Source organism: Lysobacter sp. Root690 (assembly GCF_001427785.1).
Lineage (GTDB): Bacteria > Pseudomonadota > Gammaproteobacteria > Xanthomonadales > Xanthomonadaceae > Lysobacter.
On record NZ_LMHM01000001.1, the window covers coordinates 116,346 to 229,884 of the forward strand.

A 113,539-nucleotide genomic window follows, 5' to 3' on the forward strand; every position below is an offset into this window, starting at 1 on the left:
ACCGGCGAGATTGGGAGTGTGCTTCCGGCCCGCCGCGATGCGGCGGTCGTTCAGCGGGCTGCGAGCCAGTGGCTCGCAAGCAAGCCCGCTTCACCCCAGCCCGTCGCGGCGGTGATTCAACGGGCCGCGAGCCAGTGGCTCGCGAGCGCCCCGTTTCACCCTTTGAGCGGCGACTGCTGATTGAGGAACTTGACCGGATTGACCACCCGGCCGCTTTCCCAGACCTCGAAATGCACGTGGGCGCCAGTGGAACGGCCGCTGGAACCGGCCTTGGCGATCTCCTGGCCCGCGCGCGCCAGCTCGCCGACCTTCATCAGCAGGCGGGAGTTGTGCGCGTAGCGGGTCACGTAGCCGTTGCCGTGATCGATCTCGACCACGTTGCCGTAGCCCGAGCGCACGCCCGAGTAGCTGACCACGCCGTCGGCCACGGCCAGCACCGGGTCGCCGACGTCGGCTTCGAAATCGATGCCCTTGTGGAACGCGGCGCCGCCGTTGAACGGATCGGCGCGGCCGCCGAAGCCGGAGGTGATGTAGCTGTTGGCGATCGGAGCGCGCGAAGGCACCGCGTTCATGTCGATCTGGCGATTGAACAGCAGCGACTCGAGCACCGACAGCTGTTCACCGGAGGCCTTGAACTGGCTGGCGAGCTTGTCCATGCCGGCGTTGAGCTCGGGCTTGGCCATGTCGCGGACCGGGCCCGCGCCACCGACGCCGACCGGCTTGTCGAAATCGAATTCGCCGTCCTGCAACTGGCCGATGCGGGTCAGGCGTTCGCCGAGCGCATTGAGGCGGTTGGCCTCGGCCTGCAGTTCGCCCATGCGCGCGGCCAGGGCGTTGATCTCGCGTTGCGCGTCGAGCCGGGTGGCGGCGATCTGCGCGTGCTGCTGGGCCAGTTCGGCGCGTAGCATGCGGTTGTCGGCGAGGCCGGCGCCGGCACCGACCGCGACACCGGTGCCGAGCAACAGCGCCATGGCGAGGGCGGGACGGCGGGCGCCGATCCGGCCGGCCTGCTGGAACAGATGGTCCAGCCTGGCGCGCGTGTTGTTTACGATGGATTGATAGGTCATGTGTCCGATGTCTGATTACAAGCCCAAGCCGAAGTCGCCGCCGCGGAAGTCCTCGACGCCGCGCATCGCCATGGATGCCTTGCTCGAAGATCCCGCTGGCAACAACCCGATCCGCCGAGCGCTGTGGCTGGAAGGATTGGACCGTCGGTTACGCCCCTACCTGCCGCCTTCGCTCGCCGCGCATGCGCGGCTGGCCAACTTCGAACGCGGCAGGCTCGTGTTTGTCGTCGATGCCCCGGTGTGGCGGGCCAAGTTGCGGCTCGCGGCTCCGGAACTGCTCGACGCAGCCCGATCCATCGGACTGGACGCGGCCGAATTCGTCGTCAAGACGACGATCCCGAACCCGGTGGCAGCACCGGTACGGAAGGCCAAACCCATGTCGGCCGCGACGCTCATGTCGCTGCAGGCCGCGCTGGCATCGTTGAAGAAACCCGATCCGTCGGGGTCCAGCGATGCCGGCTGACACTCGGTAGGGCCGCATGGTGGGATGCGTACCGACGGGGGTCCGAGTGTCGGGGTCGGGGCATCCTACTGGCCCAACCCGGGGCTTTTGTTAAGCCTTCACTAGCTTTCCGGAAAAGTTTCGTTAGAAATTAGTTAAGCCGTCACGCACCGTTCACGAGTGTGATCGAGTTAACGTTCCTGACTTTCCTGGGCAGACGTCACAGGCCGCTGAGGGTGCGCGTTCAGGTTGGGCGAACGCGGGGCGGTCTGGAGAAACGAGTGCAGAGGAGTGAGGAACGAGTAGAGCCGCGTGGGCTCTTACTCACTCCTCACTCCTCTGCACTCGTTTCTGCTCAGGCGAGCGCCGGCTCGCCGTAAGCCACAGGCACCGGCTCGGAGCCGCTGTAGCTGACCAGTTCCCAGGCCGAACGCTCGGCCAGCAGGGCGCGCACCAGCTTGTTGTTGAGCGCGTGGCCGGACTTGTAGCCCTCGTAGGCGCCGATGATGGCGTGGCCGGCGAGGTACAGGTCGCCGACCGCATCGAGGATCTTGTGGCGGACGAATTCGTCGGCGTAACGCAGGCCGTCGTCGTTGAGCACGCGGAATTCGTCGAGCACGATCGCGTTGTCCATCGAGCCGCCCAGGCCGAGGTTGCGCTCGCGCATGTATTCCAGATCGCGCATGAAACCGAAGGTGCGGGCGCGGCTGACTTCGCGGATGTAGTTCTCGGTGGAGAACCGCACTTCCGCGCGCGACTGCGAGGCCGGGATCGCCGGATGGTCGAAGACCACGGTGAAACCGAGGCGGAAGCCGTCGAACGGCTCGAAGCGCGCGACCTTGTCGCCTTCGCGCACTTCCACCGGATGCTTGATGCGGATGAAACGCTTCGGCGCGTCCTGCTCGGCGATGCCGGCGGACTGCAGCAGGAATACGAACGGACCGGCCGAGCCGTCCATGATCGGCACTTCCGGCGCGGACAGCTCGACGATGCAGTTGTCGATGCCCAGGCCGGCCATGGCCGAGAGCAGATGCTCGACCGTCATGACCTTGCCGACGCCGTAGGTAAGGCCAGTGCACAGAGTGGTTTCGGTGACCAGATCGGCGCGCGCGGGCATCTCGACCACGGGGTCGAGGTCGGTGCGGCGAAACACGATGCCGGTGTCCACCGGGGCCGGGCGCAGGGTGAGGAACACCTTGTCGCCGCTGTGCAGGCCCACGCCGGTGGCGCGGATCACGTTCTTGAGGGTGCGCTGACGCAGCATGGTCGTGGGGACTTCTTCCGCGAGTGTTCTGGTTCTGCTGGCTGGCCGACCGACGGGCGAACAGGTCCGGACGGACGGATAGCTAATGGGGACGGGCACGAAACCGCGCAAGGTTAGCACGGGGGTAGCTGAACCTGAACGAAAAGGACACAGCATCCCGCCGTTGTCAACAGCGCTCGTCAAACTGACCGGTCGGCCCGCCTTTACGGGTCGGGCCGACCGGCCCAAAGCCCCGCGCTCACGCCGGGGCAAGATGCCTCGGGCCGGGGACGAGTCCGGCCCTTGGTGGTTTACAGCAGAAACGAGTTCAGAGGAGTGAGGAGTGAGTAGGAGCGAGGCTTCTACTCGTTTCTCACTCTTCCCTACTCGTTCCTGATTTTCAGTCCGCCTGGCGGCGCAGGAACGCCGGGATATCCAGGTAGCTGTTGTCGCTGCCGAAATCGGCCACGGCCGGACCGGTCGGTTCCTGACGCGAGCTGCCGCGCAGGCTGCCGCCGAAGCTCGGCATCGGCGCATGGCCGACGTCGTCCATCGCGCCGAACTCGGGCTGACCGGTGGTCGCGTTGCGCACCAGCTGGATCGGCGCGCGCTGCGATTCGCGCTCGTAACCCGAACCGCGCACCGACTGCTTGGTGGCGACACGGTTGAGGCCGGTGGCGACCACGGTGACGCGGACTTCGTCCTGCATGTCCGGATCGAGCACGGTGCCGATGACCACGGTCGCGTCTTCGGAAGCGAAGCCTTCGATGGTGCGGCCCACTTCGTCGAACTCGGCCATGGTGAAGTCCGGACCGGCGGTGATGTTGACCAGGATGCCGTTGGCGCCGGCCAGATTGACGTCGTCGAGCAGCGGGTTCTGGATCGCCGACTCGGCCGCGGCCTGCGCGCGATCGTCGCCGCGTGCCGCGCCGGTGCCCATCATCGCCAGGCCCATCTCGCTCATGACCGTGCGCACGTCGGCGAAGTCGACGTTGATCAAACCCGGACGCACGATCAGATCGGCGATGCCCTGCACCGCGCCGAGCAGCACGTCGTTGGCGGCGCGGAAGGCCTGGATCATGGTCGCGTTGCGGCCGAGCACGGTGATCAGCTTCTCGTTGGGGATCGTGATCAGCGAATCGCAGTGGTGCGACAGCTCTTCGATGCCCTTGAGCGCGACCTGCATGCGGCGGCGGCCTTCGAACGGGAACGGCTTGGTCACGACCGCGACGGTCAGGATGCCCATCTCTTTGGCGAGTTGCGCGACCACCGGCGCAGCGCCGGTGCCGGTGCCGCCGCCCATGCCGGCGGTGATGAAGACCATATCAGCGCCGGTCAGCGCGTCCATGATGCGTTCGCGATCTTCCAGCGCCGCCTGACGGCCGACTTCCGGATTCGCGCCGGCGCCCAGGCCCTTGGTGACGTTGCTGCCGAGCTGCAGCTGCAGCTTGGCGCCGCAGTTCTTGATCGCCTGCGCGTCGGTGTTGGCGGTGATGAATTCCACGCCATCGACGTTACCGCTGACCATGTGCGCCACGGCGTTACCGCCGCCGCCGCCCACGCCAACGACCTTAATGACCGCGTTCGGGGCCATTTTTTCAACCAATTCGAAATGTGCCATGTTCTCGTCCTCTTATAAGTGCCGGGATTTGGGATTCGGGATTTGGGATTCGGAAAAGCGCTCCGTCCCTGTCTCGATGCCCTCGTCTTCGACGTTTTTGGTTTTAAGTTGCTATGTGTTGCCGTTGCCGCTGCCGCTGCTACAACCTGCCAGTGCTGTTGCTAACGCTCTTGCTCTTGCTGTTACTAATCTCGAATCCCAACTCCCGAATCCCGGCCTTCAAAACTCGCCGCGATACCAGTTCTTGATCTTGTTGAAGAAGCTGCCGGCGCGACCGGTGGAGATCACCGGGCGACGCGGGTTTTCGATCTGGCTGCCCATCAGCAACAAACCCACGCCAGTGGCGTGAACCGGGTTGCCGACCACTTCGCCCAGGCCGGTGACGTGCTGCGGAATGCCCACGCGCACCGGCATCTGCAGCATTTCCTCGGCCAGTTCGACCACGCCTTCCATCTTGGCCGCGCCGCCGGTCAGGACCATGCCGGCGCGAACGTGATGCTCGAAGCCCGAACGGCGCAGTTCGGCCTGGATCATTTCGAAGATTTCCTCGTAACGCGCTTGCACCGCCTGCGCCAGCGAGTGACGCGGCATGCGCCGCGGCGGACGATCGCCGACGCTCGGCACCTGGATCGATTCCTCGGCGGTCGCCATCTGCGCCAGCGCGCAGGCGTAGCGCACCTTGATCTGCTCGGCTTCCGGCGTGGGCGTGCGCAGCATGTGGGCGATGTCTTCGGTGACCTTGTCGCCGGCGATCGGCAACGACGCGCTGTGCGCGATCGCGCCCTGCACGAACACCGAAATGTCGGTGGTGCCCGCGCCGATATCGACCAGCACCACGCCCAGCTCGCGTTCGTCGTTGGTCAGCACCGCGTTGCTCGAAGCCAGCACACCGAGGATCAGATCGTCGACCTGCAGGCCGCAGCGCTGCACGCACTTGCTGATGTTGGCCGCGGCCGACTGCGCGCACACCACCAGATGCGCATGCACCTCCAGGCGCACGCCGGTCATGCCGACCGGGTTGCGGATGCCTTCCTGCGAATCGTCGAGCACGTAGTCGCGCGGAATCGCGTGCAGGATCTTCTGATCGGCCGGGATCGCCACCGCCTTGGCCGCATCCAGGACCCGATCGAGATCGCCGTAGGTGACCTCGCCGTCGCGGATCGGCGCGATGCCCTGCGAGTTGCGGCACTGGATGTGATTGCCGGAAATCGAGGCGTAGACCGAGCGGATTTCGCAGCCGGCCATCAGCTCGGCCTCCTCGATCGCGCGCTGGATCGACTGCACGGTCGATTCGATGTCGACGACCACGCCGCGCTTGAGCCCGCGCGATTCGTGCGAGCCGATGCCGATCACTTCGATGGGATTGCCAGGCGAATACTCGCCCACCAGCGCCACCACCTTGGAGGTGCCGATGTCGAGGCCAACGATCAGCGACTTGTCGCCTTTGCGGTTCATGACTGTCCTTGCTGCTGTTTCGGTGCGGCCGCGGGTGCCTGCACGGGCGCCCACGACAGCGAAAAACCATTGGTGTAACGAAGGTCGGCGCGCGCCAGCACCTGCACCCGCTGCGCCATCAACTGCGGCAGCAGCTTGACGAAGCGGCTCAGGCGCGCGCGCGCCTCGTTGCGGCCGACCACGATCTGCGCGCCGTTGGCCAGGCCGAGGGTCCAGCTGCCGCGCTGGTCGACTTCGACCTGGCGCACGTCCAGTCCCACCGGCGCGAACAACTCGCGCGATTCGTTGTAGAGCGCCACCACGTCCTTGATCCGGCTTTCCGGCCCGGCGAACTGCGGCAGGTTGGCCGGCACCTGGATGTTGGCGGTCGGAAACAAACGTCCTTGCTCCGACAACAAACGATCCTGGCCCCAGCGCGCGAACGGCTTGTGCTCGATCACGGTCACTTCCAGCACGTCGGGCCAGCGCTTGCGCACTTCGGCATGGCCGACCCACGGCAGCTTGGCGACCGCGACCTGCGCCGACGCCAGATCGACCGCGAAGAAGCCGCGCTGCGCATACGGCAGCAAGGTCTTGCGCAACGCCGTCGCATCCACCCGCTCGAACTCGCCGGTCACGCGCAGTCGCTTGAGCGGCCACTGGTTCGCGCCGATCCAGCCGTTGAGCACGGCGACGACCGGCAGCGCGACCAAGGCCAGCGCAAGCAACCATCCGACGAGGCGGAGCATGGCGTTCACGCCGTCGCACCTCCTACCGCGGCCGTATCGGTCGCGGACGACATGACCACGGTTGCTTCGAGCACGCGCCAGCACAGCTCGTCGTATTCGATCCCGATCTGACGCGCGGCCTTGGGCACCAGCGAATGGCTGGTCATGCCCGGCGCGGTGTTGACCTCGATCAGATACATCTGGCCGCTGTCGCGGTCGCGCATCACGTCGACCCGGCCCCAACCCTTGCAGCCGGCGGCGACGAAGGCTTCCATCGCCATGCGGCGGATTTCGGCTTCGTCGACGCCTTCCAGGCCGGGACACAGGTATTGGGTGTCATCGGCGATGTACTTGGCGTGATAGTCGTACCACTCGCCCTTCGGCACGATCCGGATCGACGGCAGCGCGCTGTAGCCCTCGCCATTGATCAGCACCGCGACGGTGAGTTCGTCGCCGATCACCATCTGCTCCATCAGCATTTCGCCGGGATAGCGCGCGGCCAGTTCGACCGCCTCGTCGATATCGGCGTCCTTGAGCACGCGCGACACGCCGACGCTGGAGCCTTCGCTGGACGGCTTGATGATCACCGGCAGGCCGATCGCCTGGGCCGCGGCATGCACGTCGTCGCCCTTGGCGATGCGGCGATAGCGCGGAGTCGGCAGGCCGGCCGCCATCCACACCTGCTTGGTGCGGATCTTGTCCATCGCCAGGGCCGAGCCGAGCACGTCCGATCCGGTGTAGGGAACGCCGAGCGCTTCGAGCACGCCCTGCAGCACGCCGTCTTCGCCGCCGCCCTTGTTGCCGTGCAGGATGTTGAACACGCGGTCGACGCTGCCCGCGCGAATGGCTTCGATCAACGCCGGAATGCCATCGACCGCGAACGCGTCCACGCCGCGCGAACGTAGCGCTTCGAGCACGCCGCGGCCGGAATCCAGCGACACCTCGCGCTCGGCGCTGGTGCCGCCCATCAGCACGGCGACGCGGCCGAACACGGCCGGATCGGTGACGCGGAGCGGGGCAAACTGCAGACTCACTTCGATTCTCCCTGGAAACCCTGGCTGGCGAGCTGCTGCGCCGCCGCGCCGATATCGCCGGCGCCCATCAGCAACAGCAGATCGCCGTCGTTCAATACATCCGGCAACACGCCGGCCAGATCACCCGCGCCGCCGACCACCACCGGATCGATGCGGCCGCGCGCGCGGATCGCGCGCGCCAGCGACTTCGCGTCGGCGCCGGCGATCGGCGCTTCGCCGGCCGGATACACCTCGGTCAGCACCAGCGCATCCACCGACGAAAGCACCGCGGCGAAATCGTCGAACAGGTCGCGCGTGCGGCTGTAACGATGCGGCTGGAACGCGACCACCAACCGCTTGTCCGGCCAGCCGCCACGCGCCGCGGCGAACACCGCCTCGAGTTCCTTCGGGTGATGGCCATAGTCGTCGACCAGTTGCACGGTCGCGCCCTTGTCGGTCTGCAGTTGCGCCAGCAGATTGAAGCGACGGCCGATGCCTTCGAATTTTTCCAGTGCGCGCGCGATCGCATCGGGCTGGACGCCGAGTTGCCAGGCGACCGCGCACGCCGCCAACGCGTTCTGCACGTTGTGCCGGCCGGGCAACGCCAAGGTCACCGCGGTGCGGGTCGCATCGGGCAGGCACAGGGTGAAATGCATCGCGCCGCCGGTCTGGCTGACGTCTTCGGCGCGCACGTCGGCGGTTTCGTCGAAGCCGTAGGTCATCACATGGCGCGGGGTTTCCGCGGCGAGCTTGGCGACGTTGGGGTCGTCGATGCACAGCACCGCCAGCCCGTAGAACGGCAACCGGTGCAGAAATTCCTCGAACGCGGCCTGGACCTTGGCGAAATCGCCGCAGTAGTTTTCCAGGTGATCGGCGTCGATGTTGGTGACGATGGCGATCTGCGGATTCAGGCGCAGGAAGCTGCCGTCGCTCTCGTCGGCCTCGGCCACCAGCCACTGGCCGCCGCCGAGACCGGCGTTCGCGCCGGCCGCCAGCAGCTTGCCGCCGATCACGAAGGTCGGATCGATGCCACCCTCGGCCAGCACGCTAGCGGCCAGCGAGGTCGTCGTGGTCTTGCCGTGGGTTCCGGCCACCGCGATCCCGCGGCGGAAGCGCATCAGCTCGGCCAGCATCTCCGCGCGCGGCACCACCGGAATTCGCTGCGCGCGCGCTTCCATCAATTCGGGGTTGTCGCGCTTGATCGCGCTGGACACGACCACGCAGTCGGCGCCGAGCACGTTCGACGCGGCGTGGCCGCGATGCACGTTCGCGCCCATCGCGGTCAAGCGACGGGTGACGGCGTTGTCGGCCGTATCCGAACCCGACACCTGATAGCCGAGCGTGCACATCACTTCCGCTATCCCGCTCATGCCGGTGCCGCCGATACCGACGAAATGCACGCGCGGAAACGCCTTGGCCAGGTCGCCGGTGTGCTGCAGGCGGCGGCGCAATGCCGTGCTCATGCCGGCTCCTTCATGTTCGACTGCTCCAATACGATGTCGGCGACGCGATCGGCCGCGTCGGGTTTGGCGATGCTTCGCGCCGCTTCGGCCATCTGCAACAGCACGCCGCGTTCGGCGAGGATTTCGATGGTCGCCGACAGGCGCGCGCCGAGGTCGTCGCCGGCCTGCGGCAGCAACTGCGCGGCGCCGCGATCGACCAGAAAACGCGCGTTCTTGGTCTGGTGGTCGTCGACCGCCTGCGGGAACGGCACCAGCACGCTGCCGACGCCGGCCGCGCACAGCTCGGCGAGAGTCAACGCGCCCGAACGACAGACGACCAGATCGGCCCAGGCATACGCGGCCGCCATGTCGGCGATGAACGGTTCGACCGATGCGATCACGTCGGCGTTCGCATACGCCTGTTCGGCGTCAGCGCGCAGCTTCTCGCCGCTTTGATGGCGCACTTCGCAGGGCACGCGGCCGCGCAGACCGGCGATCGCAGCGGGCACCGCCTGATTCAAGGCGCGCGCGCCCTGGCTGCCGCCGAGCACCAGCAGCCGCAAGGGGCCGCTGCGTTCGGCGAAACGCTGCGCGGGCGGCGCGACCGCGGCGATCTCGGCGCGCACCGGGTTGCCGACCACTTCTTCCTGGCCACCGGCGAAGGTGTCCGGAAAACCGGTCAGCACGCGGCGCGCGAAACGCGACAGCACGCGGTTGGTCATGCCCGGGGCGCGATTTTGTTCGTGCACGATCAGCGGCACGCCGGCCAGACGCGCGGCCAGGCCACCGGGACCGGCCGCATAGCCGCCGAAGCTGATCACCGCGCGCGGCTGGCGCGCGCGCAACACGCGCTGCGCGGCGCGCACCGACGCGGCCAGCCGGAACGGCGCGCGCAACAGCGTCGCCAACCCTTTGCCGCGCACGCCGCTGATCGCGATGGTGTCGATCTCGATGCCGTGCTGCGGCACCAGACGCGTTTCCATGCCGCCGTCTGCGCCGAGCCACGACACCGGCACGTTCCGCGCCAGCAGCGCCTTGGCCACCGCCAGACCCGGGAAGATATGCCCGCCGGTGCCACCCGCGAGAATCATCACCGGCCGATCATTCGTACGAAGCTCGCTCATGCGGACCTCCCGAACGACGGCTCGACGCGTTCGCGCAGCCGGCTGGTGCCGCGCGCGGCGTCGCTGTTGCGAGCAACGCCGGCGGCCGCGGGCGTCGCAGTCGCGGTCGAAGGCGTGCCGCTCGTGGCCGGCGCGGTCGTCTGCGCCGCTTCGCCGCGCAAACGCGCGACCTGGCGCTGAGCGCGATCGAGTTCGTAAGACACGCGCAGCAACACCGCCAGCGCCGCGCAGCTCATCAGCACGCTGGAGCCGCCGGAGGAAATCATCGGCAGGGTCAGGCCCTTGGTCGGCAACAGGCCCAGGTTGACCCCGATCGAAACGAAACTCTGCAGCCCCATCCACAAGGCGATGCCGAACGCGACGTAGCCCGAGAAGTGGCGACGCATCTCCACGCACTTCAGCCCGATCCACAACGCGCGCCCGGTCAGCAGCGCGTACATGCCGACCACCGCGCACACGCCGGCGAAACCGAATTCCTCGGCGATCACCGCCATGATGAAGTCGGTATGCGCCTCGGGCAGGTACGACAGCTTCTGCACCGACGCGCCCAGGCCGACCCCGGTCCATTCGCCGCGGCCGACCGCCATCAACGCATTGGTCAGCTGGTAACCGGTGCCGAACGGATCGCTCCACGGATTCATGAAGGAGGTCAGGCGGATGACGCGGTACGGTTCGGCGATCGCGATGACCGCCAGGATCGGCAGGCCGATCAGCACCGGTCCGAACATGCGCGGCATGTTGACGCCGCCGAGCACCAGCATGCCGGCGGTGATCGCGAGCAGCAGCGAGGAGGAACCGAAGTCGGGCTGCATCAGCAACAGGCCGACCAGCACGATCGCCACGCCGATCGGCTTGAGCATCGCGCCCCAGGTCGCCGAGATGTCTTCGCTGAAACGCTTGAGGTAGCTCGCCAGCCAGACGATGTACAGCAGCTTCACCGCCTCGACCGCCTGAAAACCGACCGGGCCAAGATTGATCCAGCGCTTGGCGCCGTTGACCTGCTTGCCGATCACCGGCACGAACACCAGCAACAGCAGCACGATGCACACCAGCAGCAGCCACTGGTTGTGCTGTTCGATGGTCTTGAGCTCGGTGCGCATCAGCCAGAACGCCATGCCCAGGCCGACGCCGAGGAAGATCAGGTGGCGGGTCAGGAAGTAGAACGCGTCGACTTCGTGGGTCGCGGCCACGCCGAGCGAGGCCGAGCCGACCATGACCACGCCGGTGCAGGCCAAGGCGATGGACACGAACAACAGCCACGGGTCGTAGCGACCGTGGATGGCGTCGAGTCGGGTTGCCTGGCGCGCGGAGTTTTCCATCAACGGACCTTGAGAGTGGCCAGACCGACCAGTACGAGCACGACCGAGATGATCCAGAAGCGCACGATCACGCGCGGCTCGGGCCAGCCCTTGAGTTCGAAGTGGTGATGGATCGGCGCCATGCGGAACACGCGCTTGCCGGTCAGCTTGAACGAGGCGACCTGGATCATCACCGACAGCGTTTCGATCACGAACACGCCGCCCATGATCACCAGCACCAGTTCCTGGCGCACGATCACCGCGATGGTGCCGAGCACCGCGCCCAGTGCCAGCGCGCCGATGTCGCCCATGAACACCATCGCCGGATAGGTGTTGAACCACAAAAAGCCCAGGCCCGCGCCGGCGATCGCCGCGCAGATGATCACCAGTTCGCCGGCGCCCGGCACCTGCGGGATCTGCAGGTACTTGGAGAACTCGGCATGGCCCGAGGCGTAGGCGAACACGCCCAGCGCGCAGGCGACCAGCACGGTTGGCATGATCGCCAGACCGTCGAGGCCGTCGGTGAGGTTGACCGCGTTGGAGAAGCCGACGATCCAGAAATACGCGACCACGATCAGGCCGGCGCCGAGCGGAATCGCGATCGCCTTGATCAGCGGCACGTAGAAAGTCGTGCTCGCGACCACCGCCGGATCGGCGGTGAAGTACAGGAAGGCGCCCGCGGCCAGGCCGAAGATCGACTGCAGCAGATACTTCCAACGCGACTTCAAACCATTGGGATCGCGGCGCACGATCTTGATCCAGTCGTCGTACCAGCCGATCGCGCCGAAGCACAGCATCACGCCGAGCACCAGCCACACATACCTGTTGCGCAGATCGCCCCACAGCAGCACCGAGGCCAGCACCGTCATCAGGATCAGCGCGCCGCCCATGGTCGGCGTGCCGGCCTTGGAAAAATGCGTCTGCGGACCGTCCTGGCGGATCGGCTGGCCGCCCTTGTACTGGGCGAGCTTGCGGATCACCGCCGGGCCCCACCACAGCGACAGGGCGAGCGCGGTCAACGCGCTGAGGATGCCGCGGAAGGTCAGATAGCCGAACAGACCAAACAGGCTCTGCAACTGCTCCAGCCAACGAGTGAGTTCAAGCAGCATGCGTGGTCCCCTTCCCCTGTGCGGGCTTATGCGCGGACAGCAACGCCGTCACGATCTTGTCCATCGCACTGCTGTGCGAACCTTTCACCAACACCCGCACGCCTTCGCGCAACTGCTCGCTGAGCGCGCGCGCCAACGCGTCGTGGCTGTCGAACACTTCCGCGCCGTCGCCAAAAGCCTGGGCGGCGGCGGTCGGCAGTTCGCCGAGCGCGTACAGGCGACGCAGCCCGGCGGCCTTGGCGCGGCGGCCGATATCGGCGTGCATGGCAACTTCTTCATGGCCGATCTCGCGCATCGCGCCGAGCACCAGCCAGTTTTCGCCGCCCATCTCGGCCAACGTGTCGATCGCCGCGGCGGTCGAACCGGGATTGGCGTTGTAGCTGTCGTCGATCAGCACCGCGCCGTTGTCGAGGCGATGGGTGATCAACCGGCCGTCGACCGGCAACGCGGCGTTGAGGCCGGCGGCGATCGCGGCGAGCGACACGTCGGCGCCGAGCGCCAGCGCCGCGGCGGCCAGCGCATTGCGCACGTTATGACGACCGCTGAGCTTCAGCGCGACCGGGGCTTCGCCCTGCGGCGTCACCAACACGAAGCTCGAACCCTCCGCGCCGACGCGAACGTCCTTCGCGGTCACATCCGCGCTGGCGTCGATGCCGTAGCGGATGATCCGCCGGCCCGAGGCGCGATTTTCGAAGTACGGCGCGAACGCATCGTCGGCATTGATCACCGCCACGCCGTAGGACGGCAGCGCGTCGTAGATCGCGCCCTTGGTGTCGGCGATGCCCAGCAGGCTGCCCATGCGCTCCAGATGCGCGGCGGCGATGTTGTTGACGACCGCGACCTGCGGACGCGCCACGCGCACCAGGTAATCGATGTCGCCGGGCTTGCCCGCGCCCATCTCGTAGATCGCGAACAACGCGTCTTCCGGCGCGTCGAGCACCGCAAGCGGCAGGCCGATCTCGTTGTTGCGATTGCCCGGGGTCGAATAGGTCCGGCCCGGCGCGGCCTGTTCCAGGATCGCGGTGGTCAGCGCCTTGACGCTGGTCTTGCCGTTGCTGCCGGTGATCGCGATCACCCGCGTGTCGCGGGTCGACTGCACGGTGGTGGCCAGATCGGCCAGCGCGCGTTCGGTATTGGCGACGATCACCTGCGGCATGGCCGCATCGATCTCGCGCGAAACCAGCGCGCCGGCCACTGCGGTGCCGAGCAGCTTGGCGACATGATCGTGGCCGTCGAAGCGCTCGCCCTTGAGCGCGACGAACAGCGCCGCGCCGCTCGCCGGCAGCGCGCGGCTGTCGGTAGTCAGCAGGTCGATCGCGGCGTCCTCGCCGTGCAGGCGGCCGCCGGTCATGCGCGCGATTTCGGACAGCAGCAGACGCCTCATGAGCGCGCCTCCAGTGCCGCCTGCGCGATCAGGGTATCGTCGAACGCATGGCGCACGCCGTGGATTTCCTGGTAAGGCTCGTGGCCCTTGCCGGCCACCAGCACGATGTCGTCGGGACTGGCTTCGCCGATCGCATGTTCGATCGCGGCGCGGCGGTCGCGCAGCACCACCGCGCGCTGCGGCGCGCGCAGGCCTTCGAGAATGTCGGCGACGATGACGTCGCCGTCCTCGCCGCGCGGGTTGTCGTCGGTGACGATCACCAGATCGGCGCCGTGTTCGGCGATCGCCGCCATCTGCGGACGCTTGCCGCGATCGCGCTCGCCGCCGCAGCCGAACACGCAGATCAGCCGCGCGTTGGCGTGCGCGCGCAGCGAGGCCAGTGCCTGCTCGAGCGCGTCGGGCGTATGCGCGTAGTCGATCACCACCAGCGGTAGCACGCCATCGCCGCCGAGGCGGTTCATGCGGCCGTGGATCGGTTCGAGTTGCGACAGGGTTTCGGCGATCCGCGACGGCGCTTCGTCGAGCGCATACAGCGCGCCGGCCACCGCGAGCAGGTTGTCGACATTGAAACGGCCGAGCAACTTGGAAGCGACCGGATGCGCCTTGCCGGCGACGACCAGATCGAAGCCGATGCCGCGGCTGTCGAAACTCAGCGCGTCGGCGCGCAAGGTGGCGCCGTCGCGGCCGCGCGAGCTCAACCCGATCGCGCGCACGCCCTTGGGCAGCTGCGCGATCAGTTCGCGGCCGAACTCGTCGTCGAGATTGATCGCCGCCGCCTGCAGGCCCGGCCAATCGAACAAGCGCGCTTTCGCCGCACCGTAGCTCGCCATGTCGCCGTGGTAGTCGAGATGATCGCGGGTCAGATTAGTGAACACGCCTACGTCGAAATGCACGCCGGCGACCCGACCCTGATCGAGCGCGTGCGAGCTGACTTCCATCGCCACCGCGGTCGCGCCGCCGTCGCGCATGTCGGCGAGCAACTCGTGCAGCGGCAATACCAGCGGCGTGGTGAAGCCGTTCGGCACGACCGCGCCGTACAGGCCCGCGCCGAGCGTGCCGACACTGCCGCAGCGAATGCCGCGCAAGGTCCAGGCCTGCGCGATCAGCTGCACGGTCGAGGTCTTGCCGTTGGTGCCGGTGACGCCGACCACGGTCATCGCTTCGCTCGCGCGGCCATGGAAGGCATCGCCCATTTCGCCCAGGCGCGAACGCAGACCCGGCACCGCGATCGCATCGGCCGGCGCCGGCAGATCGTCGGGCGCGGGCGGTTCGAACAGGATCGCGACCGCGCCCTGCGCGCGCGCCTGCTCGACGAATTTCAATCCGTGCGCGCCGAACCCGGCGATCGCCACGAACGCATCGCCCGGACGCACCGCGCGGCTGTCCATCACCAGACCGGAAATGCGCAGATCGCCGGGGATGCCGGCGATGTCGGGCAGCAAGTCGGCCAACGGCATCAGGCGGCTCATCGCACGCCCCCCGGGGCCAGCGCGCCGGCCGCGATCGGCGGTGGCGGCGCGGCCTCCTGCGTTGCCGCCGGCAACACCGGTCCGCTCGGCTTGCCGCCGTTCTGCTTGAGTCGCTTGGCTTCGGCCGCGGCCTGCACCGCGAGCCAGGTTTCGATGTCGTCGGGCGCCACGTCCATCAGCCGCAGCGCGCCGTCCATGACGTTGCGGAACACCGGGCCGGACACCGAACCGCCGTAATAACCCTTCTTGGTCGGATCGGGTTCGCTGACCACGACCACCATCGAAAAGCGCGGCTTCTCCACCGGTACGACGCCCGCGAACAGCGACACGTACTTCTTCGAATAACCACCGGTCGCGCTGAACTTGCGCGTGGTGCCGGTCTTGCCGGCGACGTGATAACCCAGGATCGCGGCCTGCTTGGCGGTGCCGCCCGGCTCGGTCACGGTCTGCATCATGTGCATGATTTCGCCGGCCACGGCCGGATCGAGCACCTGCTGCGGCTCGTTGCGCTGGCCCTTGACGAAGGTCGGCTGGATCAACTTGCCGCCGTTGGCCATCGCCGCGTAGGCCATCGCGATCTGCATCGGCGTGGCCGACAGACCGTACCCGTAGGACATGGTCGCCTTGGTCGTGCCGCTCCAGCGCGACGGCGGCGCGAGCAGGCCCGAGGACTCGCCCGGGAAACCGCTGTTGGGCTTGCGGCCGTAGCCGAAGCCCTGAATGAACTTGTAGTAGTAGTCGTTCGGCAGCGGCAGCGCGAGCTTGGCCGCGCCGACGTTGGAACTCTTGGTGATGACGCCGGTGACGGTCAGGGTGCCGTTGTTATGCGTGTCGGTGATGCGGTACCGGCCATTGGGCATCCAGCCCGGCTCGGTATGCACCAGGGTGCCGGGCTTGACCGTGCCGGCGTTGAGCGCGGCGGCGACGGTGATCGGCTTCATCGTCGAACCCGGCTCGACCACGTCGGTGATCGCGCGGTTGCGATGGGTATCGCGATTGCCGGCGCCGAGCAGGTTCGGGTTGTAGGTCGGCAGGTTGGCCATCGCCAGCACTTCGCCGGTCTCGATGTCGAGCACCACCGCCGAGGCGCTGCTCGCGCCGGTGTCGATCAGCGCGCGGCGCAGTTCGCGGTAGGTCAGGTACTGGATGCGACGGTCAAGGGTCAGGGTGATGTCCTTGCCCGGCTCGGCGGTCTCGACCAGATCGACGTTCTCGACGATGCGGCCGGCGCCGTCGCGGATCACCCGCTTGACCCCGGGCTTGCCGCGCAGTTCGTGATCGAACGCGAGCTCCAGGCCTTCCTGGCCGCGGTCGTCGATGTTGGTGAAGCCCAACACGTGCGACATCGCCTCGCCCTGCGGGTAGAAGCGGCGGAATTCGCGCTGCGAGAACACACCGGGAATCTTGTAGGCGAGGATCCGCTTGGCCTCGTCCGGATTGATCCGGCGCTTGAGGTACATGAACTCCTTGCCCGAACGCTGCGACAGCTTGCGGGTCAGTTCGTCCGGCGCCACGCCCAGGGCCTTGGCCAGGGCCGGCAGACGCTCGGGGCTCTTGGCCAGTTCCTTCGGGTTGCCCCAGATCGACTCAACCGGCGTCGACACCGCCAGCGGTTCGCCGTTGCGGTCGGTGATCATGCCGCGCGAGGTCGGGATCGGGATTTCGCGCAGCGAGCGCGCGTCGCCCTGCTGGCGATAGAAATCGTTGTGGATCACCTGCAGGTCGAGCGCGCGGCCGAGCAGCGCGACCGCGCACAGGCCGAGCGTGCCGCCGACCAGGATCAGCCGGTTGCGCAGGTTGAACTGGGCGCTGCGGCCGCGCGGCTTGTTGCCGGCGCGCGCGCGGTCCTCGCGCAGGCGCGCGAAGCCTTCGCCGAGGTTTTCGACCAGCCGGTCGAAGCCGCCGCCGCGATTGCTGCGCTCGCCGAGCACGCGATCGAGCGGACCGCTGCGGCCGGGCCGCTTGTTCTTGCGGCCGCTCATGGCCGGATCACCACGGTTTCGGCGCCTTCGGGGAACTTCATCCCGATCCGCTCGCGCGCGACCTGATCGATGCGGTTGCTCTCGGCCCAGGTCGCCTGTTCCAGTTGCAGCCGGCCGAATTCGATATTGAGCTCGTCGCGCTCGCGCTGCAGCTTGTTGAGCTGCACGAACAACTGCCGATGCTCATGGCGCGCGAACACCACCAACAGCGCCGAAACGACGTTGGCGACGATCAGCAGGGCCAGCAGCGGGCGCATCACTGGGCGCCTCCTGGCGGTGGCGCCGGGATTGGGGATTGGGGATTGGAGATTGGGTCGAGCGAGGCCGCGGGGTCCGAAGTTTCATCGAATCCCGAATCCCGAATCCCGAATCCCAGCTTCTCAGCCACCCGCAACACCGCGCTGCGCGCGCGCGGGTTTTCGGAGGTTTCGTCGTACTCGGCCTTCTGCGCGCCGCCGATCATCAGCAGGTCGGGGGTGAACGCGATCTCGACCGGCATGCGCCGGTTGGCCGGCGGGGCCTTGGCGTGACGCAGGATGAACTGCTTGACGATGCGGTCTTCCAGCGAATGGAAGCTGATCACCGCCAGCCGGCCGCCGGGCTTGAGCCGCGACAGCGCCGCGTCCAGGCCGAGTTCCAGATCGGCCAGTTCGCGGTTGATGAAGATGCGAATGGCCTGGAAGCTGCGGGTCGCCGGATGGATCTTCTGATCGCCGCGCGGCATCACCGAGGCGATCAGGTCGGCGAGCTGGGCGGTGCGGGTCAGCGGCTGGGCGTCGCGGCGGGCGACGATGGCGCGGGCGATCTTGCGGCTCTGGCGCTCTTCGCCATAGGTCCACAGCACGTCGGCGATCTCTTTCTCGGCGGCCGTGGCCAACCACTGCGCCGCGCTGTGGCCGCTGTCGGGGTCCATGCGCATGTCGAGCGGGCCGTCCTTGCCGAAGCTGAAGCCGCGCTCGGCCACGTCCAACTGCGGCGAGGACACGCCCAGGTCGAGCAGCACGCCGTCCAGGCCGGCCGCGGCCGCGTCCCAGTTCGCCATGTCGGCGAAGCTGCCGCGGTAGATGGACACGCGCGCGTCGTCGCCGAACTCGCGTTCGGCCACGGCGATCGCTTCGGGGTCCTTGTCCATCACCAGCAGTCGGCCTCCGGCCTGCAATTGCGAGAGCACGCCGCGGGCATGCCCACCGCGTCCGAACGTTCCGTCCAGATAGGCTCCGTTCCCGTGTACCCGCAGGCCGTCGAGCACCTGCCGATACATCACGGGAAGGTGGCCGGAGCGCGTCAGCGTGCGTTCCATGCCACCGCCCGTCATAGCTGCAGGTCGAGCAGTTCGTCGCTCAGATCGTCGTCGGAGATGGTCTGACGGATCTGCGCGTGGTGCGCCTGCTCGCTCCAAAGTTCGAATTTGTCGCCCATGCCCAGCAACACCGCCTTCTTCTCGATGCCCACCGCGGCGCGGTGGCTGGCCGGCACGGTGATGCGGCCGTTGCCGTCGAGTTCGACGAACGCGGCCGCGCCGACCAGCTTGAGCTGCATGTTGCGATTGACCTGTTTGACCTTGGGCAGCTTGTTGACCTGGTCGCGGACGCGTTCCCAGATCGACAGCGGATACAGGTAGAGGGAGCCCGACTCGAACGGGTTGTAGGTGATGACCAGGCGGTTGTCGCATTCGCGCGCGACAAGATCGCGGTAAGCGGTGGGTACCGCCAGCCGTCCCTTGTCGTCGATCGTGATGGCGGTTTCGCCCTGGAACATTGCGCACCTTTGGGGTTCCCGTCTCTACCGGACGGGTCACCTCGTTCGTTCACCCGGCTGGGCGGTAGTCCTTCGAAAACCCACAAAAACCCAGGTTTTCCCTCGGAAGCCCACATTAGCAGGGTGCTCAGGGTTGTCAACAACTTTCCGGGGTAAATTTCGCTAGGCACATCAATGGCTTGCAGCGAACTTCAGAGTCTTATTCAAGACTTATCCACTAGCCTTTGTTTCGTCTCATATTTTGAGACTCTGAACGTCACAAAGTGACCCTCGCGCGAACTCCGTCACAGTTGCCGCGCCGTTGCTGCGGGGCAACACGAAACGCCGATCAGCGCAGAAGATCGAAAAAGACGGCGCGATCGCCGCTGTCCATGGGAAGAAGCGCACGCGGCGCCGGGCGACGCATTCCGACACCCGGTTCACGTGGGCGCGCCTAGCGTGAAGTTTTCCTGCGCCCTGGAGCCACCCGATGTCCCCACCCGCCCTTTCCGGCCGCCGCGCCCTGCGCGCCGGCCTGCCGTCGGCCCTGCTGGCGGTCGCCCTGCTGGCCGGCTGCGGCCGCGGCGAACCCGACCGGCTGCCCCTGACCGCGGCGGCGGCCGACGCCGAACTGCTCAAGCGCTGGCAGGCCGAGCAGGCCCGCGAAGACCAGCACCTGCAGACCTTCGACGAACTCGATTTCGTCCACTACAGCGGCCAGCAGTGGCAGGACTTCCACAAGAGTCACGCCCCGAACATCGTCGTCCACTACCCCGACGGCCGAACCACCACCGGCCTGGACGCGCACATCGCCGAGCTCAAGCCGCAGTTCGTGTTCGCCCCCGACACCAAGATCCGCCAGCACCCCATCAAGATCGCCCAGGGCGACCTGACCGCGGTGATGGGCGTAATGGAAGGCACCTTCAGCCAGCCGATGCCGCTGGCCGACGGCAAGACCCTGGCCCCGACGAACAAGCCGTTCAAGCTCGAGATGACCACGATCGGCCGCTGGAAGGACGGGGTGATGGTCGAGGAGTGGCTGTTCTGGGATAACCAGGCCTTCATGAAGCAGATCGGCGCGACGCCGTAAGCACGCGGGCGTTCGCCGCCCCAGCCCAAACGCACAGTGTTTGGGCGTTCGCGGGCGCGCGAGCCAATGGCTCGCAAGCGGCGCCCACTCACCCCGCAAGCGGGAGAAGGTGGCCCGAAGGGCCGGATGAGGGAAAGTTGAGGCTCATGTCCGCTATTGCAGCGACGCGTGCCCTCACCCAACCCTCTCCCGCAAGCGGGAGAGGGCTAAGGACAAAGCGGAAACAAAGAAGCTGCGCCACCACCCGCCACCACGCCCCACCAGTATGAGAGCCCCCTTTAGTAAAGGGGGCGCCCCGAAGGGGCGGGGTTTTGGAAGCGCATAGCGGGGACCCGAAATTTGCTACGCAAATTTTGGGCTTTTTCTGGCGCAGCCGGAAAAAGCGCGAAGTGGGCCGATAAGCCGGGTTCTGTCGTGGACAGTCATTCCTCTAGGCGCAACGTCACCGTTACGCTCAAGCAACCTACCCGGAGACATCGCGGGCCGCGACATAGTCTCCCTATTTGGTTTTGCTCCCGGTGGGGTTTGCCGTGCCGGTCTGTTGCCAGACTCGCGGTGCGCTCTTACCGCACCGTTTCACCCTTACCACGCACCCTTGCGGGCCGTTCGGCGGTCTGCTCTCTGTTGCACTTTCCGTCGGCTCGCGCCGCCCAGGCGTTACCTGGCACCGTGCCCTGTGGAGCCCGGACTTTCCTCGGCACCGGATCTTGCGACCCGATGACGCGACTGCCTGGCCTACTTCGCGTCGGCATTGTCGCATGCGCGCGACCCGAACCGTCGCCGCGCGGTTAAATTGATCCGCGCCACGCGCCACGCGCCACGAACCGCGAACCGCGCCAACCATCGGCCAATCCATGCCAAGCGACGACCCCGAAGATCATTACCCGCTGTATCCACTGGGCATGCTGCGCCGTCACGGCCTCATCGGCGCGCAGGATCTGGCCGAACGCTTGCCCGACTGGAGCGAACAACAACTGCGCGACGCCTTTTGGCGCGCCTACGCGTCGATCCGCGAAACCGAAGCCGTACTGGAACGCTCGCTCAGCATCGACGGCGGCGAGAAAGTCATCCAACTCAACGGCCAGCCGATTTTCGTGTCCGAAGACTGCTGGAACTTCGAAGTGGTGGCCGGCGAGGAACTGATGGACCGCCTGGTCGCCGCGCTCAAGCAACAACGCGCGGCGCAAGCGGATTAGTCGGCGCTGCCATACAAGGCCTTACGCGGCGCCCCGCTCAACTCCGCCGCCAGCTTCGCCGCGGTCGACGGCGGCAGATGCTCGCTGAGCTTGGCGTACAGGCGCTTGCCTTCGATCACCTTGGCGTCGGCATCGTCGCCGGCGCCTTCGACCACGAGCACGAACTCGCCCTTGCGCTGATTCGGATCGGCCTTGACCTGCGCCGCCAGCGCTTCGAGCGACCCGTCGAGCACGGTTTCGAACAGCTTGGTCAGCTCGCGCGCGAGCACCGCGCGGCGCGACGGGCCGAACGCGCCGATCATGTCGTCGAGGGTTTCCTCGATCCGGTGCGAAGATTCGTAGAACAACAAGGTCTGCGGCTCGGCCGCGAGCCGGGTCAGGCGTTCGCGCCGGGCCGAGGTCTTGGCCGGCAGGAAGCCCTCGAAACTGAACCGGTCCGAGGCCAGCCCGGCGACGCTGAGCGCGGCGATCGCGGCGCAGGCACCAGGCACCGGCGAGACCCGGATGCCGGCCGCGCGCGCGGCGCGGACCAGGCGATAGCCCGGGTCGCTGACCAAGGGCGTGCCCGCATCCGACACCAAAGCCAGCGAATCCCCGCCCTGCAGACGCGCCACCAACTGCGCCGCCTGCTGCTCCTCGTTGTGCTGATGCAGCGCCAGCAGCGGGCGTTCCAGGCCGAAATGCGACAGCAACTGGCGGGTATGCCGGGTGTCCTCGGCGCAGATCGCCGCGACCGTGCGCAGGGTTTCCAGCGCGCGCGGCGACAGGTCGCCGAGGTTGCCGATCGGGGTGGCGACAATATGAAGGGTGCCGAAGGTCTGCATCGTGCTCTGGGTTCAAGGCCGGGTAGAATCCTAACCGGTCCCACAGGAACGCCGCTGCGCGGCGAATGCAAGCCGATGACTCATAAGAAAAACCGGCCCGCTTTGACATGGACGTTCATCGGCCTGTTGGCGGCGACCGCGGTGCTCGGCGGCTGCGCCAGCGTCGAAACCCGCCCGACCGCCGCGACCAACGCCTCCAATCCGCTGATCGCCCAGGCCGGGCACCTCGCGCGCGAACACGCCGGCCTGAGCGGCGCGGCGCGCAGCGACAACGAACAGCAGATCAATCGCCTGCTCGGCCAGCTCGACGACGCCGCGCTGAGCCGCGAAGCCGCCGCGTTGCCGGTCGGCGATCCGCTCTACAACTTCATGGGCAAGGTGATGATGCAGCGCGGCCTGCCGCTGCCGCGTCCGTTCGATCGCACCTCCGACTGGAATTTCAACGCCGGCCAGCGTCCGCCGGCCGAAGCCGACGGCTACCGCCCGCCGATGAAACTGGCGGTGCTGCTGCCGGCGACCGGCGCCTCCGCTGTCGCCGGCGCCTCGGTGCGCGACGGCCTGAGCAGCGCTTACTACGGCGAAAGCCGGCGTCGCCCGGACATCTTGTTCTACGACACCGGCAGCAACGCCGCCGGCGCGGTGGCCGCGTACGACAAGGCGGTCGCCGACGGCAACGACTTCGTGATCGGCCCGCTCGGCCGCGACGAAGTCAGCGCGGTGTTCGCCAAGGGCACCTTGCCGGTGCCGGTGCTCGCGCTCAACCGCGGCAACGTCGCCCCGCCCAGCGGCAACGTCAGCTTCTCGCTGACCCCCGAGGACGAAGGCATCGCCGCAGCCGACTTCCTGCTCGACCGCGGCGCCAAGCGCGTGCTCGCGATCGGCGGCAGCGACGACGGCCAGCGCCGCGCGATCGCCGCGCTCAAGGAGCGCCTGGCCGGACGCGGCGCGCAGATCAGCGACACCATCGGCGAAGGCACCGCCGATCTCGGTCCGTTCGTGGCCAAGCCGGGCGGCGTCGACGCCGTGTTCCTGGCGGTCAAGGGCAGCGCGGCGCGCACCCTGATTCCCAAGCTCGCGATCGTCGGCCTGTCCGACAAGCCGCGCGTGGCGACCTCGCAGCTGCTGTCGGGCACCGGCAAGCCGGAGCAGGACCGCGTGCTCGACGGCCTCGCGTTCCCGTCGGAATCGTGGACCAGCGGCGGCATTCGCGGCCTGCCGCCGGCGGTGGGCGTCGGCCAGACCCTGCCGACCGCGCGCGGCCCGGGTGCGGCGCGCCTGTTCGCGTTCGGTTACGACGCCTGGCAACTGTCGGCCTATCTCGAACGTCTGGCCACGCGCCCGGACGCCTTCATCAATGGCGCCACCGGCGTGCTGCGCATCGATGGCGGCGGCTCGGTGCTGCGCACCCCGGCGTGGTCGACCTTCAGCAGCGGCGTGCCGGTGCCGCTGGCGGATGCCGCGCGCCGCTGATCCGCGCAACGGTCCGGCGCCGCGCGCGTCGGACCGCCGCAGCCGCGGCGCCGCGGTCGAAGCCGCCGCGCGCGCCTATCTGCTCGAACACGGCCTGAGCGATATCGCCGCGAACGCGAACTATCGCTTCGGCGAACTCGATCTGGTGATGCGCGACGGCGCGACCGTCGTCTTCGTCGAAGTGCGCTACCGGCGCAGCGACCACTTCGGCGGCGGCGCGGCCTCGGTCGATCTGCGCAAGCGGCGCAAACTGGTGCTCGCCGCGCAGGCCTTCCTGCTCGCTCATCCGGCTTACAGCGACAGCCCGTGCCGGTTCGACGTGATCGAAGCCGATGGCGATCCGGCGCAACCTGATTTGAACTGGTTGCGCGATGCCTTTCGCGCCGACGATATCTAGCGCTCGTAACTCGGCCGCGGCGAGCGGCGTTCACTCTTTTGAGAACGGCTCTGGCCCCGATGCCTTTGTTCCGATCATCGGAACCGATCACAACAGAGCGAGCGCCGGGTCTAAGCCCCATCTAAAAAAGTATCGCGCCCATCGCGATGAGACTAGCTTGCTTCATCGATTCAAACCCGCGGCCAACGCGCGGCCGGCGGCTCGCGGCGATACCATGGGCCCATGCCTACCGTAATGACCCATGCCGTGGTTCCGCTTGCCCTGGGATGGGCGCTCGGATCGCGCACGATTCCGCCGCGACTGCTCGTGGCCGGCGCGCTCGCCGCGATGCTGCCCGATGCCGACGTGGTCGCGTTCAAGCTCGGCATCGCCTATGCCGACGACTTCGGCCATCGCGGCGCCAGCCATTCGTTCGTATTCGCCGCGGTGATCGCCGCGTTTGGCGCCTTATGCTCGCGCTGGCTGCGGGTGCCGCCATGGCGCGCGGCACTGTGGCTGTTCGTGTGCGCCGCCTCGCATCCCTTGCTCGACGCCCTGACCGACGGCGGCCTCGGCGTCGCCTTGTACTGGCCGTGGTCGGACGCGCGCATCTTCGCGCCGTGGCGGCCGATCGAAGTCTCGCCGATCGGCGCGCGCTTCTTCAGCGCGCGCGGCGTCGAAGTGCTGCTGTCGGAAGCGCGCTGGGTGGTGACGCCGGCGCTCGCGCTCGGCGCGGTCGGCGCGCTATTGCGGCGCATCAGCACACGCGGCGCGGATCGCGCACGGTGAGCCGTGATGCGCGCTGAGTTCGCCGTCGGCCTGCCGCCCGCGCTGCATGAGGAAATGGCGCCGCTGTTCGGCGCCGGATGGCTGACCGATCCCGGCGAACGCCTCGCCTACGCCTACGACAACTCGCGCCGGCAATCGTTGCCCGACGCGGTCGCGCTGCCGCAGTCGCGCGAGCAGGTGCTGGCGCTGGTGCGCGCATGCCGGCGCCATCGCGTGCCGCTGGTCGCGCGCGGTCGCGGCACCAACACCACCGGCGCGTCGGTGCCGATCGCCGGCGGCGTGGTGGTCTCGTTCGAACGCATGAACGCGATCGTCGAAATCCGCCCTGGCGATCGTTGCGCGATCGTCGAACCCGGCGTGCTCAACGGCGATCTGCAGACCGCGCTGAAAGCGCATGGCCTGTTCTGGCCGCCCGACCCGACCAGCGCCGCGTTCAGTACGGTCGGCGGCAATCTGGCCTGCAACGCCGGCGGCCCGCGCGCGGTGAAATACGGCGCCAGCCGCGACAACGTGCTGGCGCTGACCGCGGTGACCGGCGCGGGCGAATTGATCGTGTGCGGCACGGCTACGACCAAGGGCTCTACGGGCTACGACCTGCATCGACTCTTGGTCGGCAGCGAAGGCACGCTCGCGCTGATCGTCGAAGCCAGCCTGCGCCTGACCCCGACCGCGCCGGCGCGCGCGGCCTTGCGCGCGACCTATCGCGATGTCTCCACCGCCGCGCTCGCGGTCGCGCGGCTGATGGCGCAGCCAGTCACGCCGTCGATGCTGGAATTCATGGACGGCGACGCGGTGCGGCTGGCGCGCGATGTCGGCGGTGCCGATCTGCCGCACGAGGCTGGCGCGTTGCTGATGATCGAAGCCGACGGCGACGCGCAGACCTTGCCGTTCGCGATCGAATCTTTGAAACGCGCCGCGTCCGGCGACGGCCTGCTATCGCTCGATGACGCCGCCGACGAAGCCGCGCGGGAAAAACTCTGGGCCGCGCGCAAGGCGCTGTCGCCGTCGCTGCGCACGCTGGCGCCGGGCAAGATCAACGAAGACGTGGTGGTGCCGGTGTCGCGCATCCCCGAACTGGTCGATGGCGTGCAAGCGCTGTCGCGAGAATTCGCCCTGCCGATCGTGTGTTTCGGCCATGCCGGCAACGGCAACCTGCACGTCAACCTCCTCTACGATCCCGCCGACTCTTCGCAGAACGAACGCGCGCATGCCGCGATGGGCCGCGTGTTCGAACTGGCGCTGGCATTGGGCGGGACTTTGTCGGGCGAACACGGCATCGGCCTGGCCAAGCGCGATTTCATGCCGCAGGCGGTGGGCGCGCAAACCTTGGCGATCATGCGTCAGTTGAAGACGGTGTTCGATCCCGACGGCATCCTCAATCCGGGCAAGTTGTTGCCGGACGAGTGAGGTGGAGTGACGTGTCGTGAACTACCGCCGGACGAGCGTACTGCCATAACTCACCGCAGCCCGCGCATCTCAATAAAGCGGCGCATCTGCTTTTGCCCACTTTAGAAAAAGGGGGCGGCGTCCGCGCAGCGGACGCGGGGGATTTGAGCTTTTGACTTTGCCTTGGTCGATGCGGTGTGGAGCAAGAGCAAATCCCCCTGCCCCCTTTTCAAATGGGGGAATACCTCGACACCGACAGTCGGGCTTGAGTGGCCGCATACAACGCATGCCGCGTCGCCCGCCTCAAAGCATCCGCACACCCGGCAGCTCGCGGAAATACGCCGACACCTCGCCCGCCGTCATCTCCGCATCGCCGGGCCGGCCGAAGCCGCCCTCGGGCGCCGATCCGCCGTAATTGCCCGAATACCCATCGCGACCCGAACCCGCGCCACCGTTGCCGCCATCGCCGCGCGAGCCGGCACTGCCGCCACCGCCGCCCGATCCCGCACTACCGCCCGACACATCGAACCGCAGCAGTTGCGCGAGCTCCGGATAACGCCGGTCATAAACCAATTCAACAAAACCACCATCGCCGCCGATGCCGCCCGGCCCACCGAAGCCGCCGTCGCCACCATGACCTCCATCGCCGCCGTACCCCGCGCGCTCCTTGCCGCCTTCGCCGCGACCACCGTCGCCGCCACTGCCGCCGCTTCCACCATCGCCGCCCGCACCGCCGCGGCCGCCGCTGGCGATCAAGGTCAGCGGACGATCGGCCGGCGCGAGCACGAGGTCTTCGATATCGCCGAGCACCCGCACCACGATCAGCTTCGGATACAGCCGCGTGCTCGCATAGGTGGCATACACGCGCAGATGCGGACCGTTGAAGCCGTTGCCGCCCGGCGCGCCATCGCCGCCGCGCGCGCCGTCGCCGCCGTCCTGGCCGTCGAAACCGTTGCGGCCATCGTGGCCGCTGTAACCGCTGGCGCCGTCGGGCCCGTCCGCGCCCGGTCCGCCGGGCGCGCCGGCACTGACGATGCAGCGATAGTCAGGGTCGTAATGCAGCGTCTGCGCCAGTTGCGCGCGCGGATGCAGCAGTTGCGCGCTGATCGCGAAACCGCTGTCGACGGTCGCCAACACATCGGGATCGGGCGCGAACCAACCCAATTCGTCGAACTGCCCCTGCGCGCTGGCGAAGGCGAAGTTGCGGAAATCCAACATGCCGTTGCGGCGCGTGCCGTTGCTGCCGCGCCAGGTTTCGTAGGTCGATGGCGCCGCTTCGCGCGGCAATTGCGCGGTGACCGTCGCATGCATCTGCACCGGCTGGCGCGGGCAGATGGTGTTGATGCCCGGGCCGATGTCGACCTGCATCGCACTGACCTGCGCCTCGCCCAGATGCACGGTATTGATTCCGACCAACGAACGCATCGGGCCGCAACCGCTCAATCCAACAGCGACCGTGGCGACGACACAAGCGATGGCCACGCGGCTCATGCGACGCCGATGGAAAGAAGCGGAGATCGACGCGGCTGGGCGCATGACGGCAGGCGATGGGAAAGTCGGATCAGGCTCGCACCGGCGCAATGAAAGCGGTCTGAACTTTTGAGCTGGCTCGACCCAACTGATGGCATAGGGCGATCGAGCGCAATCGCGCTGTTTCGCGTTCGCGTGAGCGCAAGTCCTCGACGCGAAGCCGATGGTTTTTGGGGGTGGGACTTCAGCCCCGATACTTTTCGGTCGGATCGCTTCGTCAGAACGCAAGGCATCGGGGTTGAAGCCCTCAGAAACTTCGCGACGCTCTCGCAGCCGAAGCCGCGGATGACGCCTCAACCAAAGTGCTGATACCCGCGCCGCGGCGGCGTCCACTGCGAACCATCGGCCCGCCACACCTGCACGCCCGGTTCGGCCTCGATCCGGCCGATCACGCAGGCCGGCGTATCGGCCGCGCGCAACGCCGAAGCGATCGCATCGCGGCGCGAGGGCGCGGCAGTGAAGCACAGTTCGTAATCGTCGCCGCCGCCCAGTTGCAGCGACCAGCGCGATTCGCCCTCGCAGGCGGCGGCGAGCGCGGGCGACACCGGCACCGCGGCCGCGTCGATGCGCGCGCCGACCTTCGATGCCGCGCAGACATGGCCCAGATCGGCGAGCAGACCATCGGAGACGTCGATACAGGCATGCGCGAGCGGACACAGCGCGCGGCCGGCGGCGACCCGCGGCGTCGGCCGTTGCAGGCGTTCGAACAAACGCGCGTGATCGGTGAGCGGATCGCCGGCGCAGCGGCGCACGTCCGCATCGCGGTACGGCGCGACGCCGGCCAGGGCGAGCGCGCCGGCGGCATCGCCGGGCGTGCCGGTGATCCATATCTCGTCGCCGACTTGCGCGGCATCGCGGCGCAACGCAGCGCCGGCCTCGACAAAACCCATCGCGGTCACGCACACCGACAACGGCCCACGCGTGGTGTCACCGCCGACCAGGGCGACGCGGTGCTGCGTGGCCAGTTGCAGAAAACCGTCGAGAAAACCGTCGACGAAGGCCTGCGTCGCATCGCCCGGCTGCGCCGGCAGCGACAGGGATAGCGTGGCCCACGCCGGCAGCGCGCCCATCGCGGCGAGGTCGGACAGATTCACCGCCAGCGATTTCCAGCCGATGTCTGCCGGCGCGGCGTCTTCGAAGAAATGCACGCCGCCGTTGAGCGTGTCGGTGGCGACCACGAGCTGCATGCCGGCCGGCGGTTGCAGCAGCGCGGCATCGTCGCCGATGCCGAGCACCACGTCGTCGCGAGTACCCACGCGCGCGCGGATGCGCGCGATCAGGTCGAATTCGGCGGCGCTCATCGCGGCGGCATCATCGGTGACAGGTCTCGCGACGATCGCGCCGCGCGCGGGCGCGACGCGATCCGATCACTTCTTCTTCGACGCGCCGAATTCGACCGCGCGCCACTCCGCCGCCGCATGGTCGAGCACGCCGTTGACGTAGGTGTGGCCGTGTTCGGCGCCGAAGCGCTTGACCGTCTCGATCGCCTCGTTGATCACCACGCGGTACGGCACGTCCGGACGCAGACGCAGCTCGTAGGCGGCGATGCGCAAGGTCGCGCGCTCGATCGGATCGACCTGCTCGATGTCGCGATCCAGGAACGGCGCGAGCGCGGTATCGAGTTCGTCCTGGTGCTTGTCGACCCCGCGCACCAGGTCTTCGAAATATTCCAGATCGGCGACTTCGTGGGCCTGTTCGTGGGCGAACTGGCTGATCACGTCGTTGACCTTGGAGCCGGACATCTGCCAGGCGTACACGGCCTGCAGCGCGCGGCGGCGGGCGCGCGAACGCGCGACCGGGTCGATTCCATCCTGACGGCGACGGGTCATGGCAGTTGTCCCAGCAAATGGCTCATTTCCAAGGCGGCCTGCGCGGCTTCCTCGCCCTTGTTGCCGTGGCTGCCGCCTGCGCGGGCCTCGGCGTCTTCGTGGCGTTCGACCGCGAGCACGCCGTTGGCGATCGCCAGGCCGTGGTCGAGCGAGACGCGCATCAGGCCGTCGGAGCAGCCGTCGGCGACTTGTTCGTAATGACGCGTGTCGCCGCGCACGACGCAGCCCAGCGCGACCACCGCCGCGTGACGGCCGGCCACGGCCAGGCGGCGGGCGACGACCGGCAGTTCCCAGGCGCCGGGGACGCGGATCACGTCGATGGCGTCCTCGGCGACGCCGTGTTCGGCGAAGGTCTTGCGCGCGCCGGCCACCAGGGTGTCGGTGATGCGCGGGTTCCAGCGGCTGGCGATGATGGCGTAGCGCGCGCCCGGGGGGCTGCGCAGATCGCCTTCGTAATGGGGCATGGATTACGGCCTTATGAGCGGAGTGGCTGGCAAGGGCGGCCAGGCCGGATCGTCCTCGCCTGGCACGGCGGGATGCTGCCGGTAGAGCCAGAAACCTGGACCTTCCGGCGCCAGGGCGAGTCGATAGGCAAGACAGTCTTGCTTGGACAGGTAGTGGAACACGACGCTCTTGCGCGTGCGGGCCGGATCGCGGATATCGCTGCCACCGTGCAGAAGATAGGCGCTCCAGACGAACACGTCGCCCTTGCGGGCCAGGAACACCTCGGGTTGCAGCTTGAGGGCCTCGACCTGCGCCCGCATGTGCCTGTCCCACAACGGCATTTCATCCTGAATGAAATGGTGGCTGCCGTTGCTGAAGACGTACTGCGGAATTTTATGGCTGCCGGGGTAGTAGCGCAACGGACCGGCGTCCGGGTGGGTGTCTTCCAGCGCCACCCAGATCGCGACCAGGTGGTGTGGCGTGCGCGGGGTCATGTACAGCGAATCGACGTGATCGGGCTGGGCGCTGCCCTGCTCGAAGCTCAGCGAGTTGCACAGTACCGGCGGCTGGCCGAGCAGGGCCGCCACGATCGGGGTGATGCGCTCGTTCAGCGCCAGGCGGCGCACGGCCTCCCGCTCCAGGTAGAGGTCGCTGACCTTGAAGCGGTGCTCGCGGCGTGCCTGCTCGCTCACCCGCGCCAGCGGCAGGCGTTCGCCAGTGACCAGGTCGTCGACCACGATCCGCGGCGCGCCCTGCTCCCAGGCCTCGCGCAGCGACGCCTCGGCGTCCTCCACTTCGGCCGGGCTGTAGAAGCCCGGCAGGACCAGCAAGCCGTCCCGATCCCAGGATTCGCACATCTGCGCGGTCAATGGAGATACGGCGTCCGCGCCGCGCGAACGCAGCCATTTCCAGGGGAATTTCATCGGATCGGTAGGAACTTGCGGCAGCGCCGGAGGGCGGGTCGGCGGGCAGTCTACCCGCCCGTCCGGGGCGTTCAAACGTACTCGACGACCTCCAAACCGAAGCCGCCCAGGCCGATCTGCCTGCGTGGTGTCCCCATGACACGCAACTTGCCCAAACCCAGGTCAGCAAGAATTTGGCCGCCGGCACCGTTCCTGCGCCACTCGACCAGGGCCTGCCGGCCGCTGGACTCGTTCGGCGGCTCGCTGTCGGCGTGATCGGCCGCGTCGTGCCCCTGGGTTCCGCCGCGCACCCGCGCCAACAGCGCATCCGCGTCGGCGTGATCGGCCAGCAGCACCAGTGCGCCGCGGCCTTCGCGGGCGATCGCGGCCAGCACGTCGCCGACCGCCGGGCCGAAGTCCGGCCGGCGCCAATGCAGCGCGTCGGCCAGCGGGTTCTGCACATGGACCCGCACCAGGGTCGGGATCTGCGCATCGGCCTGACCGCGCACCATCGCGAAATGCAGCGCGTGGGTGAGTCGGTCGCGATAGCTCAGCAACTGGAACGGGCCGTGCTCGGTCTCGATCTCGCGCGCGTCGACCCGCTCGATGGTGTGCTCGGTGGCCAGGCGATAGCGGATCAGTTCCTCGATCGAACCGATCTTCAAGCCGTGTTCGGCCGCGAACGCTTCGAGTTCGGGGCGCCGCGCCATGCTGCCGTCGGCGTTGAGCACCTCGACCAGCACACCGGCCGGTTCCAGGCCGGCCAGCAGGGCCAGATCGCTCGCCGCCTCGGTGTGGCCGGCGCGGCTGAGCACGCCGCCGGGCTGCGACATCAGCGGGAAGATGTGGCCGGGCTGGGCCAGGTCCGACGGCTTGGCGTCGGGCCGCACCGCGGTGCGCACGGTGTGGGCGCGATCGTAGGCCGAGATGCCGGTGGTGACGCCTTCGGCCGCTTCGATGCTGACGGTGAAGTTGGTGTGGTGCGGCGAGGTGTTGTCGCGCACCATCGGCCCCAGGCCGAGCTGGAAACAACGCTCGCGCATCAGCGACAGGCACACCAGCCCGCGCGCGTGGGTGACCATGAAGTTGATGTCGGCTGGACGCACCAGCTCGGCGGCCATGATCAGGTCGCCTTCGTTCTCGCGGTCTTCGTCGTCGACGATCACCACCATGCGGCCGGCGCGGATTTCCTCCAGCAATTCGGGAACGCTCGCGAAACTCATGCCGCACCTCCGGTGTGACGCTCGCCGAGCAGACGCTCGACATAACGGGCGACCAAGTCGATTTCCAGATTGATCGCGTCGCCGATGCCGGTCTGCGCGAACGCGGTGTTCTGCACGGTGTGCGGGATCAGCGCGACTTCGAAACCTTCGGCATCGACCTCGTTGACGGTGAGGCTGACCCCATCGACGCAGATCGAGCCTTTCTTGGCGATGTAGCGCAGCAGCGGCGCCGGCGCCTTGAAGCGCCAGCGCTGCGCGCGCGCGTCGTCGTGGACCGACAGCACGGCGCCGACGCCGTCGACATGGCCGCTGACCATGTGCCCGCCGAGCCGGTCGCTCGGCCGCATCGCGCGTTCCAGGTTGACCCGCGCGGCGGGCTTGAGCGCGCCGAGCGTGGTCAGCGACAGGGTTTCGTTGGACGCGTCCGCATCGAACCACCCGGCGCCGAATTCGATCACGGTCAGGCAAACGCCGTTGACCGCGATGCTTTCGCCCAGCTTGGGTTCGGTGAAATCCAGACTGCCGGTGGCGATGCGCAAGCGCACGTCGCCGCCGAGATCGCGTTTGTCGGCGATGCTGCCGACGCCTTCGATGATGCCGGTGAACATCAGCGGACCTCCTGACGGAGACCGCGACGGCGCAAGCCCGCGCCGGTGTTGCGATTGAACTGGGTCATGAAACGTTTCCCGCAAGAAGTGAGCGAAAAACGCCTCAAGGCTTTGAAGACAACGCACGACGCGCGGCCGGGCCGCGGGAGTCGTCTCGCCCATCCTCGCGGAGGGCTCGCGCGTAGCCGTCTTCTTTCATCCGGACTGTGACCGTCGGCTCCGGCATTGGACCGGATCTGCTGACCCTCGCGCGTGGCGGCCGAGGTTCGGCTGCCACGCGCGAGGCGCTCGCGGGCTCGCGCGTTGCCGCGCCTACCGCCGGTGGGGAGTTTCGCCCCGCCCTGAAGACGTTACTGGTGGTACCGGCGAACCGGCGCGGGGAGTTTACCACCCGGGGGCTGGGCGGCCGGGGTCTGGGGGATGGGGACGGGTGGATGGTTTGTTCTGTGGGTGGGGGGATTGGGGTTCGGACTAGGGGTTCGAAGTTCGAAGTTCGAACTTCGAGAGTTGCACCCAGAAATCGCCGAAGTTGGCAGACCCAACAAAGCATCCGGCGTTGCTTTTGCTCGTCATTCCCGCGAAGGCGGGCTCTGCTTTACTTCGGCGAAGCCGAACATCCAGTGACTTCAAGCGTTCTCGCACGAAAGTCGCTGGATTCCCGCGTTCGCGGGAATGACGACGTGGAAGGAAGCGCTGAAGGCTAATGACGTTCTGGCGGGATGACTCTGAAGTCTCTGGATCCCCGCCTTCGCGGGGATGACGTTCTGGAGGTGACGTCCCGGGTGAGCGCTCGATGGGCCGGCGCCGAAGTGGCGCCACCCATCGCGACCACCCTCACCGCCACGAATCACCTATCAACCCGCCTTACGCCGCAAATGCAAGGTCAGCGGCCATTGAATCGTCCGCAGGTCCTCGGCCATGCCCCAAGCCTGCGACAGCGCCGGGCGGTTCAGCGCGACCGGGTCGTCGCCGGTCGCGGCGCGGCAGCGATCGGTCGCGGACAGACTGTTGAGATAACCCAGAAAACGCCCGAGCCCCCACTGCGCGGTCAACCACAGTGACGGCGCCGGCACGGTCTCGAACGGCCATTGGTAATCGGGGTAACCGGCGCGGACCTCGGCGTTTTCCCGCTGCCAGAACTCGTCGATGCGGGCGCGTAAATCGGCCACCGCGACCTCCATGCCTGGCGGCGGCAGGAAATCGCCGTAGGCCCATACCGCCAACACCCCGCGTGGCGCGAGCACGCGCTCGCATTCGGCGAAGAAGCGTTCGCGGTCGAACCAGTGCAGGGCCTGCGCGACCGCGATCAGTTGCACGCTGGCATCGGCCAGATCGCTGCGTTCGCCCGGGGCGACGCTCAGGCTGACCGTGCCTTCGCCGTGCAGCGAGGCCTCGTGCGCCCAATGCTGCTCGAGCTGTTTGACGCTGGGATCGCTCGCATGCACCCGCGCGAACCGTGCCGCGAGCCCGCGCGTGGCCTGGCCGCTGCCGCAGCCGGGTTCCCACACCGTCGCATCGGCCGGCACCTGCGCGGCGATCGCATCGAACAGCGCGTCGGGATACTCCGGACGCGCGGCGGCGTAGGCGCCGGCGATCGCGGAGAAATGGTCCTTGAAGGCGTTCTGAGTCATAAGCGAGGAGTGAGTGCAGAGGAGTGAGGAGTGAGTCAGAGCGGGAGCGAAGCGGGCGTGAGGTTGCCGGGTCGAGCATCGGTCTGCGCGCGCGAACACACAGACGTCCAATGCCCTACTCATTCCTCACTCCTCTGCACTCACTCCTGCTTCCGAGGCCGCAACAACACCCGCGTATCCTCGCCAAGCCGGCGCACATCGATCACATCCAACTGCAGCTTGCTGGTCATCGCCTCGATGCCCAGGCCGCCGAACAACGGCCGCGCGTTTTCGCCCAGCAACACCGGCGCGACGTACAGCAGCACTTCGTCGACCAGTCCCTGGGCCAGGAATGCGCCGGCCAGGGTCGCGCCGGCTTCGAGCTGGATTTCGTTGACGCCGCGTTCGGCCAGCAGCCTGAGCACCGCGCCCAAATCCATCCGGCCCTCGATCATCGGCACCGCCGCATGCGCGGCGTCGAAATAGCGCGACGGCTTGGCGTCGGGCGCGTGCAGGTACAGAGTCGGCGCATCGCCTTCGCGCACGCGGCCGCGCGCGACCGTGGCCAGGCCTGGATCGAGCACCACCCGCAGCGGCGCGACGAACGCGGTGTCGTCGCCCAGACGCACGGTCAGCGAGGGATCGTCGGCGAGCACGGTGCCGGCGCCGGTCACGATCGCGCCGCTGCGCGCGCGCCAATGCTGCACGTCCAGGCGCGAGGCTTCGCCGCTGATCCACTTGGATTCGCCGCTGGCCATCGCGCTGCGTCCGTCCAGGCTCGACGCCATCTTGACCCGCAGCCACGGCCGACCGCGTTCGATCCGCGACAGGAAACCGCGATTGAGCGCGCGCGCCTGCGTTTCCATCAAGCCGCTTTCGACCGCGATGCCCGCCGCCTGCAATTTGGCGAAACCGGCGCCGTCGACCTGTTCGAATGGATCGCGCATCGCCGCGACCACGCGCGCCACGCCGGCGGCGATCAGCGCCTCGCTGCACGGCCCGGTACGGCCGGTATGCGCGCACGGCTCCAGGGTCACGTACGCGGTCGCGCCGCGCGCGCGTTCGCCGGCCGCGCGCAAGGCATGCACTTCCGCGTGCGGTTCGCCGGCGCGTTCGTGCCAGCCCTCGCCGACGATGTCGCCGCCGTGCGCGATCACGCAGCCGACCAGCGGATTGGGCTTGGTCGTGTACGCGCCCTTCTCGGCCAGACGCAATGCGCGGGCCATGTGGGCGTGATCGGTGGCGCTGAAGTGGGAAGTCATGGCGTGCGCTTGAAGTGGGTGGCGTCGGGGAAATCGGAGATCAGGCCGCCGTCGGCCTGACGGGTGAGGGTCATGCCGCCGCCCTCGCCCGCGCCCAGCGCGCGGGCATCGAATTCGATCGCGTACAGCAACTTGGTCGAATCCTCCACGGTCAGCCAGCGAACGCGGTCGGGCTGCTCGGGGAAGCGCACGCCGATGGCCTTGACCACCGCGCGCTTGGGCAAGCTGGCGAATTTGAACTGGCCGTCGTCGCCGGGCACCGGGCTTTGCTCGATCACCTTGCCGTCGGCCAGACGCAGCATCGCCTTGGCGTCGCCGACCGCCAGTCCGATCCGCGGCTCGTACACGCTGACCCGCACGGTTTCGCCCGCGCGCCGCGGCTGATTCGCCCAGGCGCGCGCGAGCGGCAGCAGTCCCGCGTCGATGGCCTGCTGCATCGTGTCGATGCCGTCGCCGCGAACTTTGTCCAGATCGGCCTGGGTCAGGGGCTCGGGCAAGCTGCGCTTGATGCCTTCGCCGCCGATCGCCGCGCCCTCCACCAGCGCCACGGTGTCGCCGATGCGTTGCCAGCAGCCGCTGAAGTCCGCGCCCGGCGCCGGCACGCCGAGCAAGCGAAAACTGCCGTCGCGGTTCAATTGCAGGCTCGCCGTCGGTTTCGCGGCCGCCGAGACGTAGCCGCCGGACGACGTCGCATCCGCGGGCTCGCAGGCGAACGCGGCTGGAGCGGCGAGCATCGAGACGCAAACGATCGAACCGGCAATCGCCCAACGTAGAGATCGGGAAGAATGCGCTGCGAAGTCGCTGAAACTCATAGCCATGGGTTACCCATCCGTCAGTGCCTGGCTTGCAACGCGTGCCCGCGGAACCCAGACAGGACTCCGTCCATGTCGTCCAGCCCCGCGACCAATGCTCAGCGCTTCTTCTTGTCCGGCCGCGGCTCATCGTCGCCGAGCAAGGTCAGCTGGCCGTCGCCGGGGATATCGCGTTCCAGCCGGTCGAGTTCCTCGCGGAAATCGGCCACGTCCTCGAACGAGCGATACACCGAGGCGAAGCGCACGTAGCCGACGTGGTCGAGCTTGCGCAGTTCGGCCATGACGAATTCGCCGACCCGGCGCGAGGCCAGTTCGCGTTCGGCGGTCATGCGCAGCTGATGCACGACCGCGCGCACCGCCGATTCGATCTGTTCTTCCGAGACCGGGCGCTTCTGCAGCGCGCGGTCGAAGCCGCCGCGCAGCTTGCGCGCGTCGAACGCCTCGCGGCGGCCGTCGCCCTTGATGATCACCGGCAGCTTGAGTTCGATCGTCTCGATCGTGCTGAAACGTTCCCCGCAGGCCTCGCAGACGCGACGGCGGCGGATGGTCGCGCCGTCGTCGGACACGCGCGAATCGATGACCCGGGTGTCCACGTGCTGGCAGAAAGGACAATGCATGTCTTTAGAGTAATCCGGTTAGCCGAGCGACAGCACCACTTTACTCAATCCGGCAGCCGATACCGGATCTTGAAAAATCCCACTTCCGTCGGCGCCTGATCGTACGGGCGCGTGAATCTCGCGCCTTTTACCGCTTGCAACGCCGCATCGTGGAACTGGGTGGAGGTGCTGCACAATACCCGCGCCTCGCGGACCGCGCCGGACGCATCCACAGCCAGGAGCAAGACGATATCGGCAGATTGCTCCAGCCCTTCGGGATACACGAGGTTTAGTGTGCCGGCTTGCGGCCGTAAAGACGGGGCCAGACGCAAGCGCAGTGAGTTCTCGTCGTACCGACGCAGAAACCCCTGAAAATCGGCCTCATCGATGCGAGTCATTTTCTTGTTCGCGCAAAAGAAGCTCGCCGGATACCGCGTCTCCCGGAAAACCGCTGTCTCCCGCGGCACCCATGGGGGCGCCTCGATGGACTCAGGCTCGGGTTCCGGCGGGGGCGGGATCTGTCCTGCAGCCCACACCGGGCCGCAGAGGCCAAGGATTGCCGAAAACCACAGCCGCCCGATCGCGGTCATCGGGCGGCCGCCGCTGCGGTTAGTGGCCGCGCGTTGTTCAAACGCGCGGACCGTCGCTCAGCCATACACCGGGAACTGCGCGCACTGCTGGGTCACGTTCTCGCGCACGCTGGCGATGACGTTCTCGTCGTTCGGGTTGTCGAGCACGTCGCAGATCCACTCGGCCAGGGCCATGCAATCGGTTCATTTGTGCCGCCGGAACCCGTACTTCGGCCCATCCGGGTAAAAACGCAGGCTCACATTGCCATAGTCGGCGACCGCGCGGCCATCGCGCTGCGCGGGCTCGAAGGTGACTTGCCTGGCGAATGCGAGCGCGGGCGCGTCGAACACCGTGTCGTTGCTGCAGATCACCATCGCGTCGCGGGTGCGGCCCTTGGCGTCGACGATGACTTTCACCACCACCTCGCCGACCTTGGCGCCCGCGGCGACGGGATAGATCGCCTCGGGCCGGTTGTTCGGTTCCGGCGCGCGGCTGCCGGGCTGCGAATACGTGTCCGGCGCACCGCTGCGGTCGAGCTCGGACAGCCACGGAACCCGATTGCGCGTATGGAAGTCGGAAATCTCGCGCCAGCTGACGCGGTACTTTCTTGCGCCTTGCATGGACTCCTGGCAGGCCGGGATGTAGTAGGTCTCGGTCATGCCGATGTCCTGGCTGAAGTCCGGCGCGTTCGGCGGCGGCGCCGGCATGTCGACCACGGATGCCCCGGCCGCTTCGGCCGGGGTCACGGTTTTGTATTCGATCGCGGGCGGCGCGGATTTTCCGGCCGGCGGAGCTTCGGCCGCCTGCACGCTCAGGCATGCAAGCCAGCCGACCGCCGCCAGCCGGAAAAACGGCTTAGCCATACACCGGGAATTGCGCGCACTGCTTGGTCACGTTGTCGCGCACGCCGGCGATGACGTTCTCGTCCTTCGGGTTGTCGAGCACGTCGCAGATCCACTCGGCCAGGGCCACGCAATCGGGTTCCTTATAGCCGCGGGTGGTGACGGCCGGGGTGCCGATGCGCAGGCCCGAGGTCACGAACGGCTTTTGCGGATCGTTGGGCACCGCGTTCTTGTTGACGGTGATATGGGCGCGGCCGAGCGCGGCTTCCGCGTCCTTGCCGGTGATGCCCTTGCCGATCATGTCGACCAGCATCAGATGGTTCTCGGTGCCGCCGGAGACGATCTTGTAGCCGCGCGCGATGATGGTCTTGGCCATGGCCTGGGCGTTCTTGACGACCTGGGCCTGGTAGTCCTTGAATTCGGGCTCCAGCGCTTCCTTGAACGCGACCGCCTTGGCCGCGATCACGTGCATCAGCGGACCGCCCTGGATGCCCGGGAACACGATGCTCTGCAGCTTCTTCTGCATCTCGTCGAAATCGACCGCGCCGGCGCCGGCATCGATCGCGCCTTCCCAGCGCTTGGCGACGATGATGCCGCCGCGCGGGCCGCGCAGGGTCTTGTGGGTGGTCGAGGTGACCACGTGCGCGTGCGGCACCGGGCTCGGGTACACACCGGCGGCGATCAGGCCGGCGACGTGGGCCATGTCGACGAACAGATACGCGCCGATCTTGTCGGCGATGGCGCGGAAGCGCGCCCAGTCGACCACCTGCGAGTACGCGCTGAAGCCGGCCACGACCATCTTCGGCTTGTGCTCCAAGGCCAGGCGCTCGACTTCGTCGTAATCGATCAGGCCCTGCTCGTTGACGCCGTACTGCACCGCGTTGAACAGCTTGCCGCTGGCGTTGACCTTGGCGCCGTGGGTGAGGTGGCCGCCGTGGGCCAGGCTCATGCCGAGAATGGTGTCACCCGGATTGAGCAGGGCGAAATACACCGCCTGGTTGGCCTGCGAGCCCGAATGCGGCTGCACGTTGCCGTAATCGGCGTCGAACAGTTGCTTGACCCGGTCGATCGCCAGCTGCTCGGCAATGTCGACGAATTCGCAGCCGCCGTAGTAGCGCTTGCCCGGATAGCCTTCGGCGTACTTGTTGGTCAGCACGCTGCCCTGGGCCTCGAGCACGCGCGGGCTGGCGTAGTTTTCCGAGGCGATCAGTTCGACATGGTCTTCCTGCCGGCGGGCCTCGGCGGCGATGGCCTGGGCGAGTTCGTCATCGAATCCGGCAATACGGGTGTGGCTGGGGAACATTCGCGGAGCCTCGGAGAAGGAGCGGACAGGGGGAGGAACCTCGGGGTCAGGCCGGGCGGTGGCGAGAAGCGGCCGCCGCGCCCCGTTAATGCGGGGGTGGCTTGACGCAAGACTTGAAATGTTAGCCTAGGGGCGTATGGCGGCCAACCGCCAAGGCAGGGCTGCCACCGGCGCCCGACCCGGCGGACAATGACCGTCGCTCAACCCTCAGGGCCCGCCCCCACCGGCCGGTCCGGCCGCCAGGCTCACGGCGGCCCCGACTATGACAGCTTCAGTTCCGGATATTGCGACCATGAAATGGGTCTTCGTCTTCCTGTTCCTCGCCAGCGCGGTCTACGTCCATTACCGCGGCCGGGTACGCCACCGCCTGGGCCGCCAGTTGCTCGACCATTCGACCTTCATGGCGCCGATCAACGTGCTGATGTACGCCTGCTCGCGGGTGCCGACCAGCCCGTACCTGAGCCCGGACCAGTATTTCCCCGAACTCGAGCCGCTGCGCGCGCGCTGGCGCGAGATCCGCGCCGAGGCCCTGCACCTGCGCGAACTGCAGCAGATCAAGGCCGCCGAGGGCTATAACGACGTCGGCTTCAATTCGTTCTTCCGCCGCGGCTGGAAGCGCTTCTATCTGAAGTGGTACGACGACGCCCACCCCTCGGCCGCCGAGCTGTGCCCGGTCACCACCCAACTGTTGCGCGAAGTGCCCAGCGTCAAGGCGGCGATGTTCACCGAACTGCCGCCCGGCGGCGAACTGCGCCCGCACCGCGACCCCTACGCCGGCTCGCTGCGCCTGCACCTGGGCCTGGACACGCCCAACGACGACGCCTGCTTCATCGACGTCGACGGCCAGCGCTACAGCTGGCGCGACGGCGAATGGACCATGTTCGACGAAACCTATATCCACTGGGCCCAGAACGGCTCCGAGCAGAACCGCATCATCCTGTTCTGCGACATCGAGCGGCCGATGCGCTGGGGCTGGGCGCGCGGGCTGAACCGTTTCATCGCCAAGCGCCTGATCGCGGCCGGCGCCTCCCCGAACAACGAAGGCGACAAGACCGGCGGGATCAACAAGGCGTTCAAGTACTTCTACAGCCTGCGCTTGAAGGCGAAGGGGCTGAAGGAACGCAGCAAGGGGACGTATTACTTCTTCAAGTACGCGGCGGTGGTGGCGGTGGTGGCGTTTATTGTTTGGATTTGAGGGGTTGGGATTCGGGATTCGGGATTCGGGATTCGGGATTCGGGATTCGGGATTCGGGAAGAGCGTAGCTCGCTGTGACTGCTGTTTTGCAAGCTGCCCGAAGCGAGACCTCTTCCAGGATTGACCGCCCTTACCTACCGTCATTCCCGCGAAGGCGGGCTCTGCTTTACTTCGGCGGAGCCGAACATCCAGGGCCTTTCGTGCGAGAACGCTTGAAGTCACTGGATACCCGCTTTCGCGGGAATGACGACCTGGAGATGACGCTGAAGGCTTTGGATGTTCGGCTCCGCCGAAGTAAAGCAGAGCCCGCCTTCGCGGGAATGACATCCGGTGAGATGACGCTGAAGTCTCTGGATGTTCGGCTCCGCCGAAGCAGGGCAGAGCCCGCGTTCGCGGGAATGACGACCGGGAGCACCGCTCACTTGCAACGAAAATCCGCTGCCGAAAACAGGCAGCCACGCCTCCCGCGCAACCCGAACCACCCGCGCCGGGCCATTTGAATCCTCCGCCCCGCGCCTCCACCTTCTAACCCACCCATCCCCCGCGCTGGAACCCAGCCAGCGCCTGCGGGATAATCCCCGTTTCCCGTCCGCCCCCTCCGGCCCTACCCGGCCCGGCTCGGCACGCCCCTGCTTCGGAGTTCGCATGCAATACATCTACACCATGAACGGCGTCAGCAAGACCGTGCCGCCGAAGCGTCAGATCATCAAGGACATCTCGCTGTCGTTCTTCCCGGGTGCCAAGATCGGCCTGCTCGGCCTGAACGGCGCCGGCAAGTCGACCGTGCTCAAGATCATGGCCGGCGTCGACCAGGACTTCACCGGCGAAGCGCGTCCGGCCACCGGCATCAAGGTCGGCTACCTCGCGCAGGAACCGCAGCTCAACCCCGAACACACCGTGCGCGAAGCGGTCGAAGTCGGCGTCGGCGACGTGCTCAGCGCGCAGGCCGCGCTCGACAAGATCTACGACGCCTACGCCGAGGAAGGCGCCGACTTCGACAAGCTCGCCGCCGAACAGCAGCGCCTGGAAGCGATCCTCGCTTCCGGCGACGCGCATACGCTGGAACATCAGCTGGAAGTCGCCGCCGACGCGCTGCGCCTGCCGCCGTGGGACGCGATCATCGGCAAGCTGTCGGGCGGCGAAAAGCGCCGCGTCGCGCTGTGCCAGCTGCTGCTGCAGAAGCCCGACATGCTGCTGCTCGACGAACCGACCAACCACCTCGACGCCGAATCGGTCGAATGGCTGGAGCAGTTCCTGACCCGCTACACCGGCACCGTGGTGGCGGTCACCCACGATCGCTACTTCCTCGAAAACGCCGCCGAGTGGATTCTCGAACTCGACCGCGGCAAGGGCATTCCGTGGAAGGGCAACTACACCGCGTGGCTGGAACAGAAGTCCGAGCGCCTCAAGCAGGAAGAGTCCGGCGAAAAGGCCCGCCAGAAGGCGCTGGCCAAGGAACTCGAGTGGGTGCGCAGCAACGCCAAGGGCGGCCGCACCAAGGGCAAGGCGCGCATGGCGCGCTTCGAAGAGCTCAACTCGGTCGAATACCAGCGCCGTAACGAGACCAACGAGATCTTCATCCCGCCGGGCGAGCGCCTGGGCGCGTCGGTGATCGAGTTCAAAAACGTCTCCAAGTCGTTCGGCGACCGTCTGCTGATCGACGACCTGAGCTTCATCATCCCGGCCGGTGCGATCGTCGGCATCATCGGTCCCAACGGCGCCGGCAAGTCGACCTTGTTCAAGATGGTCACCGGCCAGGAAACCCCGGACAAGGGCGAGATCGTCAAGGGCCCCAGCACCAAGATCGCCTATGTGGACCAGAGCCGCGACAAGCTCGACGGCAACCACAACGTGTTCCAGGAAATCTCCGGCGGCGCCGACATCCTCAACATCAACGGCGTCGAGATCCAGTCGCGCGCGTATCTGGGCCGCTTCAACTTCAAGGGCCAAGACCAGCAGAAGATGGTCGGCACGCTGTCGGGTGGTGAACGCGGCCGTCTGCATCTGGCCAAGACCCTGCTGCAGGGCGGCAACGTGCTGCTGCTCGACGAACCGTCCAACGACCTCGACGTGGAAACCCTGCGCGCGCTCGAAGACGCGTTGCTCGAGTTCCCGGGCTGCGCGGTGGTCATCTCGCATGACCGCTGGTTCCTCGACCGCATCGCCACCCACATCCTCGCGTTCGAAGGCGACTCGCACGTCGAGTTCTTCCAGGGCAACTACCGCGAATACGAGGACGACAAGAAGCGTCGCCTCGGCGAAGAAGGCGCGCGTCCGCACCGCCTGCGTTTCAAGGCGCTCAAGTAAGACCCCATCGGGCCGCGTTGATCGACGCGGCCCGATTCGTTGCGCGGACCCGGCATCGCGACGCTCGCGCATGGCGCCGACCGCAACCGCACCACACGCAATCCATTCGTAATTCCGCTTTGAGTCGTACCCGTCATGCCGATCCTTCTGCCGATCCTCGCCTTCATCGCGCTGCTGGCGTTCGCGCCGGAAGCGGCGATCAAACTCGGCGTCTGGTTCGCCGTCACCACCGTGACCGTGCGGGTCAGCGCCGATAAGCTGGTCGGTTGCGCGGTGAGCTACGGCGAAGCCGCCTGGGCGGTGATCTACGCGGCGATCGCGCCGGTGCTGGTGATCGTCGGCCTGCTCAGTTTCGGCGCGTCCACCGGCATCACCGAGTTCCAGGGCGCCGGCACGATCGTGATCCTGGCGATCCTGCTCGGCTCGTTCATCGCCGCATTCATGCTGGCGCTGCACACCAGCTTCAAGGACAGCTCGATCGTCGCCGCGGTCACCACCGTGACCAGCGTGGCGCTGGCGCTGCTGATACGCGCTCTGACGTGAGAGCGTCCGCACGCCCCGACCACGCGCATTGCGCGATCATGCACACACACCCGAGCCGAACCCGAGGATGACCCCATGACCGTACTGCACGCCTTCGAACTCGAGGGATTGCGCCGCGCCGGCTCGCTGGTGTCGACGATCCTCAACACCATGCGCGACGCCGCCGTCGCCGGCGCGGTGTCGCGCGATCTCGACGCGATCGGCGCGACCATGCTGCGCGAGGCCGGCGCGCGCTCGGCGCCGCAGCTGACCTACGACTTCCCCGGCGCGACCTGCATCAGCATCAACTCGGTCGCCGCCCACGGCATTCCCGACGCCAGCGTGTTGCGCGACGGCGATCTGGTGAACATCGACGTCTCGGCCGAACTCGACGGCTATTTCGCCGACACCGGCGGCAGCTTCGTGGTCGGCACCGCCAGCGCGGCCCAGCAGAAACTGCTCGACGCCACCTTGGAAGCGCGCGACAGCGCGATCGCGCAACTGCGCGCCGGCAATTTGCTCAACAGCATCGGCCGCACCGTCGAAACGGTGGCGGCGCGACGCGGCCTGCGGGTGATCCGCAACCTCGGCAGTCACGGCGTCGGCCGCGCCCTGCACGAAGCCCCCGGCAACATCCCCGGCTACTACGACCCGCGCGACACCCGCCGCCTGCACGAGGGCATGGTGATCACGATCGAACCGTTCCTGGCGACCCACTGCACCCACACCGACGAAGGCGACGACGGCTGGGCGATGCGCTGCCGGCGCGGCTTCGCGGCTCAGTTCGAGCACACGGTGGTGGTGACGTCAGGCGAGCCTATCGTCGTTACTTGATTGGGGCGGAAATCGGTGGTGGGGAATCGGGAATCGGTAGAAGCAGAAGCCGGGACGTCCAACTCCAAACTCCGATCCCGACGACCTCCGATTCCAGACCGCTGATTCCCGATTCCCGATTCCCGAACCCAGGATCCATCCTCATGACCTTCATGCAGACACTGCGCGACCGCTGGCAACAGGCCGGCACCCTGGTCTGCGTCGGCCTGGATCCCGAGCCGGCAAAATTCCCGGCGCGTTTCGCCGCCGATGCCGACGCGGTGTTCGCGTTCAATCGCGACATCGTCGACGCTACCGCGCAATACGCCTGCGCGTTCAAGCCGCAGATCGCCCACTTCGCCGCGCTCGGCGCCGAAGATGCGCTGACTCGCTTGATCGCCTACATCCATTCGAATCATCCGGGCATCCCGGTGATCCTCGACAGCAAGCGCGGCGACATCGGCAGCACCGCCCAGCATTACGCCAGCGAAGCCTTCGATCGCTACGCGGCCGACGCGGTCACCGCCAATCCCTACCTCGGCCGCGATTCGGTGCAGCCTTTCCTCGATCGCGCCGACCGCGGCGTGGTGGTGCTGTGCCGCACCTCCAATCCCGGCGCCGGCGATCTGCAGGATTTGCTAGTCGACGGGCGTCCGCTGTACCAGCACGTCGCCGAGAAAGTCGCGCGCGAGTGGAACGGCCACGGCAATTGTTCGCTGGTGGTCGGCGCGACCTGGCCGGCGCAGTTGCGCGAAGTGCGCGCGATCGTCGGCGACGTGCCGTTCCTGGTGCCCGGTGTCGGCGCGCAGGGCGGCGATGTCGAAGCGGTGGTGAGCAACGCCAAGACCGCCGACGGCACCGGCCTGATGGTCAGCAGCTCGCGCGCGATTTTGTACGCGTCCAGCGGCGAGGATTACGCGCAAGCCGCGGCGAGCGCGGCGAAGTCGCTGCGCGATCAGATCAACCGTTACCGCTGACGGTCGCGCATGCACGCCGGACTCGATGGATTGTCGCTGGCGCAGGTCGAATCGGCGGTGCAGCGTCTGTACGACCTGGGCCGCATCGAACTGATCCATCGCGGCATGATGCCGGAGGCCGAAGTATTCCTGTGCCGCTATCAGGGCCGCCGCTTCAACCTGAAATACGATCTGGCCTACGGCGCGGAGCTGCAGGCCGTCGCGGCGTTTTCGCACGATGAGCTCGATGCGATCGCGGCTTCGCTGGTCGCCGCGGCCGATCAATAAACCGACCGATCGCGCCGCCGATGCACGGGGCAGCGATTGCGTCCCTTAGTCCGCGAACACCCGCAGCTCGCCGTCGCGATGCACGAACAAGGCGTCCGACAGGTTGTAGGCCGAGGACTGCGCGATCTGCGCGGCGATGTCCTTGAGCGAATCCACGCTGCGCTGATCCTCGCTGCCGCAGACCATCACCTCGTCGCGCGCGGCGATCGCGAACACCGGATCGCCTTGCACCTGGATGCGTTCGCTCCAGTGCTCGAACAACAACACCATGCTCGCGTCGTAGTTGCGGTCCAGCCGCGCCACGAAGCGGCCGTCGGCGCCTTGCACCTTCAACTCCGGCAGGAACCGGCTCAGGTTGCTCAAGGCCTGGGCGCGCAAGGCATCGCCATCGAGGCCGCCGCGTTCGGCGTCGGCCGGCGACAGGAAACTCATCGAATCGGGGGTGTCCTCGACATAGGTCAGGACCAGATCGCCGGCCAACGGCTCGACGATGAAGGGGATGCGCTCGCCGGCGCCGGTCGAGCGCGCCTGCTGCAGGGCGATCTCGTGCCAGCCGCGGGTCTTGAGCACCGGCAGGATCGTCGCCACGTCCAGCGCCGCGGGCCGGTCCAGGCCGCGTTGCACGTCGCGCGCCGAGGCGATCTGGTCGGCGAATACCGTCTCCAGCGACTCGGGCGCGTCGAGGTAGCGTTGATAGCTGTTGCCGAGGAAGTGGGTGGCCTTGAAGCCGTCCGGCAGCGACCAGTCGATGCGCGCATCCGACACCAGCGCGCCGTGGGCGATGCTCATTCGCGCCTCCGGCCAGGCCGCGCGCAACGCCGCCGCGTAGCGGTCGGCGAAGCTGTGCAGGTCCATCGGATGCGCGGGCCCACCCTGGTCGCGCTTGCCGCCGAACAATTTGCTGAAGATGGACATGACCGGCTCCCTGTGGTCGTTGGTCGGCCGACTATACGACCCGCCCCCTCGGCGGTCGTACTCACAATCGTCACATCCCCGGTGAGCGGCTAGGCTGCGCTCATGGACCCATGCACAGATCGCACACGCCGGCGTTTGCTCGCCGCCGCCCTCGCCGCCGGCGCCGCCGCGCTCGGCACCAGCGCGCTGCCCGCCATCGCCGTCGCGAGCCCCGCCGCGAGCGGGCCAGCCACGCGCTCGCGCCTGATCCTGCTCGGCACCGCCGGCGGGCCGACTCCGAAGGCGCTGCGCGCCGCGCCAGCGAACGCGGTGGTGGTCGGCGACGCGGTCTACGTGGTCGATTGCGGCAACGGCGTGGCCCGGCAGATGGCGCTGGCCGGGCTGTCGCTCGGCGCGATCCGCGACGTGTTCATCACCCACCATCATTCCGATCACAACGCCGACTACGGCAACCTGCTGTGGCTGGCCTGGGCCGCCGATCTGCGCCACCCGGTCGACGCCTGGGGGCCGCCGCCGCTCAAGCGCATGACCCGGCGTTTCCTGCAGCTCAACGATACCGACATCCGCACCCGCATCGCCGACGAAGGCCGGCCGCCGCTGGCGCCGCTGATCCGCCCGCACGAACTGCGCCGAGGTGGCGTGGTGATGCGCGACGATCGGGTCAAGGTCACCGCCGCGCTGGTCGAGCATCCGCCGATGACCGCGGCGTTCGCCTACCGCTTCGACTGCCCGGATCGCTCGATCGTATTTTCCGGCGATACCCGGCCCTGCGCGGCCTTGATCGAACTCGCGCGCGGCGCCGACGTGCTGGTGCATGAGGTGATGTACCTGCCGGCGCTGGAACGATTAATCGCCAGCGAAGCGCAGGCCGCGCGGCTGCGCCAGCATCTGCTCGACAGCCACACCACCACCGAGCAGGTCGGGCGGTTGGCGACCCAGGCCGGGGTCAAGACGTTGGTGCTGAACCACTTCGTGCCCGGCGGCGATGCGTCGCTGACCGATAAGGTCTGGCGCGATGCGGTGGCGCCGTATTTCAAGGGCGAGTTGGTGATTGGGCGGGATTTGATGGAGCTTTGAGGAACCCTACGGGCCGACTTACCCGCCCTTCTCCCGCCAGGCGGGAGAAGGTGCCCGAAGGGCGGATAAGGGCAAGCGGCGGAGTCTGCGAGGCGCATGTGGCGTCCCGTGCCCCACACCCTCACCCCAACCCCTCTCCCGCGCCGCGGGAGAGGGGCTTGTTGCGCGGTGTCGGCGAAATCCCGCTCGCAGTCTGTTCCCTTCTCCCGCCAGGCGGGAGAAGGTGCCCGAAGGGCGGATGAGGGCATGCGGCGAAGTCTGCGAGGCGGATGTGGCGTCCCGCGCCTCACACCCTCACCCCAACCCCTCTCCCGCGCCGCGGGAGAGGGGCTCGTTGCGCGGTGTCGGCGAATCCCGCTCGGAATCGATGCAATGCCGTCGCTGCGAGAGGCGCAAGACGACTCGCTCTCAACGAAACGCCGCGCGCACCGCCGCGATCGGAAACCGCAACCAGATCGCCGCGAACACGCCCGCGCGCACCAGCGCGCCGCGACGCGGGGCTTCGAACTTGCTGAAGTAGCGCCACAGGCCGCGGTGCTTGTTCCATTCGACGAAGAACGGCCGCGAGCGGCTGGACACGCCGCGCACGTGCATCACCCGCACGTGGTTGGCGACCGCGACGGTGGCGCCGCTCTCGCGCACGCGCCGGCACAGGTCGAGGTCTTCGGCGTGCAGACGATAGCCTTCGTCGAACCCGCCGATGCGCGCGAACAAACGCCGCGGCATCAGCATCAACGCGCCCGAGGTCGCTTGCACCGATTGCAGTTCCTGGCTGTCGTCCGGCGCCACCGCCATTTTCGGCGCGGCCCACGGGCGCAACAGGCCGGCCAGCATCGCGCCGAAGTCCGGATCGCGCCGGCGCACGGCGGCATCGCGCTCGTCGTGCTCGTTGACCAGGTCGGCGCTGATCAGCGCATCGCCGAGCGGCGCGGCCAGCGCGTGCAGGCGCGCGAAGGTGTCGGGTTCGACCATGCAATCGGGATTGACGAACACCAGCCAGTCGTCGTCGCGCGCCGGGTCCAGCTCGGCCACGCCTTGATTGCAGCCGACCGAAAACCCGGGGTTGTCGGGATTGGCGACGAAGCGCAGACGCGGGTCGAGCGAGGCGTGGCGCTGCACGATTTCCAAGGTGCCGTCGTCGGACTGGTTGTCGACGACGCGGATCGCGGCGACGCCGATGCACTCGCGCAGCCGACTCAGGCATTCGTCGATGGTCGCGGCGCTGCGGTAGCTGACCACGATCGCCTGGAATTCCGCGCGGCCCGGCAATGGGCGCGGATCAGAGGAAAAGGTCACGTTGCGGTTCCGGTGGGCCGACGCGTTCGAGGCGTTCGGCGAGGTGTTGGCGCAATTCGCGCAAGGGATCGTGCATCAGGAAATTCGCCAGCCGCGCATGCCAGTCGGGCCAGCGCGAGGCCAGCGCGTCCATGTCGCCGTCGCTCGGGCGGCCTTCGCCCAGGCGGGCGACGTAGGCGGTATCGCACAGCACGTTGCGCCAGCCCAGACCGGACAGGCGCAGCGACAGGTCGGTCAGCGCGGCATACCACGAGCCGTAACTGGCCGCGTCCAGGCCGCCGGCGCGGCGGCGCGCGCTGCCGCGCAGCAGCACCGCGTGGCCGATCGCCGCGGGCAATTCCGGATGCGCGGCCGGCATCTGCGCCAGCGCGCGGGCCAGGCGTTCGGCGTCGCCGGCATCGGGCAAGGGCGCGATCTCGCCGATGCGCGGCCACGCCGCGGCTTCGCCGGCGTTGCACCACGGCGTGGCCGAGGCGATAGCGCGATCGACCGACAGACACGCGCTCAGGCGCGACAGCCAGCCCGGCGCGGGCACCGCGTCGGCCGCGAGCACGGCCACGTCGGCTTCGCCGCAGGCGATCAGGATTTCGTCCAGGTGCGCGACCTCGCCGATGCAGCGCTGGCGACGGCTGTAATCGGCCTTGAGCGCGGTGCGCTGCAGCCAGCGCTCGATGATGGCGTAGCCGCGCGGCCCGGATTGGGCGTCGTCGGCCAGCCACACGCGAGTACCCGGCGGGGTGCACAGCTCCAGCGCGGCCAGGCAGGCGTCGAGGGCGTCGTCGTCGACGCCGACCGGCACCACCACGATCGGCAGGTCGCTCATGGCGCGGACGCGTGCATGACGCGGGCGGTGGGCGGCGCGACTGCGGCCGGGCCGCGCGCGGGCGGCGCGGCGGGGCGGAGCGCGGACGGGTGCTGACGTTCGGGCATCTGCGCGTTCGTAAGGGACGCGCATAGTGTGCGCGATCGAGGGCGACGGCGGGTGATGGCGGTGCTTGGGGAGTTCGCGGCGGGCAAAAGCGAATCCCCCCTGCCCCCCTTTTGCAAACGGGGGAAAGGCAAAGGCAGGACGCGCGTTGGTTTATCCGGACGCCCCAACGCAAACGGGGCCGGCAATGCCGGCCCCGTTCGATCCGCCGCCGTGGACGCGGCCACGGCGAGGGCTTATTTCTTCTTCGGATTCAACGGTTCCATCGCGCGGAACCGACGGCTGTATTCGTCGGTCAGGCCGCGCGACTCCTCCGGATTGCGCACCAGCGTCGGGGTCAACAGGATGATGGTCTCGCGCCGGGTTGTGGACGAGCCCTGCTTGCCGAACAGCGCGCCGAGCACCGGAATCCGGCTCAGCCCGGGCAAGCCCGAGCCGGTACGGCGGGTCTCGTCGTTGATCAGGCCGGCCAGCAGCACGGTCTCGCCGCTTTGTACCGCCGCCTCGGTCTTGAGCTTGCGATTGTTGATCGTGACGTTGGTGCTGTTGGCGTTGAGCGGCGCGCCGACCGAGCTGACTTCCTGCACGATGTCCATGAACACCATGCCGTCGCGGCTCACGCGCGGGCGCACCTTGAGGATCACGCCGGTGTCGAGGTACTGCACCTGGCTGTAGGTGTTGTTGTTGCCGGTGCCGGTATTGACCGACACCGACTCGATCGGAATGCGCGTGCCGACGTTGAGCGAGGCTTCGGCGTTGTTGCGCACGAACACCGACGGGGTCTGCAGCAGGTGCACGTCGGTGACCTTGTCCAGCGCGCTGATCACGGCCGCGGCACCGCTCTTGACCAAGCTCCACGACAGGCCGTTGCTGTTGGTGACGGCGGCGCCGATGGTGCTCCATTTCAGCGGCACGTCGGGATTGGTGCGTCGGTTGAGATTAGGGAAGCCAGCGTCGGTGGCGGCCTGTTCCAGGTACCAGTTCACGCCGTAGCTGAGATCGCCAGTGAGTTCGACCTCGGCCACCTGCGCTTCGATGTGCACCTGCATCGGCATCACATCGAGCTTTTCGATCACGTTGCGGATCGATTTCCAGGCCTGCGGGCTGCTGCGCACCAGGATCGAGTTGGTTTCCTCGACCGCGGCCACGCCGACCTTGCTGCCGTCGACCTCGAGCGTCACCGCACCGTTGCCGGATCGAGTCGCTCCCAACGACGCGCCATTGCCCAGGCCACCTCCGCTGGAACCCGAGCTGCTGTCGCTGCCGCTGTCCTTGCCGATATCGGCCGTGGACGTGCCCGAGCCGTTGTCGCGCACCTCGGTCGACTCCAGCCCCGGCATCAACGAGGGCGAGCCGTCGCCGCCGCCGGAACTGCCGCCACTGCGTCCGCCGAACACTTCCGACAGACGATCGGCGAGGTCCTTGGCCTTGATGTACTTGAGTTCCAGGGTATACAGCTGGACGTTGTCGCCGGCGCTGTCGATGCGGTCCAGCCAGTCCTTGATGTCGTCGAGGTAATCGGCCTGCGGGGTGATCACCATCACCGCGTTGGCGCCTTCCAACGGCATGAAGCGGAACATGCCCGAGACCGGCGACTTGCTCTGCTCGCCGAACACTTTTTCCAGGTCGGCCACGACCTTGGTCGCCTTGCCCGACTGCAGCGGGAACACGCCGACCGACATGCCCGACAGCCAGTCGACGTCGAACACCTCGACCGTGCGCAGGTAGTTCTCGAGCTCGGCGCGGGTGCCGCCGACGGTGATGATGTTGCGCGAGTTGTCGACGTTGACGATCGCGTTCGGGCGCGCGTACGGCTTGAGGATCTTTTCCATCTCGGTGGCCGAGATGAACTTCAGCGGCACGGTGCGCACTTCGAAGCCGCGCGCCGACGCCGGCGAATTGGTGCTCGGGGCGACGTTGCCGGCCAGCGCCTGATCGGCCGGCACGACGTTGTAGCGGCCGCCGGTGTAGACCAGGCGGGCGTTGTTCCAGCTCAGCACCATCTCCAGCAGGTTGAGCGCTTCGGCCGAACTGACTTCCTTCGGCGTGGCCAGGGTGACGGTGCCCTGCACGCCCGGCGCGATCACGTAGTTCTGGCCGAGCATGTCGCCGAGGATGGCCTTGACCACCGCGTGCACCGATTCGCCCTCGAAGTTGAAGCTGGCCGTGCCGGTGGTCGCCGGCAAGCCCGGCGGCGGCCGCGAGGCGGCGCCGCGGTTGATGGTCTGGCCGGTGCCGCGACGGATCTGCGCCTTCGGGCCGTCCTCGTCGGTCTTGGCTTCCAACGGCTCCTGCTCGACGCCGTTGTGGACCAGGCGCGCGCCCGCCTGCTCGGTCTGCGGCCCCTTGAGCGCGGCGGGATCGCCGTCGCGCCGCACGCGCGGGGACACCACGCTGGCGCACGAGGCCAACTGCGTGGCGATGATCGCCGCGACCAGGGCATGGGTGGCGTATTGCTGAGAACGTAGCTTCATGCGTTCACTCTACGGCGTGTTGGCCGGGGGTTGAGCGGCTTGCTGCTGCCGCAGTTGCGCGCGTCGCGCCTCGATCCGCTTGCGGATGGCTTCCATCTGCGCCTGCTCGGTGAGCGGCGCGGAGGTGTTGCTGTCGGTCGGTGCTGCGCTCGGTGACGGTGAGGGTTGCGACGGTGGTGGCGGGGTCTGCGACACCTGCGGCGAGCGATTGGGTTGCGGCGGCGCGATCGGCCCGGCCGGCGGCACGGTGCGTCCGACCGGTTGCGCGCCCGGGCTGCCCGGCGGCGGCGAAGCGACCGCGGTCGGCGGCTGCCCGCCCTGGCCGTTGAAGATGCGCAGGTCGAGTTCGCGCCGGCCTTCGGGGCCTTCGAACACCGCCCGGCGCGGCTCCAGCGAGGTCAGGCGCCAGGCCGGGTGCGACTCGGGCACTTCGCCGAGCTTGACCCGCACTGACTCGCTGCCGTCGGCCGGCTGCAGGAACGCCATCGACAGCTGCGGGGTGATCAGCACGCTGGTCAGCAGGTAGTCGAACGTGGCCGCCTGATTCTCGCCCTCGCCCTTGCCCTGCATGAAGAACGGCTTGGGCCGGCGGTCGTCGACGAACAACGGGCGCGAGGCGATCTCGCCGTACTGGCTCAGCGGGCCGAGCGTGTCGGGCGGGCTTTTTTGCACCTGCGGCAGCGGTTTGACCAAGGTCGGGTCCTCGGCCAGCGGATCGACGTGGCGCCCCATCCCGGCCAGGGCCAGCACCCAGGTCAATAAGGCCCAGCCGGCCGCGGTGGCCAGCAACCAGGTGCGCGGGCTGGCGTCGTCAAGGCGCATCGGTGGCTCCGGCGGCGGGTTCGGGACGATCGGCGTCGGCCGCGCCTGCGCCGGCAGGCGCCGCGGCGGCCGGCGCGGGCGCCGGGGTCGGACGCAGGTAGCCGTACAGATCGAAACTCACGTCCAGGCCGCCGTCGTTGGCCGGGCCGGCGGTGCCGGGCACGAAATAGCCGCGCGTCGACAGCAGATTGAGATTGCCGACGAACAGCCGCGGCGAGCCGCTTTCGAGCGAATGCAGCACCGCCGCGGTTTCCGGCGCGCCGCAGCGCAGGCGCACCTGCACGACCACGCGCGCGTAGCGGTCGCGGCGCGGTTCGGCCAGCGGCGAACGGTTGACGATGCCGCAGCTGCGATTGCCGGGGCTGGCCTGCAGCACCACGGTTTCCAGACGCTGGACCAGGCCGGCGGTGGCCAGCTCGGCGGTCGCCTCGGGCAGGAAGCCCGGGCGGGTTTCCTGCTGCTTGCGCACCAGTTCCAGGCGTTGCTTGATCTGCGGCGCCTGCTTGAGCTCCATGCGCTGGCGCAGTTCGCGCTCGCGCAGGCTTTCCAGCGAATCGCCGGCTTCCATCATCGGCACCGTCCACCACGGGTGGATCAGCACCGCATAGGCGATGGCGAGCGCGCCGAGCAGCAGGCCCAGGGCCAGCCAGCGGTCGCGATCGGCGGTCAATGCGCGCAGACGGTTCATGCCCGATGCGGCGGCCACGCTCGACTTAGGGGCCACGCGCGGCCTCCGGGGTCTGCGGTTTCGGCGGGCCGATCTCGGCGGTCAGGGTGAAACGGTCGCGGTTGGTCGCCGGGTCCGGCTGGACCGCGCCGGTCAACGCCGGCGAGCGCCACAGCTTGGTGCCCTGCAACTTGCCGATCAGCGAGGACGCCTCGCGGCTGAGGCCGATCATCAACAGGCTCTCGTCTTCGATCGCGAGTTTTTCCAGGTACGTGGTGTCGGGCATGCGCCGGCTGAGTTCGTCGATGATTTCCACGGTGCTCGGGCGCGCGGCGCGGGTGCGGTCGAGGAAGGCCTGGCCTTCGATCAGGTCCACCAGCTGCTGGCGCTGGGTCGAAGCCTGACGCGCGGAGGCGGCGTTCTTAGCGATGGCCTGCTGCAGATCGTCGATCGCCGCGCGGCGGTTTTCCAGCACCTGCCACATCGCCGCGGCCAGCGCGAACAGCGCGACCGCGGCCAGGGCCAGATTCCAGTAACGGAACGGGTCGCTGCGGGTGCGGCGCTGCGACGGCGGCAACAGGTTGACGCCGAGCGGCACGCCGTCGGCGCCGGCCACTTCGATGCCCGACAGGGTCGAGGCCAGCGGGCCGATCTTGGCCAGTTGCGGATCGAGCGCCTGACGCGGCACCGCGACCAGTTCGGCGTCGAGCTGGCCGTCGCCGTCGCGGCGCGCGAGCACGCGCGCGTCGTAGGCGACCGCGTCGGCGGTGAACGGGGTCTGGCGGTCGATTTCGAAACCCACCACGTCGCGCAGCCGATCGGCCGCGGCCGCCGGCAAGGTCAACCGCCGGCGCAGACTGGTCGCGGGCGGCAACAACAGCCAGCGCGGCAAGTCGCCGATTCGCGGCGGCAACAACGGCGCGAGCGGATCGGCCACGATCGTTCCAGCGCCCGCCTCGGCCGGCGCATTCAGATCGGCCAGGCTCGGCAGCACCGCCAGATCGCGCACTTCGCTGCCCTGTTGCAGGCGCAGGTGCACGCTGTCGCCGTCGACCTGCAGCAGCAGGCGACCGCGATCCACGCCCAGCGCCTGACGCGCGCGCAGCGGCAACCACGAGGCGAGGGTGCGTCCCCACCACGAGAAAAAGCCGCCCGCTCCTGGTGCAAGCCGCGCGCTCAAACTTCTCAACCGGTTGGCGCCCAACCGGCTTTCGGCAACTTGCGAGTTCATCGTGATGAAGCTCCCTCCTCCCAACGCAGCGGCGTATAGGTCATTCCCGGTAAGGGACTCCCCCCCGCTCGCACGACCACCCGCAACACCGATTCGCGGCCATCCGCCAGCCGTGCACGGCTGTCGATACTATAGGTTCCGCTGCGTTCGCCGACGAGGCCGGCGAGTTCGCCACCGCCCCCCGCACCCGGCAACTGTGATCCGGGCTGCGTTCTGCGCCGCTGCTCGACAAGCTGGGCGCCATTCATCCCCATAGCATTGAGCACTTCGACCGACGCGAACGCAGGCTCGGGCCGGGTACGTCCGCTATAAACCGTGACGTGTGGCTCGATCTTGGCATACAGCGCCGGAGTGAAGCCCAGCACCTGCTCCAGTTCGGCCACGCTTTCGAATTCGGCATCCTTGGCCCCATAAGGTCGTCCCGCCGACGCATAGTCGGCATCTTCCGCGCCACCGGCCGGCTGGGTCAGGGTATCGGCATCGCGCCAATCGATGATCGCCGCGGCCAGTCGCGCCGCCTCGGATTGCTCGAGCTTGCCGGTGCCCTGGATCAACGCGGTCAATAGCGCCGCGTCGGCCTGGTTGAGATCGATCTTGCCGTTCTCGTCGACGATGGTGATCTCCAGCTTGGCATCGCCATATGTCCAGCGATGCGGGCGTCCGTCGGGTTGCCACTGCAGTTTCTGGTCGGTCATCGCGACCCGGGTCATCGCGTACTCCAGCCCGGCGCGCGAGGCGTTCTGCGCGACCAAGCCGCGCACCATCACCCGTCCCTGCAGGTTCTCGGTGCGCGCGCTCAGCGCGAACGCGCCGATCAGCGCGGTCAGCAGCGCGATCATCCACATCACCAGCAGCAATGCCGCGCCGCGCGCGTTGCGGCGGGCCACGAAAGAAGCTGCGACGACAGCGCGCGGACGCATCACAGCTCCGGCACGAAACCGCCGGCCGAGGCGGTGGCCAGCGGCAGCGAGACGATCAGCGGCGGCCAATCGCGGCCATCGCGATCGGTAAGCGTGACTTCGACGAACAACGGCAGTTGGTCCGGCGTTTGCCAGCGTTCCTGCCATTCGCCGAGCTGGCCGCGCTGCGGATCGATCGCGCGATAACGAAAACGCGCCGACTTCAAGCCGTCGACCAGCAACTCCGGTGGACGTTCGCGCGCTTCCTTGATCGTCTCGCCGGCCAGCACCATCGACAGCGACAGCACCATGCGGGTCTGGTCGCCGTCGTTCTCGATCGCGAAATCGTGCAGATACGGGCCGCCCTGACCGAGGTAATCGGGCAGGTCGGCGACGAAACGCAGGCGGTCGGGTTCGCCGGTGAAACGCTGCGGCACCGCGGTGCTTTGATCGAACGCGAACGGAATCGGCCGGGTCGCGGCGATGCGCTTGCGCAGGAACCCTTCGACCGCGCGTTCGCGTTCGCTGCGCTGGGCCAGTACTTCGCCGCGGGTGGCGGTCTTGGTCGCCGCCGACAAGGTCGCGAAGGCCAGGGTCAGCCCGGCGACCAGCAACACCATCGCCAGCAACACTTCGATCAGGGTGAAGCCGCGCGCCTGCGTCGCCGGGCGCGATCGCAGCCGTGCGCGCGCGAACGTGGCCGCGCGCGCGCGCCTCACAGCGACACCTCGTTCGACGCCGCGCTGCTGCGCAGCGAGCGCAGGAACAGACGCCGGCCCGCGCCGCCGTCGCCCCACTCCACCGCGAGCTGCACTTCGAACAAGCGCGGAGCGTTGGGGTCGATCAGTTGCGACGAGGCCGGCAGTGGGTCGCGCCATTGGGCGACGCCGAGGGTCCAGCGATAACGGCCGTTTTCGAAATCGCCGCTGCGCTGGCCGGGCTTGAGCGGTTGTGCGACCCCGACCTGATCCATCAGCGACTGCGCGTACAACGCGGCGCGTCCGGCATCGCTGGACCAGCGCACCTGCTTGGCCGCGCCCGACAAGGTGCCCAGCAGCAAGGTCAGCGCCATCGCCAGCAACGCGAACGCGACGATCACTTCGAGCAGGGTGTAGCCGCGTTGGCGCAACGACGATGCGCGATGCGAAACGCGCGTGCGCGCAAGCGACGACGACCGCGGCGCGTTCATCGCGGCGCCTCACCGCGCTTGAGTTTGACTTCACCGGTCAGCCAGGCCACGTCGACATTCCACGCCGCCTGCTTGGCGCTGAGCTTGACCCGGCCGCCGGTGGACGCGCCATCGGCGAAGAACATGATCGCGCCCTCGCCGCGGCGCGGCTGGATTTCGCGCGCGCCGGTGAAGACGATGCCGAGGGTCTTGGGAATATCGCCGCTGCGCCCGTTCGGCGCGGTCCAGGTGTGCGCGGTCGGATCGATGGTGAATTTCTGCGAGCGCCCGGTCGCGATCGCCTGGCTGCGCGTGTAGCGCAGCTGCGAAGCGATTTCCTTCGACGCCGAACGCAACTGCATGCCGGCCATGCCGCCGTTCATCATGCCGACGGTCAACACGCCGATGCCGGCGATCAGGGCGATCACCAGCAGCATTTCCAGCAGCGACATGCCGGCCTGGCGACGGCCCGCGCGCGCTGGCATGCGCATGCGCGCGCGCGAACCAGCGCGTGCGCTGCGCGCCGCGGCCGGGTCCCCTCGCCCTCCTCGGGCGGAGGGACTGTGCCGCGAGCGGATGCTCATTGGATGCGCGGTCGCTGAGTGCTCAGTTGTTCTTGATGTCGCCGTCGACGCTGGTGCCGCCGGCCTTGCCGTCCTTGCCGTAGCTCACCAGGTCGTAAGGACCGCTCTCGCCCGGCGCGCGGTATTCGATCGGATGGCCCCACGGATCCTTGAGCTCGGCGTCTTTCGCGTACGGACCCAGCCAGCCGTTGGCGTCGGCCGGGGCCTTGACCAGTTCCTCAAGCGAGGACGGCAGGCGGCCGGTGTCCATCTGGAAGGAATCGATCTTGCCGGCCAGGGTCTGCACCTGTCCCTTGGCGAGGTTGTAGTCGCCGCGGTCCTTGCCGCCGAGCACGCGATTGCCGACGAAAGCCAGCACCGCGCCGATCAGCACGATCACGATGATGATCTCGATCAGGCTCATGCCGCGCTGGCCGGCCGGAGACGGGGAACGGGTGAGGCGGCGGCTGTTCGAACGGGATTTGCGCATGTCGGTCATCCGTTAGGAGGGAATTTAGGCTAATGCTGGACTGGTAACGTCTCGCGGACGCGGACGGGGTTGAGCCTTGCTCAGGAATTCTGTTCCGCGACGATTTGCAAAGTTCACCGGCCAAGGCCGCGTGTTCGCGCCGGTACAGCCTGCGTTCAACGCCGCCACATGAACAGGCGGCGAAGCGTGACGCAGCGCGGTAATCCGCAACGAGGGCGGGAGCGGCGCGCGCATGCTCAACCGATCGAATTCGTAAGGTCGTACAGCGGCAGCAACACCGCCATCACCACCGTGCCGACGATGCCGGCCAGCACCACGGTCACGATCGGCACCAGCGCCGCGAGCATGCGGTCCAAGGCCATGCCGGTGTCCTGTTCGAAGGTCTCGGCGGTCTTCATCAGCATCGCGTCGAGCGCGCCGGATTCCTCGCCGACCTGGATCATCTGCAGCGCCAATCGCGGGAACCGCTTGCCCTTGGACAAGGCGGTCGACAGCGACACGCCGTTCTTGACCTCTTCGGCGGCGGCGTCGACATCGGCGGCCAGGACCCGGTTGTTGAGCACGTTGCGGCCGATGCCGATCGCGGTCATCAGCGGCACGCCGTTGCGCACCAGGGTGCCCAGGGTGCGGGTCAGGCGCGCGGTCTCGATCTTGCCGATCAGCGCGCCGACGAACTTGCGCTTGAGCAGCCAGCCGTCGAGCGCCTCGCGGAACGCCGGATCTCGACGCTTGCGGTCGAACCACAGCACCGCCAGCGCCGGCACCGCGATCAGCACGATCCACCAATTACGCACGAACAGGCCCAGCCACAGGATCACCTGGGTGAACATCGGCAGCTCAGCGTCGAGGCTTTCGTACATCTGGCCGAACTGCGGCACCACGTAGCCCAGCAGGAACATCAGGCTGGCGCCGACCATGCACAGCAGGATCGCCGGATAGATCAGCGCATTGATGACCCGGCCCTGCATGACCCGGCTGCGCTCGAGGTAATCGTCGAGCCGGGACAGGGTTTCGTGCAGATTGCCGCCCGCCTCGCCGGCCCGGACCATGTTGATGTACAGGCGCGAGAAGGTGCCGTGCTGGCGCTCGAGCGCCACCGACAGCGAAGTGCCGCCGCGCACCGCGTCGCGGATGTCGGCGACCGTGCTCTTGGCCGCCTCGTCCTCGGGCAGATCGAGCAGGATGGTCAGCGCGCGATCCAGCGGCTGGCCCGCGCCGAGCAGGGTCGACAACTGCTGAGTGAACTGCACCAGCCGCGCGCCGGTGAAGGCCTTGGGCTTGAACAGCCCCTTCCACGACGACGATGCGCCGGCCTCGGAGGCGAGCTTGGCCTCGACCGGCAGATGCCCCTGTTCCTGCAGCCGCTGCACGACCTCGACGTTGCTGGCGGCCTCCATCTGGCCATCCAGCATTTCGCCGCGCGCGTTCAGGGCTTTGTAGTGGAAAAGGGGCATGCCGGACTCACGTGAAACGCAAGGAGTTAACTACTACCACGCCCAGCGCAGCCCCACACTGCCATTCTGGGATTTGAAACGGTCCCCGTGTTGGAACTCATAAGCAAATTGAAGTTCCAGATTCTGCCCACGGCGGGCCCTGAGGCCAAGGCCGAGTGCGGAGCGGTCGGCCGGTACAGCCAGGCCTCGGCTTCGGAAACTCAGCTCCGGCGCCCCGACCAGCGCCGCATCCAACTCGGCATAGCGATCCGAAGAGCTCGACAGCCACCGCGCCTGAACCGCGGGCTCCAGGCGCCAGCTGTCGCCTTCGTAACGATACGACCAGCGGGCGCCCAGTCCGGCGGTGGTGCGCTCGACTTCCAGGGTCTTGCCCAGCAGATCCAGATCGGCGGCGCCGGTTTCGCGGAATGCGTCTTGCTTGATGCGATCGACTTCGATGCTCAGCAGCGGTTGCAGCAAAGAAGCGCCGATCTCGACATTGATGCCGGCTTCCAGCGAAGCGCCGTAGCTCTCGCCGTCGTACTCGGAACCGGCCCGCCGCTGGATCGAACCGACCCGTATCGAGCGAGCCAGCTCATTGTCCAATTGCGAATAGCTCAACGCCCCATCGACATAAAAGCGCGCGCCGGAATAGCCGCCGTACAACGACAACCCCAGCGTATCGGCCTCGCCACGCTCGCCCCGCGCGAAGTCGGCATCCAGATTGCCCGCATGCACGCTGGCACCCAACAGCCAGTGCTCATTCAACCAGGCGTCCATGCCGATCGCGATACCGCGCGACGTGTAGTCGGCGCCATGCGCGGCGGCTTCGGAATCCATTTGCCCGGAACCACCAAAAACCTGCACCCAACCGGCTCCGCCGCGGTGGCGCTCGTCTTCGCTGCCACGCCGCTCCAACAGCCGCCTGGACAGTGCCTGCGTGCGTTCCGCGGCGTTATCCAGCAACACGTTGGCGAAACTAGCATGGATGTTCCCGCTCAGACTCGACAAGGCCGAGCGTGCTCCACCGACGTCCAGCGTGCTCAATTCATCGAGCACGGTTTCAGTATCGGGACCCAACTGCTGGCGCACGCTGATCGCATCGACCAGGGCCGCGGACTGACACTGATTGAAGTCCGAGCAAACATCCACGTAACGGGTGCGATTGCGTGCAACGTCCAGATAGACGTGTTGCGCGTCGTAGGACAGCAACAGATCCAGGAACGGCGAATTCTGCGTGAGCTGAGCGAACTGGCCGCTGACACCGCCGGCGGCGTCGACCAAGACATAGCGCGTGCCGCCCGCGTACTGGCCGGGCGCCTTGACCACATCGACCCGGCCGCCTTGCAAGGTGGCCTTACCGCCGACCCGCAACAGGTCGGAAGCGCCGGCGGCGTCGACATCGACCTGCAAGATGCCGCTGGCCTGATGAAGGTAGTCGCCCGTGATGCTCAAGGTTCCCAGACTGTTGCCCGGCGCCAGCGTACCGGCATTGGCGAGGCTACCCACGCGGCCCACCCCGGACAACGCAGCACCCGCAGCCACGCGCACATCGCCGCCCAAGGCGCCATCCACGATCAGGGTTCCGGCATTGACCGAAACGGCTCCGGCATTGGCGGCGCTATCGCCGGAAATACGCAGAACGCCAGCGCCGACCTTGGTCAGAGCGGTCGCGCCGACCGCGCCGGCCAAGTCGAGCTGGGCGCGCTCGCCGATGTCGAAGCTCAACGGCGACGTGGCCGATTGCACGGCGCCGGACAGGGCCCAACGCGAATCGGCGACGGCCTGGATGGTTTCGAAATCGTGGAAAGAGGCCAATGCGAGGCTGTTGCCGCCTTCCAGACGCAGGCGATCGTTACCCTCGCCGCCGTCGACGCGTCCCTCCAACGTCGATCCGCCCGTCATGGTCAGGCTGTCGTCGCCTGCGCCGAACGAAATCGCATTCGATGCCTTGATCATGCCGTTGTTGAGGATGCTGTCGTTTCCGCCGCCCAATCCGATCGCATAGTGATCGGACACCCTGGACTCAATAAGACCACCGGCATAATTCGTGATTCTGGAATCGCCGCCGTCGATCCCCACGGCGGTTTCGCCCACGATGGTTCCGCGGTTGTCGATTTGCAATCCATTCGAGCCGCGTACCGCGACAGCCCGGTCGGACGTAATGGTCGCACCGGCCTCGTTGATCAGCTGTCCGGCGTTTTGAAACGAAACACCTATGAAGCGAGCCGCTCGGATGTCACCGCGGTTCACGACGCGACTGTCATCACCCAGCTCGATCGCGGTGCCTTCGCCGTAAACGGCGCCGGAATTGATGAACTCGGCGCGCGCACCCAGTTCGGCGGCGGTCGATCGGCTCCTGATGGAACCGATGTTGTCCACTCTGGCGTCGGCGCCGAGGATGCGGATCGCTCCAGGCGAACTGAGGCTGTTATTGACGATGCTTCCGCTATTGTTGATACGCCAGGCATTACCGGTAGCAGTGATGCCCAGCCCCGTAGCATCGGGAATCACACTGATCTCCGAACCGGCCTGAATGTTCACGACCACCGAATCGACCCCAGCTCCGCCGACTATCCCGCTGGTTTGAGGATTAGGAGCGGTCGAATCACAGTTCACGGTTTCGCCGCTGACCGGCGAGTTATTGCTGCAGGCGGCCCACGCCGGAACCTGTATGGCGCATGCGATCGCGACCGCTAAAACCCGCAGACCCACAGAGCCGACGCCGCGCGAACGCACCGAAAACCGATGGATTTCAACATCCATATAGTAAACCTCGAACCTTGCCGCACACACGGCACAAATAAAGACTGCAAATATTAGCTGATCGTGATCGCATCTCTCGCGACACGAGAGAAAACGACGCCCAGCGTTTAGCAGTGCGAAAACCGCATGCGGTCAGAGTCGGGCTCGCAAGTTTTCATCGGGGCACCAGGTTGCCTGCACCAGCCGGGTGAAGCGAAAGCCGAGGCTTTCGACCGACTGCTTTAACGCGCCTGGAAAGTTTCGCCGTTCGATAAAGCACTTGAACCGAGACTTCAAGCATCCTCGGTCACCCGCAGCACTTCCTCGATCGTGGTCTGCCCGGCCATCGCCTTGATGATGCCGTCCTCGTACATGGTGCGCATGCCGGCGCTCTCGCGCGCGATCTGTTCGATCTCGCCCATGCCGGCGTGACGCATCACCGCGCGGCGCAGGTCGTCGTTCATGACCAGGAATTCCATGATCGTGGTGCGGCCGTGGTAACCGCTCGGCGCCAGCGCCGACGGCTTGGGCCGGTACAGGCAGATCTCGCCCTGCGGCTGGTAGCGGCGCAGGTTGAACTTCTCGATTTCCTCCGGCGACGCCGGGTAGCGCTCGGCGTGGGTCGGTTCGAGCTTGCGCACCAGGCGCTGGGCCAGGATGCCGTTGATGGTCGAGGTCAGCAGATAGTCCTCCACGCCCATGTCGAGCAAGCGGGTGATGCCGCCGGCGGCGTTGTTGGTGTGCAGGGTGCTGAGCACCAGGTGGCCGGTCAGCGCCGACTGGATCGCGATCTTGCACGTCTCCAGATCGCGCATTTCGCCGATCATGATGATGTCCGGGTCCTGACGCACGATCGAGCGCAGGGCATGTGAGAAGTCCAGGCCGATCTGCGGCTTGGCCTGGATCTGGTTGATGCCCTCGATCTGGTATTCGACCGGGTCCTCGACCGTGATGATCTTGACGTCGCTGGTGTTGAGCTTGCTCAGCGCGGTGTACAGCGTGGTGGTCTTGCCCGAGCCGGTCGGGCCGGTCACCAGCATGATCCCGTGCGGCTGGTCGAGCACCTTCTGGAACTGCGGCAGGAATTCGTCGGTGAAGCCGAGCTTGTAGAAGTCGAACACCACCGTTTCGCGATCGAGCAGACGCATCACCACCGACTCGCCGTGCGCGGTCGGCACCGTGCTCACGCGCAGGTCGAGCTCCTTGCCCTGCACGCGCAGCATGATCCGGCCGTCCTGCGGCAGGCGGCGCTCGGCGATGTTGAGCTTGGCCATGATCTTGATGCGGCTGATCACCGCGGCGGTGAGGTTGGCCGGCGGGCTTTCGCCCTCGGTCAACACGCCGTCGATGCGGTAGCGCACCTTCAGGCGGTTTTCGAACGGTTCGATGTGGATGTCCGAGGCGCGCAGCTCGACCGCGCGCTGGATCACCAGGTTCACCAGCCGGATCACCGGCGCTTCGGACGCCAGGTCGCGCAGATGCTCGACATCGTCGAGATCGCCTGCGCCCTCGCCCTCGGCGGTTTCCACGATCGCGCCCATCGCGCTGCGGCCCTGGCCGTGCCAGCGCTCGATCAGGTCGCCGATCTCCGAACGCAGCGCCACGAAGGGACGGACCTCACGCTGGGTGGCCAGACGCAGCGCGTCGACCTGATAGGCGTCCTGCGGATCGGCCATCAGCACCTCGACGTGGCTTTCGCCTTCGCCGACCGGGCAGATCGCGAACTGCTTCATGAACTTGAGGGTCAGCGCCACGCCCTCGGGCGGCAGCTCGGGCGCGTCCTTGATGCTGACCAGCGGCAGGTCCAGCGCGGCCGCGACGGTCTCGGCGTGGTCGCGCTCGGATACCAGACCCAGCCGCGCCAGCAAGGCCAGCAGGCTGCCGCCGGTTTCCTCCTGCAACCGCCGCGCGCGCGACAGATCGGGTTCCTTGAGGCGGCCCTTAGCCACCAGCGCATCGACGATGCGTGCGTCCACCGCGGCCTGACCGGTGAGCCCGGCGGCGTTGTTGGTCGGATCGATGGTCGGATTGATCGAATCGGCTACTGCGTTCACGTCACCCTCCTGCGCGTGAACCTTGGACTTTAGCAGTTTCGCTCGCGGTCTCTACCAGCCCTGAGCCGACGGCCACGGCGCGCTGCGCCGCGGTCTAGGCTCGAGGACCGGCCAGTGTCCGCAACGCGGTCGCAAGGCTTCGGATTCATCAATTCGAGCAACGCGGGGAGTGAAAGTTCCGTCACAGTTTGGACGCATGCATGCCATGTCGACGCCGCCGACCGGTCTCGCGTTGTGCTAATCGTTCCTCGAACGTGACCCGTACAGCAGGTTTTGCGATAAGGCCGGCGTTCATGCCCGCGGCATAGCGCAGCCTGCAAGCCGCATGTTGCAGACGCGATACGCAGCGATCGCTGCGACCTAATCGACGATAACAGCCAGCTATGACCGGTGCGGACGCACTCGACTCGCCGGAAAACGAAAGGCGCCCGATTCAGGCGCCTTTCGCGGCATTACCGGCGGATCTGTGTGAGCCAGCGAATCAACCCACCCACACCCGCGCATTGCGGAACATGCGCAGCCACGGCGAGTCGCCGGCCCAGTCCTTCGGCGACCAGCTGAAATTGGCGCTGCGCAGGGTGCGTTCGGGATGCGGCATCAGCAAGGTCGCGCGGCCGTCGCGGCTGGTCAGGCCGGCGATGCCGTCGGGCGAGCCGTTCGGGTTGAGCGGGTAACGCTCGGCGACGCGGCCTTCGCCGTCGATGTAGCGCAGCGCGATGTCGGCGGCGCTTTGATCGAGGTTGTTGGCGAAGCTCGCGCGGCCTTCGCCGTGGGCGACCGCGACCGGAATCCGCGAGCCGGCCATGCCGCGCAGGAACAGCGACGGCGATTCGACCACTTCCAGCAATCCCAGGCGCGCTTCGAACTGCTCGCTGCGATTGCGCAGGAACACCGGCCAATGCTCGGCGCCCGGCACGATCGGCTTGAGCTGGGCGAGCATCTGGCAACCGTTGCACACGCCCAGCGAGAAGCTGTCTTCGCGCGCGAAGAACTCGGCGAAGGCATCGCGCAACGCGCTGCGCTCGAGAATGCTGGTGGCCCAGCCGCGGCCGGCACCGAGCACGTCGCCGTAGCTGAAGCCGCCGCAGGCGGCGAAGCCCTTGAAGTCTTCCAGCGCGAAGCGGCCGTTGATCAGGTCGCTCATATGCACGTCGAAGGCTTCGAAGCCGGCGCGGTCGAATGCGGCGGCCATTTCGATCTGGCCGTTAACGCCCTGCTCGCGCAGGATCGCGACCTTCGGCCGCGCGCCGGTGTTGATGAACGGCGCGGCGATGTCTTCGTTCGGGTCGAAGTTCAATTTCGGCTTCAAGCCCGGCGCGGCGAAATCGCGCGCGATCGCGCGCTCTTCGTCGGCGCAGTCGGGGTTGTCGCGCAGCTTCTGCAAGGCATGGCTGGTCGACCACCACGCATCGAACAATTCGTCCCAGCGCCATTCCATCAGCACCTTGCCGTCGTCCTTGACCCGGATCGACGGCGCCGTGGTCGGTTTGGCGATGCGTTGCGCGCAATCGATCAGACCGTGGCGCGAAATCAGGTCGGCGAATTCGGCGCGGTCGTCGTTGTGGATCTGCACGATCGCGCCGAGTTCTTCGTTGAACAAGGTGCGGAACGGGTCTTCGCCCCAACCGTCGAGGCTGATGTCCAGGCCCAGGCGCGAGCAGAACGCCATTTCCGCCAGGGTCGCGAACGCGCCGCCGTCGCTGCGGTCGTGATAGGCCAGCAACAGGCCGGCTTCGCGCGCATCGCGGATGAGTTCGAAGAAATCGCGCAGACGCTGCGGGCTGTCGAGATCGGGCACGCCGCTTTCATGCCGCGCGCCGTCGCCGGTCTGTCCAGCGAACGCCGGCAGGCCGCCGTCCGCCGCATGCTTGCCGACCGCCTGCGGATGCACCTGCGCCAGCACCGACCCACCCAGGCGTTGCTTGCCGGCGCCCAGGCCAATCAGCCACAGCTCGGTGTCGCCCTCGCGCGACAACAGCGGCGTGAGTTGCTGACGCACGTCGACCACCGGTGCGAATGCGCTGACGATCAGCGAGACCGGCGATACGGATTTGTGCGCGACCGGCGACGATGCGCCTTCCCGATTCGCGCTCCACTGTGCCTGCATCGACAGCGAATCCTTGCCGACCGGAATGCTCAGTTCGAGCTCCGGGCACAACTCCAGGCCGACCGCCTTGACCGCATCGAACAGCAGCGCGTCTTCGCCCGGATGCGAAGCCGCGGCCATCCAGTTGGCCGACAGCTTGATGCGATTGAGCGATTCGACCGGCGCGGCGCACAGGTTGGTGATCGCTTCACCGACCGCCATGCGCGCCGCGGCGGCCGCGTCGAGCAGCGCCAGCGGAGTGCGTTCGCCGACCGCCATCGCTTCGCCGACGAAGCCGTCGAAGTCGCTCAAGGTGATCGCGCAATCGGCCATCGGCAACTGCCACGGGCCGATCATCTGATCGCGCGCGACCAGGCCGCCGACGGTGCGGTCGCCGATGGTGATGAGGAAATTCTTCGCCGCGACGGTCGGGTGCGCGAGCACGCGCAGGCCGGCTTCGCGCAGATCGAGCCCGTCCCAGTCCAGCGCCGGCCACGGCGCGGATGCGGGATGGCGGGTATCGCGGTGCATTTTCGGCGGCTTGCCGAACAGGACGTCCATCGGGAAATCGATGGGCCAGTCAGAAGTCCCTCTCCCGCTTGCGGGAGAGGGGTTGGGGTGAGGGTGCGCGGCGGTTGCGTTGCCCTCATCCGCCCTTCGGGCACCTTCTCCCGCCAGCGGGAGAAGGGATGCTTCGGTGCCGTAAACCGATTCGATCGTCGCGCCATAACCGACCACCAGACGCTCTTCCGCGGTCGCATACCCGACCACCGCGAACGGGCAGCGCTCGCGTTCGCAGATCGCTGCGAAATCGGCCACGCGATCGGCCGGCAGGCCCAGCACGTAGCGTTCCTGCGATTCGTTGCACCACAGCTGCATCGGCGACAAGGAGGGATCGTCGCTCGGCACTTTCGCCAGATCGATCACGCCGCCGAGGTTGGAGTCGTGCAGCAGTTCGGGAATCGCGTTGGACAGTCCGCCGGCGCCGACGTCGTGGGCGCTGTCGATCGGGTTGTTTTCGCCGAGCGCGACGCAGCGGTCGATCACTTCCTGGCAGCGGCGTTCCATCTCCGGGTTGTCGCGCTGCACGCTGGCGAAATCCAGGTCCTCGGCGCTGTCGCCGGAGGCGACCGAGCTGGCCGCGCCGCCGCCCAGGCCGATCAGCATCGCCGGGCCGCCGAGCACGATCACCGCATGGCCGGGCTTCAAGCCCAGCTTGGCCACCTGCACGCGATCGATCGCGCCCAGGCCGCCGGCGAGCATGATCGGCTTGTCGTAGGCGCGGGTCAGCGTGCCGTTGGCGGTTTCGCCTTCGGACAATTCGAAGCTGCGGAAATAACCGACCAGGTTCGGCCGGCCGAATTCGTTGTTGAACGCGGCCGCGCCGATCGGGCCGTCGAGCATGATTTCCAGGGCCGGCGCCATGCGCGGGTTGAGCGAACGTTCGCTTTCCCACGGCTGCGGCAGGGTTGGAATACGCAGGTGCGAAACGCTGAAACCGCACAGACCGGCCTTGGGCCGGCCGCCGCGCCCGGTCGCGCCTTCGTCGCGGATTTCGCCGCCGTTGCCGGTGCTGGCGCCGGGGAACGGCGCGATCGCGGTCGGGTGGTTATGGGTTTCGACCTTGATACAGAACGCCGACGGGATCTGCGCCTCGGCCGTGTAGGCCTGGCTGCCCGGCTGCGGCCGGAACCGGCGCGCCGGATAACCTTCGACCACCGCGGCATTGTCGCTGTACGCCGACAAGGTGTTTTCCGGGGTCTGCGCGTGGGTGTGCTTGATCATCTTGAACAGCGAGTACTGCTGTTCGCGACCGTCGAGCGTCCACGAGGCATTGAAGATCTTGTGCCGGCAATGCTCGGAATTGGCCTGCGCGAACATCATCAGTTCGACGTCGGACGGCATCCGGCCCAGCGCGGTGTAGCGTTCGCGCAGGTAGCCTATTTCGTCGTCGGCCAGGGCCAGGCCCAGGCGCGTATTGGCCGATTCCAGATCGTCCAGCGCGATGCGCTCGAGCTCGCCGCGCGCGGGCACCGAGAACAGCGCCGCCGCGTCGTCGCTGGTGTCGAGCAGCGACTGGGTCATCGGGTCGTGCAGGACCTTGGCCAGCGCGCCCTGGGTGGCGGCGTCGCTCGGCCAGCCGCTCAGGTCGTAGCGGGTGCCGCGTTCGACCCGCTTGACCGGCTGGCCGGCGCCGCGCAGCAGTTCGGTGGCCTTGCTGGCCCAGGGCGAGAGCGTGCCCAGGCGCGGGCTTACGTAACGCGAAACAGCACCGCTTTCGCGCACCGCTTCGGTTGGCTCGGCCTGCAGGATGCGACGCAGGGTCGCGTCGTCGGGCGAGGCGCCGGCTTCGGGTTCGACCCAGTACACGGGCCAGGCGTCTAACAGGCGGACGCTGGAATGAAGGGCGGACAGGCGAGCTTGGAGACGCTCGCGGCGGAACGAAGACAGGGCCGAGGGGCCCTCGAGGACGATCATGTCCGGGGAACCGTGCAACGCAGGGCCCGGTATTGTAACCAAAACGGGGCCCGGGCTTTGGGCCGCGTGCCCGGCCGACACGACGATGGGGTCGCGGACCGCTGGACGGGTCGATCCTCCGGGCGCCCTGCCCTGAGGCCAGCCACCGGGGGACCTCAACCGGCAGAAACGAAAAGGCCGCGCAATGCGCGGCCTTTTCGCGGAACGAACCGGAGCGGCCCGGTTTAAAGCACCGTTCGGCTTACAGCCCGCCCACCGGAGCGGCCACCGCCGCGGTCGGCTTGGCCGCGCCGGCCGGCTTCTTCGATTCGGCCGCCAGCTTGTCCAGCGCCTCGCGCAACTGCGCCGGCGGGACGTAGCCGCCGAGCTGCACGCCGTCGGCGGTCAGGATCATCGGGGTGCCGGTCAGGCCGGCGCGCTGGCCGATGTTGTACTGCTGGGTGACGGTGTTCTTGCAGTCCTTGCTGGCGACCGAGCCGTGATCGCTCTTGGCGTCGGTCAGCGCCTTGCGGCGATCCGGAGCGCACCACACCGAGACCATCTTCTTGTAGTCGTCGCTGCCGATGCCCATGCGCGGGAACGCCAGGTATTCGATCGCAATGCCCTGGCGGTTGTATTCGGCGATCTCGCTGTGCAGCTTGCGGCAGTAGCCGCATTCCACGTCGGTGAACACGGTGACGGTGTGCTTGGGATTGGCCGGCGCGAACACGATGCGCTCGCTCGCCGGGATGGACTTGACCAGGTCCTTGCGCATTCCCGCCAGGCTGTCTTCGCTGAGGTTCTTCTTGACCTGGGTGTCGAACAGCGCGCCGCCGGAACCGGGCAGGAACAGGTAACGGCCGTCGTCGCTGACGTACACGACCTGGCCCTGGGCCAGCGCCTCGCGGAAGCCCGGCATCGGCGCCGGACCGACCTTGTCGATGGTGACGTTGGGGTTGAGGGTGCGGATGGCGTCGACCGCGCGCGCGTCGGCGCTGCCGGCCTCGACCTTCGGCGCGGCGCCCTTCGACGCTTGCGCGGCGGGCTTGGCCGGATCGGTCTTGGCGGCTGCGGCCTGCGGCGCCTGGGCGCAGGCGGACAGGCTGATGGCGCCTAGCAGGACGAGGAGGATGCGCTTCATTTGCTGTGGATCCTTGACGGGAGCGAGTGGGCGTTCGACCGCCCGAGGGACATCAGGTTCAGCCGATTGTGGCATGGAGCGGGTTTGCAGTCCGTGTTCCGCGACAAGGGTCGCACTGACCGCGGCGCAGCCGCGGGAGCGACGGGGCCGCCGGGGTTACGCGCCGCCGGCCGGGGCGGCGACCGCGGCGGCCGGCCTGGACGCGCGCTCGGATTCGGCGGCCAGCTTGTCCAGCCGCTCGCGCAACTGCGCCGGCGGGACGTAGCCGCCGACATGGAAACCGTCGGCGTTGAGGATCGTCGGCGTGCCGGTCGCGCCGACGCCGGCGCGCTGGCCGATCTGGTACTGCTGCTCGACCGTGTTCTTGCAGGTCTTGCTTGATACGGCGCGATCGGACTTGACCGCGGTCAGCGCCTCGCGCCGGTCGGCCGCGCACCACACCGAAACCATCTTCTTGTAGTCGTCGCTGCCGATGCCCATGCGCGGGAAGGCCAGATATTCCACCGCGATCCCTTGACGGTTGTACTCGGCGATCTCGCCGTGCAGCTTGCGGCAATAACCACATTCCGCGTCGGTGAACACGGTGACGGTGTGCTTGGGATTGGCCGGGGCGAACACGATGCGCTCGCTGGCCGGAATCGTCTTGACCAGGTCGCGGCGCATGCCGGCCAGGCTGTCTTCGGTCACGTTGCGCTTGCCCTTGATGTTGAACAGCGCGCCACCGGTGCCCGGCAGGAACAAATAGCCGCCGTCGTCGCTGACGTAGACCACTTGGCCCTGGACCAGGATTTCGCGCAGCCCCGGCATCGGCGCCGGGCCAACCTTGTCGATGGCGACGTTGGGGTTGAGGGCGCGCATGGCCTCGATGGCGCGCGCGTCGGCGCTGCCCGCGACGACCTGGGGCGCGGTGCCGGCCGGGGTCGCCGGCACGCCCGCGCGGTCCTTCACTGGATCGGTCCCGCCCGCCGCGGCGGCACCCTGCGGCGCTTGGGCGCAGGCGGACAGGCTGATGACGGCGCCAAGCACGGTAATGAGGATGCGCTTCATCTGCTGCGGGTCCTGATGACAAGTGAGCGAATCGACAACTCGGCGCGCATTAGGTTCGAGCGCCGGTGGCATGCGGGGCGTCGCAGATCGCGTTCCGCGACCTGGGTCACACAGATCGCAACGGACACCGCTTCTGGATAGACATCGCCGCTGCGGGAGCCGACCCGGACAGACCGCCGACGCTGGCACGCAATCAGCTCCGTTTAGCCACGTGGATGGTGTCGCGCGTGCAGCTTTTTTAAGTGTTCGCGTGCGACCAAGGTGTAGATCTGGGTGGTCGATAGCGAGCTGTGCCCCAGCAGCATCTGCAGCGCGCGCAGGTCGGCGCCGTGGTTGAGCAGATGGGTGGCGAAGCTGTGGCGCAGGCCGTGCGGGCTGATCTTGGCCGGGTCGATTCCGGCGAGCACCGCGTTGCGCTTGACCAGATGCCAGAACGCCTGCCGGGTCGGGGCTTCGCCGCTGGCTTCGATGAACAACGGCGCCAGCGCGCGCTTGCCGGCCAGTCGCGGCCGCGATTGGGCGAGGTAGCGCTCCAGCCAGTGCTGGGCCTCCTCGCCCAGCGGCACCAGCCGCTCCTTGCTGCCCTTGCCCATCACCCGCAGCACGCCCTGGCGCAGGTTGAGCGCGGTCGCCGGCAGGTTGACCAGTTCGCTCACGCGCAAGCCGGCGGCGTACATCAGCTCGAGCATGGCGCGGTCGCGCAGGCCCAGCGGGGTGTCCAGGTCGGGCGTGTTCAACAGCGCGTCGATCTGGCTTTCGGCCAGCGCCTTGGGCAGCGAGCGTGGCAGCTTCGGCGGCGCCAGCAATGCGGTGGGGTCGTCATGACGGTGACCGCGTCGTACCCGAAACGCATAGAACGCGCGCAAGGCCGACAGCAGACGGGCGTTGCTACGCGGCGAATAGCCTTCGCGGGCGCGCCAGGCCAAGTAGTCGTACAGCGCCGTGCGATCGGCATCGGCCAGACCGGCGCCGTCGCGCCAGCGCGCCAGGCCCTCCAGGTCGCGGCGGTAGCTGTCCAGGGTCTGCCGCGCGAGTCCGTTCTCGGCCCAGATGGTGTCGAGGAACGCGGTGATGGCGATGGCGTCGGCGTCGTCCAGCGGCGGCAGCGACATGGCCTGGACGCGGCGTTCGGCGGGGGTGGTGGAACTCATGCCGGCATGATCGGCCCACGACCGCGGAATGGCAAAGACGGCGGGCGCGGGAAAGCGACAGGCAAGCGCTGCGGCGGCGAGCGCAACGCCCGCGCCGCAAGCCTGCGCGGGTGGTTCCCGACCCGACCTCGCTTATCCTGATGCGATGACTTCGCCCGACCCGACCGTCCCCGCCGCCGACACCGCGCCCGCCCGCCCCGCCGCCCTGATCGGCTGGCGGCTGCTGTCGATGTTCTACGACTTCTGGCCGGTGCTGGCCTTGTGGATGGCCACCGGCCTGATCTCGGTGCTGGCGTTCACTCTGGCCGGGCACGACACCCACGAAAACATCCGCCCCTACACCTTGTGGTGGACGGTGCAGTGGACCGTGTGCTGGCTGCTCGCAGGCGCCTATACGACGGTGAGTTGGCGCCGCGGCGGCCAGACTCTGGGCATGCGGCCGTGGCGGCTGAAGGTGACCGGCCCGGGCGATCAAGCCCCCGGCTGGAAAGCGCTGTGGCTGCGTTACGCCGTCGGCACTGTGTCGCTGGCCGCGGCGGGATTGGGCTTCTGGTGGGCGTGGTTCGACCGCGATCGCCTGACTTGGCACGATCGCGCGAGCGGGACCCGCACGATCCGGTTGCCCAAGCGCACCAAGTAAGCGCGTCGCATCGCGCCGCTAGCCAACGTCGCAGACCACGAGGTTTGCGCGGGTGGGGCTTGAGCCCCGATTCGTTGCGATCGCCGAACGTGGTCGTGTGGTTGCGTCGCTTGGCTCGTCGTAGCCGAACGCCACACACACCTCAGGGCAACACGCTAACGACCCGAACAAGCCGCTGGCGCTAACCCGATCGTCGTCTGAACAACAGCGTCGACACCACCAGCATCACCACCGTCGGCGCCAGATAGGCCAAGCGGAAGTCGAAGCGGAACACCTTGGCCAGTTCGACGAACTGGGTCTGCAGCAGCCAGAACACCAGCGCGAACACGATGCCGATGAACAAGCGCTTGCCCATGCCGCCGCTGCGCAGGCTGCCGAAGGCGAACGGCACCGCCGCCAGACACAGCGCCAGCACATTGAGCGGATAGAACCAGCGGCCCCAGTAGTGCGCTTCGAATTCGCCGGCATCGAGCTGATTGCGCTGACGGTCCTCGATCGCCTTGTGCAGCGCCTTGGCGGTCAGATAACGCGGGCGATTGGTGCCGCTCATCAACGCCGAGCTGTCGAGCTTGGACTCCCAGCGCTCCTCGGGAATCTGCACCTTCTCGGCCGACTTGGCGTGGAAAGTGGTGCGGGTGACGTTACGCAGCAGCCAGCCGCCGGGACGGTGCTCGGCGATGCCGGCGATCGCGATCGAGACCAGGCGGCCATCGGCGCCGAACTGGTACAGGCTGACGTTGCGCAGTTCCAACCAGCGGTCGTTGCCGGCGCTGCGCTCCTGGCCCTGGCTCGCGCTGAGGATCACATCGCCCTCGCGCGCCCACAGCCCGGAGTACTCGGCCACGACCTGGTTGTTGGACTTGGCCGCGGCCTTGAGCGATTCGGCGCGACGCTGCGCCTCGGGCGCGACGGTCTCGCCGTTGATCACCATCAGCACGGTCAGGATCGCCAGCGAGCCGGCCACCGCGATGCTCAGGCGCCGCCGCGACAGGCCGATCGCGCGCAGCACGGTCAGCTCGGAGGTCGACGCCAGTTGCCCCAGCGCCATCAGCGAACCGACCACCGAGGCGTACGGAAACAGCGCATAGGCGCGGCGCGGCACGGTCAGCAGCATGTAGGCCAAGGCCTGGACCACGCTGTAGCGGCCCTTGCCGACATCGCCGAACTCGTTGACGAAGCTGAGCATGAAATCCAGGCCCAGCAGCACCGCCCAGGTCAGCAGCACCGTGCTGAGCACGACCTTGGCGACATAGACGTCGTGGATCTTCGGAAACGGCTTCATACGATCGCCCTGCGCCGGCCGACCCGGCCGTCACGGAAATACATCCAGGACGTCACCGCCAGCATCGGCAAGGTCAGCCACCACAGCCCCAGCGCGGCCGGGGTCTTGCCGTCCTCGATCCAGCCGGTGCCCATCATCATGAAGTTGTTGCCGATCAGGAACGCCAGAAAGCCGATCAGCATGGTCCCGTAACGGGCCTGGCGCGGCGTGCTGCGCGCCAGCGGCACCGCCAGCAACGCGAACGCCAGCGCCAGCAGCGGCGGCGCGATCCGGTAATGCAGTTGGGCCGCGGCCTCGCGGCGGGGATCGCCGATCAGCTGCAGGGTGTTGAGCATTTCCGGCGACTTGGGGTCGTAGCGGTTCTCGCTGGCCGGCAACAGCACATCGTTGCTGACATAACGCATCAGGCGGAAATTCAGGCTGCCGTCGACCGGGCCTTCGACCTCGAAACCGTCGTCGAGGGTCAGATAGCGGTCGCCGTTGGCGTCCACGGTCAGGCGGCCGCTCTTGGAGGTGGTCACGTCCTGGCGGCCGGGCTTGTGCCGGTAAATGAAGATGCGTTCGAACCGGGTGCCGTCGTCGGACATGGCGCCGACATAGATCACGCCGTTGTCGCCGGGCAGGCCGGTGAAGGCGCCCGGCTCCAGGCCGGCCACGACCAGGCTGCGATTGGCCTCGTTGATCATCTGCCGCGAGGCCCGGTCGGCCCAGGGCCCCAGCCACAGCGAGCAGGCCCCGACCAGCAGGATGATCGGCCCGGCGACCAGCAGCAGCGGCTTGAGCAGCCGGCGCGGGCCCACGCCGATCGAGGAGATCACCGGCATTTCCGAATCGCGATAGAGCCGGCCGATACCGAGCATCAGCCCCAGCATCAGCGCCAGCGGCAGGATCAGCGGCAGCCACTTGATCAGCACCAGGCCCAGCTGGATGAGCATCATCCCGGCCGGGACCTTGCCCTTGGCGATGTCTTCGAGCACATCGGTGAAGGCGCCGCCGACGCTTACGATCAGCAGCACCACCAGGGTGGCGAAGATCGCCTGGGCGAATTCGCCGGAGAGGTATCGGTCAAGCTTGAGCATCGGGTCGGAAGGCGCGCTTCGGGTTGGGCTTCGGCATCGGGCGGGCTTGCTTTAAACTCGGGAGTTCGTTCGACGGCCGGCCGGACCGCGATCGCCCCGGGTTGGGGTTGCGCGGCACAGGCCCCAGATTTACCGCTGGTGCCGGACCGCTGGTGCCAGAGTCACCTCTGACGCGATCACCGGTGCGTTATGGGCAATGCAGATTCCGCGGCCTTCGCCCCGGTTCATCGCATTGTGCAAAGCCGTTCGATTGTACGTACACAACCTCTTATCTGCTCGGGAATCTGTTGGATGACCCTCGAATTCGACCTGAACCGCGACGCGTCCGCCGCCGCTCAAACCGACTGCGTCGTGGTAGGCGCCTTTGCCGACAAGACCCTGACGGCTACCGCGCGAACGCTGGATGAAGCCAGCGGCGGACGCCTGACCGCGCTGCTGGAGCGCGGCGACATCAGCGGCAAGACCGGCAAGACCTCGCTGCTGCACGACCTGCCCGGCGTGGCCTCGCCGCGCGTGCTGGTGGTCGGCCTCGGCGAGGCCGGCAAGTTCGGCGTCGCCCAGTACCTCAAGGCGGTCGGCGATGCCGCGCGCGCGCTCAAGGCCGGTCCGGTCGCGCACGCGATCTTCACCATCAGCGAAGAGCCGGTCGCCGGCCGCGACGCCGCCTGGGCGATCCGTCAGGCCGCGATCGCCGCCGATCACGCCTGCTACCGCTACACCGCGACCCTCGGCAAGGCCGCGCTCGGCAAGAGCCGGGACGAACCCGGCCTGCGCACGCTGTCGATCAGTGGCTCGGATGCGACCGCGCTGGCCCAGGGCCAGGCGATCGCCGCCGGTGTGCAGTTCGCGCGCGAACTGGGCAACCTGCCGCCGAACGTCTGCAACCCGGCCTATCTGGCCCAGCAGGCGACCGAATTCGCGGACCGCTTCGACACCACCGACTGCGAAGTGCTCGATCGCGAGCAGATGCAGGAACTGGGCATGGGCTCGCTGCTCGCGGTCGCGCGCGGCTCGGCCAATCCGCCCAAGCTGATCGTGCTCAAGTACAACAATGGCGGCGACGCAAAGCCCTATGTGATGGTCGGCAAGGGCATCACCTTCGACACCGGCGGCATCAACCTCAAGGTCCAGGGCGGCATCGAGGAAATGAAGTTCGACATGTGCGGCGCCGCCAGCGTGATGGGCGCGTTCGTGTCGGCGGTCGGCATGCAGTTGCCGATCAACCTGGTGGTGATCGTGCCGGCGGTCGAGAACATGCCCGACGCCGACGCGTATCGCCCCTCCGACGTGCTCACCAGCATGTCCGGCAAGACCATCGAGGTCGGCAACACCGACGCCGAAGGCCGCCTGATCCTGTGCGATGCGCTGACCTACGCTCAGCGTTTCGAACCGCAGGCGCTGCTCGACGTGGCGACCCTGACCGGCGCCTGCGTGGTCGCGCTGGGCAAGTTCGCCACCGGCCTGATGAGCAAGGACGACGACCTGTCGGCCGAACTGCTCAGCGCCGGCGAGGAAGTGTTCGACCGCGCCTGGCGCCTGCCGCTATGGGACGAGTACCAGACCCAGCTCGAATCGGCCTTCGCCGACGTCTACAACATCGGCGGCCGCTGGGCCGGCGCGATCACCGCCGGCTGCTTCCTCGCGCGCTTCACCGAAGGCCAGCGCTGGGCGCATCTGGACATCGCCGGCGTATCCAACGAAGAAGGCAAGCGCGGCCTGGCGACCGGTCGCCCGGTGGGCCTGCTGAGCCAGTGGCTGCTGGAACGAAACGGGAATTGAGAATCGGGAGTCGGGAATCGGTAGAGCGCTTGCGTCGCGACCGGTTCCTGTTTCTCCAGGAGCCGGGAATCGGGAATCGGGAATTGGGAATCGGCAAAGCGCTTGCGTCGCAGCCGCTCCTCGCTCCTCGCTCCTCGCTCCTCGCTCCTCGCTCCTCGCTCCTCGCTTCTCGCTCCTCGCTTCTCGCTTCAACCGATTCCCCACTCCCCATTCCCGATTCCCGGCCCCTATGCCCCGCGCTGACTTCTACCTGATCCAATCGCCGCGCTTCAAACAAGAACCGCTTCGGTTGGTCTGCGAGCTCACGCGCAAGGCGCACGACGCCGGGCTGTCCACGCTGATCCTGGCGCGCAGCGCCGAGCAGGCCGAACAGCTCGACGACATGCTGTGGGACATGGGCGAGGACGCCTACATTCCGCACCAGATCGCCGGCATGGACGAGGACGAGGACGAAGCCGACGTGCTGATCGCCGCGCCCGACTCGCAGGCCGCGTTGCGCGCGCTGGTCATCAACCTGCGCGACGCCGCCGTCGCCGACGGCTTCGAGCGCGTACTCGAAGTGGTCCCCGCCGACGACTCAGCGCGCGGCCCGCTGCGCGAACGCTGGAAGCAGTACCAGGCGCGCGGGCTGGCTTTGAACAAGCACGATATGTGAGCAGCGGGGATTCGGGATTGGGGATTCGAGATTCGAAAAACCACCCGGCCCTGCTCTTGATCTTCCGAATCCCGAATCCCCAATCTCGAATCCCTGCCCTCATGTCCCTCGCCCCCAGCTACGACCCCAAACAGTTCGAAACCCGCCTGTACGAACAGTGGGAAAGCAGCGGCGTATTCAAGCCGCGCGGCGAGGGCGAGCCCTACTCCATTCTGCTGCCGCCGCCGAACGTGACCGGCACCCTGCACATGGGCCATGCGTTCCAGCACACCCTGCAGGACGCGTTGATCCGCTACCACCGCATGCGCGGCTACGACACGCTGTGGCAGATGGGCACCGATCACGCCGGCATTGCCACCGAGATGGTGGTGGCGCGCAATCTCGGCGCCGACGGCCTGACCCGCGACGGTCTGGGCCGCGACGGCTTCATCGAGAAAGTGTGGGAGTGGAAGGGCCAGTCCGGCGACACCATCGAACGGCAGATGCGCCGCCTGGGCACCTCCGGCGATTGGTCGCGCTCGGTGTTCACCATGGACCCGATCGCGTCGAACGCGGTGATCGAAGCCTTCGTGCGCATGCACGAGCAAGGCCTGATCTACCGCGGCCAGCGCCTGGTCAACTGGGACCCGGTGCTCAAGACCGCGATCTCCGACCTGGAAGTGATCAACGAAGAAGAAGACGGCTTCCTGTGGTCGATCGCCTACCCGCTCAGCGATGGCAGCGCCACCCTGGTGGTCGCGACCACGCGCCCGGAAACCATGCTCGGCGATACCGCGGTCATGGTCCATCCGGACGATGAGCGCTATGCGCACCTGATCGGCAAGACCGTCACCCTGCCGCTGAGCGCGCGCGAGATTCCGATCATCGCCGACAGCTATGTCGATCGCGAGTTCGGCACCGGCGTGGTCAAGGTCACGCCCGCGCACGACTTCAACGACTACGCGGTCGGCCAGCGCCACGGCCTGCCGATGATCAACATCTTCACTCCCGACGCCGCGGTCAACGACAACGCGCCGGCGAAATACGTCGGCCTGGATCGCTACGAAGCGCGCAAGGTCGTGCTTGCCGATCTGGAAGCCGAAGGCATCCTGGTCGAAACCAAGCCGCACAAGCTGCAGGTGCCGCGCGGCGACCGCACCAATCAGGTGATCGAACCGTATCTGACCGACCAGTGGTTCGTGCAGATGGACGGTCTGGCCAAGCGTGGCCTGGAGCTTGTGGAGAAGGGCGATATCCGTTTCGTCCCGCCGAACTGGATCAACACCTACCGTCACTGGATGGAAAACATCCAGGACTGGTGCATCAGCCGCCAGCTGTGGTGGGGCCATCGCATTCCGGCGTGGTACGACGCCGACGGCAAGATCTACGTCGGTCGCGACGAAGCCGATGCGCGCGCGCGCGGCGGCATCGGCGCGGACGTCGCATTGCAGCAGGACCACGATGTGCTGGAGACCTGGTTCTCATCGGGCCTGTGGCCGTTCAGTACGATGGGCTGGCCGGATGAGGCGACGATGGGTGCGCGCGGGTTCGAGCGCTTCGTGCCGTCGTCGGTGCTGGTCACCGGTTTCGACATCATCTTCTTCTGGGTCGCCCGCATGATCATGCTGACCGACCACTTCACCGGGCAGATTCCGTTCAAGGACGTGTACATCACCGGCCTGGTGCGCGATCAGTTCGGCCAGAAGATGTCCAAGTCCAAGGGCAACGTGCTCGATCCGATCGATCTGGTCGACGGCATCACCCTGGAAGACCTGGTCGACAAGCGCACCACCGGCCTGATGAATCCCAAGCACGCCGAGAAGATCGAGAAAGCCACGCGCAAGGAATTCCCCGGCGGCATTCCCGCGTTCGGCGCCGATGCGCTGCGCTTCACCATCGCCGCGCTGGCGACGCATGGCCGCGACATCAAGTTCGACCTGAGCCGTGCAGAGGGCTACAAGAATTTTTGCAACAAGCTGTGGAACGCTACGCGCTTCGTGTTGATGAACACCGAAGGCGCAAGTTTCAACGGCGCGCCGCAACCGAAGACCGACGCCGAGCGCTGGATCTTGGCGCAGTTGGCCAAGACCTCGGCCGAAGCGGAAACGCATTTCAGCGCCTACCGCTTCGACCTGCTCGCGCAGTCGTTGTACGAATTCGCCTGGAACGCGTTCTGCGACTGGTTCGTCGAACTGTCCAAGCCGGCGCTGCAAGGCGAGGACGCCGCTGCCGCCGACAGCACCCGCCACACCCTGCTGTACGTGCTCGAGCGCCTGCTGTCGCTGCTGCACCCGCTGATCCCGTTCGTGACCGAGGAACTGTGGCAGCAGGTCGCGCCGAAGCTCGGTATCAGCGAAACCACGGTGATGCTGCGTCCGTATCCGCAAGCGTCCGAATTCGACGGCGACCATGCCCAGGCCGAAAGCGACATCGAATGGCTCAAGGCGATGGTGTCGGCGTTGCGCAAGGTGCGCAGCGAGTTGAACGTCAAGCCCTCGGACTTCGTGAGCCTGTTGCTGGTGAACGGCGATGCGTCTGATCGCGTACGCGCCGAGCGTTTCGCCTCGCAGCTCAAGTTCCTCAACAAGATCGACCGCATCGAGTTCGTCGACGACGGCGCGCCGACGCCGCCGGCCGCGCCCGCGGTGGTCGGCGAGCTGACCCTGCTGGTGCCGCTGCCAGCCGACAAGCTCGATGCCGAGCGCGTGCGCCTGGACAAGGAAATCAAGCGCATCGACGGCGAGATCGGCAAGAGCCGCGGCAAGCTGTCGAGCGAGACTTTCGTGCAGAACGCACCGGCGGCGGTGGTCGAACAGGAGCGCAAGCGTCTGGTCGACTGGAACGTGCAGCTTGAAGGGCTGACCGCGCAGCGCGCGAAGCTGGGCTGAGCGGCGCGTGCCGCGACGTCTGCTGGCCTGGTTCAAGGGCCGTGGCGGTAACGGGCGCGGCGACGGCCCGCTGCCGCCGCTGGCGCTGACACCCGAACTGGTCGCGTCGGCCATCGAGGTGTTCGGCCACGGCGAACGCACGGACAGCGCGATCGAAGCCGACATGCTCGCGTTGGCCGGGCATCCGCTGACCGCGCGCCGGCTGGTCGACGTGATTCCCGAGGCCTTCGGTCTGGTGCTGGTCGCGCATATCCCGAACTGCGCCGGCATGGAACTGCCGCGGACCTTTTCAGCGCAAACCGCCGACGGCGGATGGCGTTCGATTCCGTGCGAACTCGAACCTTTGTTCGCTTTGGCCGCGGTCGCGGCGACACGCATGTATCACGACGGACCGCGTGATCGTTTCCGCGCCATCGCCACGCGCGCGTCGATCGTCAATGCGGTCAGCCAGGCACTCGATCAGGTCGACTCGCTCGAAGGCGCGTCGATGGCCGGGCCGGCGTTCAATGGCCTTCCGGCAGAACTCTATTCGGTTTGAAGGGCGCGGCGACATTCAGCGTTGTTGGCGCGCCTCGCCACACTGCGCGCTGCGTTGGCCCTCACCGCTTTCGAATCCCGCTCCCCGAATTTCAGCCGCCCCGCTTCCGACTCAACGCGGCCAACCGATCCGCTAATGCCGCATTGCCCTGCGTGCGCGCCAGCGCTTCGGCGGTGGCGCCGCTGGCATCGGTGAGGGCGAAATCGGCCTGACGAGCGGCCAAGGCCTCGACGAGATCGGCGCGGCCGAACAAGGCCGCGAACATCGCCGCGGTCTGGCCGGCGGCGTTGCGCGCATTCACATCGGTGCGCGGGTCCGCGAGCAAACGCTTGGCGCTTTCGATCTCGCCCTTGAACAACGCGCCCATCAGCGCGGTATTGCCGCGCGCGCTGTCGCCCAGGTTCGGCGAGGCACCGGCGTCCAGCAAGGTCCGCACCGCATCGGCCTTGCCGTAGTACGCGGCGAGGATCAACGCGGTCGAACCACGTTCGTCGCGCGCATCGACCTGCACGCCGCGCGCCAGCAGCGACTTGAGCACCTCGACATCGCCGGCGCGGGCGGCGTCGAACAGGTAACGACTCAGGTCCTGGGCCGCGAGCGGGGACGAATCAATCGCGGGCGTGGCATGAGCCGTGGGCGCGGCATGGCCCTGATCGGGTTGCGTCGCGGCATGCGGGTTCGCGTGCGCGCCAGCCGCCGCGGCTTGAGTCGGCCCCGCAGGATCGTGCGCGAACGCGGGCACCGCGACGATCGCAAACGCAAGCAGCGCGCCTGCCGGGAGTTTCAGCAACATGAAATTCATGAAAGTCTCCAGGCGCTCAGCCATCGCGGCCGCGCCGGTTCGATGCGCCGCATCGCGAAGGATGCGGCGTTGCGGAAGTGATGTAAGCGCGTAAGCAACGCGCGCAAGCTTGAGGTCCACCCGGAGCGATGAATCGGGACGCGCGGCGGCCCGATCCTCGCGCCGGAATGTCGCGAACGATCAGTCGCTCAACGCATCCGACAAGGTCTTCACCTTGGCCGCATCGCGCTTGAGCGCCTGCGCCAGACGCGTGCCGTAATCGGCGTCGGCCTTATGGAAGTACGAGAGCATCGTGTACATCGTGGTCTCGTCGCGCACCTGGCCCAGGTCGCCGGCCAGATTCGCGATCAGGCTCTTGCGTTCGTCGGCCGACAGCGAGCGGTAGAACTCGCCGGCCTGGCGAAAGTTCAAGGTCTTGGCGATGCGCGCCTGCTGGGTCGCGCCGCTCAGCGGCAAGGCGCTGTAACGCCCGGCATCGGACTGCGGCTTGGGCTGGATGCGCGAGGGTTCGTAGTTGACCTTGCCGCTGCGCGCGCCGCTGTTGTGCTCGCCATCTTGATTGTTGCTGTTGACCGCGACCTTCGGCGCATTGATCGGCAACTGATTGACGTTGGTGCCGACGCGATACAACTGGGTGTCGGCGTAGGAGAACATGCGGCCCTGCAGCAACCGATCCTCCGACGGTTCGATGCCCGGCACCAGATTGGCCGGCGCGAACGCGGCCTGCTCGGTTTCCTGGAAGATGTTGGCCGGGTTGCGGTCCAGGGTCATGGTGCCGACCTTGACCTCGGGCACGCCGGTCCAGACCTTGGTCGCATCGAGCGGATTGAACGCGAATTGATCGAGCTGATCGGGCTTGAGGATCTGCACGTACAGGTCCCACTTGGGGTAGTCGCCGCGCTCGATCGCCTTCATCAAGTCATTGGACAGATGATTGAAATCGCGCCCCTGCACCGAGGCGATCTGCGCGCCGGACAGATTGTGCTCGCCCTGGCGGCTGTCCCAGTGGAATTTGACATAGACGTAGCCGCCCTTGTCGTCGACCAGCTTGTAGGCATGCACGCCGTTGCCGTCCATCTCGCGATAGCTGCGCGGGGTGCCGTAATCGGAATACACCCGGGTCAGCATCTGGGTGGCTTCGGGCACGTGCGAGAAGAAATCGAACACCCGCGCCGGGTCCTGCACATTGGTGTCGGGGCTGGGCTTGAGCGAATGCACCATGTCCGGGAACTTGATCGCGTCGCGGATGAAGAACACCGGCAGGTTGTTGCCGACCAGGTCCCAGTTGCCTTCGCTGGTGTAGAACTTGGTGGCGAAACCGCGCGGATCGCGCAGGGTTTCCGGCGAATGGTTGCCGTGGATCACGGTGGAGAAGCGCACGAACACCGGCGTGGTGGCGCCGGGCTGGAACACTTTCGCGCGGGTGTATTGCGAGATGTCGCCGGTGACGGTGAAGCTGCCATGCGCGCCGGTGCCGCGCGCATGCACCACGCGTTCGGGGATGCGTTCGCGATCGAAGCGTTGCAGCTTCTGGATCAGATGCACGTCCTGCAGCAGGACCGGGCCGTCGGCGCCGGCGGTCTGCGAGTTCTGGTTGTCGCCGACCACCGCGCCGTTGTCGCGCGTCAGGGGCGGCGCGGCCTGGGCGAAGGCGGCGCCGGAGAGAAGCAACTGCGCGGAAACGAAGGCCGCGATCAAACTGCGATGGGGCATGGGCATGGCTCTGTGGGGACTGCGCGGCAGCGTCCTACAGGCATGCGATCGGGAAAAATCGTTTGTTTGGATGGCAGCGATAGCCGTCGGCTATTCGGTAGGCGTCATTGCGCGAACCCGATCACCGTTCGCGCGTCTTCGGCATTCGCGGCATGGATCGAAGCATGACCGCGCGCACGTTCGAGCGCGGATCGAGCGCGCTCACTCGCTCGGCAATAGTTCGATCGCCATCACCAAAGCGTCTTCGCGTCCGCCGCGTGCCGGGTAATAGCGCGGGCGGCGGCCGATCTCGTTGAAACCCTCGCTGTGGTACAGCGCGATCGCGCCGGGATTGGACGGCCGCACTTCCAGGAACACGCGCTCGGCGCCGCGGCCGCGCGCGACATGCAGCAACGCGCGCAGCAGCTTGCGGCCGAAGCCGTGGCCATGCGCTTCGGGCGCGACGCAGACGTTGAGCACGTGCGCTTCGCCGGCGGCCAGGCTCATCAGGAAGTAACCGACGATGCGCTCGTTCTCGGTCAACACCCAGGCTGGGTAATCGGCGCGCAGGCAGTCACGGAAGATGCCCGGGGTCCAGGGGAATTCGTAGGCGCGAATCTCGATGGCGTGGACGAGTTCGAGGTCGTCCTCGCGCATCGGCCGCAACGCGCGGGGCGCGGCGGCGGGATCGAACTCCGACGCCTGCGCGCTCATCCGCGCTTATCCGTGCGTCGCAGCTTGCGCAACTGCGGCCACAGCGCGCGCTTGGCCGCGGCGTTGCCGCGCAAGGACGGATCGAACAGCGCCAGCACTTGCGCATCGCCGGCGGCGCGGCGCGCGGCGCGCAGCAGGTTGCGCAACAAGGTCGGCGTGTCGTCGCCAGCGTTCGCGGCGCGCGGCGCGGTTTGGCCGGAGTGGGCCGCGGCACGTTCGGATGCGCCACGTTCGGGCGCGACGGATTCGGACCCCACGCGCTCGCGCGCCGGCTGCGATCCACGCACGTCCGGCTCGGCGCCGCGGGCCGAATCGGCGGACGCGGCATTCGCAATCGGCGCCTCGGCCGGCGGCTCGCTGCCGGCCAGGCTCATCACCGTATGCCCCATCGCCTGCAGCCATTCGCGCTGCTGCGCGCTCCACAGCCCGCTCATGGCGCACCGGTGGGGCTGGGCGGCGGCGGCTCCTGCGGCGTGCGACGCATGCGGCGCCACAGCGCCTGGACTGGGCCAGACAAGGCGTACGGCGCGAAGATCGCCAGCAACACGCGCGGCGGGTCGATCGCGATCGCGACCACCACCACCACCACGATCAGCACCGCCAGGAACGGCACCCGGTCGTTGCGCGGGCCGCTGCCCTTGAAGCTGACATAGCGCAGCCGGCTCACCATCAGCAGCCCGGCGATCACGGTCAGCGTCAGCGCGGCGTAGCGCAAGCGCTCGCCATCCAGGTCGAAGCTGTGGCAGGTCCACACGAAACTAGCGACCAGTCCGGCCGCGGCCGGACTGGCCAGGCCGATGAACCAGCGCTTGTCGACCTGGCCGACCTGGGAATTGAAGCGCGCCAGGCGCAGCGCGGCGCAGGCGGCGTACAGGAACGCGCCGACCCAGCCGATCTTGCCGGGGATCACCCCATCGAGCTTGGTCGAGATCAGCGCCCAGTGGTACATGACCATGGCCGGCGCCAGGCCGAAGCTGATCAGATCGGCCAGCGAGTCGTACTGGACCCCGAATTCGCTCTGGGTGTTGGTCAGCCGGGCGACCCGGCCGTCGACGCCATCGAGGATCGCGGCGATGAAGATCGCCATGCAGGCCTCGTCGAAACGGCCCTGGGTGGCGGCGATGATCGCGTAGAAACCGGCGAACAGGCCGCCGGTGGTGAACAAATTAGGCAGCAAATAGATGCCGCGTCCGCGCGGGCGGGGCGTGGGTTGAGGTTCCATAACTGGGAAGTGTAGCGCTTGCCTGCGCCCGAGCAGGATGCTGCAATCTCGCATCCCCCGCTGTACCGTAGTTTCCGCTCGTTCCGCCAGCCCCGTTCCGGAGCCTCGTCATGTCCTGCACCTCCCGTTATTCCGCCCGCCGCGCCTTGTCGGCGCTGGGCCTGCGCGCCGTTCCGACCGCTTTGCTGGTGCTGCTGGCCGTCGCGCCGGCCGCCGCCACCGAGCTGTACCAGTGGAAGGACGCCAAGGGCGTCACCCACTACTCCGACTCGCCGCCGCCCGAACAGGGCCAGGCCGGGGTCAAGAACCGGGTGATCCAGAACCGCACCGGCACCCCGACCCAGACCGCCACGACCGCCGCGCCGGGCGAGAACCCTCAGTGCGCCGGCGCGCGCGCCAACCTCAAGCAGCTGCAGAGCGCGGCCGCGGTCGGCATGGACAGCAACGGCGACGGCAAGGCCGACGGCGTGCTCGATGCGCAGCAGCGCGCCGCCCAGGTCCAGCTCGCCGAAGCCCAGATCCGGGTCAATTGCACCGCCGCGGCCCCGGCCACGCCCGGCGCCACGCCCGCGGCCAGTTCCTCGCCGTCGCCGCGGCCTACGCCGCAGAAGCAGGCGGAGAGCTGAGAAGCCGGGATTAGGGATTCGGGATTGGTCACGGCGGGTTTTGCTCGCGACCGATCCGACTCGATGATCTGACGCCGGGTCGTCCTCACGGGCGATCCGGCGTTTTTCGTTTGCGCGCGCCCTGTCCGCCACGGCGAAAACCCGCCAATCCCGAATCCCAAATCCCGAATCCCGGCCCCAACTGGCAAACTGTTCGCTTTCCCCATCCGCGAACCCCTGCCGATGCGCCTGTCGCACTTCCATCTCCACACCAGCAAGGAAACTCCCGCCGAAGCCGAAATCATCAGCCACAAGCTGATGCTCAAGGCCGGCATGATCCGCAAGCTCGCCGCCGGCCTGTACACCTGGTCGCCGCTGGGCCTGCGCGTGCTGCGCAAGGTCGAGCGCGCGGTGCGCGAGGAGATGAACGCCGCGGGCGCGATCGAAGTGCTGATGCCGGCGGTGCAGCCCAAGGAGCTGTGGGAGGAAACCGGGCGCTGGGAGAAATTCGGCGGCCAGTTGCTCAAGATCAAGGATCGCAAGGAAGCGTGGTACTGCTTCGGCCCGACCCACGAGGAAGTCATCACCGACTTCGCCCGCAACGAACTGGCCAGCTACAAGCAGCTGCCGGTCAATTTCTATCAGATCCAGACCAAGTTCCGCGACGAAATCCGTCCGCGCTTCGGGGTGATGCGCGCGCGCGAGTTCCTGATGAAGGACGCCTACTCGTTCCACGTCACCGACGCCGACCTCGGTCGCGAATACCAGAACATGTACGACACCTACGGCCGCATCTTCACCCGTCTGGGATTGAAGTTCCGCGCCGTGTTCGCCGACACCGGCGCGATCGGCGGCAGCGCCTCGCACGAGTTCCACGTGCTCGCCGATTCAGGCGAGGACGCGATCGCGTTCTCCGACGGCTCGGATTACGCCGCCAACGTCGAGCTGGCCGAAGCGGTGTCGCCGGGCCCGCGCGCGGCCGCGAGCGAGGACCTGCGCAAGGTCGACACGCCGACCCAGAAGACCTGCGAGGACGTCGCCGCGCTGATGGGCATCGCCCTGACCCGCACGGTCAAGTCGATCGCCATCGTCGGCAGCGACGCCGACGGCAAGCCGCAATTCGCGCTGGCCCTGGTCCGCGGCGACCACGCGATCAACGAGATCAAGCTGTCCAAGCTCGCCGGCCTGGCCGAGTATCGCCTCGCCACCGAGGCCGAGATCGTCGAACACCTCGGCGCGCAGCCTGGTTTCCTGGGTCCGGTCAAGCCCGCGAAGACCATCCGCGTGATCGCCGACCGCAGCGTCGCGGCGATGGCCGACTTCGTGGTCGGCGCCAACGAAAACGGCTACCACCTCGCCGGGGTCAACTGGGGCCGCGATCTGGCCGAACCCAATGAGGTCGCCGACATCCGCAACGCAGTCGCCGGCGATCCCTCGCCCGACGGCCAGGGCCGCCTGGGCATCGCGCGCGGGATCGAGGTCGGCCACGTGTTCCAGCTCGGCCGCAAGTACGCCGAGGCGATGAAGTTGACCGTGCTCGACGACACCGGCAAGGCCACCACCCCGGCCATGGGCTGCTACGGCATCGGCGTGTCGCGCATCGTCGCCGCGGCGATCGAGCAGAACCACGACGACGCCGGCATCGCCTGGCCCGAGGCGATGGCGCCGTGGCAGGCGGTGGTGTGTGTGATCAACCCGAAGAACGACCCGGCCGTGGCCGAGGCCGCGCTGGCGCTGTACCAAGACCTGGTCAAGGCCGGCGTCGACGCCGCGCTCGACGACCGCGGCCTGCGCCCGGGCGCGATGTTCGCCGACATCGAACTGATCGGCGTGCCGCACCGCGTGGTGGTGTCCGAACGCGGCCTGGCCGCGGGCAGTTTCGAATACCGCCACCGCCGCGCCAGCGAAGCGGAGAATCTCGACCGCGCCGCGGTCCTGGCCCGGATCGGCGGCCTGTCGCAGTAAGCCCGGCGGCGGCGGCGATACCGCCGACGAGCACGGCGACGATATGTCCGATTACCCCGCCCGCGGCGGCGGGGTAATCGCGACGCCCGAAGTTTCGCACCACCCCAAGCACGTTTCGTGCCTACTTCGAAAAACCTCGGTATATAGGCCCGATACTCGAGCCGCGCCGGTTGCAAACGCGTTTGGATAACCCGCGTTTCGATAGGTCGTTTCAAACAGCGCCGTAATCCCGCGCGCTCGATCGGCGAGTCCGGTCCGCGCCCGCCACCTCATGCAATCGACCCAAACCCTCGCCACGCAAGCCTCGGCGACGGGGGACGACGCCCGCGCTTGCACATATTTGTTTAAACCGTTTGCGCGGCCACACATTCCCGCGCGCGCGCCACTGGCTTTAGCGGTCGATATTCGTGTATATCTTCCGGCGCATTTACGGCAGACTTCCCTGCCCTTACTATGCTGCCGCGCGCCAGGGACTGGCCGTCATTTCCGACCATACTCCCCGGAGGCTACATGTCGATCGATCTCTCCACGTTGTCCGCGAAAGAACTCGAATCCCTGATCAGCCAGGCCAAGAAGCGCAAGACCACCTTGAACAAGCGCAAACCCATCGCGGCCGTGCGCAAGAAAATCAGCACCCTGCTCAAGACCGAGGGTTACACCCTGGAAGAGCTGTTCGGCAACGCCGCTCCGGCGACCCGCGGACCGAAGGCGAGCAAGGCCGCCACCAAGGCCGCTCCGGCCGCGCGCAAGGCGCGCAAGCCGCTGGGCAAGGTCGCGCCGAAATACCAGAACCCGGCCAACACCGGCGAAACCTGGACCGGCCGCGGCAAGCAGCCGCGCTGGCTGGCCGCCTACACCGCGCAGGGCAAGAAGCTGGAAGATTTCCTGATCAAGTAACGGGACTGAAAACCAGAATCGACGAAACCGCCGGCCTTAAGCCGGCGTTTTCATTGGAGCCGGGATTGGGGATTCGGGATTAGGGATTAGGGATTCGCAAAAGCCAGATCAAAGGCTTGGAGCCGGAATTAGGGATCCGCAAAAAGCCAAGTCATAGGCAGTGCCTTGGCCGCGACCGCTCTCGCTCTTGCCAATCCCAAATCCCCAATCCCCAATCCCGGCCCCTCACAAATTCCGCCGAGCCGGCAACAGCAAATTCCCGAATATCAGCCCCGCGATCAGCGCGAGCAGGATATTGAGCACCGCCAGCACCGCGTCCTGGCCGACGTTGACGTCCTGCTGCTGGATCATCGTGAGCAGCCCGCGCAAGCTGACGCTGCCGGGCACCAGCAGAATGATCCCGGGCACGCGGATGATCGCCCCCGGCCGGTTGCCCCAGCGCGCGTAGGCATTGCCGAGCGCGGTCATGACCAGGGCGGCGAGGAAGATTCCCGCCGGACTGCCCCAGGCCAGGCCGACGAAACGCGAAATCAGATAACCGCCGGCGGCCGCGGCCATGACCTTGAGGTAATCGCCGCGGTGGGCGCGAAACAGCACCGCGAACGCGTACGACGCCACCGCCAGCCCGCCCCATTCGACCCACGGCGCTTGCGGACGCGAGGCGCGCACCACCGGCTCCAGCCCGACCAGATCGGCCAGGTAAAGCCCGATCACCGTGCCGACCGCCAGTTTCACCACCGTGGTCACCGCGCCGGCGAAACGCGCCGTGCCCGACACCAGATGCTGGCTGGTCAGTTCGTTGACCGCGTTGGTCAGCGCCAGACCGGGCAGCAGCACGATCAGCGAGGCGATGATCACCGTGTTCTGGTTCAGCGGGGCGATGAAATTGGCGACCAGCAACACAGTCAGCGCGGCGAACATGCCGGCGATCGCCTCCAGCGCCTCGCGCAGCCGCGGCCGGCGGCCGGAGATGTCGACCAGCAGGCCGATCATCAAACCGTTGATCGCGGCCACGCCGATGTCCAGCCACGGTAGCCGCAACAGGCTGGCGACCGCGCCCGCGGCCAGGCCGTAAGCGATCACCTGCATCGAGCGCCAGCGCAGGCTGCGCGGGCGGTCGAGGGTCTCCAGCGCGGCGTGGCCGGCGGCCAGATCGAGTCGGCCGGCCATCACCTCCTCGGCGATGCGGTCGGTTTCGCTGAGCCGGTACAGGTCGTTCTCCCCGGGCGGCAGCCGGATCACCCGGGTGGTGTCGCTGTCGCCGAGCGGCCGGTTGGGATCGCTGAAGGTGAGGATCAGGCCGGTCGGGTTCGACCACGGCTCGCACTCCAGGCGCAGTTTCTGCGCCACCGAACTCACCGCGCCCTCCAGCCGCTGCGCGGTGGTGCCGTAGCTGTGCAGACGCTCGGCCAGCTCGACCACGAACGCGATGCGGGCGGCGTAGCTGGCGGCACTGAGCGGATGCGGGGTCGACATAGTCGGAAAGCATGGCACGCGATTGCGTCGCTGGGCAGCGGGCTCGCGCCGGGGTTAAGGGAAAAGGCGGGAAGCCGGGAATCTGGAATCGGGGATGGCGAATCGGAAGTGCCGAGAAACCGACACGACGAGGCGTTTTCGATTCCAACTTCCCACACACCCGATTTCAGGCGGCCCCAGCCCGATCCACGCAGCCCTCACCTCGTCATCCCTAGCCTGTATCCTCCCGCCGAGGCCCTATGACCCTATCGACCACGCACGCACCGGAACTCACCGCCGATGGCTCCACGCCTTCGCGGCTACGCCTTTCCGGATGCTGGACCCTCGAACATGCGGTCGCCATCGGCGAGACGCTCAAGCAGGCGCCCGAGGGCACCACCGAAGTCGACGCGAGCGGGGTCGAGCGGCTCGATTCGGTCGGCGTGTTGCAGCTGATGCGCTATGCGCGCCGCCACGATCTCGACTTCGACGCCGCGTTCAATTTCCACGAAAGCCACCGCGCGCTGGTCAGCGCGATCGAGGACGTGGCCGACGAGCGGCCGAAGAAGAAGCGCGAGTACGGCTTCGAAGCCGCGCTCGCGCGCCTGGGCTATGCGGTCACCGACAACTGGAAGGAAGTGCTGGCCCTGGTCGCCTTCTTCGGCGAAACCCTGGTCAAGATGCTGCGGCTGTTCAAGAGCCCGGGCCGCTTCCGCCCGACCGCGACCGTGCATCACATGGAACAGGTCGGCCTCGACGCGGTGCCGCTGATCGCGCTGCTGTGCTATCTGGTCGGCGCGGTGGTGGCGTTCCTGGGCTCGACCATCCTCAAGGATTTCGGCGCGACCATCTTCGTGGTCGAACTGGTCAGCATCGCTTTCCTGCGCGAGTTCGGCGTGCTGCTGACCGCGATCGTGCTCGCCGGCCGCACCGCCAGCGCGTTCACCGCGCAGATCGGCGCGATGGTCAGCCGCGAGGAAGTCGATGCGATCCGCACCCTGGGCATGGACCCGATCGACCTGCTGGTGATCCCGCGCGTGCTGGCGCTGCTGGTGATGCTGCCGCTGCTGACGTTCGTGGCGATGATCGCCGGCCTGCTCGGCGGCTTGACCGTCGGCGCCTACGGCCTGGACATTCCGCCGCAGCAATACCTCGCGCGCATGCACGAGACCATGCAGCTGCGCCACTTTCTGGTCGGCATGTCGAAGGCGCCGATCTTCGCCCTGCTGATCAGCCTGATCGGCTGCCTGGAAGGCCTGCAGGTCCAGGGCACCGCGCAGTCGGTCGGCGAGCGCACCACCTCCAGCGTGGTCCAGTCGATCTCGCTGGTGATCGTGCTCGATGCGTTCTTCGCCATCTGGTTCATGGAGATGGGCTGGTGATCGCGCCGGGAATGGGGAATCGGGAATCGGGAATCGTTGAAAGGCGAGGTCCGTGCGCACTCGTTCCGGTCGCGGGGAAGTCGCTGTGACGATTCCCGATTCTCGATTCCCGATTCCCGAGGTCGTCGACGGCAAAGCCGACGACGACTTGATCATCCGCATCCGCGGCCTGGTCAACCAATTCGGCGACCAGGTCGTTCACGACGGCCTCGACCTGGACGTGAAGCGCGGCGAGATCATTGGCGTGGTCGGCGGCTCGGGCACCGGCAAGTCGGTGATGATGCGGTCGATCCTGGGTCTGCGTAAGCCCAACGCCGGCGAGATCGAAGTGCTCGGCATCGACGCGCGCAATCCCGATCCGCGCATGCGCCGCCAGATCGAACGCAACACCGGCGTGCTGTTCCAGGACGGCGCGTTGTTCTCGTCGCTGACCGTAGGCGAAAACGTGCAGGTGCCGCTCAAGGAATACCACGGCGACCTGCCCGATTCGCTGCGCTACGAACTGGCGCTGCTCAAGGTCAAGCTGTCGGGTCTGCCGGCCGATGCGATCAACAAGCTGCCGTCGCAGCTGTCCGGCGGCATGCGCAAGCGCGCCGGCCTGGCGCGCGCGCTGGCGCTGGACCCGCCGCTGCTGTTCCTCGACGAGCCCACCGCCGGCCTGGACCCGATCGGCGCGGCCGCGTTCGACCGCTTGATCCGCACCCTGCAGCAGGCGCTGGGCCTGACCGTGTTCCTGATCACCCACGACCTGGACACGCTGTACGCGATCTGCGATCGCATCGCGGTGCTCGCCGACAAGAAGGTGATCGCCTGCGCGCCGATCGAGGAGGTCGAGAAACTCGATCACCCGTGGGTGCAGGAATATTTCCACGGCCCGCGCGCGCGCGCCGCGCAGGTCGCGCGCGACAAGAACGTGGACGACGCCGGTCGGCGGACGCCGGATGCGCCGGCGCGATGAACGGATTGCTCGCCCATCCCGATACGCTGTGGAGCGTGTCGATCTGGGCGGTGCTGTGTCTGGCCGCGGCGCTGTTGTGGTGGCCGAAGGCGCGCTCGGCGGTATACGTGCTGCTCGGCGCGGTCGCCATCGCGGGATTGATCCGCGGCGTATTCGATCCGCTGGCGCTGCTGTCGTTCGCCCTGCTCGGCCTGGCCGCGTGGCTGGTATTGCCGGCGCGGGCCAAGGGCGCGCGCATCGCCGGCCACGTCTTGTTCGTGCTGGTCGCGTTCGCGCTCGGGCTGCATCTGATGCCCGGCTTCCACAACCCGCAACTCATCAGCGACCTGCGGCTGACGCCCGACGCGGCGCCGATGTCGCTGTACCTGAATTTCGACAAGCCGCTGGCCGGGTTCTGGCTGCTGCTGTGCTGGCCGTTGCTGCGTCGCTTTGGCGAGGGCGACGGCACCCGTCCGGTCGCGGCCTCGCTGGCCGCCGGCCTGATCGGCGCGCTGCTCGCCGCGATGCTGTGCCTGGGCTTGGCGCTGGCGATGAACGCGGTCGCCTGGGCACCGAAATGGCCGGCGTTCGGCGCGCTGTGGGCACTCAACAATCTGCTGCTGGTGGCGCTGACCGAAGAAGCGATGTTCCGCGGCTATCTGCAACACGCCTTGCAGCGGCGCTGGAGCGAGGTCCGGCATGGACCGATCTACGCGACCTTCGTGGCCGCGCTCGCGTTCGGCCTGGTGCATGCCGGCGGCGGCTGGCGCTGGGTGTTGCTGGCCAGCTTGGCCGGACTGATCTACGGCTGGGCCTACCGCAAGGGCGGCCTGCTCGGCGCGGTGCTCGCCCACTTCGGCCTCAACCTGATTCATTTCACCGCGTTTACCTACCCCATGCTGGCATGATGCCGGCTGCCGCTTCATCGCTTGAAGGTGCCTGATGGAAACCAAGGCCAATTACGTCCTCATCGGTGCGTTCACGATCATCGTGACGCTGTTCCTGCTGCTGTTCGCGCTGTGGGCGGCCAAGTACTCCTCGGAGAAGAGCTGGCGCGAATACGCGGTGATCTTCAACGAACCGGTCACCGGCCTGTCGGAAGGCAGCACCGTGCAGTACAACGGCATCTCGGTCGGCACCGTGCAGCAGCTGAGCTTGGCGCCGGACGACCCGCGCCGCGTCATCGCCAAGCTGCGCCTGCAGGCCGACGCGCCGATCAAGACCGACACCCGCGCCAAGCTGTCGCTGACCGGCATCACCGGCAGCCCGATCATCCAGCTCACCGGCGGCAGCCCCAACAGCCCGGCGCTGGCCGACGCCGAACGCAGCAGCGACATCCCGATCATCCAGACCGAGGCCTCGGCGCTGCAGAACATCGCCGACACCGCCAACCGTCTGGTCGCGCGCCTGGATCAGGTGCTCAGCGACGACAACGTCAAGCACGTGTCCAACACCCTGGCCAACATCGAATCGCTGACCAGTTCGATCGCCGACCAACGCGGCGACCTGCGCGAGTTGATCGCCAACGCGAAGAAGTCCAGCGAACAGCTCAGCCAGACCCTGGCCACCACCAACAAGGCGGTGGAGACGGTCGATCGCGAACTCGCCGGCAAGCTGCCGGGCATCATCAACAAGCTCGACAGCACCCTGACCAAGCTCGACTCGGCCGCCACCGGCGCCAACGGCATCCTCAACGACAACCGCGCCGCGATCGGCAGCTTCGCCAACGACGGCCTGGCCCAACTCGGCCCGACCCTGAGCGAGCTGCGTTCGCTGGTGCGCGATCTGCGCCGGATCAGCGATCGCCTGGACAACAACCCGACCCGGTATCTGCTGGGACGCGATGCGACCAAGGAGTTCGAGCCGAAATGAAGCGGGTTATCGACTTATCGGTGGGCGCCGCTCGCGGTGAAAGCCACGACATGATTATCGGCATGACGGATATGAACCAGAATTTGGATTGCGCGATTTCGGCTCGCGGCCGTTTCGCTTCCAGGAATTCCGCTCGCGTGCGTAACTTCGGGTGGTTGTCCGCCGCCCTGCTGGCCGCATTCGCTTTGAGCGGCTGCTCGTCGATCCTCGGCGAAAAACCCAAGGCGCCGACCGTGCAGTACGCCCCCGATCCGCGCGTGCCGGCCGATCCGAGCTGGCCGAGCGCGAACTGGCAGTTGTCGCTGAGCGCGCCCAACGCCGCGCGCATGATCGACAGCCTGCGCATCGCGGTGCGTCCGAGCGGCAACGAGATCCAGGTGTACAAGGGCGCGGCCTGGGCCAAGCTGCCGAGCAGCATGATCGAGGATTCGCTGCTGCGCACGCTCGAGGACTCCGGCAAGATCGCCGCGGTCGCGCGCCAGGGCAGCGGCATCGGCGCGGACTACAAGCTGGTGCTCGACCTGCGCCGGTTCGAATCCGACTACGGCCAGGACGCGGCGCTGCCGTCGGCGACGATCGAGATCAACGCCAAGCTGATCCACAGCTCGGACCAGAAGGTTGTCGCTTCGCGCACCTTCCTGCAGGCGCAAGCGGCCGCGACCACCGCGGTGCCGGACGTGGTCAATGCGTTCGGACGCGCGCTGGAAACGGTCACCGGCGAGATCGCCGGGTGGACGTTGACCTCGGGCGACGTGCACGAGAAGACGCACAAGCGCTGAGTCGCCGCGCGGCATTCGGTTTGACCCGCGCCCGTCCGACGCCATGAACAACCCGTACCAAACCGGACGGGCCGCGCTACCGCCCGGCACGCCAAACGCGTGGCTTGCGACGGTCTGCTTGGGCGTCGTCGCCTTGCTCACCCTGACGGCCTGGCTGATCGCCGGATACGCTCGCTCGAACCTGGCCCAATACGGCGTAAACGAGCAGAACTTCGCTCTTGATCCCATCACGCTAAGACGATTGCATGCCCACACCTATCTGTTCGGGCCCTTGCTGCTGGCCGCTGTGGCCGCCATCGCCGGCGCCGCGTGGCCGCGCCGGCGCGACTGGTTCAATCGCTGCGCGCTGACGGCATGTCTCATGACGCTGCCGATATTCGTGTACGCCGTCGTGTGGCAGTGAGCGTGGCGGCAGGTTCGAGACAGCGTTTCGCACGCTTCGTATCAGGCCACGCGCGATACGGGCATCTTCGAAATCCCCTCCTGGACTGCGCCCTTCACCGCCGCCCGATCACCCGAAACGTCAGATTGATCCGCTCCCCCACCGGTTTGGCCGTGCGCGGCAGGGCGTGCCGGTAATTGGCCTGGGTCGGCCCCGACATCAGCAGCACACTGCCGTGGCCGAGCGCCAGTTCGCCCTTGAGGCCCTCACGGCGGCGGTGTTTGAAGGTGAAGCGCCGGGTCGCGCCCAGGCTCAACGAGGCGATCAACGGCGCGCGGCCGAGTTCGGGTTCGTCGTCGCTGTGCCAGCCCATCGCATCGCGGCCGTCGCGGTAACGATTGGCCAGCACGCTGTTGAACGGCGCGCCCAGTTCCTCGGCCAGCCGCTGTCGTACCGCGTGCAGCGGCCGCGGCCAGGGATGCGGTTGGAAGTCGGCGCCCGAGTAGCGGTAATGCGCGTCGGCGTCGCCGATCCAACTGCTCAGCCGCGGCGAATCGTGCTCGCGGCCGAACAGGCGGATGCGATGCACCTCCCACGGCACCTGCTGCAACAAGGCCGCATACAGCGCGTCCGCGGCCTCCCCGTCCAGCCAGTTCGGATGGTAAGCCAGTTCGGCGTCTTCCAGCGGCAGTCGGGTCCAGGGCATGGGCGGACGCTAGCACGCGTCCGGCGCGCGCCGCGATCCGATTCCTGCACAGTTCGCTGGGCCCGTCGGCGGCACCGGATCGGACCCAAACCCCGCCGCCAATGGCCCACGCAAGGCCCAAAACACCGGCCGCGTTCCGTTTAAAACAGCTCAATCGTTCACCGTGCCGGCGTTTGAAATGGCGCCGCCCGCGCAAACCCGCGACAATGCCGGGATTGCACGCACGAGTACCGCCAGCATGAGCGAACAGCCGATCGATACGGTCCAGCCGTCCGACACGCCAGCCATCGAGATCGAACGCGACGTCATGGAATACGACGTCGTCACCGTCGGCGCCGGTCCGGCCGGGCTGTCGTTCGCGATCCGGCTCAAGCAGCTCAATCCGGAGATCTCGGTCTGCGTGATCGAGAAGTCCAGCACCATCGGCGCCCACATCCTGTCCGGCGCGGTGATCGAAACCGGCCCGCTCGACGCGCTGCTGCCGAACTGGCGCGACAACCCGCCGCCGATCTGCGTGCCGGCCACCGACGACGAGTTCTGGCTGCTGACCAAGACCGGCGGGCGCAAGCTGCCGGTGCCGCCGGGCATGAACAACCACGGCAACGTGATCGTCAGCCTCGGCGCGATGTGCGCCTGGCTGGCGCCGCAGGCCGAAGCGCTGGGCGTGGAGATCTATCCGGGCTTCGCCGCCGCCGAAACCCTGCACGACCCCGACGGCCGCGTCGCCGGCGTGCGCATCGGCGACATGGGCATCTCCAAGGACGGCACGCCGAAGGACGGCTTCACCGCCGGCATCGACATCCGCGCCAAGGTCACCGTGTTCGCCGAAGGCGCGCGCGGGCATCTGACCAAGCGCCTGATCAAGCGCTTCAAGCTCGACGCCGACAGCGACCCGCAGGGCTATTCGATCGGCATCAAGGAACTGTGGCAGGTGCCCGAGGACCGGGTCAGCCCCGGTAAGATCGTCCACAGCTTCGGCTGGCCGGCCGACAGCCACACCTACGGCGGCAGCTTCCTGTATCACCTGGACAAGGGCCGCATCGCCCTGGGCTACGTCAGCGGCCTGGATTACCGCGACCCGGACTACAAACCGTGGGAAGCCTTCCAGCAATGGAAGAACCACCCGATGGTCAAGCCGCTACTGGAAGGCGGCAACCTGGTCTCGGCCGGCGCGCGCGCGATCGTCACCGGCGGCTATCAATCGCTGCCCAAGGTCGAGATGCCCGGCGCTCTGCTGATCGGCGACACCGCCGGCCTGCTCAACGTGCCCAAGGTCAAGGGCACCCATCAGGCGATCCGCAGCGGCATGCTCGCCGCCGAGCATCTGGTCGCGGCCGAACTCGCGGCGGAAGGCTTCGACGCCAAGCTGCGCGCGTCCGAGGCGATGGCCGAACTCAAGAAGGTCCGCAACATCAAGCCCGCGTTCAAGAAGGGCTTGTGGTTCGGCATGCTCAACGCCGCCTGGGAAACCGTCACCGGCGGGCTGTCGCCGTGGACCTTGAAGAACAAGCCGGACTGGTCGTCGCTGCAGAAACTCGGCGAGGCCGAAAAGCCCAAGCGCGATTACCTCGACCGCACCCTGGCGCCGCGCGACCGCCTGGCCTCGGTGTACTTCGCCGCGACCGAGCACGACGAAGACCAGCCGGTGCACCTCAAGGTCGCCGACACCAACATCTGCATCACCCAATGCGCCGAGGAATACGGCAACCCCTGCACCCGCTTCTGCCCGGCCGGCGTGTACGAGATCGTCGAGGAAGAAGGCAGCAAGCGCCTGCAGATCAACTCGGCGAACTGCGTCCACTGCAAGACCTGCGACATCAAGGACCCGTACGAGATCATCAACTGGGTGACGCCGGAAGGTGGCGCGGGGCCGAATTACCAGAATCTGTAATCGCACCCATCCGCGAACATGCAAAAAGGCCGCCCGAAAGGCGGCCTTTTTGTTGCGCCGCGCTTGCAACGGCAGCCAGGAACGCCCTGGCACGCGGCCACCCGGCGCGGCCGTGGGTATAAACGAAAAGCCGCCTTTCGGCGGCTTTTCGACACTCGACGAACGCTCGCTCAGTTGCGCTTGAACGGCACGCCGGTCTTTTCCCGCAGTTCCTCGTCGCTCACGCCCGGCGCGGTTTCGATCAGCACCAGGCCCTGTTCGGTCACGTCCATCACCGCCAGTTCGGTGATGATGCGGTTGACCACGCCCAGGCCGGTCAGGGGCAAGGTGCATTCGGGCAGGATCTTGTGTTCGCCGTTCTTGGCGCTGTGCTCCATCAGCACGACCACGCGCTTGACCCCGGCGACCAGATCCATCGCGCCGCCCATGCCCTTGACCATCTTGCCGGGCACCATCCAGTTGGCCAGATCGCCCTTGTCGGTGACCTGCATCGCGCCAAGGATCGCCAGGTCGATATGGCCGCCGCGGATCATCGCGAAGCTGTCGTGGCTGCCGAAGTAGCTGGCGCCCGAACGCGCGGTCACGGTCTGCTTGCCGGCGTTGATCAGGTCGGCGTCAACCTCGTCCTCGGTCGGAAACGGACCGATGCCGAGCAATCCGTTTTCGGACTGCAGCCACACGTCGATGCCGTCGGGAATGAAATTGGCGACCAGGGTCGGCAAGCCGATACCGAGGTTCACATAGGCGCCGTCGGTGAGTTCCTGCGCGGCGCGTTGCGCCATTTCGTCGCGGGTCCAAGACATGAGTAGCGGTTCCTTTGATTCGAAAGTGGTTGCCAAAACAACCACGAGAAAGAGAGTCGGCAACAACGATGGTTCTGACTTCAGCAAGACAACGAGGCGAGCCGCAACGACCGTTTCAACTTCAGCGCGGCGATCAACATCGACGCCACAGCCACGAAACGCTCAACCCACCCTCGCCCCACTCAACCAGCCCGTACCGTCCGCTGCTCGATGCGCTTCTCCGGCGTGGCGTTGACCACGATGCGATCGACATAGATGCCCGGCAGATGCACGTGATCGGGATCGATCGCGCCGACCTCGACCAGTTCCTCGACTTCGACCACGCAGGTCTTGCCGGCCATCGCGCAGGCCGGATTGAAATTGCGCGCGGTCTTGCGGAACACCAGGTTGCCGGCGGTATCGGCCTTCCACGCCTTGACCAGCGACACGTCGGCCTTGAGCGCGGTTTCCATCACGTAATGATGGCCGTCGAACTCGCGCGTCTCCTTGCCGTCGGCCACGACCGTGCCGTATCCGGTGCGGGTGAAGAACGCCGGGATGCCGGCACCGCCGGCGCGCAGGCGCTCGGCCAGGGTGCCCTGCGGGTTGAACTCGAGTTCGAGTTCGCCCGACAGGAACTGGCGCTCGAATTCCTTGTTCTCGCCCACGTAGGACGAAATCATTTTCTTGATCTGGCGCGTTTCCAGCAGCAGGCCCAGGCCGAAACCGTCGACACCGGCGTTGTTGGAGATCGCGGTCAGGCCCTTGACGCCGCTGTCGCGCAGCGCGCCGATCAGGGCCTCGGGAATGCCGCACAGGCCGAAACCACCGACGGCCAGGGTCTGCCCGTCCGCCACCACGCCTTGCAACGCGTCTTTCGCACTGGGGTACAGCTTGCTCTTCGCGGCGCCGGTGGGCGTCGCGGCGATGGCCTGGGCCATGGGACAACTCCTTTTCGGGATGCGCGCAGTTTAGCCTGCGGCCGGCCCGGGACGTAGCGGACTTTCGGGCAATACCGCGACAATGCCTTGATTGTGTGCCGACGTTAGACTGCCGCCATGAGTTCAATCGCCCCGCCTTCCATCGTCCTGGTCACCGCCATCGCCGCCGCCGGACAGGATGACGACCTGTCGCCGCTGCTCGCCGCCTGCAACGCGCACGGCCTGCGCGCGCAGATTCGCGCCTGGGACGACCCCAGCGTGGCCTGGGCGCGATACGACGCCGTATTGCTGCGCTCGCCCTGGGACTACACCGAGCGCCTCGACGAATTCCTGGCCTGGTGCGAACGCGTCGACGCGGTCAGCCGCCTGCTCAACCCCTGGCCGGTGCTGCGCTGGAACACTGACAAGCATTACCTGGCCGACCTGGCCGCGCGCGGCGTGCCGGTGGTGCCGACCGCCTTCGTCGAACCGGACATGGACGCGATGCCGGCGTTGCAAGAGTTTCTGCTCGCGTATCCGCAGGCCGAGGAATTCGTGGTCAAGCCGGCGGTCAGCGCGGGTTCGCGCGATACGCTGCGGTACGCGCGAGTGCAGGAATTCGCCGCCGCCAACCACATCGCGCGGCTGCTCGACGAAGGCCGCAGCGCGATGCTGCAGCCGTACCTGGCCTCGGTCGATCGCGACGGCGAAACCGCGTTGATCCATTTCAACGGCGTGTTCAGTCACGCCATCCGCAAGGGCGCGATGCTGCAACGCGAGGACGCGTTGAACCTGCGCGCGATCGAACGCATCAACCCGCGCGAAGCCGGCGACGACGAACGCACCGTCGCGCTGCATGCGCTGACCGCGATGACCGCGCGGCTGGATCTGGAAGAACCGCTGCCGTATGCGCGCGTGGATTTGATCCGCGACGCCGAGGGTCGACCGCAATTGCTGGAACTGGAGCTGTGCGAGCCTTCGCTGTTCTTCGACCATGCGCCGGGCAGCGCGGATCGGTTTGCGCAGGTGTTGGCGGAACTGCTGGCGGTCGATGCTTCGGATTGAGTCGCGCGCGTCCGTGGCCGCGCGAGCTTCGGATCGAACAGCGTCGGGGCTGAAGCTCCGTCCACAAAGAGCCGAAGCTATCGCAACCTTTCACCGCAGCCACCAAAGCCTATAGCAACCCTCCCATCGTCATTCCCGCGAAGGCGGGCGCCGTTTTACTTCGGCGGAGCCGAATATCCAGTGACTTCAAGCGTTCTCGCACGAAAGGCCCTGGATTCCCGCCTTCGCGGGAATGACGACCTTGAAGGATGGCGCTGAAATCTCCGGATTCTTAAAACGACCGCCCATCCATGGGCACAACCTTCACCGACTTCAAATCCCCTCTCGGTCGCGAAGCTTCTTGTTACGCAACTTCCGCACCAATGCCATGAAGTAAGTTGTAACAAGCACTTCAACTCTTAAAACACGAAGTTCGTTGTAGCAAGAGCTCGGCTCCGCCCCCCGAAGTCCGTCGCAGCTAGAGCATCAACTGCGATGCTACGAGGTCTTTTGCGGGAAGGGTTTCAGCCACGATGCCTTTCGATCCGCAACGAAGACAGCATAAAAAAAGACCGGCCCATGGCCGGTCTTTTCGATTGCCGCATGCTTCACGACACGAACGACTTACGAACGCCCGTAAACGTCTTCCAGGCGAACGATATCGTCTTCGCCCAGATAGCTGCCCGACTGCACCTCGATCAACTCGACCGGTTCGCTGCCGTTGTTGCGCAGCCGATGCACGCTGCCCAGCGGAATATAAGTGCTCTGGTTTTCGTGCAGATCGAACACCTTGTCGTCGCAGGTCACCTCGGCCACGCCGGACACCACGATCCAGTGCTCGGCGCGCTTGTGGTGCTTCTGCAGACTCAACACGCCGCCTGGCTTGACCACGATGCGCTTGACCTGGAAACGGTCGCCCATGTCGATCGAATCGTAATTGCCCCACGGCCGATACACCTTGCGGTGGAACAGATGCTCCTGACGGCCGGCCTGCTTGAGCTTGTCGACGATCATCTTGACGTCCTGCACCCGATCCTTGCGCGCGACCAGGGTCGCATCGGGCGTGTCGATGATCACCAGGTCCTCCACGCCGATCGTCGCGATCATGCGCCGGTCGGACGCGCGCACCAGACTGCCGCGGGTGTCGACCGAGATCACGTCGCCTTCGTAGCGGTTGTCGTCGTCGTCGCGCTCGGCCACCGCCCACAGCGACGACCACGAACCGATATCGCTCCATCCGCAGCTGACCGGCACCACCGCGGCGCGATCGGTTTTCTCCATCACCGCGTAATCGATCGAATCGTTCGGGCTGGCGGCGAATTCGTCCTTGCCCAGGCGGATGAAGTCCAGATCGGTGCTGGCCCGCGCATACGCGGCGCGCGCGGATTCGAGGATCTTCGGCGCCAGTCGCGCCAGTTCGTCGAGGTAGCGCTGGGCCTTGAACAGGAACATGCCCGAGTTCCAGGCATAGGTGCCGGCGGCGACATAGCCCTCGGCGGTGGCCAGATCGGGTTTCTCGACGAAGCGGCCGACCTTGTAGCCGCCCTCGCCCAGGGCATCGCCGCGGTCGATGTAGCCGTAACCGGTCTCCGGATAATCCGGATGGATGCCGAAGGTCACCAGCCAGTCCTGATCGGCCAGCACCGCCGCGCGCGCGACCGCGTCGCGGAAGGCTTCGACGTCTTCGATCAGATGGTCGGCCGGCAGGACCAGCATGGTCGCCTCGGGCTCGCTGGCGACCAGGTGCAGCGCCGCCAGCGCGATCGCCGGCGCGGTGTTGCGGGCGACCGGTTCGAGCAGGATCGCGCCGTTGGCCACGCCGATGGCCTGCAACTGCTCGCCGACCATGAAACGGTGGTCGTCGGCGCAGACCGTGACCGGGGCCCCGGTATCGGGTAGCGCGCTGGCGCGCAGAATGGTTTCCTGGAACAGCGAGTGGTCGCCGATCAGCGAAAGGAACTGCTTGGGCTGATTCTGACGCGAGAGCGGCCACAAGCGTGAACCACTGCCGCCACTGAGAACGACGGGATGAAGCATCCTGGCTCCAGATATCGGAACGGAAAAGGGATGCAAGGATAGCCGACGGTCCGTACGTCCGGCTTCACGGCACTTAACCGGCGTTGTCCGCCGCGATCGATAAAATACGCCCACCCGGCGCCCCGCACGCGCCTCCAAGGATGGAAGCCATGACCCTCGCCCCACCGCTGCAACTGAACGTCGGCGACGACGGCCGGATCGAAGCCAGCCCGTTCGGCGCCCACGCACTGTCCTGGCGCTGCCAGGGCCGCGAGCGCCTGTACCTGAGCCCGCGCGCCAGCTTCGGCGAAGGCAAGGCGATCCGCGGCGGGATACCGGTGATCTTTCCGCAGTTCGGCGAGCGCGGCGACGGCCCGCGCCACGGCTTCGCCCGCACCACCGTCTGGGAGCCGCTGGACGGTCCCGGCGCCGGCGCGTCGCGCCTGGCCTTCCGCCTTCGCGACAACGAGCACACGCGCCGTCACTGGCCGCATCGGTTCGAGGCCGAGCTGGCCCTGGAACCGGGCGAAAATCGCCTGCGCATTGCTCTGAGCGTGCGCAATCTCGACGATGCCCCGTTCGAATTCAGCGCCGCGCTGCACACCTACCTGCGGGTCGCCGACATCGCCGGCACCCTGGTCCACGGATTGGAGGATCGTGCGTACATCGATACCGCGCGCGGCGGCGAGCAGGTGGAGCCGACCGATGCGCCGCTTCGCTTCGAGGGCGAGGTCGATCGCATTTATCCCGGTACGCGTCGGGTGCTGCGGGTGACCGACGGGGAGCAGATGCTGCGGGTGGAAAGCGAGGGCTTCGCCGACACCGTGGTATGGAATCCCGGCGCCGAACTGGCCGCCGGCCTGGCCGACCTGGGCGCGGGCGAACACCGCCATTTCATCTGCGTGGAAGCCGCGCGGATTCTCCAACCGATCCGCCTGGAACCGGGCGCCAACTGGACCGGCGCGCAACACTTGATCGTCGAAGAGACGCTGCGCTGACCGGCCGCGCCGCGCGCTTCGCGCGCCCGGCTTACCCGCAGCGGTAATTCACTTCGCTGACGCTGTTGCGGAACGGATCGGTCAGATCGTCGGAGTATTCGCCCATCAGCAGCCGCTGCTTAGGTAGCAGATTGCCGCGGAAAAACCGGCTGAAACGGGCCAGATTGTGGCCGCGCCCGGTCAGGCGCACACAGCGTTCGTCGATCACGATCGTGCCCGATTGCAACTGCTCGGTAAGGCGCACGTCGACCAGCCGGTGTTCGATCATGTACTCCTTGGCCAGCACATCGTGCAGATGATCGGCGTGGATGCCGCCGCCGCGCTGCTGGATCTTTTCCAGGATGTAGAACGACAGCGAACGGTCGATCACCGTCGGCACCGAGATCGCGAAGGCGTAGCCGCCGAGCATCCACAGGCAGATCAACTGCACCTTCTCGAAGCGGTTGAAGTCGCCGAACGCCTTGAACGCGAACACGCCGACGCCGACCACGGCCGCGGCGATGCCGGCGTCCAGGATCGCGCTGTACAGCACCACGTTGACCTTGCCGTAGCGCACATGCAGGGCGTACACCCCCAGCAGCACGATCACGAACGCGAACGTGGCCAGCAATGCCTTGAGATATTTCATGAGCGCAGCCTCTTCATTAGCTTTCCTGGCCTGAATCGGTCGAACAACCCCACCTGCCTTGGCGCGGCGCGGCACCCAGGCTCCACGCCGGCGCCACCATACCGCGCCCGGGACGCGGGTGACCGCGCCCCCGACGCACGATGCCACCGCAGCCGTGAACGCAGTCGCGGTTTGCGCAGGTCCCGCGCGGTCCATGGGGGACTCCAGCCACGATCCTCCCGCCCACAACACGCGCTGAGCGGGCCATTGCGGCCAATCGTCGTCCGAGCCGGCGCCACATCCCGTCTTCCCCGGCCCCAGCCAGCCGACCCGGCAACCTGCGCCCGCCGGCCGTCTCCGTTAGAATTGGCGGCTCTTGGCCGCTCCCGGCCGGACACCCCCACAAGGAATCCCCGCACGATGAAGATCCTCGTCGGCTACAAGCGCGTGGTGGACTACAACGTCCGCATTCAGGTCAAGCCGGATGGCTCCGGCGTGGTCACCGACGGCGTCAAGCTGTCGGCCAATCCGTTCGACGAAATCGCCCTGGAAGAGGCCCTGCGCCTGCGCGACAAGGGCATCGCCACCGAGGTCGTGGTCGCCACGATCGCCCCCGCCGATGCCCAGCCGCACCTGCGCAACGGCCTGGCGATGGGCGCCAACCGCGCCGTGCACATCGTTTGCGACCAGCCGATCCAGTCGCTGACCGCCGCGCGCGCGCTGCTCAAGCTGATCGAAAAGGAACAGCCCGACATCGTGATCCTGGGCAAGCAGGCGATCGACGACGACGCCAGCCAGACCGGCCAGATGCTCGCCACCTTGTGGGGCCGCCCGCAGGCGACCTTCGCCTCCAAACTCGAAGTGGCTGACGGCAAGGCCACGGTCACCCGTGAAGTCGACGCCGGCCTGGAAACGCTCGAAGTCGATCTGCCGGCCGTGGTCACCACCGACCTGCGCCTCAACGAGCCGCGCTTCATCAAGCTGCCCGACATCATGAAGGCCAAGAGCAAGCCGCTGGAGACGATCCAGTTCGCCGACCTCGGCGTGGACACCGGCGACACGCTCAAGACCACCCATTACGCACCGCCGCCCAAGCGCAGCAAGGGCGTGATGGTCAAGGACGCGGCCGAACTGGTCGCCGCACTGAAGCAGAAGGGGTTGCTGTGATGAGCAAGGTTTTGATCGTCGCCGAACATCTCGAGGGCAAGCTCAACGCCGCCACCGCCAAGTGCGTGTCGGCCGCGCAGGCGCTCAAGCCCGAATCGATCGACATCGTGGTGCTGGCCGCCGACCCGGCCGCCGTCGCCGCCGATGCCGCGCAGATCGCCGGCGTCGCCAAGGTGCTGACCGTGGCCAACGCCGCCAACGCCCAGCCGATCGCGCAGGTGCTCGCGCCGCAGATCGCCGCGTTGGCGAAGGGCTACAGCCATGTGTTCGGCCCCTCGACCACCTTCGGCAAGGACCTGATGCCCTGCGTCGCGGCCCTGCTCGGCGTGGCCCAGGTCTCCGACGTGATGGCGGTCGAAGGCAGCCACACCTTCAAGCGTCCGATCTACGCCGGCAACGCCATCGTCACCGTCGAAGCGCCGAGCGACCACACCGTCGTCGCCACCGTGCGCGCGGCGTCGTGGCCGGAAGCGGCTAAGGGCGGCAGTGCCACCGTCGAAGCCGCGTCGGTCGACGCCGTGCTGCCGACCCACACCCGCTACGTTGGGCTGGCCGCCGGCAAGTCCGACCGTCCCGACCTGCAGAGCGCCAAGCGCGTCGTCTCCGGCGGCCGCGGCGTGGGCTCGGCCGAGAACTTCAAGATCATCTACGACTTCGCCGACAAGCTCGGCGCCGCCGTGGGCGCCTCGCGCGCCGCGGTCGATGCCGGCTACGTCCCGAACGAACTGCAGGTCGGCCAGACCGGCAAGATCATCGCCCCGGAGCTCTACGTCGCCGTCGGCATCAGCGGCGCGATCCAGCACCTGACCGGCATCAAGGACGCCGGCACGATCGTCGCGATCAACAAGGACGGCGAAGCGCCGATCTTCGAGATCGCCGACATCGGGTTGGTGGGGGATTTGTTCAAGTTGTTGCCGGAGTTGGAAACCGCGCTGGGCTGATTCGCGCGCACGGTATCCATCGTCCGCGGTCCGAACTCCCCGCCAGCCAGAACCTGCTGGCGGGGATTATTTTAGAGTTCGGCTTATGAATAAATGCGGCGAATTGACTGTCGAGACCCTGGAGTGGTCGCGGGCTCGCGATAGCCAGTCAGGCGGGCGCTTATGAATGCAACTTGGCGTCATATGGCATCAGCCGATCCTCCATCGTCCATCGCCGCACAAGCACATAAGAGCCCAGCATGAGAAAACTAGCGCTTTATGGCAGTGGTGGTTTCGCGCGCGAAATCCTGATGCTGCTGGAAGACATGAGCCTGGGCGATCGCGTGACCGCGCTGTATGAAAGCGACGATATCTGGAACGAGCGCGTCGTCGCCGGCATCGCCACGCAGCCCATCAGCCGCTTCGATCCCGCTGCCACCGACCTGGTGATCGCGGTCGGCAACCCGCAGACACGGCGCAAGATGCAGGCATCGCTGCCGATACAGACCCGCTACCCGACATTGGTTCATCCTGACGCACGCGTCCATCGCAGCAGCAGCGTCGGCGAAGGCAGCATCATCTGCGCGGCCAGCATCGTCACCTGCGATGTCGTCATCGGTCGCCAAGTCAACTTGAACCTGTCGACTACCGTCGGACACGACTGCCGCCTGGAAGACTTCGTGACCACCGCGCCTGGAGTAAACATCAGCGGCAACTGCCTCCTCGGCGCCGGTTCGTATTTCGGTACCAACAGCTGTCTGCGCGAGAAGGTCCGCGTCGCCGCCGATGCGATCGTCGGCATGGGCGCGGTGGTCGTGGGCGATCTGCCGGAAGCAGGCGGCGTCTACGTCGGCAGCCCCGCCCGCCTCAAGCCCACTCGTTGACCGCGCGCCGATGAAGTGGCTTCGCCATACCTGGCGATCCGAAAAGCAACGGTTCCTGATCGTCGGAGCCTGGAACACCCTGTTCGGCTATCTGGTCTTCGTGGCCGTGCATCTGTTGTTCGGGCAGACATGGCATCCGACCGCAACCTTGCTGGTCGCCTACTGTATCGCCCTGCCTCAATCGTTCCTCGCCCAACGCCTGTTGGTGTTCCGGCGCACCGCCGACGATTGGCGCGCGCAGTTCCTGCGGTTCCTGGGCAGCAACAGCGCGATATTCGCGGCAAACCTCATTTTGCTGCCTGCGTTCACCTCGGTAACCGATACCAGCCCGTTGTTCGGGCAGGCGTTGTTTATCCTGGGCTCGACGGTGGCAAGCTATCTCGTCCACAAGCATTACTCGTTCGCCGGTTGACTCGATGAATATCATTCCTTTGCTTGTGCCCCACATGCCGCGAGCGGACAGCCTGCTGCCGTATTTACGACAAATCGACGAAAACCGGCACTACACCAATTTCGGTCCGATCAACGCCGAATTCGAACGTCGTATCGCCGCCGACGTGGGTCCGCAGTGGCTGCCCGAACAGGTCACCACCGTTTCCAATTGCACGGTCGGCCTGGAGCTCGCGCTGCAGGCGCTGGAGCTGCCTCCCGGAGCGCGCGTGTTGATTCCCGCCATCACCTTCGCGGCCACCGCGACCTCGGTGATCCGGGTCGGAATGAAGCCCGTGCTTTCCGATGTGGATCCCCACAACTGGCTTCTGACTCCGGCGCTGGCCCGCGCGGCCGTCGCGCGCGGCCCTGTCGACGCCGTCATTCCGGTCTCGACCTTCGCTTGTCCGCATCGCACCGACGAATGGGATGCCTTCGTTCGCGACACCTCGATACCCGTGGTGATAGACGCAGCCGGCGCTTTCGGCAACCAGCGACCGGGCGAGCTGACCGATGTCGTGTACAGCTTTCATGCCACCAAATCCTTCGGCACCGCCGAGGGCGGAGCGGTGCTGTCGCGCTCGATCGAACGAATCAAGCGCATTCGTAAGCTTTCGAATTTCGGAATCGACACCTCGATCGGCATGCTCGACTCCATCGGCACCAACGGCAAGATGAGCGAATACCACTGCGCCATCGGCCTGGCCTCGTTCGATCAATGGGACGACACCAAGCGCGCCCGGCGCGACTTGAGCGCCCGCTATGCGCGCGCACTGGCTCGAATCTGCCCCTTCCTCGACTATCAGACCAAGCCTGCCGACGGCATCTATCCGCTCTTGCCCGTATTGCTGCCGGCTGGAGCGTCGGCCGCGCGCTGGAGCGAACATCTGGCCAAACAAGGCATCCAGAGTCGCCGCTGGTATTCGCCGTCCCTGCACACTCATCCGGCATTGCGCGATACCGAGGTGTCCGGCCTGCTGGATGTCGCTGTCGACATCGGCGAGCGCATCCTCGGCCTGCCTTTCTTTATCGGCATGAGCGACGAGCAAATCGCCAGGGTCTGCGCGGCGTTGAGGGATGCGAACCAGGAGGGAGACCCGTTGTGAACAAGGTGACCTACGTCATTCCCGTCTACCACAACGAAGGATCGATCAAGCGCACCTGGGAGACGATCGCTGCGCTTTACCAGGGCGGGCCGCTGGCCGCGCACCAGTACGAAATCATCTTCGTCAACGACGGTTCCAAGGACGGCTCTCAGGCCGAGATCGAGGAAGTGACGCGACTGGACCAGAACGTCCGCAGCATCCGCTTCAGCCGGAATTTCGGCCAGCTGGCGGCGATCGTGGCGGGCTATCGGCACGCCAGCGGCGACGCGATCATCAACATGTCGGCCGACCTGCAGGATCCGGCGGAGCTGACCGTCGACATGGTCGACAAATGGCTGGGCGGTTCGGAAGTCGTGGTGGCGTTTCGCGAGGATCGCGAAGATTCCTTCGGCGCCAAGTTCTTTTCCCGCCTGGCCTACGGTGCGCTGAGGGCATCCAACCCGGACATCCCGGCCGGCGGCTTCGACTTCGTGCTGATGAGCCGCCGCGCGCTTGACTTGTTTCTCAGCTACCGCGGACGCAACCGTTTTTACCAGGGCGACGTGATCTGGGCCGGCTTGACCACGACCTACCTGCCCTACGTGCGGCGTAAGCGGGAAGTCGGCAAGTCGCAGTACAACTTCAGCAAGAAGATGAAGCTGTTCTACGACTTCCTGCTCGACGGTTCCTATCTGCCCATCCGCATCATGTCGATGTGCGGCGTGGTTTTCGCGTTACTTGGCGTCGCCTATGCAGCGGTCATCGTCGTGGCCTGGACCATGCACGCCACACCTTTCACCGGCTGGGCGCCCATCATGGTGGCGTTGCTGGTCATCGGCGGCATCCTGATGTTCATGCTGGGCATCATCGGCGAATACCTCTGGCGCATTCTTGACGAGATCAAGGACAAGCCCTTGTACGTGATCGACGAACGCACATCGTCCGCCACCGTCGTCGGAGGTGCTCCGGAACGAGCACCTGACCTGCATCCATGAATCGCCTCGCTCCCCGTTTTCCGCTGCCCGGCCGAATCGCAATGACCAACGTCGTCGCCTGCCTGATTTCCATTTTGGTCGCGATGATCGTGTGCTGGTATGGCGTGGGCATGAGCTACGGCCGCGCGGACGTACCGTTCATGTACGAAGGCGACTCGCTGCAATATTCCTACGTACTCGAAGCACAGAAGGCGGGCAGTGTATCGCGCATCGATCTGGCCGGCGCGCCCATCGGCACCGATCATCTCGACTTCCCGAATGCCGACTACGCCAATCATGCGATGGCGAACGCGGTCGCGGCGCCTGGCGACTTCGGCCGTCGCTACAACCGCATGTACCTGTTGGGCGTGGCGTTGACCGCATTGGCCGGGTTCGCCGTGGCCAGACGGCTCGGCATCGGCGTGGCCCTATCGGTCGCCGTATCGATCGCGTTCTCGGTGCTGCCGTTTCATTTCCTGCGCGAGCAGCATCTGTATTACAACAACTATTCGGCTTTCGCGCTGACCCTGCTGATCGCGACCTGGACGTATCTACCCGCGGCTCCGAACGCGCCGCAACGGTCCCGGGCGTGGCGATGGACCTCTGTCGCTGCGCGTACCGCGATTCTGATCTGGATCGGCACCACCGGCATCTACTTCGGCTTTTTCGCCTGCGTGCTGATCGGCGCCGCCGGCATTCTCGGCTACCTGCAATTTCGAGCCGCTTCCAGCCTGCGCCGGATGCTGGTGTCGATCGCGGCCATCGTCTTGTGCGTGACGGTGCAGCTATTGCCCACGACGCTGTATCGCATGGAGAACGGCCGCAATGACCGGGTCGCGGTGCGAACGGTCGCGGAAACCGAGCTGTTCGGTCTGAAAATCGCCCAAATGCTGCTTCCCGTGCAAGGCCATCGCTTCGAGCCGTTCGCCAAGCTCAGGGAACGCTACGATGCGGTCGCGCCGCTCAACACGGAGAATTCGACCGCCGGCCTCGGCCTGATCGGCACGGCCGGCTTCTGCCTGGCGCTGCTGGTGCTGCTGGTTCCCGCATTCCGCCGCCGACTGCCGCAGCAGGCGCAGTTCGCCGCGATGACCGTCGCGATCATGACGGTCTTCGCGACCATCGGTGGTTTCGCCACGCTGTTCTCGCTAATCGTTTCGCCGGAGATCCGCGCGGTCAACCGCGTTTCGCCGCTGATCGGCTACGCCTCCCTGATCGTATTGGCCAGTGCCGTGCAATTGGCGGCAACGACTTATAACCGGCGCTGGCTCGCACCGTTAGCCGCGGTATTGATGGTGCTGATCGCGATCCCCGATCAAATGCCCGACCGGCGCAGGATGCTCAAGGAACGCAATGCCACGGCCATCGCCCGCTTCGACAGCGATCGGAAATTCGTGGCCGACCTGCGCAAACAGCTTCCACTCGGCGCCGACGTGCTGCAATTGCCGTTCCTCGAATACCCGGAGACCGTCACCCCGATCGGTCACTACACCCAGTTTCGCAACCAGTTGCACGGACTGGATCTGCACTGGACCTACGGCGCGATGAAGGGACGCGCCGCGTCGGACTGGCTGTCCATGCTGGTCGCGCAGTCGCCTGACGAAGCCGTGCGCTTGTTCGACTCCGCGGGCTACACCGGCGTGGTCGTGGATGAACGCGATCGCACCCCCTGGATCGACGGATTTCTGCGCCAACTCGCCGCAACCCATCCGCTGACCACGGTGGTGTCCAGCGATGGGACCCAGACAGGTTACGCCTTGAAAAATCCAAAAACCGCCGCGCCGACATTGTTGATGGCGCTGGGACAAGGCTGGTATGTACGAGAGGACCAGGGCGGCGGCAGAGCACTGATATGGTCATCGGGCGACGCCTCCATCCATGTCGCTCCGGTGGCTGGCGGCCTTTCCGGCTGCTCATTGAACTTGGAACTGGGCACCGTCGTTCCGCGCCACATCGAGCTGTGGGTGGATGGCGATTTGGCGGCGCAAACCGAAGTCCGACCTGATGCGCCCGCGCGCGTCGCGCTGCCGGTTCCCAAGCAAGGCGCGGCGGTACGCCTCAAGACCACCCCGGCAGCCGCACTGCCTGGAAACGGTGACACGCGCCCCTTGGCCTTCTGGCTGGCGATTGGCGATCCGGTTCTATGCGGCGGCGCTGGACGCTTACAGTGACGCCGCGGCTCGACGGCATGGCTTTCATCTAGCGAGGGCATCTGGTCGCGACGCCACACCCGTCGCCGACCTGCGCGCCGACGAATACCGTCAGCCCACCCGCGCCAGGGCCTGCGATATCCGGATTGCCGCCTGAGAGTAAGCCGGCTTGATGCGGGCCGGTGAACGCACCTGGAATCTCAACTTCGCAATACCTCGAATCCGGCCCGACGCAGGACGAAGGCCATGATTCAGCCGCTCAACCGCGGATAGCTCAGCCAAGGCTCGAGAGCGTCCAGCCGGGCGGAATGCCGGCCCGTCCTCCCTCATGACGGTCTCCGTTAGAATTGCTGGATATTGGTCGCCCCGATACGACACTGGCCGGATCCGCCTGAAAACCGGGGCGACGTCCGCGTTTTACCCGGCCATTCATTCCATTAAGAAGCAAACCTCATGATCGCAGCCAATCCCATTGCCCAGCGCGCCGAGCCTACCAAGGGACTGCTATCCGTGGTTTCACCCGTGTACGGGTGCGAAGGCTGCCTGGAAGAACTGGTGCACCGCATCACGGCGGCGGTGCTACCGACCGGCATGGCGCTGGAAATTCTATTGGTCAACGACGGCAGCCCGGACGGCTCGTGGCAGAGAATCGTGGAGCTGGCCGAGCATCTGCCCAATGTACGCGGCCTGAGACTGTCGCGGAATTTCGGACAGCATTACGCCATCGCGGCGGGCATCGAGCATGCGCGCGGCGAGTGGGTCGCCGTGCTCGATTGCGACCTGCAAGATTTGCCTGAAGAACTGCCCAAGTTGCTCGATGCCGCTCTCGCCGGTAATGAAATCGTATTCGCGCAGCGTATCGATCGCCAGGACACCGCATTCAAGCGTCTGACTTCCTATACGTTCTACCGCCTGCTCAGCTACCTGACCGAAGTCAAATAC

101 protein-coding genes, 1 other RNA gene, 1 pseudogene and 1 riboswitch (1 of these 104 running past the window's edge) are annotated in these 113,539 nt (G+C 67.1%); of the genes and pseudogenes, 39 read left to right on the forward strand and 64 right to left on the reverse strand.

The annotated features are described in order from the left end of the window. Positions 1-155: 155 nt before the first annotated feature. A complete protein-coding gene (locus ASD86_RS00480) occupies positions 156-971 on the reverse strand; it encodes a M23 family metallopeptidase (RefSeq protein ID WP_235567651.1) in 816 nt (271 codons plus the stop codon). Positions 972-1,074: 103 nt separating this feature from the next. Here ASD86_RS00480 and ASD86_RS00485 point away from each other — a divergent pair, with 103 nt between their 5' ends. Then, complete coding sequence (locus tag ASD86_RS00485; RefSeq protein ID WP_096415560.1) at positions 1,075-1,530, forward strand: DUF721 domain-containing protein; 456 nt, start codon at positions 1,075-1,077, stop codon at positions 1,528-1,530. Positions 1,531-1,864: 334 nt separating this feature from the next. On the opposite strand, the gene lpxC is transcribed toward ASD86_RS00485, so the two are convergent. The 15 genes and pseudogenes from lpxC to mraZ form a co-directional block, all read right to left on the reverse strand. After that, entirely contained in the window at positions 1,865-2,773 is a 909-nt protein-coding gene (gene lpxC, locus ASD86_RS00490; protein WP_056105813.1) for a UDP-3-O-acyl-N-acetylglucosamine deacetylase, read from the reverse strand. A gap of 379 nt (positions 2,774-3,152) precedes the next feature. Continuing rightward, positions 3,153-4,373, reverse strand: coding sequence for a cell division protein FtsZ (gene ftsZ, locus ASD86_RS00495; protein ID WP_036104606.1), 1,221 nt, complete (start codon positions 4,371-4,373; stop codon positions 3,153-3,155). A gap of 219 nt (positions 4,374-4,592) precedes the next feature. Continuing rightward, positions 4,593-5,828, reverse strand: a complete 1,236-nt coding sequence (gene ftsA / locus ASD86_RS00500; protein ID WP_056105815.1) for a cell division protein FtsA — start codon at positions 5,826-5,828, stop codon at positions 4,593-4,595. A gap of 56 nt (positions 5,829-5,884) precedes the next feature. Beyond that, positions 5,885-6,565, reverse strand: a pseudogene (locus ASD86_RS00505) (cell division protein FtsQ/DivIB); the annotation flags it as partial. Next, positions 6,562-7,569, reverse strand: a complete 1,008-nt coding sequence (locus ASD86_RS00510) for a D-alanine--D-alanine ligase (protein WP_056105816.1) — start codon at positions 7,567-7,569, stop codon at positions 6,562-6,564. The gene ASD86_RS00510 and the pseudogene ASD86_RS00505, both read right to left, overlap by 4 nt. Further along, entirely contained in the window at positions 7,566-8,999 is a 1,434-nt protein-coding gene (gene murC / locus ASD86_RS00515) for a UDP-N-acetylmuramate--L-alanine ligase (RefSeq protein ID WP_056106988.1), read from the reverse strand. Before murC ends, ASD86_RS00510 begins: the two co-directional genes overlap by 4 nt. 8 nt (positions 9,000-9,007) lie before the next feature. Further along, positions 9,008-10,114, reverse strand: coding sequence for an undecaprenyldiphospho-muramoylpentapeptide beta-N-acetylglucosaminyltransferase (murG, locus tag ASD86_RS00520; RefSeq protein ID WP_056105818.1), 1,107 nt, complete (start codon positions 10,112-10,114; stop codon positions 9,008-9,010). Continuing rightward, on the reverse strand, positions 10,111-11,433 hold the full coding sequence (gene ftsW / locus ASD86_RS00525) for a putative lipid II flippase FtsW (RefSeq protein WP_056105820.1): 1,323 nt from the start codon (positions 11,431-11,433) through the stop codon (positions 10,111-10,113). The genes murG and ftsW overlap by 4 nt, the downstream gene beginning before the upstream one ends. After that, positions 11,433-12,521 carry a phospho-N-acetylmuramoyl-pentapeptide-transferase gene (gene mraY / locus ASD86_RS00530; protein ID WP_036104620.1) on the reverse strand — a complete coding sequence of 363 codons (1,089 nt, stop codon included), beginning with the start codon at positions 12,519-12,521 and terminating at the stop codon, positions 11,433-11,435. The genes ftsW and mraY overlap by 1 nt, the downstream gene beginning before the upstream one ends. Beyond that, entirely contained in the window at positions 12,511-13,905 is a 1,395-nt protein-coding gene (gene murF / locus ASD86_RS00535; RefSeq protein ID WP_056105821.1) for a UDP-N-acetylmuramoyl-tripeptide--D-alanyl-D-alanine ligase, read from the reverse strand. The genes mraY and murF overlap by 11 nt, the downstream gene beginning before the upstream one ends. Continuing rightward, complete coding sequence (locus tag ASD86_RS00540) at positions 13,902-15,362, reverse strand: UDP-N-acetylmuramoyl-L-alanyl-D-glutamate--2,6-diaminopimelate ligase (protein WP_056106989.1); 1,461 nt, start codon at positions 15,360-15,362, stop codon at positions 13,902-13,904. The genes murF and ASD86_RS00540 overlap by 4 nt, the downstream gene beginning before the upstream one ends. Before the next feature lie 8 nt (positions 15,363-15,370). Next, complete coding sequence (locus ASD86_RS00545) at positions 15,371-17,356, reverse strand: penicillin-binding transpeptidase domain-containing protein (RefSeq protein WP_082577942.1); 1,986 nt, start codon at positions 17,354-17,356, stop codon at positions 15,371-15,373. After that, a complete protein-coding gene (gene ftsL / locus ASD86_RS00550) occupies positions 17,353-17,616 on the reverse strand; it encodes a cell division protein FtsL (RefSeq protein WP_056105823.1) in 264 nt (87 codons plus the stop codon). The genes ASD86_RS00545 and ftsL overlap by 4 nt, the downstream gene beginning before the upstream one ends. After that, the gene (gene rsmH, locus ASD86_RS00555) at positions 17,613-18,656 is read right to left on the reverse strand and encodes a 16S rRNA (cytosine(1402)-N(4))-methyltransferase RsmH (protein ID WP_235567622.1); all 1,044 of its coding nucleotides are present in this window, start codon (positions 18,654-18,656) and stop codon (positions 17,613-17,615) included. Before rsmH ends, ftsL begins: the two co-directional genes overlap by 4 nt. Before the next feature lie 11 nt (positions 18,657-18,667). After that, a complete protein-coding gene (mraZ, locus tag ASD86_RS00560; protein ID WP_036104630.1) occupies positions 18,668-19,114 on the reverse strand; it encodes a division/cell wall cluster transcriptional repressor MraZ in 447 nt (148 codons plus the stop codon). A gap of 469 nt (positions 19,115-19,583) precedes the next feature. Here mraZ and ASD86_RS00565 point away from each other — a divergent pair, with 469 nt between their 5' ends. Then, positions 19,584-20,183, forward strand: a complete 600-nt coding sequence (locus ASD86_RS00565) for an ester cyclase (protein ID WP_056105826.1) — start codon at positions 19,584-19,586, stop codon at positions 20,181-20,183. 382 nt (positions 20,184-20,565) lie between these two features. Here ASD86_RS00565 and rnpB read toward each other — a convergent pair. After that, an RNA gene (gene rnpB / locus ASD86_RS03960) (RNase P RNA component class A) lies at positions 20,566-20,925 on the reverse strand. A 112-nt stretch (positions 20,926-21,037) separates the two neighbouring features. On the opposite strand from rnpB, the gene ASD86_RS00570 reads away from it, so the two are divergent. Continuing rightward, complete coding sequence (locus ASD86_RS00570; protein WP_056105828.1) at positions 21,038-21,379, forward strand: hypothetical protein; 342 nt, start codon at positions 21,038-21,040, stop codon at positions 21,377-21,379. Here ASD86_RS00570 and rsmI read toward each other — a convergent pair. Then, positions 21,376-22,203: a 16S rRNA (cytidine(1402)-2'-O)-methyltransferase gene (gene rsmI, locus ASD86_RS00575; RefSeq protein WP_056105830.1), complete on the reverse strand. Its 828-nt coding sequence runs from the start codon at positions 22,201-22,203 to the stop codon at positions 21,376-21,378. The genes ASD86_RS00570 and rsmI overlap by 4 nt on opposite strands. 75 nt (positions 22,204-22,278) lie before the next feature. Between rsmI and ASD86_RS00580 the strand changes: the two genes are divergently transcribed. From ASD86_RS00580 to ASD86_RS00595, 4 genes are all read left to right on the forward strand, one after another. Continuing rightward, positions 22,279-23,673, forward strand: coding sequence for a penicillin-binding protein activator (locus ASD86_RS00580; RefSeq protein WP_162253584.1), 1,395 nt, complete (start codon positions 22,279-22,281; stop codon positions 23,671-23,673). Further along, entirely contained in the window at positions 23,657-24,070 is a 414-nt protein-coding gene (locus ASD86_RS00585) for a YraN family protein (protein ID WP_056105832.1), read from the forward strand. The genes ASD86_RS00580 and ASD86_RS00585 overlap by 17 nt, the downstream gene beginning before the upstream one ends. A gap of 222 nt (positions 24,071-24,292) precedes the next feature. Then, positions 24,293-24,838 carry a metal-dependent hydrolase gene (locus ASD86_RS00590; RefSeq protein ID WP_056105834.1) on the forward strand — a complete coding sequence of 182 codons (546 nt, stop codon included), beginning with the start codon at positions 24,293-24,295 and terminating at the stop codon, positions 24,836-24,838. Between the two features lie 6 nt (positions 24,839-24,844). Continuing rightward, positions 24,845-26,245, forward strand: a complete 1,401-nt coding sequence (locus ASD86_RS00595; RefSeq protein ID WP_056105836.1) for an FAD-linked oxidase C-terminal domain-containing protein — start codon at positions 24,845-24,847, stop codon at positions 26,243-26,245. Positions 26,246-26,527: 282 nt separating this feature from the next. Here ASD86_RS00595 and ASD86_RS00600 read toward each other — a convergent pair whose 3' ends face one another. From ASD86_RS00600 to glyA, 14 genes are all read right to left on the reverse strand, one after another. Further along, a complete protein-coding gene (locus ASD86_RS00600) occupies positions 26,528-27,640 on the reverse strand; it encodes a hypothetical protein (RefSeq protein ID WP_157475964.1) in 1,113 nt (370 codons plus the stop codon). A 407-nt stretch (positions 27,641-28,047) separates the two neighbouring features. Then, positions 28,048-29,055, reverse strand: coding sequence for a thiamine-phosphate kinase (gene thiL / locus ASD86_RS00605; protein ID WP_056105840.1), 1,008 nt, complete (start codon positions 29,053-29,055; stop codon positions 28,048-28,050). 66 nt (positions 29,056-29,121) lie between these two features. Further along, positions 29,122-29,583, reverse strand: a complete 462-nt coding sequence (nusB, locus tag ASD86_RS00610; RefSeq protein ID WP_056105842.1) for a transcription antitermination factor NusB — start codon at positions 29,581-29,583, stop codon at positions 29,122-29,124. Beyond that, positions 29,580-30,047, reverse strand: a complete 468-nt coding sequence (gene ribH / locus ASD86_RS00615) for a 6,7-dimethyl-8-ribityllumazine synthase (RefSeq protein WP_036104660.1) — start codon at positions 30,045-30,047, stop codon at positions 29,580-29,582. The genes nusB and ribH overlap by 4 nt, the downstream gene beginning before the upstream one ends. Before the next feature lie 3 nt (positions 30,048-30,050). Continuing rightward, a complete protein-coding gene (locus tag ASD86_RS00620) occupies positions 30,051-30,950 on the reverse strand; it encodes a phytanoyl-CoA dioxygenase family protein (protein ID WP_056105844.1) in 900 nt (299 codons plus the stop codon). 71 nt (positions 30,951-31,021) lie between these two features. Next, positions 31,022-32,152 (reverse strand): 3,4-dihydroxy-2-butanone-4-phosphate synthase, encoded by a 1,131-nt coding sequence (ribB, locus tag ASD86_RS00625; RefSeq protein WP_056105846.1) that lies wholly within the window; start codon positions 32,150-32,152, stop codon positions 31,022-31,024. Next, positions 32,149-32,760 carry a riboflavin synthase gene (locus ASD86_RS00630; protein WP_056105848.1) on the reverse strand — a complete coding sequence of 204 codons (612 nt, stop codon included), beginning with the start codon at positions 32,758-32,760 and terminating at the stop codon, positions 32,149-32,151. The genes ribB and ASD86_RS00630 overlap by 4 nt, the downstream gene beginning before the upstream one ends. A 183-nt stretch (positions 32,761-32,943) precedes the next feature. Continuing rightward, positions 32,944-33,113, reverse strand: a riboswitch (FMN riboswitch). Between the two features lie 501 nt (positions 33,114-33,614). Further along, positions 33,615-34,391: a class I SAM-dependent methyltransferase gene (locus ASD86_RS00635; RefSeq protein ID WP_056105850.1), complete on the reverse strand. Its 777-nt coding sequence runs from the start codon at positions 34,389-34,391 to the stop codon at positions 33,615-33,617. Positions 34,392-34,531: 140 nt separating this feature from the next. After that, a complete protein-coding gene (gene ribD / locus ASD86_RS00640; protein ID WP_056105852.1) occupies positions 34,532-35,632 on the reverse strand; it encodes a bifunctional diaminohydroxyphosphoribosylaminopyrimidine deaminase/5-amino-6-(5-phosphoribosylamino)uracil reductase RibD in 1,101 nt (366 codons plus the stop codon). After that, complete coding sequence (locus ASD86_RS00645; protein WP_056105854.1) at positions 35,629-36,366, reverse strand: hypothetical protein; 738 nt, start codon at positions 36,364-36,366, stop codon at positions 35,629-35,631. Before ASD86_RS00645 ends, ribD begins: the two co-directional genes overlap by 4 nt. 176 nt (positions 36,367-36,542) lie before the next feature. Then, a complete protein-coding gene (gene nrdR / locus ASD86_RS00650) occupies positions 36,543-37,061 on the reverse strand; it encodes a transcriptional regulator NrdR (RefSeq protein ID WP_036104695.1) in 519 nt (172 codons plus the stop codon). 44 nt (positions 37,062-37,105) lie between these two features. Beyond that, positions 37,106-37,630 carry an energy transducer TonB gene (locus ASD86_RS00655; RefSeq protein WP_056105855.1) on the reverse strand — a complete coding sequence of 175 codons (525 nt, stop codon included), beginning with the start codon at positions 37,628-37,630 and terminating at the stop codon, positions 37,106-37,108. 183 nt (positions 37,631-37,813) lie between these two features. After that, positions 37,814-38,473 (reverse strand): TonB family protein, encoded by a 660-nt coding sequence (locus ASD86_RS00660; protein ID WP_056105857.1) that lies wholly within the window; start codon positions 38,471-38,473, stop codon positions 37,814-37,816. Next, the gene (gene glyA / locus ASD86_RS00665) at positions 38,466-39,755 is read right to left on the reverse strand and encodes a serine hydroxymethyltransferase (RefSeq protein ID WP_056105859.1); all 1,290 of its coding nucleotides are present in this window, start codon (positions 39,753-39,755) and stop codon (positions 38,466-38,468) included. The genes ASD86_RS00660 and glyA overlap by 8 nt, the downstream gene beginning before the upstream one ends. Before the next feature lie 292 nt (positions 39,756-40,047). On the opposite strand from glyA, the gene lpxO reads away from it, so the two are divergent. The 6 genes from lpxO (at position 40,048) to ASD86_RS00695 (ending at position 45,836) form a co-directional block, all read left to right on the forward strand. Continuing rightward, positions 40,048-40,950, forward strand: a complete 903-nt coding sequence (gene lpxO / locus ASD86_RS00670) for a lipid A hydroxylase LpxO (RefSeq protein WP_056105861.1) — start codon at positions 40,048-40,050, stop codon at positions 40,948-40,950. Positions 40,951-41,595: 645 nt separating this feature from the next. Beyond that, entirely contained in the window at positions 41,596-43,257 is a 1,662-nt protein-coding gene (gene ettA / locus ASD86_RS00675; protein WP_056105863.1) for an energy-dependent translational throttle protein EttA, read from the forward strand. 135 nt (positions 43,258-43,392) lie between these two features. Beyond that, entirely contained in the window at positions 43,393-43,800 is a 408-nt protein-coding gene (locus ASD86_RS00680) for a hypothetical protein (RefSeq protein WP_056105865.1), read from the forward strand. 75 nt (positions 43,801-43,875) lie between these two features. Next, positions 43,876-44,613, forward strand: a complete 738-nt coding sequence (gene map / locus ASD86_RS00685; protein ID WP_056105867.1) for a type I methionyl aminopeptidase — start codon at positions 43,876-43,878, stop codon at positions 44,611-44,613. Between the two features lie 143 nt (positions 44,614-44,756). After that, entirely contained in the window at positions 44,757-45,569 is an 813-nt protein-coding gene (pyrF, locus tag ASD86_RS00690; RefSeq protein ID WP_056105869.1) for an orotidine-5'-phosphate decarboxylase, read from the forward strand. 9 nt (positions 45,570-45,578) lie between these two features. After that, positions 45,579-45,836 carry a hypothetical protein gene (locus ASD86_RS00695; protein ID WP_056105870.1) on the forward strand — a complete coding sequence of 86 codons (258 nt, stop codon included), beginning with the start codon at positions 45,579-45,581 and terminating at the stop codon, positions 45,834-45,836. Positions 45,837-45,881: 45 nt separating this feature from the next. On the opposite strand, the gene ASD86_RS00700 is transcribed toward ASD86_RS00695, so the two are convergent. After that, a complete protein-coding gene (locus ASD86_RS00700; protein ID WP_056105873.1) occupies positions 45,882-46,751 on the reverse strand; it encodes a hypothetical protein in 870 nt (289 codons plus the stop codon). A gap of 102 nt (positions 46,752-46,853) precedes the next feature. Here ASD86_RS00700 and ASD86_RS00705 point away from each other — a divergent pair, with 102 nt between their 5' ends. Then, positions 46,854-47,828: an MBL fold metallo-hydrolase gene (locus ASD86_RS00705; protein ID WP_056105874.1), complete on the forward strand. Its 975-nt coding sequence runs from the start codon at positions 46,854-46,856 to the stop codon at positions 47,826-47,828. A 408-nt stretch (positions 47,829-48,236) separates the two neighbouring features. Here ASD86_RS00705 and ASD86_RS00710 read toward each other — a convergent pair whose 3' ends face one another. The 18 genes from ASD86_RS00710 to xerD all read right to left on the reverse strand — a co-directional run bounded on the left by ASD86_RS00710 (position 48,237) and on the right by xerD (position 72,480). Beyond that, positions 48,237-49,124: a glycosyltransferase family 2 protein gene (locus tag ASD86_RS00710; protein WP_235567623.1), complete on the reverse strand. Its 888-nt coding sequence runs from the start codon at positions 49,122-49,124 to the stop codon at positions 48,237-48,239. After that, complete coding sequence (locus tag ASD86_RS00715) at positions 49,108-49,947, reverse strand: hypothetical protein (RefSeq protein ID WP_056105878.1); 840 nt, start codon at positions 49,945-49,947, stop codon at positions 49,108-49,110. Before ASD86_RS00715 ends, ASD86_RS00710 begins: the two co-directional genes overlap by 17 nt. A gap of 341 nt (positions 49,948-50,288) precedes the next feature. Further along, complete coding sequence (gspD, locus tag ASD86_RS00720; protein ID WP_056105881.1) at positions 50,289-52,526, reverse strand: type II secretion system secretin GspD; 2,238 nt, start codon at positions 52,524-52,526, stop codon at positions 50,289-50,291. A 9-nt stretch (positions 52,527-52,535) separates the two neighbouring features. Continuing rightward, positions 52,536-53,348: a hypothetical protein gene (locus ASD86_RS00725; RefSeq protein ID WP_056105883.1), complete on the reverse strand. Its 813-nt coding sequence runs from the start codon at positions 53,346-53,348 to the stop codon at positions 52,536-52,538. Further along, positions 53,338-54,036 carry a type II secretion system protein GspM gene (gene gspM, locus ASD86_RS00730; RefSeq protein WP_056105885.1) on the reverse strand — a complete coding sequence of 233 codons (699 nt, stop codon included), beginning with the start codon at positions 54,034-54,036 and terminating at the stop codon, positions 53,338-53,340. The genes ASD86_RS00725 and gspM overlap by 11 nt, the downstream gene beginning before the upstream one ends. 25 nt (positions 54,037-54,061) lie before the next feature. Beyond that, the gene (locus ASD86_RS00735) at positions 54,062-55,246 is read right to left on the reverse strand and encodes a PilN domain-containing protein (protein ID WP_082577945.1); all 1,185 of its coding nucleotides are present in this window, start codon (positions 55,244-55,246) and stop codon (positions 54,062-54,064) included. Beyond that, positions 55,243-56,091 carry a type II secretion system protein GspK gene (locus tag ASD86_RS00740; protein WP_235567653.1) on the reverse strand — a complete coding sequence of 283 codons (849 nt, stop codon included), beginning with the start codon at positions 56,089-56,091 and terminating at the stop codon, positions 55,243-55,245. Before ASD86_RS00740 ends, ASD86_RS00735 begins: the two co-directional genes overlap by 4 nt. Positions 56,092-56,165: 74 nt before the next feature. Continuing rightward, entirely contained in the window at positions 56,166-56,825 is a 660-nt protein-coding gene (locus ASD86_RS00745; protein ID WP_056106996.1) for a prepilin-type N-terminal cleavage/methylation domain-containing protein, read from the reverse strand. A 35-nt stretch (positions 56,826-56,860) separates the two neighbouring features. Next, positions 56,861-57,274: a prepilin-type N-terminal cleavage/methylation domain-containing protein gene (locus ASD86_RS00750; protein WP_235567624.1), complete on the reverse strand. Its 414-nt coding sequence runs from the start codon at positions 57,272-57,274 to the stop codon at positions 56,861-56,863. A gap of 56 nt (positions 57,275-57,330) precedes the next feature. After that, a complete protein-coding gene (locus ASD86_RS00755) occupies positions 57,331-57,798 on the reverse strand; it encodes a GspH/FimT family pseudopilin (RefSeq protein WP_235567625.1) in 468 nt (155 codons plus the stop codon). Positions 57,799-57,919: 121 nt separating this feature from the next. Continuing rightward, entirely contained in the window at positions 57,920-58,366 is a 447-nt protein-coding gene (gene gspG / locus ASD86_RS00760; protein ID WP_046659318.1) for a type II secretion system major pseudopilin GspG, read from the reverse strand. A 236-nt stretch (positions 58,367-58,602) separates the two neighbouring features. After that, complete coding sequence (locus ASD86_RS00765; protein WP_036104727.1) at positions 58,603-59,820, reverse strand: type II secretion system F family protein; 1,218 nt, start codon at positions 59,818-59,820, stop codon at positions 58,603-58,605. Positions 59,821-59,853: 33 nt separating this feature from the next. After that, the gene (locus tag ASD86_RS00770) at positions 59,854-62,565 is read right to left on the reverse strand and encodes an autotransporter outer membrane beta-barrel domain-containing protein (protein WP_082577947.1); all 2,712 of its coding nucleotides are present in this window, start codon (positions 62,563-62,565) and stop codon (positions 59,854-59,856) included. 272 nt (positions 62,566-62,837) lie between these two features. Next, positions 62,838-64,565, reverse strand: a complete 1,728-nt coding sequence (gene gspE, locus ASD86_RS00775) for a type II secretion system ATPase GspE (RefSeq protein WP_056106999.1) — start codon at positions 64,563-64,565, stop codon at positions 62,838-62,840. Positions 64,566-65,079: 514 nt separating this feature from the next. Beyond that, a complete protein-coding gene (gene purL, locus ASD86_RS00780; RefSeq protein ID WP_056105892.1) occupies positions 65,080-69,162 on the reverse strand; it encodes a phosphoribosylformylglycinamidine synthase in 4,083 nt (1,360 codons plus the stop codon). A gap of 241 nt (positions 69,163-69,403) precedes the next feature. Continuing rightward, positions 69,404-70,282, reverse strand: coding sequence for a DsbC family protein (locus tag ASD86_RS00785; protein WP_056105894.1), 879 nt, complete (start codon positions 70,280-70,282; stop codon positions 69,404-69,406). A gap of 156 nt (positions 70,283-70,438) precedes the next feature. Continuing rightward, entirely contained in the window at positions 70,439-71,329 is an 891-nt protein-coding gene (locus ASD86_RS00790; protein ID WP_056105896.1) for a DsbC family protein, read from the reverse strand. 203 nt (positions 71,330-71,532) lie between these two features. Further along, positions 71,533-72,480 carry a site-specific tyrosine recombinase XerD gene (gene xerD / locus ASD86_RS00795; protein WP_056105898.1) on the reverse strand — a complete coding sequence of 316 codons (948 nt, stop codon included), beginning with the start codon at positions 72,478-72,480 and terminating at the stop codon, positions 71,533-71,535. A 145-nt stretch (positions 72,481-72,625) separates the two neighbouring features. On the opposite strand from xerD, the gene ASD86_RS00800 reads away from it, so the two are divergent. Beyond that, complete coding sequence (locus ASD86_RS00800) at positions 72,626-73,120, forward strand: RDD family protein (RefSeq protein ID WP_056105900.1); 495 nt, start codon at positions 72,626-72,628, stop codon at positions 73,118-73,120. 181 nt (positions 73,121-73,301) lie between these two features. On the opposite strand, the gene lptG is transcribed toward ASD86_RS00800, so the two are convergent. Further along, positions 73,302-74,402 carry an LPS export ABC transporter permease LptG gene (gene lptG / locus ASD86_RS00805; protein WP_056105902.1) on the reverse strand — a complete coding sequence of 367 codons (1,101 nt, stop codon included), beginning with the start codon at positions 74,400-74,402 and terminating at the stop codon, positions 73,302-73,304. Then, on the reverse strand, positions 74,399-75,481 hold the full coding sequence (lptF, locus tag ASD86_RS00810; RefSeq protein ID WP_056105904.1) for an LPS export ABC transporter permease LptF: 1,083 nt from the start codon (positions 75,479-75,481) through the stop codon (positions 74,399-74,401). The genes lptG and lptF overlap by 4 nt, the downstream gene beginning before the upstream one ends. A 291-nt stretch (positions 75,482-75,772) precedes the next feature. Between lptF and ASD86_RS00815 the strand changes: the two genes are divergently transcribed. The 4 genes from ASD86_RS00815 to ASD86_RS00830 all read left to right on the forward strand — a co-directional run bounded on the left by ASD86_RS00815 (position 75,773) and on the right by ASD86_RS00830 (position 81,320). Continuing rightward, positions 75,773-77,260, forward strand: a complete 1,488-nt coding sequence (locus ASD86_RS00815) for a leucyl aminopeptidase (protein ID WP_056105906.1) — start codon at positions 75,773-75,775, stop codon at positions 77,258-77,260. Between the two features lie 229 nt (positions 77,261-77,489). Then, complete coding sequence (locus ASD86_RS00820; RefSeq protein ID WP_056105908.1) at positions 77,490-77,915, forward strand: DNA polymerase III subunit chi; 426 nt, start codon at positions 77,490-77,492, stop codon at positions 77,913-77,915. Between the two features lie 101 nt (positions 77,916-78,016). Further along, the gene (locus tag ASD86_RS00825; RefSeq protein WP_056105910.1) at positions 78,017-80,782 is read left to right on the forward strand and encodes a valine--tRNA ligase; all 2,766 of its coding nucleotides are present in this window, start codon (positions 78,017-78,019) and stop codon (positions 80,780-80,782) included. A 7-nt stretch (positions 80,783-80,789) separates the two neighbouring features. Then, positions 80,790-81,320, forward strand: a complete 531-nt coding sequence (locus tag ASD86_RS00830) for a hypothetical protein (protein WP_056105911.1) — start codon at positions 80,790-80,792, stop codon at positions 81,318-81,320. 91 nt (positions 81,321-81,411) lie between these two features. Here ASD86_RS00830 and ASD86_RS00835 read toward each other — a convergent pair whose 3' ends face one another. From ASD86_RS00835 to pssA, 5 genes are all read right to left on the reverse strand, one after another. Next, a complete protein-coding gene (locus ASD86_RS00835) occupies positions 81,412-82,122 on the reverse strand; it encodes an ankyrin repeat domain-containing protein (RefSeq protein ID WP_162253585.1) in 711 nt (236 codons plus the stop codon). 180 nt (positions 82,123-82,302) lie between these two features. Next, on the reverse strand, positions 82,303-83,820 hold the full coding sequence (locus ASD86_RS00840) for a catalase (RefSeq protein WP_304438420.1): 1,518 nt from the start codon (positions 83,818-83,820) through the stop codon (positions 82,303-82,305). A gap of 216 nt (positions 83,821-84,036) precedes the next feature. Continuing rightward, the gene (rimI, locus tag ASD86_RS00845; RefSeq protein WP_056105915.1) at positions 84,037-84,528 is read right to left on the reverse strand and encodes a ribosomal protein S18-alanine N-acetyltransferase; all 492 of its coding nucleotides are present in this window, start codon (positions 84,526-84,528) and stop codon (positions 84,037-84,039) included. Beyond that, positions 84,525-84,962 (reverse strand): hypothetical protein, encoded by a 438-nt coding sequence (locus tag ASD86_RS00850; RefSeq protein ID WP_056105917.1) that lies wholly within the window; start codon positions 84,960-84,962, stop codon positions 84,525-84,527. The genes rimI and ASD86_RS00850 overlap by 4 nt, the downstream gene beginning before the upstream one ends. Next, positions 84,959-85,750: a CDP-diacylglycerol--serine O-phosphatidyltransferase gene (pssA, locus tag ASD86_RS00855; RefSeq protein ID WP_056105920.1), complete on the reverse strand. Its 792-nt coding sequence runs from the start codon at positions 85,748-85,750 to the stop codon at positions 84,959-84,961. The genes ASD86_RS00850 and pssA overlap by 4 nt, the downstream gene beginning before the upstream one ends. Positions 85,751-85,860: 110 nt before the next feature. Between pssA and ASD86_RS00860 the strand changes: the two genes are divergently transcribed. The 3 genes from ASD86_RS00860 to ASD86_RS00870 all read left to right on the forward strand — a co-directional run bounded on the left by ASD86_RS00860 (position 85,861) and on the right by ASD86_RS00870 (position 89,217). Next, the gene (locus ASD86_RS00860; protein ID WP_235567626.1) at positions 85,861-86,376 is read left to right on the forward strand and encodes a DUF4124 domain-containing protein; all 516 of its coding nucleotides are present in this window, start codon (positions 85,861-85,863) and stop codon (positions 86,374-86,376) included. A gap of 222 nt (positions 86,377-86,598) precedes the next feature. Beyond that, positions 86,599-88,320 carry a proline--tRNA ligase gene (locus ASD86_RS00865; RefSeq protein WP_056105922.1) on the forward strand — a complete coding sequence of 574 codons (1,722 nt, stop codon included), beginning with the start codon at positions 86,599-86,601 and terminating at the stop codon, positions 88,318-88,320. A 510-nt stretch (positions 88,321-88,830) separates the two neighbouring features. Beyond that, positions 88,831-89,217: an H-NS histone family protein gene (locus ASD86_RS00870; protein WP_056105924.1), complete on the forward strand. Its 387-nt coding sequence runs from the start codon at positions 88,831-88,833 to the stop codon at positions 89,215-89,217. Between the two features lie 225 nt (positions 89,218-89,442). On the opposite strand, the gene ASD86_RS00875 is transcribed toward ASD86_RS00870, so the two are convergent. Then, on the reverse strand, positions 89,443-90,693 hold the full coding sequence (locus ASD86_RS00875; protein ID WP_056105926.1) for a threonine/serine exporter family protein: 1,251 nt from the start codon (positions 90,691-90,693) through the stop codon (positions 89,443-89,445). 239 nt (positions 90,694-90,932) lie between these two features. On the opposite strand from ASD86_RS00875, the gene ASD86_RS00880 reads away from it, so the two are divergent. The 6 genes from ASD86_RS00880 to ASD86_RS26295 all read left to right on the forward strand — a co-directional run bounded on the left by ASD86_RS00880 (position 90,933) and on the right by ASD86_RS26295 (position 96,045). Continuing rightward, complete coding sequence (locus ASD86_RS00880; RefSeq protein ID WP_056105928.1) at positions 90,933-92,054, forward strand: MlaE family lipid ABC transporter permease subunit; 1,122 nt, start codon at positions 90,933-90,935, stop codon at positions 92,052-92,054. Between the two features lie 85 nt (positions 92,055-92,139). Then, complete coding sequence (locus ASD86_RS00885; RefSeq protein ID WP_056105930.1) at positions 92,140-93,012, forward strand: ABC transporter ATP-binding protein; 873 nt, start codon at positions 92,140-92,142, stop codon at positions 93,010-93,012. Continuing rightward, positions 93,009-93,899 (forward strand): CPBP family intramembrane glutamic endopeptidase, encoded by an 891-nt coding sequence (locus ASD86_RS00890; protein ID WP_056105932.1) that lies wholly within the window; start codon positions 93,009-93,011, stop codon positions 93,897-93,899. Before ASD86_RS00885 ends, ASD86_RS00890 begins: the two co-directional genes overlap by 4 nt. A gap of 34 nt (positions 93,900-93,933) precedes the next feature. After that, a complete protein-coding gene (locus ASD86_RS00895; RefSeq protein ID WP_036104772.1) occupies positions 93,934-94,863 on the forward strand; it encodes an MlaD family protein in 930 nt (309 codons plus the stop codon). Positions 94,864-95,000: 137 nt separating this feature from the next. After that, positions 95,001-95,642 carry an ABC-type transport auxiliary lipoprotein family protein gene (locus ASD86_RS00900; protein WP_056107001.1) on the forward strand — a complete coding sequence of 214 codons (642 nt, stop codon included), beginning with the start codon at positions 95,001-95,003 and terminating at the stop codon, positions 95,640-95,642. 43 nt (positions 95,643-95,685) lie between these two features. Then, entirely contained in the window at positions 95,686-96,045 is a 360-nt protein-coding gene (locus tag ASD86_RS26295) for a hypothetical protein (protein ID WP_157475970.1), read from the forward strand. A 94-nt stretch (positions 96,046-96,139) separates the two neighbouring features. Here ASD86_RS26295 and ASD86_RS00905 read toward each other — a convergent pair whose 3' ends face one another. Next, positions 96,140-96,730, reverse strand: a complete 591-nt coding sequence (locus tag ASD86_RS00905) for an alpha-ketoglutarate-dependent dioxygenase AlkB (RefSeq protein WP_056105934.1) — start codon at positions 96,728-96,730, stop codon at positions 96,140-96,142. A 238-nt stretch (positions 96,731-96,968) separates the two neighbouring features. Here ASD86_RS00905 and ASD86_RS00910 point away from each other — a divergent pair, with 238 nt between their 5' ends. Beyond that, positions 96,969-98,621 carry an electron transfer flavoprotein-ubiquinone oxidoreductase gene (locus tag ASD86_RS00910; protein ID WP_056107003.1) on the forward strand — a complete coding sequence of 551 codons (1,653 nt, stop codon included), beginning with the start codon at positions 96,969-96,971 and terminating at the stop codon, positions 98,619-98,621. Between the two features lie 170 nt (positions 98,622-98,791). Here the strand turns inward: ASD86_RS00910 and ASD86_RS00915 are convergent, their stop codons facing one another. Then, positions 98,792-99,424 (reverse strand): CoA transferase subunit B, encoded by a 633-nt coding sequence (locus tag ASD86_RS00915; protein WP_056105935.1) that lies wholly within the window; start codon positions 99,422-99,424, stop codon positions 98,792-98,794. 182 nt (positions 99,425-99,606) lie between these two features. Further along, a complete protein-coding gene (locus tag ASD86_RS00920; RefSeq protein WP_056105937.1) occupies positions 99,607-100,344 on the reverse strand; it encodes a CoA transferase subunit A in 738 nt (245 codons plus the stop codon). Positions 100,345-100,461: 117 nt separating this feature from the next. On the opposite strand from ASD86_RS00920, the gene ASD86_RS00925 reads away from it, so the two are divergent. Further along, complete coding sequence (locus tag ASD86_RS00925) at positions 100,462-101,388, forward strand: hypothetical protein (protein WP_056105939.1); 927 nt, start codon at positions 100,462-100,464, stop codon at positions 101,386-101,388. A gap of 603 nt (positions 101,389-101,991) precedes the next feature. Here the strand turns inward: ASD86_RS00925 and ASD86_RS00930 are convergent. Continuing rightward, a complete protein-coding gene (locus tag ASD86_RS00930) occupies positions 101,992-103,404 on the reverse strand; it encodes a mannose-1-phosphate guanylyltransferase/mannose-6-phosphate isomerase (RefSeq protein WP_056105942.1) in 1,413 nt (470 codons plus the stop codon). 149 nt (positions 103,405-103,553) lie between these two features. Between ASD86_RS00930 and ASD86_RS00935 the strand changes: the two genes are divergently transcribed. After that, positions 103,554-104,381, forward strand: a complete 828-nt coding sequence (locus tag ASD86_RS00935; protein ID WP_082578032.1) for a D-hexose-6-phosphate mutarotase — start codon at positions 103,554-103,556, stop codon at positions 104,379-104,381. A 31-nt stretch (positions 104,382-104,412) separates the two neighbouring features. On the opposite strand, the gene ASD86_RS00940 is transcribed toward ASD86_RS00935, so the two are convergent. Further along, positions 104,413-105,009 carry a hypothetical protein gene (locus ASD86_RS00940; protein WP_056105946.1) on the reverse strand — a complete coding sequence of 199 codons (597 nt, stop codon included), beginning with the start codon at positions 105,007-105,009 and terminating at the stop codon, positions 104,413-104,415. Positions 105,010-105,408: 399 nt separating this feature from the next. Between ASD86_RS00940 and ASD86_RS00945 the strand changes: the two genes are divergently transcribed. The 8 genes from ASD86_RS00945 to ASD86_RS00980 form a co-directional block, all read left to right on the forward strand. Then, positions 105,409-106,155 carry an electron transfer flavoprotein subunit beta/FixA family protein gene (locus ASD86_RS00945; protein WP_056105948.1) on the forward strand — a complete coding sequence of 249 codons (747 nt, stop codon included), beginning with the start codon at positions 105,409-105,411 and terminating at the stop codon, positions 106,153-106,155. After that, positions 106,155-107,096 carry an electron transfer flavoprotein subunit alpha/FixB family protein gene (locus tag ASD86_RS00950; RefSeq protein WP_056105950.1) on the forward strand — a complete coding sequence of 314 codons (942 nt, stop codon included), beginning with the start codon at positions 106,155-106,157 and terminating at the stop codon, positions 107,094-107,096. The genes ASD86_RS00945 and ASD86_RS00950 overlap by 1 nt, the downstream gene beginning before the upstream one ends. Before the next feature lie 239 nt (positions 107,097-107,335). Beyond that, positions 107,336-107,959: an acetyltransferase gene (locus ASD86_RS00955; protein WP_082577948.1), complete on the forward strand. Its 624-nt coding sequence runs from the start codon at positions 107,336-107,338 to the stop codon at positions 107,957-107,959. Positions 107,960-107,969: 10 nt separating this feature from the next. Further along, positions 107,970-108,371, forward strand: coding sequence for a GtrA family protein (locus ASD86_RS00960; protein WP_056105953.1), 402 nt, complete (start codon positions 107,970-107,972; stop codon positions 108,369-108,371). Between the two features lie 4 nt (positions 108,372-108,375). Further along, complete coding sequence (locus ASD86_RS00965) at positions 108,376-109,494, forward strand: aminotransferase class I/II-fold pyridoxal phosphate-dependent enzyme (protein WP_082577950.1); 1,119 nt, start codon at positions 108,376-108,378, stop codon at positions 109,492-109,494. After that, positions 109,491-110,468 (forward strand): glycosyltransferase family 2 protein, encoded by a 978-nt coding sequence (locus ASD86_RS00970; RefSeq protein WP_056105958.1) that lies wholly within the window; start codon positions 109,491-109,493, stop codon positions 110,466-110,468. The genes ASD86_RS00965 and ASD86_RS00970 overlap by 4 nt, the downstream gene beginning before the upstream one ends. A gap of 41 nt (positions 110,469-110,509) precedes the next feature. Then, positions 110,510-112,618 (forward strand): hypothetical protein, encoded by a 2,109-nt coding sequence (locus ASD86_RS00975; protein ID WP_056105961.1) that lies wholly within the window; start codon positions 110,510-110,512, stop codon positions 112,616-112,618. Positions 112,619-113,050: 432 nt separating this feature from the next. Next, positions 113,051-113,539 carry the start of a glycosyltransferase family 2 protein gene (locus ASD86_RS00980; RefSeq protein WP_056105963.1) on the forward strand. The gene runs 492 nt beyond the window's last position, so 489 of the gene's 981 nt are visible here — the first part of the coding sequence; its start codon is at positions 113,051-113,053; the stop codon falls past the right edge of the window.

What these genes read in the sequence shown, in the direction of transcription:
- murF (WP_056105821.1), bottom strand. Translation starts at nt 13,905, where the DNA reads ATGAGGCGTCTGCTGCTGTCCGAAATCGCGCGCATGACCGGCGGCCGC.
- map (WP_056105867.1), top strand. Translation starts at nt 43,876, where the DNA reads ATGACCGTACTGCACGCCTTCGAACTCGAGGGATTGCGCCGCGCCGGC.
- ASD86_RS00695 (WP_056105870.1), top strand. Translation starts at nt 45,579, where the DNA reads ATGCACGCCGGACTCGATGGATTGTCGCTGGCGCAGGTCGAATCGGCG.
- ASD86_RS00740 (WP_235567653.1), bottom strand. Translation starts at nt 56,091, where the DNA reads ATGTGGATGATCGCGCTGCTGACCGCGCTGATCGGCGCGTTCGCGCTG.
- ASD86_RS00960 (WP_056105953.1), top strand. Translation starts at nt 107,970, where the DNA reads ATGAAGTGGCTTCGCCATACCTGGCGATCCGAAAAGCAACGGTTCCTG.
- ASD86_RS00630 (WP_056105848.1), bottom strand. Translation starts at nt 32,760, where the DNA reads ATGTTCACCGGCATCATCGAAGGCGTCGGCAGCATCGCCGACAAACGC.
- ASD86_RS00790 (WP_056105896.1), bottom strand. Translation starts at nt 71,329, where the DNA reads ATGAAGCGCATCCTCATTACCGTGCTTGGCGCCGTCATCAGCCTGTCC.
- ASD86_RS00975 (WP_056105961.1), top strand. Translation starts at nt 110,510, where the DNA reads ATGACCAACGTCGTCGCCTGCCTGATTTCCATTTTGGTCGCGATGATC.
- ASD86_RS00850 (WP_056105917.1), bottom strand. Translation starts at nt 84,962, where the DNA reads ATGAGCGGGCTGTGGAGCGCGCAGCAGCGCGAATGGCTGCAGGCGATG.
- ASD86_RS00875 (WP_056105926.1), bottom strand. Translation starts at nt 90,693, where the DNA reads ATGTCGACCCCGCATCCGCTCAGTGCCGCCAGCTACGCCGCCCGCATC.
- glyA (WP_056105859.1), bottom strand. Translation starts at nt 39,755, where the DNA reads ATGTTCCCCAGCCACACCCGTATTGCCGGATTCGATGACGAACTCGCC.
- ASD86_RS00920 (WP_056105937.1), bottom strand. Translation starts at nt 100,344, where the DNA reads ATGGCCCAGGCCATCGCCGCGACGCCCACCGGCGCCGCGAAGAGCAAG.
- ASD86_RS00945 (WP_056105948.1), top strand. Translation starts at nt 105,409, where the DNA reads ATGAAGATCCTCGTCGGCTACAAGCGCGTGGTGGACTACAACGTCCGC.
- ASD86_RS00715 (WP_056105878.1), bottom strand. Translation starts at nt 49,947, where the DNA reads ATGAGCGACCTGCCGATCGTGGTGGTGCCGGTCGGCGTCGACGACGAC.
- ASD86_RS00700 (WP_056105873.1), bottom strand. Translation starts at nt 46,751, where the DNA reads ATGTCCATCTTCAGCAAATTGTTCGGCGGCAAGCGCGACCAGGGTGGG.
- ASD86_RS00955 (WP_082577948.1), top strand. Translation starts at nt 107,336, where the DNA reads ATGAGAAAACTAGCGCTTTATGGCAGTGGTGGTTTCGCGCGCGAAATC.
- lpxC (WP_056105813.1), bottom strand. Translation starts at nt 2,773, where the DNA reads ATGCTGCGTCAGCGCACCCTCAAGAACGTGATCCGCGCCACCGGCGTG.
- ASD86_RS00755 (WP_235567625.1), bottom strand. Translation starts at nt 57,798, where the DNA reads ATGCCAGCGCGCGCGGGCCGTCGCCAGGCCGGCATGTCGCTGCTGGAA.
- ASD86_RS00890 (WP_056105932.1), top strand. Translation starts at nt 93,009, where the DNA reads ATGAACGGATTGCTCGCCCATCCCGATACGCTGTGGAGCGTGTCGATC.
- ASD86_RS00570 (WP_056105828.1), top strand. Translation starts at nt 21,038, where the DNA reads ATGCCAAGCGACGACCCCGAAGATCATTACCCGCTGTATCCACTGGGC.
- ASD86_RS00565 (WP_056105826.1), top strand. Translation starts at nt 19,584, where the DNA reads ATGTCCCCACCCGCCCTTTCCGGCCGCCGCGCCCTGCGCGCCGGCCTG.
- ASD86_RS00660 (WP_056105857.1), bottom strand. Translation starts at nt 38,473, where the DNA reads ATGGCTAAGCCGTTTTTCCGGCTGGCGGCGGTCGGCTGGCTTGCATGC.
- thiL (WP_056105840.1), bottom strand. Translation starts at nt 29,055, where the DNA reads ATGAGCGCCGCCGAATTCGACCTGATCGCGCGCATCCGCGCGCGCGTG.
- nrdR (WP_036104695.1), bottom strand. Translation starts at nt 37,061, where the DNA reads ATGCATTGTCCTTTCTGCCAGCACGTGGACACCCGGGTCATCGATTCG.
- lptF (WP_056105904.1), bottom strand. Translation starts at nt 75,481, where the DNA reads ATGCTCAAGCTTGACCGATACCTCTCCGGCGAATTCGCCCAGGCGATC.
- lpxO (WP_056105861.1), top strand. Translation starts at nt 40,048, where the DNA reads ATGAAATGGGTCTTCGTCTTCCTGTTCCTCGCCAGCGCGGTCTACGTC.
- ASD86_RS00820 (WP_056105908.1), top strand. Translation starts at nt 77,490, where the DNA reads ATGCCCCGCGCTGACTTCTACCTGATCCAATCGCCGCGCTTCAAACAA.
- mraZ (WP_036104630.1), bottom strand. Translation starts at nt 19,114, where the DNA reads ATGTTCCAGGGCGAAACCGCCATCACGATCGACGACAAGGGACGGCTG.
- ASD86_RS00770 (WP_082577947.1), bottom strand. Translation starts at nt 62,565, where the DNA reads ATGGATGTTGAAATCCATCGGTTTTCGGTGCGTTCGCGCGGCGTCGGC.
- ASD86_RS00590 (WP_056105834.1), top strand. Translation starts at nt 24,293, where the DNA reads ATGCCTACCGTAATGACCCATGCCGTGGTTCCGCTTGCCCTGGGATGG.
- ribD (WP_056105852.1), bottom strand. Translation starts at nt 35,632, where the DNA reads ATGACTTCCCACTTCAGCGCCACCGATCACGCCCACATGGCCCGCGCA.
- ASD86_RS00965 (WP_082577950.1), top strand. Translation starts at nt 108,376, where the DNA reads ATGAATATCATTCCTTTGCTTGTGCCCCACATGCCGCGAGCGGACAGC.
- ftsW (WP_056105820.1), bottom strand. Translation starts at nt 11,433, where the DNA reads ATGGAAAACTCCGCGCGCCAGGCAACCCGACTCGACGCCATCCACGGT.
- ftsZ (WP_036104606.1), bottom strand. Translation starts at nt 4,373, where the DNA reads ATGGCACATTTCGAATTGGTTGAAAAAATGGCCCCGAACGCGGTCATT.
- ASD86_RS00645 (WP_056105854.1), bottom strand. Translation starts at nt 36,366, where the DNA reads ATGCTCGCCGCTCCAGCCGCGTTCGCCTGCGAGCCCGCGGATGCGACG.
- ASD86_RS00595 (WP_056105836.1), top strand. Translation starts at nt 24,845, where the DNA reads ATGCGCGCTGAGTTCGCCGTCGGCCTGCCGCCCGCGCTGCATGAGGAA.
- ASD86_RS00835 (WP_162253585.1), bottom strand. Translation starts at nt 82,122, where the DNA reads ATGAATTTCATGTTGCTGAAACTCCCGGCAGGCGCGCTGCTTGCGTTT.
- gspM (WP_056105885.1), bottom strand. Translation starts at nt 54,036, where the DNA reads ATGAACCGTCTGCGCGCATTGACCGCCGATCGCGACCGCTGGCTGGCC.
- purL (WP_056105892.1), bottom strand. Translation starts at nt 69,162, where the DNA reads ATGATCGTCCTCGAGGGCCCCTCGGCCCTGTCTTCGTTCCGCCGCGAG.
- ASD86_RS00735 (WP_082577945.1), bottom strand. Translation starts at nt 55,246, where the DNA reads ATGAACTCGCAAGTTGCCGAAAGCCGGTTGGGCGCCAACCGGTTGAGA.
- ASD86_RS26295 (WP_157475970.1), top strand. Translation starts at nt 95,686, where the DNA reads ATGAACAACCCGTACCAAACCGGACGGGCCGCGCTACCGCCCGGCACG.
- ASD86_RS00705 (WP_056105874.1), top strand. Translation starts at nt 46,854, where the DNA reads ATGGACCCATGCACAGATCGCACACGCCGGCGTTTGCTCGCCGCCGCC.
- ASD86_RS00935 (WP_082578032.1), top strand. Translation starts at nt 103,554, where the DNA reads ATGACCCTCGCCCCACCGCTGCAACTGAACGTCGGCGACGACGGCCGG.
- ASD86_RS00905 (WP_056105934.1), bottom strand. Translation starts at nt 96,730, where the DNA reads ATGCCCTGGACCCGACTGCCGCTGGAAGACGCCGAACTGGCTTACCAT.
- rsmI (WP_056105830.1), bottom strand. Translation starts at nt 22,203, where the DNA reads ATGCAGACCTTCGGCACCCTTCATATTGTCGCCACCCCGATCGGCAAC.
- ASD86_RS00815 (WP_056105906.1), top strand. Translation starts at nt 75,773, where the DNA reads ATGACCCTCGAATTCGACCTGAACCGCGACGCGTCCGCCGCCGCTCAA.
- ASD86_RS00825 (WP_056105910.1), top strand. Translation starts at nt 78,017, where the DNA reads ATGTCCCTCGCCCCCAGCTACGACCCCAAACAGTTCGAAACCCGCCTG.
- ASD86_RS00925 (WP_056105939.1), top strand. Translation starts at nt 100,462, where the DNA reads ATGAGTTCAATCGCCCCGCCTTCCATCGTCCTGGTCACCGCCATCGCC.
- ASD86_RS00485 (WP_096415560.1), top strand. Translation starts at nt 1,075, where the DNA reads ATGTCTGATTACAAGCCCAAGCCGAAGTCGCCGCCGCGGAAGTCCTCG.
- nusB (WP_056105842.1), bottom strand. Translation starts at nt 29,583, where the DNA reads ATGACCCGTCGCCGTCAGGATGGAATCGACCCGGTCGCGCGTTCGCGC.
- ASD86_RS00620 (WP_056105844.1), bottom strand. Translation starts at nt 30,950, where the DNA reads ATGAAATTCCCCTGGAAATGGCTGCGTTCGCGCGGCGCGGACGCCGTA.
- pssA (WP_056105920.1), bottom strand. Translation starts at nt 85,750, where the DNA reads ATGGAACCTCAACCCACGCCCCGCCCGCGCGGACGCGGCATCTATTTG.
- ASD86_RS00545 (WP_082577942.1), bottom strand. Translation starts at nt 17,356, where the DNA reads ATGAGCGGCCGCAAGAACAAGCGGCCCGGCCGCAGCGGTCCGCTCGAT.
- ASD86_RS00580 (WP_162253584.1), top strand. Translation starts at nt 22,279, where the DNA reads ATGACTCATAAGAAAAACCGGCCCGCTTTGACATGGACGTTCATCGGC.
- ribB (WP_056105846.1), bottom strand. Translation starts at nt 32,152, where the DNA reads ATGAGTTTCGCGAGCGTTCCCGAATTGCTGGAGGAAATCCGCGCCGGC.
- ASD86_RS00480 (WP_235567651.1), bottom strand. Translation starts at nt 971, where the DNA reads ATGGCGCTGTTGCTCGGCACCGGTGTCGCGGTCGGTGCCGGCGCCGGC.
- ASD86_RS00910 (WP_056107003.1), top strand. Translation starts at nt 96,969, where the DNA reads ATGAGCGAACAGCCGATCGATACGGTCCAGCCGTCCGACACGCCAGCC.
- ASD86_RS00950 (WP_056105950.1), top strand. Translation starts at nt 106,155, where the DNA reads ATGAGCAAGGTTTTGATCGTCGCCGAACATCTCGAGGGCAAGCTCAAC.
- ASD86_RS00860 (WP_235567626.1), top strand. Translation starts at nt 85,861, where the DNA reads ATGTCCTGCACCTCCCGTTATTCCGCCCGCCGCGCCTTGTCGGCGCTG.
- ettA (WP_056105863.1), top strand. Translation starts at nt 41,596, where the DNA reads ATGCAATACATCTACACCATGAACGGCGTCAGCAAGACCGTGCCGCCG.
- gspG (WP_046659318.1), bottom strand. Translation starts at nt 58,366, where the DNA reads ATGCGCAAATCCCGTTCGAACAGCCGCCGCCTCACCCGTTCCCCGTCT.
- ASD86_RS00915 (WP_056105935.1), bottom strand. Translation starts at nt 99,424, where the DNA reads ATGTCTTGGACCCGCGACGAAATGGCGCAACGCGCCGCGCAGGAACTC.
- lptG (WP_056105902.1), bottom strand. Translation starts at nt 74,402, where the DNA reads ATGAAGCCGTTTCCGAAGATCCACGACGTCTATGTCGCCAAGGTCGTG.
- ASD86_RS00785 (WP_056105894.1), bottom strand. Translation starts at nt 70,282, where the DNA reads ATGAAGCGCATCCTCCTCGTCCTGCTAGGCGCCATCAGCCTGTCCGCC.
- ASD86_RS00635 (WP_056105850.1), bottom strand. Translation starts at nt 34,391, where the DNA reads ATGACTCAGAACGCCTTCAAGGACCATTTCTCCGCGATCGCCGGCGCC.
- rimI (WP_056105915.1), bottom strand. Translation starts at nt 84,528, where the DNA reads ATGAGCGCGCAGGCGTCGGAGTTCGATCCCGCCGCCGCGCCCCGCGCG.
- ASD86_RS00765 (WP_036104727.1), bottom strand. Translation starts at nt 59,820, where the DNA reads ATGCCCCTTTTCCACTACAAAGCCCTGAACGCGCGCGGCGAAATGCTG.
- ASD86_RS00865 (WP_056105922.1), top strand. Translation starts at nt 86,599, where the DNA reads ATGCGCCTGTCGCACTTCCATCTCCACACCAGCAAGGAAACTCCCGCC.
- gspD (WP_056105881.1), bottom strand. Translation starts at nt 52,526, where the DNA reads ATGAAGCTACGTTCTCAGCAATACGCCACCCATGCCCTGGTCGCGGCG.
- ASD86_RS00655 (WP_056105855.1), bottom strand. Translation starts at nt 37,630, where the DNA reads ATGACCGCGATCGGGCGGCTGTGGTTTTCGGCAATCCTTGGCCTCTGC.
- ASD86_RS00725 (WP_056105883.1), bottom strand. Translation starts at nt 53,348, where the DNA reads ATGCGCCTTGACGACGCCAGCCCGCGCACCTGGTTGCTGGCCACCGCG.
- ASD86_RS00680 (WP_056105865.1), top strand. Translation starts at nt 43,393, where the DNA reads ATGCCGATCCTTCTGCCGATCCTCGCCTTCATCGCGCTGCTGGCGTTC.
- xerD (WP_056105898.1), bottom strand. Translation starts at nt 72,480, where the DNA reads ATGAGTTCCACCACCCCCGCCGAACGCCGCGTCCAGGCCATGTCGCTG.
- ASD86_RS00540 (WP_056106989.1), bottom strand. Translation starts at nt 15,362, where the DNA reads ATGCCGTTGGCCGACTTGCTGCCCGACATCGCCGGCATCCCCGGCGAT.
- pyrF (WP_056105869.1), top strand. Translation starts at nt 44,757, where the DNA reads ATGACCTTCATGCAGACACTGCGCGACCGCTGGCAACAGGCCGGCACC.
- rsmH (WP_235567622.1), bottom strand. Translation starts at nt 18,656, where the DNA reads ATGGAACGCACGCTGACGCGCTCCGGCCACCTTCCCGTGATGTATCGG.
- ASD86_RS00880 (WP_056105928.1), top strand. Translation starts at nt 90,933, where the DNA reads ATGACCCTATCGACCACGCACGCACCGGAACTCACCGCCGATGGCTCC.
- ftsA (WP_056105815.1), bottom strand. Translation starts at nt 5,828, where the DNA reads ATGAACCGCAAAGGCGACAAGTCGCTGATCGTTGGCCTCGACATCGGC.
- ASD86_RS00895 (WP_036104772.1), top strand. Translation starts at nt 93,934, where the DNA reads ATGGAAACCAAGGCCAATTACGTCCTCATCGGTGCGTTCACGATCATC.
- ribH (WP_036104660.1), bottom strand. Translation starts at nt 30,047, where the DNA reads ATGCCCCATTACGAAGGCGATCTGCGCAGCCCCCCGGGCGCGCGCTAC.
- ASD86_RS00585 (WP_056105832.1), top strand. Translation starts at nt 23,657, where the DNA reads ATGCCGCGCGCCGCTGATCCGCGCAACGGTCCGGCGCCGCGCGCGTCG.
- murG (WP_056105818.1), bottom strand. Translation starts at nt 10,114, where the DNA reads ATGAGCGAGCTTCGTACGAATGATCGGCCGGTGATGATTCTCGCGGGT.
- mraY (WP_036104620.1), bottom strand. Translation starts at nt 12,521, where the DNA reads ATGCTGCTTGAACTCACTCGTTGGCTGGAGCAGTTGCAGAGCCTGTTT.
- ASD86_RS00940 (WP_056105946.1), bottom strand. Translation starts at nt 105,009, where the DNA reads ATGAAATATCTCAAGGCATTGCTGGCCACGTTCGCGTTCGTGATCGTG.
- ASD86_RS00930 (WP_056105942.1), bottom strand. Translation starts at nt 103,404, where the DNA reads ATGCTTCATCCCGTCGTTCTCAGTGGCGGCAGTGGTTCACGCTTGTGG.
- ASD86_RS00800 (WP_056105900.1), top strand. Translation starts at nt 72,626, where the DNA reads ATGACTTCGCCCGACCCGACCGTCCCCGCCGCCGACACCGCGCCCGCC.
- ASD86_RS00870 (WP_056105924.1), top strand. Translation starts at nt 88,831, where the DNA reads ATGTCGATCGATCTCTCCACGTTGTCCGCGAAAGAACTCGAATCCCTG.